At 71.6% G+C, this 112,417-nt stretch carries 109 protein-coding genes, 1 tRNA gene and 1 pseudogene (1 of these 111 cut by a window edge); 69 read left to right on the top strand and 42 right to left on the bottom strand.

What is annotated here, in order from left to right; translation table 11 throughout:
• Positions 1 to 53: 53 nt before the first annotated feature.
• Positions 54 to 1,943: a transglycosylase domain-containing protein gene (locus M8542_RS18280; RefSeq protein WP_257921381.1), complete on the top strand. Its 1,890-nt coding sequence runs from the start codon at positions 54 to 56 to the stop codon at positions 1,941 to 1,943.
• A gap of 1 nt (position 1,944) precedes the next feature.
• Here the strand turns inward: M8542_RS18280 and M8542_RS18275 are convergent, their stop codons facing one another.
• Entirely contained in the window at positions 1,945 to 2,601 is a 657-nt protein-coding gene (locus M8542_RS18275) for an O-methyltransferase (RefSeq protein ID WP_257921380.1), read from the bottom strand.
• A 29-nt stretch (positions 2,602 to 2,630) separates the two neighbouring features.
• Positions 2,631 to 4,163: a hypothetical protein gene (locus tag M8542_RS18270; RefSeq protein WP_257921379.1), complete on the bottom strand. Its 1,533-nt coding sequence runs from the start codon at positions 4,161 to 4,163 to the stop codon at positions 2,631 to 2,633.
• 76 nt (positions 4,164 to 4,239) lie between these two features.
• Here M8542_RS18270 and M8542_RS18265 point away from each other — a divergent pair, with 76 nt between their 5' ends.
• Positions 4,240 to 5,562 carry an aminotransferase-like domain-containing protein gene (locus M8542_RS18265; protein ID WP_257921378.1) on the top strand — a complete coding sequence of 441 codons (1,323 nt, stop codon included), beginning with the start codon at positions 4,240 to 4,242 and terminating at the stop codon, positions 5,560 to 5,562.
• A 95-nt stretch (positions 5,563 to 5,657) separates the two neighbouring features.
• The gene (locus M8542_RS18260) at positions 5,658 to 6,782 is read left to right on the top strand and encodes an FAD-dependent oxidoreductase (protein ID WP_257921377.1); all 1,125 of its coding nucleotides are present in this window, start codon (positions 5,658 to 5,660) and stop codon (positions 6,780 to 6,782) included.
• On the opposite strand, the gene M8542_RS18255 is transcribed toward M8542_RS18260, so the two are convergent.
• The 3 genes from M8542_RS18255 to M8542_RS18245 all read right to left on the bottom strand — a co-directional run bounded on the left by M8542_RS18255 (position 6,779) and on the right by M8542_RS18245 (position 11,245).
• The gene (locus M8542_RS18255) at positions 6,779 to 8,560 is read right to left on the bottom strand and encodes a hypothetical protein (RefSeq protein ID WP_257921376.1); all 1,782 of its coding nucleotides are present in this window, start codon (positions 8,558 to 8,560) and stop codon (positions 6,779 to 6,781) included. The genes M8542_RS18260 and M8542_RS18255 overlap by 4 nt on opposite strands.
• A 441-nt stretch (positions 8,561 to 9,001) precedes the next feature.
• On the bottom strand, positions 9,002 to 10,981 hold the full coding sequence (locus M8542_RS18250) for an SDR family oxidoreductase (RefSeq protein ID WP_257921375.1): 1,980 nt from the start codon (positions 10,979 to 10,981) through the stop codon (positions 9,002 to 9,004).
• A gap of 60 nt (positions 10,982 to 11,041) precedes the next feature.
• Positions 11,042 to 11,245 (bottom strand): hypothetical protein, encoded by a 204-nt coding sequence (locus M8542_RS18245; protein WP_257921374.1) that lies wholly within the window; start codon positions 11,243 to 11,245, stop codon positions 11,042 to 11,044.
• A 204-nt stretch (positions 11,246 to 11,449) separates the two neighbouring features.
• Between M8542_RS18245 and M8542_RS18240 the strand changes: the two genes are divergently transcribed.
• A complete protein-coding gene (locus M8542_RS18240; RefSeq protein WP_257921373.1) occupies positions 11,450 to 12,673 on the top strand; it encodes an NAD(P)/FAD-dependent oxidoreductase in 1,224 nt (407 codons plus the stop codon).
• Here the strand turns inward: M8542_RS18240 and M8542_RS18235 are convergent.
• Positions 12,666 to 13,382 carry a MerR family transcriptional regulator gene (locus tag M8542_RS18235; protein WP_257921372.1) on the bottom strand — a complete coding sequence of 239 codons (717 nt, stop codon included), beginning with the start codon at positions 13,380 to 13,382 and terminating at the stop codon, positions 12,666 to 12,668. The genes M8542_RS18240 and M8542_RS18235 overlap by 8 nt on opposite strands.
• Positions 13,383 to 13,437: 55 nt before the next feature.
• Here M8542_RS18235 and M8542_RS18230 point away from each other — a divergent pair, with 55 nt between their 5' ends.
• Positions 13,438 to 13,692, top strand: coding sequence for a hypothetical protein (locus M8542_RS18230; protein ID WP_257921371.1), 255 nt, complete (start codon positions 13,438 to 13,440; stop codon positions 13,690 to 13,692).
• Here M8542_RS18230 and M8542_RS18225 read toward each other — a convergent pair.
• On the bottom strand, positions 13,682 to 14,887 hold the full coding sequence (locus M8542_RS18225) for a multidrug effflux MFS transporter (RefSeq protein WP_257921370.1): 1,206 nt from the start codon (positions 14,885 to 14,887) through the stop codon (positions 13,682 to 13,684). The two genes, M8542_RS18230 and M8542_RS18225, sit on opposite strands and share 11 nt — an antisense overlap.
• Positions 14,888 to 15,091: 204 nt before the next feature.
• Between M8542_RS18225 and M8542_RS18220 the strand changes: the two genes are divergently transcribed.
• Genes M8542_RS18220 through M8542_RS18195 form a run of 6 tightly spaced genes read left to right on the top strand, consistent with a single transcriptional unit; the run spans position 15,092 to position 21,599 of the window.
• Positions 15,092 to 15,943: a fumarylacetoacetate hydrolase family protein gene (locus M8542_RS18220; RefSeq protein ID WP_257921369.1), complete on the top strand. Its 852-nt coding sequence runs from the start codon at positions 15,092 to 15,094 to the stop codon at positions 15,941 to 15,943.
• 2 nt (positions 15,944 to 15,945) lie between these two features.
• Entirely contained in the window at positions 15,946 to 17,250 is a 1,305-nt protein-coding gene (locus M8542_RS18215) for an enolase C-terminal domain-like protein (RefSeq protein WP_257921368.1), read from the top strand.
• Entirely contained in the window at positions 17,243 to 17,989 is a 747-nt protein-coding gene (locus M8542_RS18210) for an SDR family NAD(P)-dependent oxidoreductase (protein ID WP_257921367.1), read from the top strand. Before M8542_RS18215 ends, M8542_RS18210 begins: the two co-directional genes overlap by 8 nt.
• 48 nt (positions 17,990 to 18,037) lie before the next feature.
• Positions 18,038 to 19,069 (top strand): sugar ABC transporter substrate-binding protein, encoded by a 1,032-nt coding sequence (locus M8542_RS18205; RefSeq protein ID WP_257921481.1) that lies wholly within the window; start codon positions 18,038 to 18,040, stop codon positions 19,067 to 19,069.
• A complete protein-coding gene (locus M8542_RS18200) occupies positions 19,066 to 20,589 on the top strand; it encodes a sugar ABC transporter ATP-binding protein (protein ID WP_257921366.1) in 1,524 nt (507 codons plus the stop codon). The genes M8542_RS18205 and M8542_RS18200 overlap by 4 nt, the downstream gene beginning before the upstream one ends.
• Positions 20,586 to 21,599 (top strand): ABC transporter permease, encoded by a 1,014-nt coding sequence (locus M8542_RS18195; RefSeq protein ID WP_257921365.1) that lies wholly within the window; start codon positions 20,586 to 20,588, stop codon positions 21,597 to 21,599. Before M8542_RS18200 ends, M8542_RS18195 begins: the two co-directional genes overlap by 4 nt.
• A 28-nt stretch (positions 21,600 to 21,627) precedes the next feature.
• Here M8542_RS18195 and M8542_RS18190 read toward each other — a convergent pair whose 3' ends face one another.
• The gene (locus M8542_RS18190; RefSeq protein ID WP_257921364.1) at positions 21,628 to 22,350 is read right to left on the bottom strand and encodes a FadR/GntR family transcriptional regulator; all 723 of its coding nucleotides are present in this window, start codon (positions 22,348 to 22,350) and stop codon (positions 21,628 to 21,630) included.
• Between the two features lie 80 nt (positions 22,351 to 22,430).
• On the opposite strand from M8542_RS18190, the gene M8542_RS18185 reads away from it, so the two are divergent.
• Genes M8542_RS18185 through M8542_RS18175 form a run of 3 tightly spaced genes read left to right on the top strand, consistent with a single transcriptional unit; the run spans position 22,431 to position 24,597 of the window.
• Positions 22,431 to 22,769 (top strand): L-rhamnose mutarotase, encoded by a 339-nt coding sequence (locus M8542_RS18185; protein WP_257921363.1) that lies wholly within the window; start codon positions 22,431 to 22,433, stop codon positions 22,767 to 22,769.
• Positions 22,770 to 22,774: 5 nt separating this feature from the next.
• On the top strand, positions 22,775 to 23,743 hold the full coding sequence (locus M8542_RS18180; RefSeq protein ID WP_257921362.1) for an aldo/keto reductase: 969 nt from the start codon (positions 22,775 to 22,777) through the stop codon (positions 23,741 to 23,743).
• A complete protein-coding gene (locus tag M8542_RS18175) occupies positions 23,740 to 24,597 on the top strand; it encodes an amidohydrolase family protein (protein ID WP_257921361.1) in 858 nt (285 codons plus the stop codon). Before M8542_RS18180 ends, M8542_RS18175 begins: the two co-directional genes overlap by 4 nt.
• A gap of 32 nt (positions 24,598 to 24,629) precedes the next feature.
• Here M8542_RS18175 and shbA read toward each other — a convergent pair whose 3' ends face one another.
• The 4 genes from shbA to M8542_RS18155 form a co-directional block, all read right to left on the bottom strand.
• Positions 24,630 to 25,286, bottom strand: coding sequence for an RNA polymerase sigma factor ShbA (shbA, locus tag M8542_RS18170; RefSeq protein ID WP_257921360.1), 657 nt, complete (start codon positions 25,284 to 25,286; stop codon positions 24,630 to 24,632).
• A 254-nt stretch (positions 25,287 to 25,540) separates the two neighbouring features.
• Positions 25,541 to 25,837, bottom strand: a complete 297-nt coding sequence (locus M8542_RS18165; protein WP_257921359.1) for a DUF202 domain-containing protein — start codon at positions 25,835 to 25,837, stop codon at positions 25,541 to 25,543.
• 628 nt (positions 25,838 to 26,465) lie between these two features.
• A complete protein-coding gene (locus tag M8542_RS18160) occupies positions 26,466 to 26,819 on the bottom strand; it encodes a YidH family protein (protein WP_257921358.1) in 354 nt (117 codons plus the stop codon).
• Between the two features lie 11 nt (positions 26,820 to 26,830).
• Positions 26,831 to 27,310, bottom strand: coding sequence for a GtrA family protein (locus M8542_RS18155; RefSeq protein ID WP_257921357.1), 480 nt, complete (start codon positions 27,308 to 27,310; stop codon positions 26,831 to 26,833).
• Positions 27,311 to 27,459: 149 nt separating this feature from the next.
• Between M8542_RS18155 and M8542_RS18150 the strand changes: the two genes are divergently transcribed.
• Complete coding sequence (locus M8542_RS18150) at positions 27,460 to 27,870, top strand: hypothetical protein (RefSeq protein WP_257921356.1); 411 nt, start codon at positions 27,460 to 27,462, stop codon at positions 27,868 to 27,870.
• 83 nt (positions 27,871 to 27,953) lie between these two features.
• A complete protein-coding gene (locus tag M8542_RS18145) occupies positions 27,954 to 28,247 on the top strand; it encodes an iron-sulfur cluster biosynthesis family protein (protein WP_257921355.1) in 294 nt (97 codons plus the stop codon).
• A 59-nt stretch (positions 28,248 to 28,306) separates the two neighbouring features.
• Here M8542_RS18145 and M8542_RS18140 read toward each other — a convergent pair whose 3' ends face one another.
• The 4 genes from M8542_RS18140 to M8542_RS18125 all read right to left on the bottom strand — a co-directional run bounded on the left by M8542_RS18140 (position 28,307) and on the right by M8542_RS18125 (position 33,466).
• On the bottom strand, positions 28,307 to 29,428 hold the full coding sequence (locus M8542_RS18140; RefSeq protein ID WP_257921354.1) for a glycerate kinase: 1,122 nt from the start codon (positions 29,426 to 29,428) through the stop codon (positions 28,307 to 28,309).
• The gene (locus M8542_RS18135; RefSeq protein WP_257921353.1) at positions 29,425 to 30,363 is read right to left on the bottom strand and encodes a 2-hydroxyacid dehydrogenase; all 939 of its coding nucleotides are present in this window, start codon (positions 30,361 to 30,363) and stop codon (positions 29,425 to 29,427) included. Before M8542_RS18135 ends, M8542_RS18140 begins: the two co-directional genes overlap by 4 nt.
• 30 nt (positions 30,364 to 30,393) lie before the next feature.
• Positions 30,394 to 31,281 carry an SGNH/GDSL hydrolase family protein gene (locus M8542_RS18130; protein ID WP_257921352.1) on the bottom strand — a complete coding sequence of 296 codons (888 nt, stop codon included), beginning with the start codon at positions 31,279 to 31,281 and terminating at the stop codon, positions 30,394 to 30,396.
• Positions 31,282 to 31,387: 106 nt separating this feature from the next.
• A complete protein-coding gene (locus tag M8542_RS18125) occupies positions 31,388 to 33,466 on the bottom strand; it encodes an alpha-galactosidase (protein WP_257921351.1) in 2,079 nt (692 codons plus the stop codon).
• A 76-nt stretch (positions 33,467 to 33,542) separates the two neighbouring features.
• On the opposite strand from M8542_RS18125, the gene M8542_RS18120 reads away from it, so the two are divergent.
• The 28 genes from M8542_RS18120 (at position 33,543) to M8542_RS17985 (ending at position 63,583) form a co-directional block, all read left to right on the top strand.
• Complete coding sequence (locus M8542_RS18120; RefSeq protein ID WP_257921350.1) at positions 33,543 to 34,733, top strand: ROK family protein; 1,191 nt, start codon at positions 33,543 to 33,545, stop codon at positions 34,731 to 34,733.
• Between the two features lie 19 nt (positions 34,734 to 34,752).
• Entirely contained in the window at positions 34,753 to 36,021 is a 1,269-nt protein-coding gene (locus M8542_RS18115) for an ABC transporter substrate-binding protein (protein WP_257921349.1), read from the top strand.
• Complete coding sequence (locus tag M8542_RS18110; RefSeq protein WP_257921348.1) at positions 36,018 to 36,974, top strand: carbohydrate ABC transporter permease; 957 nt, start codon at positions 36,018 to 36,020, stop codon at positions 36,972 to 36,974. The genes M8542_RS18115 and M8542_RS18110 overlap by 4 nt, the downstream gene beginning before the upstream one ends.
• Positions 36,974 to 37,813, top strand: coding sequence for a carbohydrate ABC transporter permease (locus M8542_RS18105; protein WP_257921347.1), 840 nt, complete (start codon positions 36,974 to 36,976; stop codon positions 37,811 to 37,813). Before M8542_RS18110 ends, M8542_RS18105 begins: the two co-directional genes overlap by 1 nt.
• 27 nt (positions 37,814 to 37,840) lie before the next feature.
• Positions 37,841 to 39,142, top strand: coding sequence for a glycoside hydrolase family 27 protein (locus M8542_RS18100; protein ID WP_257921346.1), 1,302 nt, complete (start codon positions 37,841 to 37,843; stop codon positions 39,140 to 39,142).
• A 165-nt stretch (positions 39,143 to 39,307) separates the two neighbouring features.
• Positions 39,308 to 40,117, top strand: coding sequence for a CoA transferase subunit A (locus tag M8542_RS18095; protein ID WP_257921345.1), 810 nt, complete (start codon positions 39,308 to 39,310; stop codon positions 40,115 to 40,117).
• A complete protein-coding gene (locus tag M8542_RS18090) occupies positions 40,114 to 40,872 on the top strand; it encodes a CoA-transferase subunit beta (RefSeq protein ID WP_257921344.1) in 759 nt (252 codons plus the stop codon). The genes M8542_RS18095 and M8542_RS18090 overlap by 4 nt, the downstream gene beginning before the upstream one ends.
• A 106-nt stretch (positions 40,873 to 40,978) precedes the next feature.
• The gene (locus M8542_RS18085) at positions 40,979 to 42,160 is read left to right on the top strand and encodes a thiolase family protein (protein ID WP_257921343.1); all 1,182 of its coding nucleotides are present in this window, start codon (positions 40,979 to 40,981) and stop codon (positions 42,158 to 42,160) included.
• A gap of 15 nt (positions 42,161 to 42,175) precedes the next feature.
• Positions 42,176 to 42,913: a protocatechuate 3,4-dioxygenase subunit beta gene (gene pcaH, locus M8542_RS18080; protein WP_257921342.1), complete on the top strand. Its 738-nt coding sequence runs from the start codon at positions 42,176 to 42,178 to the stop codon at positions 42,911 to 42,913.
• Complete coding sequence (gene pcaG / locus M8542_RS18075; RefSeq protein ID WP_257921341.1) at positions 42,910 to 43,464, top strand: protocatechuate 3,4-dioxygenase subunit alpha; 555 nt, start codon at positions 42,910 to 42,912, stop codon at positions 43,462 to 43,464. Before pcaH ends, pcaG begins: the two co-directional genes overlap by 4 nt.
• A gap of 14 nt (positions 43,465 to 43,478) precedes the next feature.
• Complete coding sequence (gene pcaD / locus M8542_RS18070; protein ID WP_257921340.1) at positions 43,479 to 44,255, top strand: 3-oxoadipate enol-lactonase; 777 nt, start codon at positions 43,479 to 43,481, stop codon at positions 44,253 to 44,255.
• Positions 44,256 to 44,266: 11 nt separating this feature from the next.
• A complete protein-coding gene (gene pcaC / locus M8542_RS18065) occupies positions 44,267 to 44,671 on the top strand; it encodes a 4-carboxymuconolactone decarboxylase (protein WP_257921339.1) in 405 nt (134 codons plus the stop codon).
• A 10-nt stretch (positions 44,672 to 44,681) separates the two neighbouring features.
• Positions 44,682 to 45,515 carry an IclR family transcriptional regulator domain-containing protein gene (locus tag M8542_RS18060; protein WP_257921338.1) on the top strand — a complete coding sequence of 278 codons (834 nt, stop codon included), beginning with the start codon at positions 44,682 to 44,684 and terminating at the stop codon, positions 45,513 to 45,515.
• Positions 45,516 to 45,530: 15 nt separating this feature from the next.
• Positions 45,531 to 46,112, top strand: a complete 582-nt coding sequence (locus M8542_RS18055) for a nucleotidyltransferase family protein (protein WP_257921337.1) — start codon at positions 45,531 to 45,533, stop codon at positions 46,110 to 46,112.
• A gap of 37 nt (positions 46,113 to 46,149) precedes the next feature.
• Entirely contained in the window at positions 46,150 to 47,019 is an 870-nt protein-coding gene (locus tag M8542_RS18050) for an AAA family ATPase (RefSeq protein ID WP_257921336.1), read from the top strand.
• Positions 47,020 to 47,060: 41 nt separating this feature from the next.
• Positions 47,061 to 48,800, top strand: coding sequence for a glycosyltransferase family protein (locus M8542_RS18045; RefSeq protein ID WP_257921335.1), 1,740 nt, complete (start codon positions 47,061 to 47,063; stop codon positions 48,798 to 48,800).
• A gap of 254 nt (positions 48,801 to 49,054) precedes the next feature.
• Positions 49,055 to 49,131, top strand: a tRNA-Arg gene (locus M8542_RS18040).
• 128 nt (positions 49,132 to 49,259) lie between these two features.
• Positions 49,260 to 50,381: a vWA domain-containing protein gene (locus M8542_RS18035; RefSeq protein ID WP_257921334.1), complete on the top strand. Its 1,122-nt coding sequence runs from the start codon at positions 49,260 to 49,262 to the stop codon at positions 50,379 to 50,381.
• Positions 50,374 to 51,486, top strand: a complete 1,113-nt coding sequence (locus M8542_RS18030) for an XdhC family protein (protein WP_257921333.1) — start codon at positions 50,374 to 50,376, stop codon at positions 51,484 to 51,486. Before M8542_RS18035 ends, M8542_RS18030 begins: the two co-directional genes overlap by 8 nt.
• Before the next feature lie 204 nt (positions 51,487 to 51,690).
• The gene (locus M8542_RS18025; RefSeq protein ID WP_257921332.1) at positions 51,691 to 52,215 is read left to right on the top strand and encodes a (2Fe-2S)-binding protein; all 525 of its coding nucleotides are present in this window, start codon (positions 51,691 to 51,693) and stop codon (positions 52,213 to 52,215) included.
• Complete coding sequence (locus tag M8542_RS18020) at positions 52,215 to 54,656, top strand: xanthine dehydrogenase family protein molybdopterin-binding subunit (protein ID WP_257921331.1); 2,442 nt, start codon at positions 52,215 to 52,217, stop codon at positions 54,654 to 54,656. The genes M8542_RS18025 and M8542_RS18020 overlap by 1 nt, the downstream gene beginning before the upstream one ends.
• Positions 54,653 to 55,507 (top strand): FAD binding domain-containing protein, encoded by an 855-nt coding sequence (locus M8542_RS18015; protein WP_257921330.1) that lies wholly within the window; start codon positions 54,653 to 54,655, stop codon positions 55,505 to 55,507. The genes M8542_RS18020 and M8542_RS18015 overlap by 4 nt, the downstream gene beginning before the upstream one ends.
• Positions 55,508 to 55,584: 77 nt before the next feature.
• Positions 55,585 to 56,349: an SRPBCC family protein gene (locus M8542_RS18010; RefSeq protein WP_257921329.1), complete on the top strand. Its 765-nt coding sequence runs from the start codon at positions 55,585 to 55,587 to the stop codon at positions 56,347 to 56,349.
• 382 nt (positions 56,350 to 56,731) lie between these two features.
• A complete protein-coding gene (locus tag M8542_RS18005) occupies positions 56,732 to 57,952 on the top strand; it encodes a GGDEF domain-containing protein (RefSeq protein WP_308210265.1) in 1,221 nt (406 codons plus the stop codon).
• A 404-nt stretch (positions 57,953 to 58,356) separates the two neighbouring features.
• Positions 58,357 to 59,454 carry an NAD(P)-binding domain-containing protein gene (locus tag M8542_RS18000; protein WP_257921327.1) on the top strand — a complete coding sequence of 366 codons (1,098 nt, stop codon included), beginning with the start codon at positions 58,357 to 58,359 and terminating at the stop codon, positions 59,452 to 59,454.
• 400 nt (positions 59,455 to 59,854) lie between these two features.
• Entirely contained in the window at positions 59,855 to 61,414 is a 1,560-nt protein-coding gene (locus tag M8542_RS17995; protein ID WP_257921480.1) for a discoidin domain-containing protein, read from the top strand.
• Between the two features lie 10 nt (positions 61,415 to 61,424).
• Entirely contained in the window at positions 61,425 to 62,654 is a 1,230-nt protein-coding gene (locus M8542_RS17990; RefSeq protein WP_257921326.1) for an MFS transporter, read from the top strand.
• Positions 62,651 to 63,583 (top strand): hypothetical protein, encoded by a 933-nt coding sequence (locus M8542_RS17985; protein ID WP_257921325.1) that lies wholly within the window; start codon positions 62,651 to 62,653, stop codon positions 63,581 to 63,583. The genes M8542_RS17990 and M8542_RS17985 overlap by 4 nt, the downstream gene beginning before the upstream one ends.
• Here M8542_RS17985 and M8542_RS17980 read toward each other — a convergent pair.
• Positions 63,573 to 64,145: a TetR/AcrR family transcriptional regulator gene (locus tag M8542_RS17980; RefSeq protein ID WP_257921324.1), complete on the bottom strand. Its 573-nt coding sequence runs from the start codon at positions 64,143 to 64,145 to the stop codon at positions 63,573 to 63,575. The two genes, M8542_RS17985 and M8542_RS17980, sit on opposite strands and share 11 nt — an antisense overlap.
• A 78-nt stretch (positions 64,146 to 64,223) precedes the next feature.
• On the opposite strand from M8542_RS17980, the gene M8542_RS17975 reads away from it, so the two are divergent.
• Positions 64,224 to 65,594: a cytochrome P450 gene (locus M8542_RS17975; protein ID WP_257921323.1), complete on the top strand. Its 1,371-nt coding sequence runs from the start codon at positions 64,224 to 64,226 to the stop codon at positions 65,592 to 65,594.
• 47 nt (positions 65,595 to 65,641) lie between these two features.
• Here M8542_RS17975 and M8542_RS50800 read toward each other — a convergent pair.
• Both M8542_RS50800 and M8542_RS17970 read right to left on the bottom strand, forming a co-directional pair.
• Positions 65,642 to 65,875, bottom strand: a pseudogene (locus tag M8542_RS50800) (DoxX family protein); the annotation flags it as partial.
• Positions 65,876 to 65,958: 83 nt separating this feature from the next.
• Positions 65,959 to 66,630 carry a VOC family protein gene (locus M8542_RS17970; RefSeq protein WP_257921322.1) on the bottom strand — a complete coding sequence of 224 codons (672 nt, stop codon included), beginning with the start codon at positions 66,628 to 66,630 and terminating at the stop codon, positions 65,959 to 65,961.
• 85 nt (positions 66,631 to 66,715) lie between these two features.
• On the opposite strand from M8542_RS17970, the gene M8542_RS17965 reads away from it, so the two are divergent.
• Complete coding sequence (locus M8542_RS17965; protein WP_257921321.1) at positions 66,716 to 67,648, top strand: Lrp/AsnC family transcriptional regulator; 933 nt, start codon at positions 66,716 to 66,718, stop codon at positions 67,646 to 67,648.
• Here the strand turns inward: M8542_RS17965 and iolD are convergent.
• From iolD to M8542_RS17925, 8 genes are read right to left on the bottom strand one after another with little or no spacing between them, the layout of a single operon-like run.
• Complete coding sequence (gene iolD, locus M8542_RS17960; protein ID WP_257921320.1) at positions 67,633 to 69,468, bottom strand: 3D-(3,5/4)-trihydroxycyclohexane-1,2-dione acylhydrolase (decyclizing); 1,836 nt, start codon at positions 69,466 to 69,468, stop codon at positions 67,633 to 67,635. The two genes, M8542_RS17965 and iolD, sit on opposite strands and share 16 nt — an antisense overlap.
• Complete coding sequence (iolB, locus tag M8542_RS17955) at positions 69,465 to 70,355, bottom strand: 5-deoxy-glucuronate isomerase (RefSeq protein WP_257921319.1); 891 nt, start codon at positions 70,353 to 70,355, stop codon at positions 69,465 to 69,467. The genes iolD and iolB overlap by 4 nt, the downstream gene beginning before the upstream one ends.
• Entirely contained in the window at positions 70,352 to 71,248 is an 897-nt protein-coding gene (locus M8542_RS17950) for a Cgl0159 family (beta/alpha)8-fold protein (RefSeq protein WP_257921318.1), read from the bottom strand. The genes iolB and M8542_RS17950 overlap by 4 nt, the downstream gene beginning before the upstream one ends.
• On the bottom strand, positions 71,245 to 72,174 hold the full coding sequence (iolC, locus tag M8542_RS17945) for a 5-dehydro-2-deoxygluconokinase (RefSeq protein ID WP_257921317.1): 930 nt from the start codon (positions 72,172 to 72,174) through the stop codon (positions 71,245 to 71,247). Before iolC ends, M8542_RS17950 begins: the two co-directional genes overlap by 4 nt.
• The gene (locus tag M8542_RS17940; protein WP_257921316.1) at positions 72,171 to 72,950 is read right to left on the bottom strand and encodes an ATP-binding cassette domain-containing protein; all 780 of its coding nucleotides are present in this window, start codon (positions 72,948 to 72,950) and stop codon (positions 72,171 to 72,173) included. The genes iolC and M8542_RS17940 overlap by 4 nt, the downstream gene beginning before the upstream one ends.
• Positions 72,947 to 73,990: an ABC transporter permease gene (locus tag M8542_RS17935; RefSeq protein ID WP_257921315.1), complete on the bottom strand. Its 1,044-nt coding sequence runs from the start codon at positions 73,988 to 73,990 to the stop codon at positions 72,947 to 72,949. The genes M8542_RS17940 and M8542_RS17935 overlap by 4 nt, the downstream gene beginning before the upstream one ends.
• Entirely contained in the window at positions 73,990 to 74,964 is a 975-nt protein-coding gene (locus M8542_RS17930) for a sugar ABC transporter substrate-binding protein (protein WP_276586690.1), read from the bottom strand. The genes M8542_RS17935 and M8542_RS17930 overlap by 1 nt, the downstream gene beginning before the upstream one ends.
• A 39-nt stretch (positions 74,965 to 75,003) precedes the next feature.
• Positions 75,004 to 75,882: a TIM barrel protein gene (locus M8542_RS17925; RefSeq protein WP_257921313.1), complete on the bottom strand. Its 879-nt coding sequence runs from the start codon at positions 75,880 to 75,882 to the stop codon at positions 75,004 to 75,006.
• 123 nt (positions 75,883 to 76,005) lie between these two features.
• Between M8542_RS17925 and M8542_RS17920 the strand changes: the two genes are divergently transcribed.
• Both M8542_RS17920 and M8542_RS17915 read left to right on the top strand, forming a co-directional pair.
• Positions 76,006 to 77,013: a LacI family DNA-binding transcriptional regulator gene (locus tag M8542_RS17920; protein ID WP_257921479.1), complete on the top strand. Its 1,008-nt coding sequence runs from the start codon at positions 76,006 to 76,008 to the stop codon at positions 77,011 to 77,013.
• Positions 77,010 to 78,008 (top strand): Gfo/Idh/MocA family protein, encoded by a 999-nt coding sequence (locus tag M8542_RS17915; protein ID WP_257921312.1) that lies wholly within the window; start codon positions 77,010 to 77,012, stop codon positions 78,006 to 78,008. Before M8542_RS17920 ends, M8542_RS17915 begins: the two co-directional genes overlap by 4 nt.
• Positions 78,009 to 78,081: 73 nt before the next feature.
• On the opposite strand, the gene M8542_RS17910 is transcribed toward M8542_RS17915, so the two are convergent.
• Positions 78,082 to 78,663, bottom strand: a complete 582-nt coding sequence (locus M8542_RS17910) for a TetR/AcrR family transcriptional regulator (RefSeq protein WP_257921311.1) — start codon at positions 78,661 to 78,663, stop codon at positions 78,082 to 78,084.
• 62 nt (positions 78,664 to 78,725) lie between these two features.
• On the opposite strand from M8542_RS17910, the gene M8542_RS17905 reads away from it, so the two are divergent.
• On the top strand, positions 78,726 to 79,235 hold the full coding sequence (locus M8542_RS17905; RefSeq protein WP_257921310.1) for an SRPBCC family protein: 510 nt from the start codon (positions 78,726 to 78,728) through the stop codon (positions 79,233 to 79,235).
• Here the strand turns inward: M8542_RS17905 and M8542_RS17900 are convergent.
• Positions 79,177 to 79,635, bottom strand: a complete 459-nt coding sequence (locus tag M8542_RS17900; protein WP_257921309.1) for a winged helix-turn-helix transcriptional regulator — start codon at positions 79,633 to 79,635, stop codon at positions 79,177 to 79,179. The genes M8542_RS17905 and M8542_RS17900 overlap by 59 nt on opposite strands.
• Positions 79,636 to 79,696: 61 nt before the next feature.
• On the opposite strand from M8542_RS17900, the gene M8542_RS17895 reads away from it, so the two are divergent.
• Entirely contained in the window at positions 79,697 to 80,794 is a 1,098-nt protein-coding gene (locus M8542_RS17895) for an MFS transporter (protein ID WP_257921308.1), read from the top strand.
• Here the strand turns inward: M8542_RS17895 and M8542_RS17890 are convergent.
• Positions 80,791 to 81,129 (bottom strand): nuclear transport factor 2 family protein, encoded by a 339-nt coding sequence (locus M8542_RS17890; RefSeq protein ID WP_257921307.1) that lies wholly within the window; start codon positions 81,127 to 81,129, stop codon positions 80,791 to 80,793. The two genes, M8542_RS17895 and M8542_RS17890, sit on opposite strands and share 4 nt — an antisense overlap.
• A 59-nt stretch (positions 81,130 to 81,188) precedes the next feature.
• Here M8542_RS17890 and M8542_RS17885 point away from each other — a divergent pair, with 59 nt between their 5' ends.
• Positions 81,189 to 82,019, top strand: a complete 831-nt coding sequence (locus M8542_RS17885; protein WP_257921306.1) for a LysR family transcriptional regulator — start codon at positions 81,189 to 81,191, stop codon at positions 82,017 to 82,019.
• Here the strand turns inward: M8542_RS17885 and M8542_RS17880 are convergent.
• Positions 81,975 to 82,298, bottom strand: a complete 324-nt coding sequence (locus M8542_RS17880) for a hypothetical protein (RefSeq protein ID WP_257921305.1) — start codon at positions 82,296 to 82,298, stop codon at positions 81,975 to 81,977. The two genes, M8542_RS17885 and M8542_RS17880, sit on opposite strands and share 45 nt — an antisense overlap.
• A gap of 34 nt (positions 82,299 to 82,332) precedes the next feature.
• On the bottom strand, positions 82,333 to 84,174 hold the full coding sequence (asnB, locus tag M8542_RS17875) for an asparagine synthase (glutamine-hydrolyzing) (protein ID WP_257921304.1): 1,842 nt from the start codon (positions 84,172 to 84,174) through the stop codon (positions 82,333 to 82,335).
• Positions 84,175 to 84,577: 403 nt separating this feature from the next.
• Here asnB and kdpF point away from each other — a divergent pair, with 403 nt between their 5' ends.
• Genes kdpF through M8542_RS17835 form a run of 8 tightly spaced genes read left to right on the top strand, consistent with a single transcriptional unit; the run spans position 84,578 to position 92,583 of the window.
• Positions 84,578 to 84,670: a K(+)-transporting ATPase subunit F gene (gene kdpF / locus M8542_RS17870; protein ID WP_257921303.1), complete on the top strand. Its 93-nt coding sequence runs from the start codon at positions 84,578 to 84,580 to the stop codon at positions 84,668 to 84,670.
• Entirely contained in the window at positions 84,670 to 86,331 is a 1,662-nt protein-coding gene (gene kdpA, locus M8542_RS17865) for a potassium-transporting ATPase subunit KdpA (protein ID WP_257921302.1), read from the top strand. Before kdpF ends, kdpA begins: the two co-directional genes overlap by 1 nt.
• Positions 86,328 to 88,325 (top strand): potassium-transporting ATPase subunit KdpB, encoded by a 1,998-nt coding sequence (gene kdpB / locus M8542_RS17860; RefSeq protein ID WP_257921301.1) that lies wholly within the window; start codon positions 86,328 to 86,330, stop codon positions 88,323 to 88,325. Before kdpA ends, kdpB begins: the two co-directional genes overlap by 4 nt.
• 5 nt (positions 88,326 to 88,330) lie before the next feature.
• Positions 88,331 to 88,921, top strand: a complete 591-nt coding sequence (locus M8542_RS17855) for a potassium-transporting ATPase subunit C (RefSeq protein ID WP_257921300.1) — start codon at positions 88,331 to 88,333, stop codon at positions 88,919 to 88,921.
• A gap of 4 nt (positions 88,922 to 88,925) precedes the next feature.
• The gene (locus M8542_RS17850) at positions 88,926 to 91,454 is read left to right on the top strand and encodes a sensor histidine kinase (RefSeq protein ID WP_257921299.1); all 2,529 of its coding nucleotides are present in this window, start codon (positions 88,926 to 88,928) and stop codon (positions 91,452 to 91,454) included.
• Complete coding sequence (locus M8542_RS17845) at positions 91,451 to 92,149, top strand: response regulator (RefSeq protein WP_257921298.1); 699 nt, start codon at positions 91,451 to 91,453, stop codon at positions 92,147 to 92,149. The genes M8542_RS17850 and M8542_RS17845 overlap by 4 nt, the downstream gene beginning before the upstream one ends.
• Before the next feature lie 21 nt (positions 92,150 to 92,170).
• Positions 92,171 to 92,386, top strand: coding sequence for a hypothetical protein (locus M8542_RS17840; RefSeq protein WP_257921297.1), 216 nt, complete (start codon positions 92,171 to 92,173; stop codon positions 92,384 to 92,386).
• Positions 92,386 to 92,583, top strand: coding sequence for a hypothetical protein (locus M8542_RS17835; RefSeq protein WP_257921296.1), 198 nt, complete (start codon positions 92,386 to 92,388; stop codon positions 92,581 to 92,583). Before M8542_RS17840 ends, M8542_RS17835 begins: the two co-directional genes overlap by 1 nt.
• Here M8542_RS17835 and M8542_RS17830 read toward each other — a convergent pair.
• Positions 92,580 to 93,719 carry an acyl-CoA dehydrogenase family protein gene (locus M8542_RS17830; RefSeq protein ID WP_257921295.1) on the bottom strand — a complete coding sequence of 380 codons (1,140 nt, stop codon included), beginning with the start codon at positions 93,717 to 93,719 and terminating at the stop codon, positions 92,580 to 92,582. The two genes, M8542_RS17835 and M8542_RS17830, sit on opposite strands and share 4 nt — an antisense overlap.
• A 65-nt stretch (positions 93,720 to 93,784) precedes the next feature.
• On the opposite strand from M8542_RS17830, the gene M8542_RS17825 reads away from it, so the two are divergent.
• Entirely contained in the window at positions 93,785 to 94,426 is a 642-nt protein-coding gene (locus M8542_RS17825) for a TetR/AcrR family transcriptional regulator (protein WP_257921294.1), read from the top strand.
• A 96-nt stretch (positions 94,427 to 94,522) separates the two neighbouring features.
• On the opposite strand, the gene M8542_RS17820 is transcribed toward M8542_RS17825, so the two are convergent.
• Entirely contained in the window at positions 94,523 to 95,131 is a 609-nt protein-coding gene (locus M8542_RS17820; RefSeq protein WP_257921293.1) for a hypothetical protein, read from the bottom strand.
• A 186-nt stretch (positions 95,132 to 95,317) separates the two neighbouring features.
• On the opposite strand from M8542_RS17820, the gene M8542_RS17815 reads away from it, so the two are divergent.
• On the top strand, positions 95,318 to 95,605 hold the full coding sequence (locus M8542_RS17815; protein ID WP_257921292.1) for an acylphosphatase: 288 nt from the start codon (positions 95,318 to 95,320) through the stop codon (positions 95,603 to 95,605).
• A 169-nt stretch (positions 95,606 to 95,774) separates the two neighbouring features.
• Positions 95,775 to 99,377 (top strand): chromosome segregation protein SMC, encoded by a 3,603-nt coding sequence (gene smc / locus M8542_RS17810; RefSeq protein WP_257921291.1) that lies wholly within the window; start codon positions 95,775 to 95,777, stop codon positions 99,375 to 99,377.
• Positions 99,378 to 99,470: 93 nt separating this feature from the next.
• Here smc and M8542_RS17805 read toward each other — a convergent pair whose 3' ends face one another.
• The 3 genes from M8542_RS17805 to M8542_RS17795 form a co-directional block, all read right to left on the bottom strand.
• Positions 99,471 to 99,971 carry a DUF3455 domain-containing protein gene (locus M8542_RS17805; RefSeq protein ID WP_257921290.1) on the bottom strand — a complete coding sequence of 167 codons (501 nt, stop codon included), beginning with the start codon at positions 99,969 to 99,971 and terminating at the stop codon, positions 99,471 to 99,473.
• An 85-nt stretch (positions 99,972 to 100,056) separates the two neighbouring features.
• Positions 100,057 to 101,625 carry a sodium:solute symporter gene (locus M8542_RS17800; RefSeq protein WP_257921289.1) on the bottom strand — a complete coding sequence of 523 codons (1,569 nt, stop codon included), beginning with the start codon at positions 101,623 to 101,625 and terminating at the stop codon, positions 100,057 to 100,059.
• A 15-nt stretch (positions 101,626 to 101,640) separates the two neighbouring features.
• Entirely contained in the window at positions 101,641 to 102,813 is a 1,173-nt protein-coding gene (locus M8542_RS17795) for an anhydro-N-acetylmuramic acid kinase (RefSeq protein WP_257921288.1), read from the bottom strand.
• Between the two features lie 223 nt (positions 102,814 to 103,036).
• Between M8542_RS17795 and ftsY the strand changes: the two genes are divergently transcribed.
• Together ftsY and M8542_RS17785 are read left to right on the top strand one after the other, a co-directional pair.
• A complete protein-coding gene (gene ftsY, locus M8542_RS17790) occupies positions 103,037 to 104,308 on the top strand; it encodes a signal recognition particle-docking protein FtsY (protein ID WP_257921287.1) in 1,272 nt (423 codons plus the stop codon).
• 46 nt (positions 104,309 to 104,354) lie between these two features.
• Positions 104,355 to 104,855 (top strand): GNAT family N-acetyltransferase, encoded by a 501-nt coding sequence (locus M8542_RS17785; protein WP_257921286.1) that lies wholly within the window; start codon positions 104,355 to 104,357, stop codon positions 104,853 to 104,855.
• A gap of 3 nt (positions 104,856 to 104,858) precedes the next feature.
• On the opposite strand, the gene M8542_RS17780 is transcribed toward M8542_RS17785, so the two are convergent.
• Both M8542_RS17780 and M8542_RS17775 read right to left on the bottom strand, forming a co-directional pair.
• Positions 104,859 to 105,215, bottom strand: a complete 357-nt coding sequence (locus M8542_RS17780) for a hypothetical protein (RefSeq protein WP_257921285.1) — start codon at positions 105,213 to 105,215, stop codon at positions 104,859 to 104,861.
• A gap of 16 nt (positions 105,216 to 105,231) precedes the next feature.
• Positions 105,232 to 106,008, bottom strand: coding sequence for an IclR family transcriptional regulator (locus tag M8542_RS17775; protein WP_257921284.1), 777 nt, complete (start codon positions 106,006 to 106,008; stop codon positions 105,232 to 105,234).
• Between the two features lie 111 nt (positions 106,009 to 106,119).
• Here M8542_RS17775 and aceB point away from each other — a divergent pair, with 111 nt between their 5' ends.
• Together aceB and M8542_RS17765 are read left to right on the top strand one after the other, a co-directional pair.
• The gene (gene aceB, locus M8542_RS17770) at positions 106,120 to 107,697 is read left to right on the top strand and encodes a malate synthase A (protein ID WP_257921283.1); all 1,578 of its coding nucleotides are present in this window, start codon (positions 106,120 to 106,122) and stop codon (positions 107,695 to 107,697) included.
• Positions 107,698 to 108,885, top strand: a complete 1,188-nt coding sequence (locus M8542_RS17765) for a DUF6986 family protein (protein WP_257921282.1) — start codon at positions 107,698 to 107,700, stop codon at positions 108,883 to 108,885.
• Positions 108,886 to 108,916: 31 nt separating this feature from the next.
• Here M8542_RS17765 and M8542_RS17760 read toward each other — a convergent pair whose 3' ends face one another.
• On the bottom strand, positions 108,917 to 109,243 hold the full coding sequence (locus tag M8542_RS17760) for a hypothetical protein (RefSeq protein WP_257921281.1): 327 nt from the start codon (positions 109,241 to 109,243) through the stop codon (positions 108,917 to 108,919).
• A gap of 295 nt (positions 109,244 to 109,538) precedes the next feature.
• Here M8542_RS17760 and M8542_RS17755 point away from each other — a divergent pair, with 295 nt between their 5' ends.
• Positions 109,539 to 109,760: a hypothetical protein gene (locus tag M8542_RS17755; RefSeq protein WP_257921280.1), complete on the top strand. Its 222-nt coding sequence runs from the start codon at positions 109,539 to 109,541 to the stop codon at positions 109,758 to 109,760.
• A gap of 34 nt (positions 109,761 to 109,794) precedes the next feature.
• Positions 109,795 to 110,118, top strand: coding sequence for a DoxX family protein (locus M8542_RS17750; RefSeq protein ID WP_257921279.1), 324 nt, complete (start codon positions 109,795 to 109,797; stop codon positions 110,116 to 110,118).
• Here M8542_RS17750 and M8542_RS17745 read toward each other — a convergent pair.
• The gene (locus M8542_RS17745) at positions 110,115 to 110,603 is read right to left on the bottom strand and encodes a MarR family winged helix-turn-helix transcriptional regulator (RefSeq protein WP_257921278.1); all 489 of its coding nucleotides are present in this window, start codon (positions 110,601 to 110,603) and stop codon (positions 110,115 to 110,117) included. The two genes, M8542_RS17750 and M8542_RS17745, sit on opposite strands and share 4 nt — an antisense overlap.
• A gap of 1 nt (position 110,604) precedes the next feature.
• Positions 110,605 to 111,921, bottom strand: coding sequence for a PucR family transcriptional regulator (locus M8542_RS17740; RefSeq protein WP_257921277.1), 1,317 nt, complete (start codon positions 111,919 to 111,921; stop codon positions 110,605 to 110,607).
• Positions 111,922 to 112,042: 121 nt separating this feature from the next.
• Between M8542_RS17740 and M8542_RS17735 the strand changes: the two genes are divergently transcribed.
• A protein-coding gene (locus M8542_RS17735) for an FAD binding domain-containing protein (protein WP_257921276.1) crosses the window boundary here: on the top strand, positions 112,043 to 112,417 show its start. Its footprint extends 489 nt past the window's final position; only the first 375 of its 864 coding nucleotides appear in the window; it begins with the start codon at positions 112,043 to 112,045; its stop codon lies off the right edge, out of view.

Raw genomic sequence — 112,417 nt, 5'->3', positions numbered from 1 at the left:
AACCTCGTTAGTTCTCCACAGAACCTTCTCACCCGTTCGGCCGTCATCCATTCGTGACCTCGGCGACCGAAGAACACGCGGAAGAGGACGAGAAGCCGGACACCCCGCGCCGTCGGCGGTGGCGGCGGATCCGGCGGATCGGGTACTGGACCGTCGGCACCCTCGTCGGTGTCCCGCTGATCGCCTTCTGGGTCGCCTACCTCGTGCTCGACGTCCGCAGCCCGCAAGAGGTCCTGGCCGGGCTCGACAAGACCGTCGTGCTCGACTACGCCGACGGGTCCGAGCTGCTCAAGGTCGTCCCCGCCGACGGCGACCGCACGTTCGTGCCCTACACGCAGGTGCCCGCGAAGCTGCGGGACGCGATCATCGCCACCGAAGACCCGACCTTCTGGGACAACGAGGGCTTCGACCCGACCGGCATCGGCCGCGCGTTCCTCACCGGCGTCGGCGGCGGCTCCGGGATCACCCAGCAGTACATCAAGAAGTCCACCGGCGACGACGACGCCACGATCGGCCGCAAGTTCGCGGAGCTCGTGCTGGCCACGAAGATCACCCAGGAGCAGAGCAAGGAACAGATCTTCGAAAGCTACGTCAACATCATCTCCTTCGGCCGCGGCACGTTCGGCCCCGCCGCGGCGATGAACGCCTACTTCGGCAAGAAGCTCGACGACTCCATCACCTGGAGCGAAGCTGCCTTCCTCGCCGGGATGATCCAGTCGCCGTCGGTGCACGACCCCGCCGCGTCCGGCGACGCCCACGCCGCGCGGCGCTGGCAGTACGTGCACGACAAGCTCGTCACCCGGGGGTACGTGCGGAGCGGCGAACCCATGGCCTACCCCGGCGCCGAGGTCCAGTCGCCGTCCGACACCCGCGCCGGCCGCCTCAGCTACGACGAGTTCCACGTCAAGCAGCAGGTTCTGGCCGAGCTCGAACGCGACGGCTTCCCGCTGGGCCGGCTGCAGCAGGGCAACATGACCGTCGAGACGACGCTGGACCGCGGCCTGCAGGACGCCGCCCGCAAGACCCTGCAGGACCGGCTGAAGGGCGAGCCGAAGGAGTTCCGCGGCGCGGTCGTCGCCGTCGACCCGCGGACCGGCGCCGTCCGCGCCTACCAGGGCGGCGACCAGGGTGTCCGCGACTACGCGAGCACCGCGCACGCGGCAGGCTCGGCGTTCTACCCGTTCACGCTCGCTGCCGCGCTGCGCCGCGGCTACGGCCCGGACGTGCCGGTCCCGGCGCCCGAGGAGCAGGAGTTCCTCGGCGAGAAGTTCAAGTACCCGGCGGTCTGCGGCCCGAAGTGCACACCGCGCGTCGCGATGCAGGCCCACGCGGACGGTCCGTTCGTCGCGCTGGCGAAGAAGCTGGGCCCGGACGCGCTGAGCGACGCCGCGCGCCAGGCCGGGATCCCCGAGACCGTCGACGGCACGCCGACGATGCGGGAGAGGGACGGCTACCTGATCGGGGCCGGTATCGCGATCGGCCGGTATCCGTTGCGGCCACTGGACATGGTGGGCGCCTACGCGACCTTCGCCGCGGACGGTCAGCGCACGACGCCGCACCTGGTGGCGCGGGTCCGGGACGAGAGCGGCGCGGTCGTCTGGGAGCACACCGACACCCCGCGCCCCGCGTTCGACGAGAACGGGGACGAAAGCCGCCGCATCGCCCAGGAGGTCACCGGAACGCTGACCGCGGGCGGGAGCGCCGCGCTGCGCACCGGCGAGGCCGAGCACGGCAACAGCCCGGACTTCCAGGACGCCTGGGCCGTCGGCTACACCCCGCAGCTGGCGGCGGCGGTGTGGATCGGCTCCGACGACGACCGCCGGCTGGTCGACACGAGCGGCGCGAAGCTGACCGGCGACGTCGTCCCGGCCGACGTCTGGCGCGGGTTCATGGCGGCGGCGCACCAGGGGCAGCCGGTGCCCGTGGTGCGGCCGCCGCGGTGAGTCAGCCGACGATGCCGAGGACGAACCCGTCGTGCCCCTTGGCGCCGACGGTCTGGACGGCGGTCGCGTCGATCCGGTCCTCGGCGGCGAGCACGTCGAACATCTCGCGCGCGCCGAGGACGTTCGGGTCGCTGCTGCCCGGATCGGCGACCTTGCCCTGCCGGACGACGTTGTCGACCACGATCGTGGTGCCCGGCCGCGCCAGCTTCAGCGCCGCGCGCACGTAGTTCGCGAGGTTGCTCTTGTCGGCGTCGACGAAGACGAAGTCGAACGGCCCGGCGAGCGTCGGCAGCGTGTCGAGCGCCGCACCGACCCGGATGTCGACGACATCCTCCCCGAAGCCCGCGCGCGCCAGGTTGGCCCGGGCGACTTCGGCGTGCCTCGGCTCGTATTCACAGGTCACGAGCGTGCCGCCGGGCGGGAGCGCGCGGGCGAGCCAGATCGTGCTGTAGCCGCCGAGCGTGCCGATCTCCAGGATCGAGCGCGCCCCGGCGAGGCGGGCGAGCAGATGGAGCAGCTTCCCTTGGTTGGGCGCGACGGCAATGTGCGGCAACCCGGCGGCGGCCGAGTCGGCGAGCGCGTCGTCGAGCACAGGGTCGGGGGCGAGCAGCGCGCCGGTGAGGTAGTCGTCGACTTCGGCCCAGGTCTTGTCGGTCATGGCACCTCCACCGCCAATCTAGCGGCGGTTCAGCCGATTTTCCGGACCAGCCCGGTGTACCCGGCGAGCGCAAGGGTGGCGAGCCCCCAGACGGCGGCCTGCACGAGCCAGATGGCGACGGTGAACAGGCCCCCGGTCGCGACGGCCGGGTTGAGGTCGCAGCGGGTCCGCACGCCGGTCGGGGAGAGCGGAAGTCCTCGGTCGAGGCCGACTTCGACGAGTTCGATGGTGGTGCACGGTTTGCCGACGGGGGCGTCGAAGGACGCTGGTCGTTCGGCGGCGTGGTGGCCTGCGTCGACGACGTGGCCGGCCCAGAAGCCGAGGCCACCGGCGAGGGCAAGGGCGAACAGGAGGGCGGCGGCTGTGCGTCTCGCGAGGTAGCCGTAGCCGGCGAGCCTGCCCCAGAGCCAGTGGAAACGGCGGGTCAGCCAGTTGCCGAGTTCTTTCGGGGCGCGGCGGTAGAGGTCCCGTTGCTGGGCGATGAGGATGCGGCGGGCATTGCCGTCGTGGCCCGCGGCTCGTTCTACCGCGGCTAGTTGCTGGTAGGGGCCTGGGCGGTAGGCGGGGGTGTGGAAGCGGATGAGGTGCAGCCATTCCCGCCAGGTCGCTTTGTGGAGGGCCGAGAACGTGAACCCGTCAAGGTTGATCCGGCCTGGGTGGTTGCATCGACCGCGTGATTTCGACGCTACGCATACGAGACTGGCGGGAAGCAGCGCATCAGCTTCAACGTGCAAGCCCTGCAGCTGCAGGCCGACTCCCCCGGTGTTGGAGATCTTCGCGTTGTTCGTGAAATCGAGAACACCACTGATCTTTGCTCCGAGCAGCCAGACCGCGCCCTCCGTGCCCGAGCCCGCGATGCGGGCGTTCCACAGGAGCACGTGACCTTCGACCTGCAGACGGTCAGCGGTCACGGCCGGCCCGGTGCCGTTGGTGACTTCGGCGTCGATGAGGCTGAGCTGGCCTCGGACGCGAGCACTGACCATCCGGATCGCACCGCGCGCGCCGGAACCAGCAGCGCGGAGGTTCTCCAATCGCAGGTCGCTTCCCGCCTCCAGCCGGTCGGCCATCAGCGCGGGCCCGCTGTCGTTGGTGATCTCCGCGCCTTCCAGGTCGAAGAAGCCACCGATGTGTGCGTCGGCAGCGAGAACCGCACCCCAGTCACTGGAAGTGACCACGCGTGCGTTCGACATATCCAGGTCGCCCTCGATGCGTAAACCGTCCGCGGCCACCCCAGCCAGCCGGCTTCCGGCCAGTGAGAGCCAGGACAGGCGAGCGTCCGACATGGTGATCGGCTCGGGCACAAAGCAGTTCTGCAGCTCGAGCCCCGTTTTCGTGCAGACGTGGGCGAGGTCGAGCGCTCCGACGATGCGCGCACCCTTGATCCGCACCCCGCGCGGATCGAGCGAGCCGTGCAAGCCGATCAGGAGCTCACGCAGCAGCTCCGCCCGCACTTCATGCGCCGGATCCTCGTCCTCCGCGAGCTGCTCGACAGAAAGCGTGCTGCACGTCAGCACGATCCCAAGCCGGGCCGCCTCCACCACTGCGTGCTCGTCTTCGGTCACGGCCACTGAGTCGGTGGCAGGTCCCGCGGCGCTACACCCGGGGTGGGATCATGCTCACCGACGAGAAAGGGACACAGTGGACGACTACCGCGTCGTCGCGGACGCTCTTGCCGCCGATATCGAGGCCGGGCGGCTTCGGCCCGGTGACCGGCTTCCGCCGCAGCGGCGCTTTGCCCGGCAGCGCGGCCTCGCGAACTCCACCGCCGCCCGGGTCTACGGTGAGCTCGTGCGGCGGGGCCTGGCCGTCGGCGAGGTCGGCCGGGGGACGTTCGTCCGGGCCGCCAAACCGCCGCCCGAACCCGCGCTCGCCGAACCCGGGAACGCCCGCGTCGACCTCGAACTCAACTTCGCCGTCCTGCCCGAGCAGTCCGCGTTGCTGGCGAAGGCACTGCAGCCGATGCTGCGCGACGACGTCCTCACCGCGGCCCTGCACCCGATCGGCGCCGCGGGCACACCGGCGGCGCGGGAGGCGGCGGCCGCGCTGCTCACCCGCGGTGACTGGCGGCCCGACCCCGCGACGATCCTCTTCACCGGCAACGGCCGCCAAGGCATCGCCGCCGCGATCGCCGCGTTCGTGCCCGTGGGGGAGCGGCTCGCGGTCGAGTCCCTGACCTACCCCGTCGTGAAGGCCGTCGCCGCTCGGCTCGGCGTCGAGCTGGTGCCGATCGAAACCGACGAGCACGGCCTCGTGCCCGAGGCCCTCGCCGCGGCCGGGCCGGTGCGTGCCCTCTACGTCCAGCCGACCCTGCACAACCCGCTCGGCACGACCATGCCCCCGAACCGGCGCGAAGAACTGGCCGCCGTCGTGGGAGAGCTGGACCTGCCGGTGATCGAAGACGGCATCTACACGTTCCTGCGCGGGGACGTCCGGCCGTTCGCCGCGTGGGCGCCGGAGCGGACGGTGTTCGTCGACAGCCTGTCCAAACGCGTCGCGCCCGGCCTGACCGCGGGCTTTCTCGTGAGCCCGCCGGCGTGGACCGCGCGACTGGCGTCGTCGGTGCGCTCGGGCGCCTGGGCCGCGTCGCGCTTCGCCGTCGAAGCCGCGACGCAGTGGATCGTGACCGGCACGCTCGCCGAAGTCGAAGCCGCGAAACGCCGTGACGCCGCTTCGCGCGCGTCGGTGGTGGCGGAGAAGCTGCCGGGCCTGCGTGGCGACGCCGCCTCGTACCACCGCTGGTGGGAGCTGCCCGAGCGGTGGCGCGCGGAGACGTTCGTCGCGGCCGCGGCGCGCCGGGGCATCGCGCTGTCCCCGGCGGCGGCGTTCGCCGTGTTGCCCGGCCACGCGCCGAACGCCGTGCGGATCGCCGTGTCCGCCCCGCCCGTCGAGACGCTCTCCGCGGCGCTCGGCTTCCTGGCCACCCTCGCGGCCGGGAGCCCGGACGACCTGCTCGTCGACTGACAGCGGGTGCCAGGACGGTCTCAGCGCGGTGTGCGGCCCGCGCCAGGGACCCAAGCCAATCTTCGGTTGTCGCGAAACGAACCGAAGGAGCACTCATGCACGTCACGATCATCGGCGCCGGCCTCGGCGGCCTCACCCTGGCCCGCGTCCTGCACGTCCACGGCATCCCCGCCACCGTCTTCGAAGCCGAGGCCTCCCCGATGGCGCGGATGCAGGGCGGGATGCTGGACATCCACGACTACAACGGGCAGATCGCGGTCGAAGCCGCCGGCCTGGCGGCCGAGTTCCGCGGTCTCGTCCTGGCCGGCCGCCAGGCGATGCGGATCCTCGACCAGGACGGGAACCTGCTGTTCGAAAAGACCGACGACGGCACCGGCGGCCGTCCCGAGGTGCAGCGCGGCGAGCTGCGGCAGATGCTGCTCGACGCGCTCCCGGAAGGCACCGTCCGGTGGGGGTGCAAGGTCAGCCGAGCCCGCACGCTCGAAGACGGCCGCCACGAAGTGACCTTCGGCGACGGGGCCACCGTCGTCACGGACCTGCTGGTCGGGGCGGACGGCGCCTGGTCGAAGGTGCGTCCGCTGCTCACCGCCGCCACGCCCGAATACGAGGGCTCGGCGTTCGTCGAGACGTACCTGTTCGACGTCGAGTCGAAGCACCCGGCCACCGCGGCGGCGGTCGGCGGGGGCTCGATGGTCGCGCACGGCGGCTCGGCCGAGGACGGGATCAACGCCCACCGGGAAAGCGGTGAAACCGTGCACACCTACGTGGCGCTTTCGCGGTCGCTGGACTGGTTCGCCGCCATCGACTTCACCGACCCCGCCGCCGCGGCGGACCGGATCGCGGCGGAGTTCGACGGCTGGGCGCCGGAGCTCACCGCGCTGATCACCGACGCCGACACTGACCCGGTCCTGCGCCCGCACTACACGCTGCCGGTCGGGCTCCGGTGGGACCGTGTGCCGGGCGTGACCCTGGTCGGCGACGCCGCCCACCTCGCGCCGCCCAACGGCGAGGGCGCGAACGTGGCCATGCTCGACGGCGCCGAGCTCGGCCAGGCCCTCGCCGCGCACCCGGGCGACGTCGAGGCCGCGCTCGCCGAGTACGAAGAGGCGATGTTCGTGCGTGCCGCGACACCCGTCGACGACGCCGTCCTGCTCGAGAGCCTGTTCGGCGACGACGTCCCGGAGAGCCTGCTCGCGCTGGTCCGCGGCGAGGAGGGCTAAGGCGCGTACTTCCCGACGAAGCTGCCGCAGGTGATCGCGCGGCCGGTGAGCCGGGCCTGGATCGCTTTCTCCAGGCCCAGGTAGTCGAACACCGGGGTGTCGGCCGGGATCGACTCCGGCACCGGGCCGCCGGTCGAGAGCTGCCGGATCGAGTCCGTCTCGAACAGCACCAGGTAGCCGCCTTCGCGGTTCAGGTCGTCGGCTTTCGCGAGCATCCGCTCCGGGGCGTCGCCGACGATCTCCAGCGGCAGCGGCCACTCCAGCGGGAACGGGTTGCGCAGGCCGAACGCGGGGTAGGCGAACGGGCTGTCGGGCAGGATCGCGGTCTTCGCGGCGGGGAAGCGGTCGAGGCAGTCGCGGATCTGCCGGACGAACGTGTGCGTCGAGGGGTTGGTGCGGATGCCGGCCATCGCCGGGCTGACGTCGCCGAGGTCCGCCGTCAGCCGGTCGTGCCCGAGGTCGAGGTAGGCGGCCTCGTCGTGGCGGGCGACGACGACCCAGCCGCACACCGCCACCGCGGTCAGGCCCGCCGTCGCCGTCACCCAGCGGCGGGCCAGCCGCGGCCTCGGCGGGATCACGTGGCTCAGCAGCAGCAACGCCGTGAGCGCGAGGGTGCCGGTGAGCAGCGTCGGCGTGTCGTTGCCCCACGACAGGCTGGTCATGAACCCGGTGGCGAGCACGAGCAGCCCGGCCCACGGCACCCGCCGCCGCACGGCCGCGTAGACCGGCACGCTGACCGCGACGATCCACCACAGGACGTCCGCCCAGCGCGAGGAGCCGGTGAACCGGCCGTCGACGACCGTCCAGACGATCGCCGCGGCGCCGGCGAGCACGAGCACCCAGGAGGCGGCCCGCCCGGCCGCGCCGAGCCGGTCGCCGGGCAGCCGGACGGCCAGCAGGACGACGGCGATCGCGGCGAAGAAACCCAGCTCCCGCACCGGCGCGCGGGTCAGCACCTCGGGGTCTTCGAGCCACAGCCCGAGCAGCCGCTGGCCGTACGCGGGGACGCCGCCGGTCAGCTGATCGACCATCTCGGCGAAGCCGCCGCCGAGGCTGACCCACGCGACGTAGACCAGCCCGGGCGCGCCGAGCGCGAGGAGGTCCAGGAGCAGCCGCACCACGCGCCGGCTGCCCGCGCGGGTGGCCGGGTGGAGCAGGAGCCACAGCACGCCGATGACCGCGGCCAGCGCGAAGCTCTGCTTGACGAACACGGCGCAGCCGAGCAACGCCAGCCCGCCGCGGCGGGCGAGGGCGCGGTCCGCGCGCAGGCCGGCGTCGAGCGCCCAGGCGCCGCACGCGGTGAGCGCGATGCCGTCGACGGTGTGCCAGGCCATCAGCGGGAAGGCGTTGAGGTTGATCAGTGACGCGGCCGCGACCATCGCGGTCATCCCCGGCCCCCACGCCAGCACCCGGCGGCGCGTGACGAGCGCGGCGAAGGCGATGGTGGCGACGATGATCTCGATCATCGACAGGAAACTGGACCCGAAGAAGAGCGGCATCGGCAGCGCGAAGTCGACGACGTGCAGCACCGCGGACCCGAGCGGCCGCGCGGAGATGATGTCGGCGTGCGGGACTTCGCCGTGGAGGACGCGCCAGGCCTGGGCGAGGATGAACCCCTGGTCGGAGGGGTGGAACCCGAACCGGCCGACCCGTAGTTCGGTGGCGAGCGCGAGCAGCACGACCCAGGTGGCGTGGACACCCCAGCGCACCATCGGCCGGCTGGTGGTGAGCGGCACGGGCTCCGGGACGGCCGCGCGCGCAGGACTCGCCACGTCCACGCCGCCCGCCTTCCACTCCCGATCACGCCCGGAAAGCGATGGTAGCGGCCGGGGCACGGACCGGCATGAACAGCACCACCGGCCCGCCCGGTCCACGGCTCGGAGCGCCCCAATGTGGCGTTGGGTGCGTTGAGTGCACCCAATGTGGCGTTGGGTGCATCGAGCGCCCCAATGTGGCCTTCGGTGCGTCCAACGCACCCAATGTGGCCTTCGGTGCGTCAGACGCAACCAAGGCCACATTGGGGCGCTTGGGTTCAGCCGGTCGTGAGCCGGGCTCGGGCCGTGCCGATCGCGGCCGTCTGGTCCGTCGCCGCGGATCGTTCCCCAGTGGTGTCGCGCATCTCGAACTCCCCAGTTCACGCCCGCACCGGTGTGCGGGACTCGCGCGAGGGTAGGAGGGCCGTCGTCGCGGTGCCAGGGTTTCGGCGGAATTCGCGGGGACTAGCCGCGGTGGCGCCAGATCAAGCGGGTGATCGCCGCCGCGACCGAGGCTGGTGCGGGGCGGCCGTCTCGGCCGCGGGCCTCCGGCGCCGACTCCCGCATCGCCCGGTACGCCAGGTGCGCGGCGAACCGCGCGACCCGCGGGGCGGTGAGCGTCGCCAGCTCCGCGGCGCGGCCCTCGGGGAGGCTGAGGATCTCCGGCCGCTCTTCGAGGGCCTTCACCACCAGCTCCGCCGCGCGTTCCGGGCTGCTCGACGGGATGCCGCGGTAGCCGGTCGGCGCGATCATCGGCGTGCGCACCAGCGGCATCCGCACCGACGTGAACGTGATGCCGTCCGAGAGCGTCTCGCGCCCGGCCGTCAGCCCGAACTCCTCCAGCGCCGCCTTCGACGCGAGGTACGCCGAGAACCGCGGTGTGTCCGTCTGCAGGCCCATCGTCGTCACGTTGACGACGTGCCCGAACCGCCGCTGCGCCATCGACGGCAGGAACCCGAGGATCAGCCGCACCGGCCCGAAGTAGTTGATCGCCATCGTGCGCTCGTAGTCGTGGAACCGTTCCGTGGACAGCGAAACCGAGCGCCGGATCGACCGGCCGGCGTTGTTGACCAGCATGTCGACCGCGCCGTGCTCGCCGAGGACGTCCTTGACCAGCGCGTCGACGGCGTCGCCGTCGGTGAGGTCGCACGGGTACGCCGCGGCGGTCCCGCCGGCCGCCGTGATCTCGTCGCGCACCTCGTCGAGCTCCGACGCGCGCCGCGCCACGAGGATCACCTTCGCGCCCTTGCGCGCCACGGCCAGCGCCGACGCCCGCCCGATCCCGGACGACGCGCCGGTGATCAGCACCGTCCGCCCGGCCAGGCCGTGCTTGCGGCGGGCGCGGTCGGGGTCGAGGTGGGTTTCCCAGTACCGGTAGAGCGGCGCCGCGTAGTCCCGCAGCTGGGGCAGCTCGACGCCGCTGCCGAACAACGCCGTCGTCGTGCGCGCGGTGTCGAAGACGACGTCCATGCTCAGGTGCGGCAGCACGGCCAGCGGAACGCCGAGCTCTTCGAGGACGGCGGCCCGCGTGGCGCGTCCGCCGGGCACGCGGTCGATCCCGGACGCCGCCGCGTGCGCGAGGCGGGTGCCCACCCGCCGCACCACGCCGGAAGGCCGCGCGGGCAGCACGGCCCGGACCGCCGGCCCGCCCGCGACCCGCGCGAAGGCGTTGTAGACGGAGTTCAGCGACTGCGGCCGCGCGGCGGCGAGGTGGTAGGTCGCCCCGGCCGGCGCGTCGCGGTGCATCAGGAACTCCATCGCCTCGACGACGTAGTCCACCGGCACCAGGTTCGTCGCGCCGAGGTCGGGTGCGGCAAGGGGGAGCCGGCGGGGGAGCGCCGCCAGCCGGGAGATGGCCGGCAGGAAGAAGTACGGGCCGTCGATCTTGTCCATCTCGCCGGTCCGCGAGTCGCCGACGACGGCCGAGGGCCGGTAGACGCGGTAGGGCAGCGGCTGCTCGCGGACGAGCTTCTCGGCCTGGAACTTCGTCGCGTGGTACGGCGAGCCGAAGTGCTGGCCGAGGTCGAAGTCGGCTTCGGTGAACCGGCCGGCGTGGTCGCCCGCGACCGCGATCGACGACACGTGGTGCACCAGCCCGGCCCCCGCCGCGGCGGCGAAGGCGAGCAGGTGGCGCGTGCCCTCGACGTTGGCGCGCCGGTTGGCGTCCTCGTCGGCGGTGAGGTCGTAGACGGCCCCGAGGTGGACGACGTGGTCGAGGGGGCCGAGCCCGGCGGGGTCGACGCCGAGCCGTGGTTCGGCGAGGTCCCCGACCACCGGGTGCAGCTTGTCCGCGCCCGCCCAGTCCTGGGCCAGCGCGGCCAGGCGGTCGCGGGAGGTCTCGCGGACCAGCGCGTGCACGGCAGTCGTCTCCGGCCGCCGCAGCAGGCGCGCGACCAGGCGCTTCCCGATGAAGCCCGTCGCGCCCGTCACGAAGTAGGTCGTCATGGCCGGTCCCTTCCGTAGTCGGGCCGACTCTAACCTACTGGAAAGTAGGAACGGTAGTTGTCAGTGTTCACCGACGTCGTCGGCCGTCGCGACGACGGCGTCACGCAGGGCGGCGCGCAGCCGTCCGACGTCGAGCGGTCCGAGCACCGCGGCCTCCCCCGGCGGCGCGACCAGCACCACCTTGTCGTTGCTGACGAACACCGTCACGTCCCTGCGCCTGCCGGCCAGATCCCGGCAGCCGACGGACCATTCGCCCCGACTCATGGTCGCCGCCCTCCGATTTCTCCTCGTGGTCGTGCTCCGTGCGAGGGTGGGAGGCGGCCGCCCACGCGCTATGACGCCGGTTCACCCGATCTGCCTACTCGCGAGTTTTCTCTTGCGCTTCGCGGATTTCCGGCGTATCCCCCGGTCGTGGCGCGGCGGGTTCGGGAGTAGCGTCCGGCCCACCAGTCGTCGTGGGAGGTCGGGATGTCGGAGCCGCGGAAGATCGTCGTCGTCGGAGCGGGGCTGGGCGGGGCGTCCGCCGCGGCGGCGTTGCGCGAACGCGGTTACTCCGGCGAGGTCCTGCTGATGGGCGCGGACCCGCACCGGCCCTACGAGCTGCCGGCGTTGTCGAAGGGCGTGCTGCTGGGCGACGCCGACGAACCCGACTGGGTGCACGAGGAGAAGTTCTACGGCGAGCAGGACATCCGCTTCACCCCGGGCGTCACGGCGACGCGGATCGAGCTCGGCGCGCGGCTGGTGCTGGACGACGCGGGCGGCGAGCACCGCTTCGACCGCCTGGTGCTGGCGACCGGCTCCCACCCGCGGTCCCTGCCGGTCCCCGGCGGCGACCTCCCGGGGCTGTACACGCTGCGCAGCCTGGACGACTCGCTCAAGCTGCGGTCGGCGTTCGCGGCGGCGGAGCGCGTGGTGATCGTCGGCGCGGGCTGGATCGGCTCGGAAGCCGCGGCGGCGGCCCGGAAGCACGACGCGGAGGTCACCGTCGTCGACCCGCTCCCAGTGCCGCTGGCGAACGTCCTGGGCGAGACGGTCGGCGGGGTGTTCCGCGACCTGCACGTGGCCAACGGCGTGCACTACCGCCTGGGCGAGCAGGTCACCGAGATCACGGGCGGCCCGGACGGCGTCCGCGGGGTTCGCCTGGGCGGCGGCGAAGAGCTGGCGGCGGACGTCGTCGTGGTCGCGGTCGGCGCGGCCCCGCGCGTGGAGCTGGCGCACGCGGCGGGCCTGGAGCTGTCGGACGACGGCGGGGTGTGCGTGGACGCGGGCCTGCGCACGGCGGCCCCGGACGTGTACGCGGTGGGCGACATCGCGGCCCACTTCCACCCGCGCTACGGCCGCCGCGTCCGCGTGGAGCACTGGGCGAACGCGAAGGAGCAGGGCGCGCACGTGGCGCAGAACCTGTTGGGGGAGAACGAGCCTTTCCTGGCCGCTCCGTACTTCTTCACCGACCAGTACGACCTGGGGTGCGAGTACCGCGGCTTGGCGGACCTCGACACGGACGAGCTGGTGGTGCGCGGCGACCTGGCCTCCCGCGAGTTCACGGCCTTCTGGCTCCGCGACGGCGAAGTGTCGGCGGCGATGAACGTGAACATGTGGGACGACGGGGATGCCTTGAGCGCCTTGGTGGACGGCCGCGCGAAGGTCACCGCCGAGCAGCTCGAGACGGCGGACCTCGCGTCCCTCACCTGAGGCCTGCGCGGATCAGCGCGTCGAGCCGCCGCCACGCGGGCGACGACGCGTTGACCGCGCCCTGCACCAGCGCCGGGATCGCGGAACCCCGGTCGTAGGCGGGCAGTTCCGTGCCATAGCGGGCACGAGTGGCCGCGACCAGCCGCGACGCCAGCGCGTCGACACGCGGGTCGTGCGGGTCGAGGTCGTGCACGCCGTCGTACTCCAGGACCAGCGACAGCAGCGCCGGATCGTCGAGCATCGACGACTGGTCGCGGAAGTTCGCGCGCGCTGTCTCGGGATGGGTGGCGAACACCAGCGTCCACAAGTCGTTCTGCAGTGCCACCCAACGCTCGCTGAAGCCGAGAGCGCGCAACCCGGCGAGGTGCGAAACGACGTCGGCGGGCAACGCGGACAGCCGTCCGTCGGCCAGCTGCCGGAGCCGTGCTCGCGTGTCCTGCAGGCGGCGGATCCGCGCGGCCAGGTCGTCGTCGATCTGCTGGATCGCCGGACGAAGACCGCCGGTGCGGAGTTCGCCGATGCGGGCCAACGGGACGCCCGCTTCCGCCAGGGTCCGGATCTTGATCAGCTCCACCGCGTCCGCCGCGCTGTAGCGGCGGTAGCCGGACGCGTCGCGCGGCGGCTCCGGGAGCAGGCCCTTGGCGTGGTAGACGCGGATCGTCTTGGTCGTCACCCCGACGTACCCGGCGAGCTGTCCGATGGTGAGCACCCCGCCATCGTCGCAGCTTGACGTTGCCCCTGGGGCAAGGTCGCACGATGGGGGCATGACCGACCACGAAACCCTGCGCGCGCTCGCCGACGAGGGCAACGAGACCGCGCTCGACCGCCTGGCCGACCTCGCCGACGCCCGCGGCGACGTCGAGGAGCTGGGCGAGCTGCTCGACGAGGGCTGCGACCACGCCGGCGCGCTGCTGACCCGCCGGGCCGTCGCCGCGAACGACCTCCTGGCCCTGCAACGGATCTCCGACGCCGGCCACGAACCGGCCGGGGAGGAGCTGGCACGCCTGCTCAGGAAGTGACTTCGCGGGCCAGGGTCAGGTAGGCCACCAGCGCCAGCACGGCGAACCCCGCCATGGTCGCCGCCATCGGCACCGCCGTGCCCGGGCCACCCAGGCCGACCAGCGGTGTCGCCACCGCGCCGATCACGAACTGCAGCACCCCCAGCAACGCCGACGCCGCGCCCGCCGACCGGGCGTGCGAGGCCAGCGCCAGCGAGCTCGCGTTCGGCATCACCAGCCCGATGCTCGACACCAGCAGGAACAACGAGACCAGGAGGAAGGCCAAGGGCGCCCGGGTCACCGCCGCGACCAGCACCAGCGCCCCGCCGGTGACCCCGAGCAGCAGCCCGGCCCGCAACAGCACCCGCTCGCGCACCCGCCCCACGAGCCGCCCGTTGAGCTGGCCCGCCAGCACGATCCCGACGCCGTTCACCCCGAACACCACGCTGTAGGCCTGGGGGCTCAGCCCGTACACGCCCTGCAGCGCGAACGACGACCCCGAGATGTAGGCGAACATCGACGCGAACAGCAGCCCGGACGCCAGCGCGTACCCCGCGAACGAGCGGTCCAGCGCCAGCCGCCCGTAGGTCCGCATGACCTGGCCGAGCCGCGCCGGAGACCGCGAAGACGACGGCTCCGGGAAGGCGAACAGCACCACAGCCAGCAGTAGCGCACCGAACGCCGTCAGCACCACGAAGACCCCGCGCCACGACGTCCAGTTCAGCAGCTGGCCGCCGATCAGCGGGGCCAGGATCGGCGCCAGCCCGGTCACCAGCATCAGCGTCGAGAAGAACTTCGTCATCGCCGTGCCGGAGAACAGGTCCCGGACCGTCGCCCGCGCGATCACGATGCCCGCCGCCGCGCCGAGTGACTGCACCAGGCGGGCCGCGACCAGCAGCCACGCGTCCGGGCTCATCGCGCACAGCACCGAGCCCACGACGTACAGCGCCAGGCCCACCAGGAGCGGACGGCGGCGGCCGAACGCGTCCGACAGCGGCCCGAGCACCAGCTGTCCGAGCGCCAGGCCGACGATGAACGCGCTGAGCGTCAGCTGGACCGTCGTGTCCGCCGCACGCAGGTCGTCCGCCATCCGCGGCAGCGCGGGCAGGTACATGTCGATCGACAGCGGCCCGAACGCCGAGAGCCCGCCCAGCACCAGGACGAACTTCAGCTGCGCGCGCCTGCTCGGCGCGGTAGTTTCCGCCGTGTCGGTCATACGCCTCCTCGGGTCCCGAGTCCGATCAGCGACGCGGTGACCTGCGCTATTCCGGCTGTGACCGGTGACACCCCGTGCTCAAACGAGCACTGAACCGGTACTGATCCGATCAATTTTCCGACCGTTTCGGTGTCAGGTCTAGATCAGGGCCACCGACTGCGATATACATCGGATGTCTGGTCGTGTGGGTGAAGGGAAATATCCGTGCAGCTTCTGCGCCTCGGGGAGCCGGGAAGTGAGCGTCCGTTCGTGCGTGCCGACGACGGCGCGACCTACGAGCTGGGCGGCCTGACCGCCGACATCGACGGCGGCTTCCTGGCCGCGGACGGGATCGCGCGCACGGCCGCCGCGCTCGCCGCGGGGGAGCTGCCCGTCGCTTCGGAAGCGGGTCTCCGGGTCGGCTCGCCGATCGCCCAGCCCGGCAAGGTCGTCTGCATCGGCATGAACTACCGCCGCCACGCCGAGGAGACCGGCGCGACGCCGCCCACCGAGCCCGTCGTCTTCATGAAGGCGCCGGACGTCGTGACCGGGCCCGGCGACGACGTCCTCATCCCGCGCGGCTCCACGAGCACCGACTGGGAGGTCGAGCTCGGCGTCGTCATCGGCACGACCGCCCGCTACCTCGACAACGTCGAAGACGCCCTGGCGCACGTCGCCGGCTACGTCGTCTCGAACGACGTCTCCGAGCGTGAGCTGCAGTTCCGCACCGGCCAGTGGGACAAGGGCAAGTCGTGCGAGAACTTCAACCCGCTCGGCCCGGCGCTCGTCCCGGCGAGCGAGGTGCCGGACCCGCAGGACCTCGGCCTGCGGCTGTGGGTCAACGGCGCGAAGAGGCAGGACTCGAGCACCAAGGACATGATCTTCTCCGTGGCCGAGATCATCCACCACCTGAGCCAGGTCATGGTGCTGCGGCCCGGCGACCTGATCAACACCGGCACCCCCGAAGGCGTCGCGCTCGGGCAGCCCGAGCCGAAGCCGTACCTGCGCGACGGCGACGTCATCGAGCTCGAGATCGACGGGCTCGGCCGGCAGCGCCAGACCGCGAGGCAGGCCTGACCATGGCGAAGATCATCGGCATGGAGGTCCTCGACGTCCGGTTCCCGACGTCGAAGGAGCTCGACGGCTCGGACGCGATGAACCCCGACCCGGACTACTCGGCCGCCTACGTCGTGCTGCACACCGACGGCGGCCCGGACGGCTACGGCCTCGCGTTCACCATCGGCCGCGGCAACGACGTCCAGGCCGCCGCGATCCGCGCGCTCGCCCCGCACGTCGTCGGCCGGGACGTCCCCGAGGACGCGGCCGCGCTCGGCGACCTGTCCCGCACGCTCGTCGGCGACTCGCAGTTCCGCTGGCTGGGCCCGGAAAAGGGGGTCGCGCACATGGCCGTCGGGGCGGTGGTCAACGCCGCCTGGGACCTCGCCGCGCGCCGCGCCGGCCTGCCGGTCTGGCAGTTCGCGGCCCGCATGACCCCCGAAGAACTGGTGTCCCTGGTCGACTTCCGGTACCTGTCCGACGCGCTCACCGAGGCCGAGGCCCTCGACATCCTGCGGCGGGCCGAGCCCGGCCGAGCCGAACGCGCGAAGCAGCTCGAAGCGAACGGCTACCGCGCCTACAGCACGTCGCCCGGTTGGCTCGGGTACGCCGACGCGAAGCTCGTGCGGCTGGCCGAACAAGCGGTCGCCGACGGCTTCGGGATGATCAAGCTCAAGGTCGGCGGCAATCTCGAGGACGACGTCCGCCGGATGAAGCTCGCCCGCGAGACCGTCGGGCCGGACGTCCGGATCGCCGTCGACGCCAACCAGCGCTGGGGCGTCCGAGCCGCGGTCGACTGGATGACCGAGCTGGCGCCCTACGACCCGTACTGGATCGAGGAGCCGACCTCCCCGGACGACGTCCTCGGGCACGCGGCCATCGCGAAGGCCCTCGCACCGATCAAGATCGCAACCGGCGAGCACGTCCAGAACCGGGTGATCTTCAAGCAGCTGCTGCAGGCGGACGCGATTTCCGTGCTGCAGCTGGACGCCGCGCGCGTCGGCGGGTTCAACGAAAACCTCGCCATCCTGCTGCTGGCCGCCAAGTTCGGCATCCCGGTGTGCCCGCACGCCGGCGGCGTGGGGCTCTGCGAGCTGGTCCGGCACCTGTCGATGTTCGACTTCGTGGCGGTGTCCGGCACCGACGCGGACCGCTCGATCGAGTGGGTCGACCACCTGCACGAGCACTTCACCGACCCGGCCGTCGTCGAGCGCGGCCGGTACCTCGCCCCGACCGCACCCGGGTTCTCCGCGCGCATGCACGACGCCACGCTGCGCCGCTTCCGGTTCCCGGACGGTCCCGAGTGGACGGAGACCGCAAGTGAGTGAATTCGAGGGCCTGGTGGCCGCCGTCACCGGAGGCGCCTCGGGCATCGGCAAGGCCACCGCGGACTTGCTGGCCGAACGCGGTGCGCAGGTGGTGGCGCTCGACTTGAAGCCCGGCGACGACGGCATCCGCTGCGATGTCTCCTCCGACAGCGAAGTCCGGGCGGCGATCGACGCCGTCGTGGAACGCTTCGGGCGCCTCGACATCCTCGTCAACAACGCGGGCATCGGCGCGCAGGGCGACGTCACGGCCAACGACGACGACGAGTGGCACCGCGTGTTCGACGTCAACGTCGTCGGCATGGTCCGGCTCGCCCGGGCCGCGCTGCCGCACCTCAAGAACTCGCCGGCCGCGGCGATCGTCAACACCTGCTCCATCGCGGCCTGGGCGGGTCTGCCCAACCGCGCGCTCTACTCGGCCAGCAAGGGTGCGGTGCTCTCGCTGACCCTGGCCATGGCGACCGACCACCTGCCCGACGGCATCCGCGTCAACTGCGTGTGCCCCGGGACGGCGGACACCCCGTGGGTGGGCCGGCTGCTCGACTCCGCCGCCGACCCGGCGGCCGAACGCGCGGCGCTCGCGGCCCGCCAGCCCATGGGCCGGCTGGTCACCGCCGAGGAGGTCGCGAACGCCGTCGTCTACCTCGCGAGTCCCCTTTCCGCCTCGACCACCGGCACCGCGCTCGCGGTCGACGGTGGCATGTACGGCCTGCGTCCGCGCGGTCCCGTGAACCACGACTGAAAAGACTTGATTTCCGCTGTCATCAAGGAGGATGCGGTGCGCAATAGGGTGATCACGGTGGCCGCCACGGCCGCCGTCTGCGGCCTGGTGCTGGCCGCCTGCGGGTCCACCAAGGACAACGCGTCGGCGCCCGCCGCGGGGGGCGGCGCCGGGGGCAAGGTCGGGGCCACGCTGCCCCTGCTGACCTCGCCGTTCTGGCAGGCCTACAACAACTACGTGCCGCAGATGGCCAAGTCCGAGGGCGTCGACGTCCTCCCGACGGTCAACGCGGACAGCGACCCCGCGAAGCTGATCACCGACATCGGCACGTTCCTCAACCAGGGCGTCAAGGGCCTGGTCGTGACGCCGCTGGACTCGGCCGCGATCGTCGCCGGGCTCAAGCAGGCCGAGAACAAGGGCGTGCCGGTGGTCGCGGTCGACGTCGCCCCCGAGAGCGGCAAGGTCGCCATGGTCGTCCGGGCCGACAACAAGGCCTACGGCACCAAGGCCTGCGACGCGATCGGCGAGAAGGTCAAGACCGGCAAGGTCGTGCAGATCCAGGGTGACCTGGCCTCGGTCAACGGCCGCGACCGCTCCGAGGCGTTCAAGTCCTGCATGGCGTCGAAGTACCCGGGCATCCAGGTGCTCGACATTCCAGCCGAGTGGAAGGCCGACAAGGCGTCTTCCGGGCTGGACAGCATGCTGACCGCCAACCCGGACATCAAGGGCGTCTACATGCAGGCCGGCGGGGTCTACCTGGCCCCGACCCAGCAGGCGCTGAAGCGCAAGAACCTGGCGTTCCCGGTCGGCGACCCGAAGCACGTGGTGCTCGTGTCCAACGACGGCATCCCCCAGGAGCTGGCCGCGATCCGCGCCGGTGAGCTGGACGCCACGGTGTCCCAGCCGGCCGACGCGTACGCGAAGTACGGCCTGTACTGGCTGAAGAAGGCCATGGCGGGCGAGACGTTCAAGCCGGGCCCGACCGACCACGACAGCACCATCGTCGAGATCAGCCCCGGCATCCTCGAAGACCAGCTGCCCGCGCCCGTCATCACCAAGGACAACGTGGACGACAAGGCCCTCTGGGGGAACAACCTGTGACCGCGCTGCCCGCCGGCGAATCCGCCGTCCCGGTGGTCAGCGCTGTCGGTGTCGGGAAGCGCTACGGCCCCACCGTGGCGCTCCACGACGTCAGCCTCACCGTGCACCCCGGCGAGTCCCACGCGCTCGTCGGGCGCAACGGGGCCGGCAAGTCGACGCTCGTCTCCATCCTCACCGGCCTGTCCGCCACGGACACCGGGCACGTCGAGTTCGGCGGCGAGCCGGCCCCCGCGCTGACCAAGCAGGACGACTGGAAGGCCCGCGTCGCCTGCGTGTACCAGCACGCGATGGTCGTCCCGCAGCTCACCGTCGCCGAGAACCTGTTCCTCAACCGGCAGGCCGGCGGCGGGTTCTCGATCGGCTGGAAGTCGTTGCGGCGCAAGGCCCGCGAGCTCCTGGATTCGTGGGACGTGCACGTCGACGTCGACACCCCGGCCGGCGAGCTGTCGGTCGAGGACCGGCAGTTCGTCGAGATCGCCCGCGCGCTCTCCTACGGCGCGAGGTTCATCGTCCTCGACGAGCCGACCGCGCAGCTCGACAGCCAGGCCATCGAGCGGCTCTTCGAGCGGATGCGCCAGATGCAGGCGGGCGGGGTGACGTTCCTGTTCATCTCCCACCACCTGCACGAGGTCTACGAGGTCTGCCAGGCAGTGACCGTGCTGCGCGACGCGAAGCACGTGCTCACCGCGCCGGTGGCCGAGGTCGGCAAGGCCGAGCTGGTCGACGCGATGACCGGCGAGCCCGGCGGTCTTTCGGTGCGTGACGCCGCTTCACGGGAGGCGCTCGACGCGGACGCTTCGGAGATCCTCACCGTTGACGGGCTCGCCGGCGACGGCTTCTCGGACGTCTCCTTCCGGCTGCGCCGCGGTGAGGTCGTCGGGCTCGCGGGCAGCAACGCCAGCGGCAAGCACCAGGTCGCCGAGACGGTCTACGGCCTGCGGACGTCGTCGGCGGGCACGGTCCGCGTCGACGGCTCGCCGCTGCGGCCGGGCGACATTCCGGCGGCGATCGGGGCCGGGATCGGCTGCGTCCCGCGGGACCGGCACCACGAGGGCCTGGTCCTGGAGCACTCGATCGCCGACAACACGACACTGTCCATTTTGGACCGGATGGGCCGCGGCGGGATCGCGTCGCCGACCGCCCGGCGCGCGAAAGCCACGCAGGCCTTGACGGACTACGACATCGTGGCCGCGAGCGCCGAGCAGCCCGTGTCGGACCTCTCCGGCGGCAACCAGCAGAAAGTCGTGCTGGCGCGGGCCCTGATCGGCGACCCGCGGGTCGTGGTGCTGATCAACCCGACCGCCGGGGTGGACGTGAAGTCGAAGGAGGCGCTGCTCGCGGTCGTCGACCGGGTGCGTGCCGAGGGCAAGGCGGTGCTGATCGTCAGCGACGAGCTGGACGACCTGCGCCTGAGCGACCGGGTCCTGGTGCTGCGCGCCGGGGCCGTCGTCGCCGAACACCAGGCCGGGTGGTCCGACGGCGACCTCGTGGCCGACATCGAAGGAGTCGAGCTTTCGTGACCGACGTGATGACCTCTCCCCAGACTTCGCTGCCGGCTCCACCCCGGCGCCGCAAGGCTCTCTGGCTGCGCGAACTCGCGCTGTTGCCCGCCCTGGTCGTCGTGTTCGTCATCGGCGGCCTGGTCGACGACACGTTCGTCGGCTGGAGCAACATCGTCAGCATCCTGACCGCGTCGGCGGCGCTGTCGCTGGTCGTGCTCGGCGAGTCGCTGGTGCTGATCACCGGGAAGTTCGACCTGTCGCTGGAGTCGACGATGGGTCTGGCGCCCGCGCTGGGTGCGATGGTCGTGATCCCGGCTGCGTCGGCAGGCTTCGGCGTCGAGCTGCCCGCGGCGATCGGGCTCTTGATCATCCCGCTGTGCGGCGCGCTCGTCGGGTTCGTGAACGGCTTCCTGATCGTGAAGCTGAAGCTGAACGCCTTCATCGTGACGCTGGCGATGCTCACCGTGCTGCGTGGTGTGCAGGTCGGGTCGACCAAGGGCAAGACGCTGTTCAACCTGCCGGACTCGTTCACCAACCTGGCGACGACGACCTTCGCCGGGCTGCCGATGTCGGTGTGGCTGGCGGCTTTGCTGTTCGCGGCCGCGGGCTGGGTGCTGCGCTACCACCGGGTCGGCCGTGCGCTGTACGCGATCGGCGGCAACCGCGAAGCCGCGCGGGCGGCCGGCGTGCGCGTCGACCGGATCGCGTGGGCGGTGTTCGTCGTCGCCGGGATCCTCGCGGCGATCGGCGGCCTCGCGTACACCGGCTACGTCGGTGCCTTGGGCGCGAACCAGGGATCGGGCCTGATCCTGCAGGTGTTCGCGGCCGCGGTGATCGGCGGCGTCTCGCTCGACGGCGGCAAGGGCACCCTGGTCGGCGCCCTCACCGGCGTCCTGCTGCTGTCGTCGGTGTCGAGCCTGCTCAACTACGCCCACGTGACGGCGGAGTGGCAGGGCGCGATCTACGGCGCGATCATCCTGGTCGCGCTGATCATCGCCCGGTACGCGGGCGGAAAGCCCCAGACCTGATGGTCAGCCTGTGATCATCCGATCACTGTCAGGAGGCTTCCGCGGCCGGCTCGGCATCGGCTGTCGGGTCGTCCGCGGTGCCCAGGGCGTTGCGCAGCCACTGCTCGACGCCCGCGACGTGCACGGTCGCCCACGAGCGCGCCAGCTCGGGCTCGCGCGCCGCGATGGCCTCGTAGATCGCCGTGTGCTGCTCCCGCGTCTTCGCGACCGCGCCCTCCTGAGTGAGGCCGCGCCAGATGCGGGCGCGCGCGGTCGGCCCGGAGAGGCTGTCGAGCAGCGAGCAGAGCACCGGGTTGCCGGAGCCGTCGGCGATCTTGCGGTGGAACTGCAGATCGTTCGCGACGAGCGCCTCGACGGTCGGGGAGTCCTCCAGCTCCCCGAGCAGCTGACCCAGCTCGGTGATGTCGTCGTCGCTCATGTGCAGCGCGGCCATCGCCGTCGCGGCGGGCTCGAGGATCCGCCGCACGGCGAGGAAGTCGAGCACGGTGTCGTCGCGGTGGAAGTCGACCACGAACGTCATCGCGTCGAGCAGCAGGTTCGGCTCGAGGCTGGTGACGTAGGTGCCGTCGCCCTGGCGGACGTCGAGCACCCTGATCAGGCACAACGCCTTCACGGCCTCCCGCAGGGAGCTGCGCGAAAGCCCGAGCCGCTGGGCCAGCTCGGCCTCCTTCGGCAGCCGGTCGCCCGGCGCCAGCTCGCCGGAGATGATCATGTCCTTGATCTTGTCGATCGCGACATCGGTGACGGGCATTGCGTCCGCCCTCCCTGCAACAGACCTCGGATGTTTCGGTGTTCCTCCCCAGCGTGCCATGTCCCGGCGAAGGAGTGGTGATGACCCACCAGCCCGCACCGCAAAGAGTGGCCCTCCATACCCGCTTGAAGCCCGGCAAAGAGGCCGAGTACGAGTCCGTCCACGCCGTGATCCCGCCCGAGCTGGACACTGCCCTGCGCGAGGCCGGAGTGCGCAGCTGGCGGATCTGGCGTAACGGTCTCGACCTCTTCCACGTCGTCGAAGTGGACGACTACGCGGCGATGCGGGCGGCGTTGCGGGACCATCCCGCCAACGTCGGGTGGCAGGCCCGGATGGCCGAGCTGCTGGCCGTCGAAGACGACTACTCCGGCGGCGACACCGGCATCGGGCTGGTCTGGGAACTGCCGGAAAAGGAGTGACGGCGTTGGAACTCTCCCTGTCCCCGCTGGGGCTCGGCTGCGCGCAGCTGGGCAACCTCTACCACGCGATCAGCGACGAGACGGCCGCCGCGACCGTGCACCGCGCGTGGGACGAGGGCGTCCGCTACTTCGACACCGCGCCGCACTACGGCCTCGGCCTTTCGGAGACCCGCCTCGGCGCCGCGTTGCGTGAGCACCCCCGCGACGAGTACGTGCTGTCGACGAAGGTCGGCCGCGTGCTGGAGCCGAACCCGGGCGGCGCCGGGGACCAGGACGACGAGGGCTTCGCCGTCCCGGCCGCGTACAAGCGCCGGTGGGACTTCAGCCGCGACGGCGTCCTGCGGTCGTTCGAGGACAGCCTGACGCGGCTGGGCCTCGACCGCGTCGACATCGCCTACGTCCACGACCCGGACGACCACTTCGAGGAGGCCCTGCGCGGCGCGTTCCCGGCGTTGCGCGAGCTGCGCGAGCAGGGCGTGATCGGCGCGTTCGGCGCCGGGATGAACCAGGCGCCCATGCTCGCCGAGTTCGTCCGCCGCACCGACCTCGACGTGCTGCTCGTGGCCGGCCGCTACACGCTGCTCGACCAGCCGGCCCTCGACGAGCTGCTGCCGCTCTGCCTCGAGCGCGGTGTCTCGGTCGTCGTCGGTGGCGCGTTCAACGCCGGCATCCTCGCGACCGCCGAACCCGGACATCTCTACGACTACGCCGAAGCGCCGCCCGAGCTGGTCGAGCGGGCCGGCCGGATCGCGGCGATCTGCGCGAAGCACGGCGTCGAGCTGCCGGAGGCGGCGCTGGCGCTGCCGATGGCGCATCCCGCGGTGGCGTCGGTCGTCGTCGGCGCGCATGATCCTTCGCAGGTCAGCGTGAACGCGCGCCGCGTGCGGGCCGCCGTGCCGCCGGCGCTGTGGACCGAGCTGATCGACACGGGGTTGCTGCGGCCCGACGTCGTCATCGCCGAAGGAGTCTCATGATCGACGCCCACCACCACCTGTGGGACCCGTCGCGGCGGGAGTACCCGTGGATGGCGGGTGCGGCGCTCGACCCGATCCGCCGGCCGTACCTGGTGGACGACCTGCGCGCGGTGACCGAGGCGGCCGGCGTCCACGCGACGATCCTGGTTCAGACGGTGTCCTCGGCGGAGGAGACCGCGGAGTTCCTCGCGACGGCGCGGGCCGAGCCCGTGATCGCGGGCGTCGTCGGCTGGGTGGACCTGGCCGCGCCGGACGTCGCGGACCGGCTGGCGGCGCTGGGCGAGCAGGGGCCGCTGGTGGGGATCCGGCACCAGGTGGAGAACGAGCCGGACGACGACTGGCTGCTGCGCCCGGGGATCGTCGCCGGGCTGAGCGCGGTCGCGTCGGCGGGGCTGGCCTACGACCTGCTGGTCCGGCCCGCGCAGCTGCCCGCGGCCACCGAGCTGGCGTTGCGGCTGCCCGAGCTGCGGCTGGTGCTCGACCACGCGGCGAAGCCGCCGATCGCGGCGGGGGAGTGGGAGCCGTGGGCGTCCGCGGTGGCCGCGCTGGCCGCGCGCGAGAACGTCGTGTGCAAGCTGTCCGGGCTGGTCACGGAGGCCGACTGGACCGGCTGGGAGGTCGGGCACCTGCGCCGGTACGTCGACCACGTGCTCGACGTGTTCGGCCCGGCGCGGCTGCTGTTCGGCTCGGACTGGCCGGTGTGCGAGCTGGCGGCGTCCTACGAGGTGGTCGTGGACGCGGCGATCGCGTTGACCGGCTCGCTGTCGGACGCCGAGCGGCTGGGCGTGTTCGAGCACAACGCCCGCACGGCCTACGGCTTGGATGCGGGCGGGGAATCCTCTTCCAGGGGGTAAAAGAGGTTTCCCCGCCCGCCGCTGGGGGTGGCCTAGAACTCTTCGTCGCGGATCATGCCGCGCAGCCGGGTCAGCGCGCGGTGCTGCGTCACCCGCACGTTGCCCGGGGAGATCCCGAGTGCTTCCGCGGTCTCGGTCGCCGAGAAGCCGACCGCGATGCGCAGGGTCAGGATTTCCTGCTGGACCCGCGGCAGCGAGGCGAGCAGGCGGCCGAGCCGGGCGCCGAGGTCGAGGTGCAGGGCGTGGGACTCGGGCTCGTTGCCGGCGACCAGCGGGCGCTCCGGGAGCTCGGGGACGGGCTCGGAGCGGTCGCGGGCGACGGCGCGGTAGGCGTCGGCGACCTTGTTGGCCGCGATCGCGTGGACGAGGTAGAGGAACGAGCCGCCGCGGTCCTGGTAGTCCGGCAGTGCCTTCAGCACGGCCAGGCAGACCTCCTGGGCGACGTCGTCGGCCGAGAGGTAGGAGAGGTCGCGGCCGCCCATGCGGGCGCGGCAGTAGCGGACCACCACGGGCTCGATCATCTGGAGCAGGCTGTGGATCGCGGCCGGGTTGCCCTCGCCCGCGTCCTTCACCAGAGGGTCGAGGTCGTCCTTCGTCAGCCGCCCGCTCGGCCTCGGAGATGACTCCAGGGTGCGATAATCGCGAACGTCGGAACTGGATTCCTCGGTGGTCCTCGGCGGTGCTGTCATGGTCGTCTCCCCGGCCGACCCTCGACCGTCGCTGCCGGGGGCTCCACTCTCCGTGACTTTTCGATTGCAGATCTGCCCGGGCTCCCCCGTGTGACCTGCGCTCGGTGCGACGCTCGGTAATCGTAAGCACCTCCCGGGCCATCAGTCCAGATTTCAACGACCAATACCCCGTTAGCAGCAGTGACCGTGATGTTCCCGCGACCAGCCCGCGCACATTGCGATTAATCGGTTTCAGGATGTGCCGAGTTCACCCGTCAGTGGAGAACGACCACGGAAGCGGCAGTCACGGTCACGGCGAGCGACGCGACGGCGGGCAGTGCTCGTGGCATGACGACGGGCCGGGCGGACCGCAGCGCCCGCTCACGAGCCGCGCCCACGGCCGCTAGCAGCGCGGATGTCCCGGCGGCGAGCAGGACGGGGACCAGGGCGAGCCCCCAGTGCCGCAGGGCGGCGGAGTGCAGGAGCAGCACGGTGCAGGCGGCGGAGGAGAGCGCGGTGCGCCGCCAGGCGAGCCCGGTGCGCTCGGCCTGCGCCCCGGCGGGGCCGGTCACGACTGTGCTCGAGGGGGCATGACGGTACTTCTGACGTCGTGATAATCGCGAAGGAAGAGTATTCGGCCGCGGTCGCCTGGCTGGGGCTGAGTGGGCAGCGTAGTTCGTGGCCGGGGTGAGCGGGGCGGGAAAGCCGCCCCGGATGCCGAATCGCTGACTGCGCTGCGTGGCCGGCCGTGCCGCCACTGTGTCATGGGGGCAGCGAGTGTCACGGTCGGGGTGTTGAGGAGGCGGCGGGTGTCGGGGTGAGGATCGGGCTTGGCGGTGGGGCGGCTCATGGGGCGGCCGGGAGCACGGCGGCCGTTGTGGTGAGGGCTGGGCTTGGCGGCGGTGGTTTTGCGGCTCGCCTCGTGCTCGGCGCCTGGTGTGGGCGTGGGGTGGCGGTCGCTGTGGTGAGGGCCGGGCATGGCGGCGGCGGTCTTCCGGCTCGCCTCGCGCTCGGCGCCTGGTGTGGGCGTGGGGTGGCGGTCGCTGTGGTGAGGGCCGGGCATGGCGGCGGCGGTCTTCCGGCTCGTCTCGCGCGCGGAACCTGGCGTGGGGCGGCGGCCGCTGTGGTGAGGGCCAGGCTCCGCGGCGGCTTCCCGGCCGGCATCGCCCTCTCCGCCCGGCGCCGGCGCGAACCGGCGGCTCATGAAACCGCCAGCAGCACCGCGGCCGCCACGATGAGCACCAGCAGCCCGCCGGTCAGCACCACGATCATCAAGCTCCGCGGCAGCGGCTCCCCGGCCCGCATTGCGATCTGCACCCGGCGCCAGCGCGGGTACGCCGTCGCGGCCAGTACGGCCGCCAGCACCACGCACAGCCCCGCCAGCACCGCGCTGGCCGTGGCCGGCGCCGGTACCAGCTGGTGCACCGCGACCCCGCCCGCCAGCAGCCCCAAGGCCGTCCGCAGCCAGGCCAGGAACGTGCGCTCGTTGGCGAGAGTGAAGCGATAGTCCGGTTCGGTGCCGCCTTCGTGAGGCGTGATGTCATCCGGTGCCACGTCCGCAGACGCTAGCCGGTGTGCGCCGCCGTGGCCCTTTCGGAACGGTGCGCGAAGACCCACCAGCGCAGCACCGCGAACCGCACGAACCCGCCGACCAGGCTGGCCAGCAGCAGTGTGCCGGTCTCCTCCCACGACGTCGGCCGGTCGACGACCGCGTCGAGGATCGCCAGCACCGCCGAGCCGTAGCCGGCGTAGAACGCGAACGTCAGCAGGTCCTGCAGGTGCCGCTTGCCCGCGTTGCTCTCGCGCCCCGCGAACGTGACCCGGCGGTGGAACTCCGTGTTGCCGACCGTGGTGAGCGCGATCGCGACCAGGTTCGCCACCTGGGAGCCGAGCTGGTCGCGCAGCAGGAGGAACAAGACCGCCTGGACGCCGGTCGTCACGACGCCGGCCACGACGTACCACGCCGCGTGGGCGCCGAGTTCGTGGTGCCGGTCCGGGTCGGTGGCGAGCAGCCGGCGGTCCGGCGCGCACCTGAGGGTGGCCATGATCTGAACGTACCCTGCGTTCACAAACTTGTGAATATGTTAAACCAGTTGAAGAAATGTGATCCCGGCGACACCGCCCGGGTTTGAAGCCCCCGACGCCCCGGGTAGCTCACCGGCGATGACTACTGCCTACGCGCCGGGAGAAACCAGTGAGTGACCGTGACGCGGCCGAACCGGAAAGCTTGACCCCCAGCGAGGCGCTGGACGAGGACGAGCTGCGCGTGGACCCGCTCGAAGAGGGCGTCGAACCGCCCGAGCACTGGAGCGCCGCCAGCCGCTACGGCACGACCCCGCGAGAAGTCCGCGAAGGCGAGCCGATGGCTCAGCGCCTCGCCGAAGAAGTGCCGGACACCGAACCGGAGCCGGTCCCGGAGCGCCCGCTGGCGGCGACCCCGGCGGCCGAGCTCGACGAAACCGTCGAAGACGCGCCGCCGGACGTCGAGGAGGTGGCCCCGGCCGATGAGATCCCGCGCCGGCATGCGGACCCGGAACCGCGCGAGCAGGCCGACTTCGCCGGCGGCTCGGTGGCGGACGCCATTCGCGAGGCCCGGCAGGGCTGATCCGCTCAGACTGCACGGCCGAACGGACGCCCCTAGCGTGGGGCACCACAGTGCATCGGACCGCGACGAAGGGAAGGCCGAAGATGCTGACCGTGACCGAAGCCGCCGCCGAGGCGATCACCGCGTTGACCAGCCAGGGGGAGGGGGACGCCGGGCTGCGCCTGGCGGTGCAGAACGCCGACGGCGAAAGCGCTCAGCTGGCGCTGTCGGTCGCCCCCGAACCCGCGGACGGCGACAGCGTGCTGGGCGCCGACGAAGGCCCGAAGGTCTTTCTCGAACCCCAGGCGGCGGCGTTGCTCGACGACAAGGTGCTGGACGTCCAGGAGGACGAGGCCGGCGGAGTGGCCTTCGCCGTCCTGCCGCAGCACACGAGCTGACCGCGGCGGACGGGCCTTTCGCAGCGCCGCGGAAGGTCCGTTCCCCGGGCCCCTCTCGATCAGCCGGCTCGCCAGGCGCGCACCACCTCCGCCGCGCGAGTCCGCAACAGCTCAGCCGCGTGCTCCCGCGCGTAGCCGAGCGAAGGCGCGTGGTCGATCAACGCGCTGCTCCCCACCACGCCCAGCCGCGCCAGCCCGGCGGGGTCGAGCCGGATCCGCCCGGCCAGCGCCAGCAGCGGCACGCCGCGCGGCCGCGCGCGGTCCGCGATGCCGGCCGGCGCCTTGCCGTTCAGGCTCTGCTCGTCCAGTGATCCTTCGCCGGTGATCACCAGATCCGCGCCCACCAGCGCCTCGTCGACCCCGGTCAGCCCGGCGATGAGGTCGAACCCGGACTCGACCGTCGCGCCGAGGGCGATCGCCGCGGCCGCGACCCCGCCGCCGGCTCCCGCGCCGGGCACCCGCGTGACGTCCGGAGCGCCGCCCACCTGCAGTGCGTGCGCCCAGCGGCCCAAGGCGTCGTCGAGCAACGCCACTTCCGACGGCCCCGCGCCCTTCTGCGGCCCGAACACCGCCGCCGCGCCCGAGGGCCCCAGCAACGGGTTCGTGACGTCGGTCGCGACGGCGACGGCGACTCCCTCCAGGCGTTCGCGCACCGGCGTCAGCTCGGTCGAGGCGACGCGCGTGAGCGTGCCGCCGCCCAGGCCGACCGGCGCGCCGAACGCGTCCAGCACGCCGGCGCCGAGCGCCCCCAGCATCCCCGCGCCGCCGTCGGTGCTGGCCGTGCCGCCGACGGTCAGCACGAGCCGGCGAGCGCCGTGCATCAGCGCGTCCATGAGCAGCTCGCCGACACCCCAGGTGTGCGCGGTCAGCGCGGTTTCCGGGCTGGGCTCGACGAACTCGATCCCGCACGCGCGCGCGGATTCGACGTACGCGGTGCCGTCCAGCACCGCGTAGGACGCCTTGACCTGCTCTTCGAGCGGCCCGCGCACGCTCAGCCGGACGATTCGCGCGCCCGCCGCCTCGAGCACGTCGAGGGTGCCTTCGCCGCCGTCGGCGACCGGGCAGGTGACGATCTCCGCGTCGGGCAGCGCATCGCGCACGCCGAGCGCGATGGCCTCCGCGGCCTCGACCGCGGTCAGGCTGCCCTTGAACTTGTCGGGTGCGATGACGACCCTGGTCACGGCTTCACCTCCGTCAGCGGGGCCCGCCCGTCCAGCACTTCGACGACGTTGCGCGCGGCCAGCACGGCCATCGCGGTGCGGGTCTCGACCGTCGCCGACCCGAGGTGCGGGCTCAGCACGACGTCTTCGCGGCCGAGCAGCCGCGGTTCGACCTCGGGCTCCTTCTCGAACACGTCCAGCGCGGCGCCCGCGATCTCCCCGGCTTCGAGGGCGTCCGCGAGCGCGGCTTCGTCGACGACCGGGCCGCGCGTCGTGTTCACCAGGTACGCCCCGGGTTTCATGGCCCGCAACGCGGCCGCGTCGATCAGGTGCCGCGTCTCGGGGGTCAGCGGGCAGTGCAGCGAGACGACGTCCGAACGCGCCAGCAGCTCTTCGAACGACACGTGCCCGGCGCCGCGGTTCGTCCGTCCCGAGTAGACGATCTCCATGCCGAACGCTTCGGCCCGCTTCGCCATCGCCCGGCCGATCTGACCGAGCCCGACGATGCCGAGCGTCTTGCCCTGCAGCCCGGACCCGAGCAGGAAGCCGAGGTGGAACGACCACGGCGTGCGCGAGCGCAGCAGCCGCTCGCCCTCGCCGATCCGCCGCGTGACGGCGAGCAGCAGGCCGAAGGCGAGGTCGGCGGTGGCGTCGGCGAGCACGCCCGGGGTGTTGGTGACGACGATCCCGCGTTCGGCCAGCGCCGGCACGTCGACGTTGTCGTAGCCGACCGCGACGTTCGCGACCACCTTCAGCCCGGGCCCGGCGGCGTCGGCGAGCGCGCCGTCGAGCCGGTCGTGCAGCATCCCGACGACGGCCGAAGCGCCGGAGACGAACTCGCGCAGCTCGTCCGGCGCCAACGGCCGATCGGCGGGCGACACCATCACGTCGCCCGCTTCGGCGAGGAGCTTCACCGCGTCGTCGGGAATCCATCGGGTCACCGCGATCTTGGCCACCCCGACAGACTAGTTCACGGCACCGACAGTTCAGCCCCGCTGAACCGCGTCCAGGACGATCTCCGACTGCGCCGCCGCGCCCGCGCCGTTGGGGTGGAAGGGGAACGCGAGCAGCAGCGGGTTGCTCACCGAGACCGGGATCAGGCCCTCGACGTACCGCACGGTGGGCGCCTGGCACGCGTCGTGCCCGACGGTCGGCGTGTAGGTGTCGACCAGCTCGACGTCGTTCGCCGCGGCGACCCGGGCGAGCATCGCGTTCATGTGGCGGAACTTCTCCTGCAGGTAAGCAATGTCGCCGTCCGCGACCGGGATCACCGGCCAGCACCCCTTGCCACTCGCGGGCAGCCCCGCGAGGTAGTTCACCAGCAGGATCCGCGCGTTCGGTGACCGCTCCTGGATCGCTTGGAGCGACGTGGCGATCTTCGGCTCGGTCGCTGTGATCGCGTTCTCCAGCTGGTCGATCCCGCCCGCGGTGAACTTCGCCTTGCAGGTGCTGATCGGCAGCAGGTTGAGGCACTTCGTCACGGCCGACGCGAGCCCGATGTCGTTGCCGCCGATGCCGACGGTCACCAGGTCCGTCGACGGCGTGAGCCGGTCGAACTGCGGTGCGTTCGTCCCGCCCAGCGGCAGCTTCTGCGGCTGGGTGAAGTCCGTGGTCGTGGCGCCGCCGCAGCTGGCGTCGCGGAAGGTTTCGACGCCGAGCGCGCCGGCCACCTCGTGCGGGTAGTCCGAAGTGGACTGTGCGCAGTCGAGCGGCGTGTGCTCGGTCGTGGGCGGGAAGGTGACGAAGACGTCGGCGGTCCAGGAGTCTCCGAGCGCGACGTACTCGTGGTAGGCCGTGCTCGCCGACGCCGGGGCGGCGAGGGCGAGCATGGCGAGTGCGGGCGCGACGAGCAGAGCGGACAGGCGCTGGCGCATGCTGCCTCCGTTGGCGAGCGTGGTGAAGGACTTTCACATTCGGCTCAAGTCCGGTGAAAAGTCAATCCACCTCACCCGCCCCGGTCACGTCGATCGGCGTGGGTAATCAGACCCTGGTCAGCCGCACCACCGCGCTCGCGTAACCGCTTCCCGGCAGCTCGACGCCCAGGCCGTGGCTCAGCAGCACCGCGCCGTCGTGCACCACTCCGTCCCGGTCCTGGTACCGCCCGGCCGGATCGAGCCCGGCGAGCCGCGGCGGCGTGAAGGGCCGCGCGAACTCCGTCGGACGGCGCCAGAGGATGACCACCACTTCGCGGTCCAGCACGTACTGCACCGCGGTCAGCGCCGACGTCGCCGGATCGGCCAGCCGGTACAGCTCGCCGTGTTGCACCACGGGCCGGATCTCCTTGTACAGCGCGACGAGCGACGCGGCCTCGTCGAGTTCCCGCGTGGACCACCGGGGCAGGTCGCCGCCCAGGCCGAGCACGCCCGCCATCGCCACGTGGAACCGGAAGCTCAGCGGCGCTTCGCGGCCGGTGGTCGGGTTCGGGCTGTCGGTGACCCAGGCCGACATCGTGCCCGCGGGGTAAATCTGCCCGTAGCCGTGCTGGATGGTGATCCGGTCGGCGGCGTCGGTGTTGTCGGACGCCCAGATCTCGTCGGTGCGCGCGAGGATCCCGAGGTCGGTCCGCCCGCCCCCACCCGCGCAGCCCTGGATCCGCAGGTCCGGGTGGTCGGCGCGCAGCCGGTCGAGGATCGCGTGCACCGCGCGGACGTGGTCCACCCACACGCGGCCGGCGTCCTCGCCCGGCCAGCCGGCTTCGGTGAAGGCGCGGTTCATGTCCCACTTGAGGTAGTCGACGCCGTGCTCGCCGACCAGACGGTCGAGCCACTTGTGGGCCCAGTCCGCGACTTCCGGGCGCGCGAAGTTGAGCACGAGCTGGTTCCGCAACGTGGTCCGCGAGCGGTTGGCCATGTGCAGCACCCAGTCCGGGTGCGCGCGGTAGAGGTCGCTGTCCGGGTTGACCATCTCGGGCTCGACCCACAACCCGAACTTCATCCCGTGCGCGTGGACGGCGTCGACGAGCGGCCGAAGCCCGTTCGGGAAGCGCTGCTCGTTGGCGGTCCAGTCGCCGAGCCCGGCGGTGTCCCCGGTGCGCTCGCCGAACCAGCCGTCGTCCATCACGAACAGCTCGGCTCCCAGGCGAGCGGCCGCGTCGGCGAGCGCGGTCTCGGTCCGCTCGTCGACGTCCCAGCCGGTCGCCTCCCAGGAGTTGTAGACGATCGGCCGCAGCTCCCCGGGGTGCGGCTGGACGAACTCGCGGACGTAGGCGTGCCAGCGGCGGCTCGTGCCGCCGAAGCCGTCGGCCGCGTAGAGCCCGGCGAACACCGGCGTCTCCCAGGTTTCGCCCGGCCGCAGCGTCCAGGTGACGTTCTCGTGGCCGAACCCGCCGCTCCACGTGACGCGCCCGGTGTGCGTGCGTTCGACGGTGATCCGCCAGCTCCCGCTCCACGCGAGCGCGGTGCTCCAGACCTCGCCCGCCGTCTCGGTCGCGTCACCCGCGTCGAGCATCACCCACGGGTCGACCTGGTGACTCGACACGCCGCGGCGGCTGGTGAGCGTGGTTTCGCCGACCGGCAAGGTTTCGCGCCGCACGCCGTACTCGGCACTCCACGCGCCGGCGGTCCGGGTCAGCCGGGCGCCGTCGCGCCGGGGGAGCGTCCAGGAGGCGGAATCGGTGCGCAGCAAGGCAACCGGCTCGTCCGCGCGCAGGGACGTCCAGCGCTCGACGACGTCGCCGCGGACGCGGTAGTGCAGCGAAAGTTCCAAGGGGTAGTGCCGGTCGGCGAGCCGGACGACCAGGGAGTCCTCGGTGGCGGTGTGCCCGGTGTAGCGCCACTCGAGCGCCGACGTCCCGTCCTCGTACCGCACGGCCAGCGCCGCGACGCCGAAGAACGCGCCGCCCTCGACGGGGAGTTCCTGCCGTTCGTCGCCCGGCTCGTCGAAGCTGCTGTCGGCCGGGTTGCGGCGCGCGGCGACCTGCGTGGCCTGGGCCAGGGTCAGCGGCGGGCCCCAGTGGACGTGCCGCGGGCGGTCGTCGGCGTCGAGCCGGAAGGCGTAGGTGCTCTCGGGGGTGCGCAGCAGCCACAGCCGGTGCGCGGGGTCGTGTTCGACGAGCGACATGATCCCGAGCGTAGGCATGACCAGCGAAAAAATAAATTCTTGACGAAGTTAATTAATCCTGCCTACCCTTCCGGCCATGCCTCGCAGTGCACCGGCAAGGGCGCCGATCACCAGTCCCGCGGCAGCGACCGTGTTCACCACGGTCCTGACCGAAGGGCCGGTCTCCCGCGTCGACGTCGCCCGGCGCACCGGGCTGTCGTCGGCCGCGGTCACCAAGGCGGCCCGGCCGTTCATCGAAGCCGGCTACCTCGAAGAGCTCGCCTCCGAAGGCCGCACCACACCGGGGGCCGGCCGGCCCGCCAACCCCCTCGCGATCCGCCCGGACCGCGAGTACTTCGTCGGCGTGAAGATCACCGGCGACGACCTCATCGGCGTCGTCACCGACCTGCGTGCCGACGTCCGGGCCAGCGCCCACCACGCGCTGAAGAGCCACGACGTCGACCACGTCGTCCGCGCGCTGGCCGACCTGGTCGGTGAGCTGCTGGCCGGGCCGACCCCGGACGGCACCAGCAACCTCCGCGAGCGCGCCTACTGCCTGGGTGTCGCGGTGTCCGGGGACGTCGACCGCGCGTCCGGCGTCGTCCGGTACTCGCCGTTCCTCGGCTGGCGGGACGTCCCCCTGGCTTCGCTGCTGGAAGACGCCACCGGGCTCACGGCGACGCTGGAGAACGACGTCAAGGCCCTCGCCGTCGCCGAGCAGTGGTTCGGCGAAGGCGTCGGCGCGTCGTCGTTCGCGCTGGTCACGGTGGGAACGGGCATCGGCAGCGCGCTCGTCGTCAACGGCGACCTGGTCCGCGGCGCGCATGGCGTCGCGGGCGAGATCGGGCACGTCCCGGTCGCCGACGACGGCCCGTCCTGCCACTGCGGCGGCCAGGGCTGCGTCGAGGCGATCGCGTCCACCGAAGCGATCTTGACCCGGGCCCGCGCGGTTTCCGGAGAACCCGCGCTGAGCATGGAAGACGCCGTTGTCCGCGCCCGCGGCGGTGACGAGCCGCTGCGCGCGGTGTTCGCGGGAGCCGGGCACGCGATCGGGCTCGGCCTGGCCGCGCTGGTCAACCTGTTCGGCCCCGAGCGGGTCGTCGTCTCGGGTGAAGGCGTCGCCACCTACGACCTGTTCGAGGACCAGATCCGCCGGACCTTCGCGGTCCAGGCGTTCGGCAGCGCCGCCCGCTGCGGCCTGGTGATCCGGCCGCTGCCGTTCGAGGAGTGGGCGCGGGGCGCGGCCGCCGTCGCCATCCAAAGTCTTTTCGTCGCCGAGAGCGTCTAAGGAGTCCCCTGTGAGCCCCATGAACCGTAGAAGCTTCCTGGTCGGGTCCGTCCTCTTCGCCGGGGGAGCAGCTCTCGCGGGCTGCACTTCGGACCCGTTGAACAAGAACGCGGGCGCCGCGGCGGGTGCGAAGGTCACGCTGCAGCAGTGGTACCACGCGTATGGCGAATCCGGGACGCAGCAAGCGGTCCAGCGCTACGCGCAGGAGTTCACCAAGGCCAACCCGGACATCGCGATCAACGTCAGCTGGATCGCCGGCGACTACGAGACCAAGCTCAACTCGGCGATGCTCACCGCGCAGGCGCCCGACCTGTTCGAGCTGGGCGACTTCCGGTACCAGAACGTCAAGAACGGCCTGCTCGCGCCGCTCGACGACATCGTGGACCCGGTCAAGGGCGACTTCATCGCCGCTGCCTTGGACACCGTGACCGTCGACGGCAAGATCTACGGCGTCAAGATGATCGACGACGTCATGATGCTGTACTACCGCAAGAGCGCGTTGCAGGCCGCGGGCGTCCAGCCGCCGCAGACGTTCGCCGAGCTGCTCGAAGCGACCCGGAAGCTCAACACGGGCAAGCAGAAGGGCCTCTACGTCGGCACCGACGGCGTCGGCGAGGCGGCGACGCTCCTGCTCTGGTCGTCCAACGGCGACTTCTTCGACTCGAGCGGCAAGAAGGTCGCGTTCGCCTCGCCCGAGGCGATCGCCGCGATCGGCGGGCTCAAGCAGCTGCACGACACCGGCGGCCTGCTCCAGGGCTACCCGACCGACTGGTCCGACCCGGGCGCGTTCGCCAACGGCGCCACCGCGATGCAGTGGGGCGGCCTGTGGTCGTTGCCGGACATCAAGAAGGCCCTCGGTGACGACTTCGGCGTCGTCGCGTGGCCGAAGTTCGGCGACGCCGGCAAGCAGGTCGCCCGCGTCGGCGGCTGGTACCAGCTGGCCAACGCCAAGAGCCAGAACCTGGACGCCGTCAAGAAGTTCATCGACTGGCTGTGGGTCAAGAACGCCGACCTCCAGAAGGACTGGTGCGTCAAGTACGGCTTCCACATCCCGGCCCGCAAGCCGGTCGCCGCGCAGACCACCGAGTTCTCCAGCGGCCCGGCCAAGGACGCCGTGACGATCTCCCAGCAGAACGGCAAGTCGTACTCGGGGCTGTGGAACAAGGCGTCGGCGACGCTGTTCCTGCAGGCCGCGACGAAGATCGCGAACGGGCAGGCCGACCCGGCCGCCGAGCTGGGCGACGCGGCGAAGAAGGCGCAGGCTGAAGTCGACAAGCAGCTGGCATGACGGCCTTGATGGAGGCTCCGCCGGTTCGGGCGGCGGCTGCGAAGAAGCGTCGCCGGCGTCGCGATTGGCGGGCGATCGGCGCGTTCGTGGTGCTGACCGGGCCGGTGGTGATCGGGCTGGGGCTGTTCAAGTACGTCGCGATCGCGTGGAGCTTCCTGCTCAGCTTCAACGACGCCCGCGGCACGATCACCATCGGGCACTGGATCGGCTTCGACAACTACGCGTTCCTGCTCGGCGACGACGCCTTCCTGACGTCGCTGTCGACGATCGCGGTCTTCACGGTGTTCATCGTGCCGATCACGTTCGTCGCGTCGCTGGGGCTCGCGGTGCTGATCAACAGCATCAAGCGGGGCAAGGCGTTCTTCCGGACGGTGTTCCTCATCCCGGCGGCGGTCTCGTACGTCGTCGCGGCGCTGGTGTGGAAGATGGCGTTGTTCAACGGCCTGCCCTCCGGCGTCGCGAACGTCCTCGGCGGCCTGTTCGGCGCCGACCCGGTGCCGTGGCTGTCGGAGACGAGCCCGCCGGTGTACTGGGTCGCGGTGGTGACGCTGCGGCTGTGGCTGCAGGTCGGGCTGTACATGATCCTGTTCCTGGCCGGGCTGCAGGCGATCTCGCCGACGTTGTACGAAGCCGGCGAGCTGGACGGCACGACCAAGTGGCAGGCCTTCCGCTACATCACCCTGCCGCAGCTGCGGAACACGTCGGTGGCGGTGCTGCTGCTCATCCTGATCGCCGCGTTCCAGGCGTTCGACGAGTTCTACAACCTGTTCGGCACCGGGCTTTCCGGCACGGCGACCGCGCCGGTGAAGCCGCCGCTGGTGTACCTGTACGACTCCGCGCTCGGCGACCAGAACTACGGCGTCGGCTCGGCGGGCGCGTTCCTGCTCACCGTGCTCATCGTCGTGATCACCCTGCTGCAGGGCCGGTTCGTCGGCTTCGGGAAGAAGGACTGATGGCCGTCCTCGCCGCTCCTCGCGTTCGGAAGGCGCCGAAGTACGTCCTGGCCACGGTGCTCTCGCTGATCTTCCTGCTGCCGTTCTACATCATGGTGCGCAACGCGCTGATGACGCGGCAGCAGGTCAGCTCGCCGGACTGGTCGTGGCTGCCGGATCCACTCTCGTGGGTGAACTTCGGCGACCTGTTCGCCGACGCGTCGGTGCCGATGGCGCACTCGCTGTGGAACTCGTTCCTGGTCGCGATCGTCACGGCACCGGTCGGCACGCTCTTCGGCTCGATGGCCGGCTACGCGCTGGCCCGGATCAACGTGCCCGGGCGGCGTGCGGTGTTCACGTACGTGCTGGTCACGCTGATGATCCCGCAGTCGGTGACGTTCGTGCCGACGTTCGTCGTCGTGGGTTCGATGGGCGGGGTCAACACCGAGTGGGGGATCATCGCGCCGAACCTGTTCAGCGCGTTCACCGTGATCCTCTTCCGCAACTTCTACCTGCGGTTCCCCGCCGAGATCGAAGAGGCGGGCCGGCTCGACGGGCTCGGCTACCTCGGCGTCTACCGGCGTCTCGTGCTGCCCAATTCGGGCAGCATGATCGCGTCGCTCGGCGCGTTGATGTTCATCGAAAGCTGGAACGCGTTCCTGTGGCCGCTGGTGATCGGGCAGGACCCGTCGTCGTGGACCGCGCAGATCGCGCTTTCGACGTTCCTGACCGCGCAGTCGGTCAACCTGCCGGCGCTGTTCGCCGGCGCTCTCGTCACCATCGCGCCGCTGGTCGCGATGTTCCTGGTCGCCCAGCGGTTCATCGTCCGCGGGATCGCGGCCAGCGGGCTCAAAGAGTAGGTCCCCACCTCACCGAGGAGTGTCCCGTTGAAGCGCCTCCTTTCCGTTTTCCTCGCCGTGCTCGGGTTGTCGTCGTTGCTGGTGTCGACGGCCGACGCGCGGACGCCGTTCGTCAAGCCGTTCATGGGCTGGAGCAGCTGGAGCCTCGAATCGTCGACCCGCGCGGGTTACGGCACTTCGTGGCTGAACGAGTCGCACGTCCGCGACGCCGCTTCGGCCATGGCTTCGAAGCTCAAGTCCGCCGGCTACACCTACGTCAACATCGACTCGGGCTGGAACGCTTCGCAGTCCTGGGTCTTCCACACCGACGCCAACGGCATCCCCGACCCCGATCCGTCGCGGTTCCCGTCCGGGATCCCTTCTCTCGCTTCGTACGTGCACTCGCTCGGGCTCAAGCTCGGCCTGTACGCCGTGACCGGGCTCGAGAAGGAGGTCTACGACAAGAACGCGCCCATCCTCGGGACGTCGTGCCACGCGCAGGACATCGCCTACCAGCCGCTGACCCCGTCCAACGGCTGGGGCGGCAACTGGAAGGTCGACTTCGCCAACCCGTGCGCGCAGAAGTACTACGACTCGATCGTGGCGCGCTTCGCGTCCTGGGGCGTCGACTTCGTCAAGGTCGACGGGACGACCGCGGACAACGTCGCCGACATCAAGGCGTGGTCCTCGGCCATCGACCACTCGCGCCGGCCGATGTGGCTGACCGCGAGTGCGTGGCCGGTGCCGCGGTCCATCGGCCCGTCGCTGGCGCCGTACGCGAACGGCGTGCGGGTGGACACCGACGTCGAGTGCTACTGCGAAACGGTGTCCACCTGGGACAGCTCGGTCAAGGCGCGGTGGGCGGACCTGCCTTCGTGGCTGGGCGTGTTCGGGCCGCAGTACCGGGCGGACCTGGACTCGATGCCGATCAGCAACAACACGGGGTCGGGCATCCAGGACGGCATCTCCGACGTCGAGCGGCAGAGCGTGATGACGTTCTGGTCGATGGCGTCCTCGCCGCTGTACGTCGGGGGAGACATCTACTTCCTGGACGCCTCCGCGGTGTCGATCCTGACGAACCCCGAGGTCATCGCGGTCGACCGGTCGGGGACGTACCCGACGCGGGTGACCGGTGGCGACCACCAGGTCTGGACGAAGCGCGCGGCGGACGGCCGGACGTACGCGGCCGTGTACAACCTGGGCTCGACCCCCGCGGACATCACGGTGGACTTCCACGGGGCGCGGCCGGTGCGTGACCTCGTCACGCGGACGGACCTCGGCCGGTTCCGCGGCTCGTGGACGGCCACTTCGGTGCCGCCGCACGGCTCCCGGCTGGTCCGGATCGGCTGACCGATCTCCTCGAAGGGGACTTTCTTCGCTGCTCAGGCGAGGAAAGTCCCCTTCGTCGTGCGTGCGTCATCCATTGGGTGGAAGACATCTGGTCGGCGAGCTGGTCGCCATGCTATGTTCGGTTTCAGAACGAGTGTGCGTGATGCGAACAGTTTGGAGCAACCGATGGCGGAGCTGCTGTCGCTGGAAGAGGCCGTGGCCCGGCTGGTGCGTGATGGGGACACCGTCGCGCTCGAGGGCTTCACGCACCTCATCCCGGTCGCGGCCGGGCAGGAGATCATCCGGCAGCGCAAACGGGATCTCACCCTGGTCCGGATGACCCCGGACATCGTGTACGACCAGCTGATCGGCGCGGGCTGCGCCCGCAAGCTGATCTTCTCGTGGGGCGGCAACCCCGGAGTCGGCTCACTGCACCGCTTCCGCGACGCGGTCCAGCACGACTGGCCGGTGCCGCTGGAAATCGAGGAGCACAGCCACGCGGGCATGGCGAACCGCTACGTGGCGGGCGCGTCCGGCCTGCCGTTCGCGGTGCTGCGCGGCTACACGGGCACGGACCTGCCGGCCCAGACGGACACGATCAAGCCGATCACGTGCCCGTTCACCGGCGAGCGGCTCACCGCGGTCCCGGCGCTGAACCCGGACGTCACGATCGTCCACGCGCAGCGCGCGGACCGCGGCGGGAACGTGCAGATGTGGGGCATCACGGGTGTCCAGAAGGAAGCGGTCCTGGCGGCGAAGCGCTCGATCGTGACGGTCGAGGAGATCGTCGACGAGCTGGAGCCCCGCCCGGGTGCGGTGGTCCTCCCGTCCTGGGCGGTCACGGCGGTGGCCGAGGTCCCGGGCGGCGCGAAGCCGTCGTACGCGGCGGGGTACTACGAGCGCGACAACTCGGCGTACCAGGCGTGGGACGAGGTGGGCCGCGACCGCGAGGAGTTCACGAAGTGGCTCAACGAGCTGACCGGGGTGACGGCATGAGCACCGACTACACCGCCGACGAGATGATGAGCATCGCGGCGGCCCGCGCCCTCGGCGACGGCATGTCCTGCTTCGTCGGCATCGGCCTCCCGAGCAAGGCGGCCAACCTCGCCCGCCGCACGCACGCCCCGAACCTCACGCTGATCTACGAATCCGGCTGCCTCGGCGCGAAGCCGTCCCGCCTCCCGCTCTCGATCGGCGACGGCGAGCTGGCCGACACGGCCGACGCGGTGGTCAGCGTCCCCGAGGTGTTCAACTACTGGCTCCAGCCGGGCCGCATCGACGTCGGCTTCCTCGGCGCCGCCCAGCTGGACAAGTTCGGCAACATCAACACGACGGTGATCGGCTCGGACTACCACGACCCGAAGGTCCGCCTCCCGGGCGCGGGCGGCGCCCCCGAGATCGCGGCCTCCTGCGGCGAGGTGTTCATCGTCCTGCGCCAGAGCCCTCGCGCCTTCGTGGAGAAGGTCGACTTCGTGACATCGTTCGGCCACGGCGCCGGCAAGGGCGACCGCGAAAAGCTGGGCCTCCCGGGCCGCGGCCCGACCCTGGTGGTCACCGACCTGGGCCTGATGCGCCCCGACCCGGAGACGGCCGAGCTCACGCTCACCGAGCTCCACCCAGGAGTGGACCTCGACCAGGCAGTCAAGGCGACGGGCTGGAAGCTGAAGGTGGCGGCCGACCTGAAGACCACCCCGGTCCCGACGGCCGAGGAGCTGACGATCCTGCGCGAACTGGAAAAGGCAAGCGCATGACCGCCCTCACCGCCGGCCGCGCTGTCCTCGCTACGCCCGGCCCCACCACCGTCGCCGTGGCAGGCTCGGTCCACCCGGCCACCCCGGCCCCTCGGAAGGCGAGCGAATGACCGACGTCCACATCCTCGACGCCATCCGCACCCCGTTCGGCCGCTACGGCGGCGCCCTGGCCGGCGTCCGCCCGGACGACCTGGCCGCCGGGGTCCTCAAAGCACTCCAAGCGCGCAACCACCTCGACCCGTCCACAGTGGACGAAGTCACCCTCGGCGACGCGAACGGCGCGGGCGAAGACAACCGCAACGTCGCCCGCATGGCCGCCCTGCTCGCCGGCTGGCCGACGAGCGTCCCCGGGAACACCGTCAACCGGCTCTGCGGCTCCGGCCTCGACGCCGTGATGCAGGCCAGCCGCGCCATCCAGGTCGGTGACGCCTCGCTGGTCGTCGCCGGTGGGGTCGAGTCGATGACCCGGTCGCCGCTCGTCATGCCGAAACCGGAGAAGGCCTTCCCGGCCGGCAACCAGACCCTCTACAACACCGCGCTCGGCTGGCGGATGGTCAACCCGGAGATGCCGTCGCAGTGGACTATCTCGCTCGGCGAGTCCACCGAAAAGCTCGCCGAGCGCTACGGCATCGGCCGCGACGAGCAGGACGCCTTCGCCGCCCTCAGTCACGTCAACGCCGCCAAGGCATGGGACGAAGGCTTCTACGACGACCTGGTCGTCCCCGTCGAGGGCGTCGACCTCGCCCGCGACGAGGGCATCCGCCCGGACTCCAGCCCCGAGAAGCTCGCCAAGCTGAAGCCCGTCTTCCGCAAGGAAAACGGCACCGTCACGGCCGGCAACGCCTCCCCGTTGAACGACGGCGCCTCGGCGCTGCTGCTCGGCGACCAGGCGGCCGCGAGCCGGCTCAACGCGACCCCGCTGGCCCGGATCGCCGGCCGGGGCGCGGCGGGCGTCGACCCGGACGTCTTCGGCATCGGCCCGGTCCGTGCGGCGGAGATCGCCCTCGAACGGGCCGGCATCGGCTGGGACGACCTGGTGGCCGTGGAGCTCAACGAGGCCTTCGCCGCCCAGTCGCTCGCCTGCCTGCGCGACTGGCAGAAGCTCGACCCGGCGATCGTCAACACCCACGGCGGCGCGATCGCCATCGGGCACCCGCTCGGCGCGTCCGGCGGCCGGATCCTCGGCACCCTGGCGCACGACCTGCACCGCCGCGGCGGTGGCTGGGGCCTCGCCGCCATCTGCATCGGCGTCGGCCAGGGCCTGGCCGTCGTCCTCGAAGGCTGCTGAAAGAAAGGAGGCGTCGTGGCCACCCCCACCGAACTCAGGCTGCCCCGCTACGGCGAGGAACCCGACGGCACGCACCCGCCGCTGGACTTCACCGGCTACCGCTCGACGGCGTTGCGGCACCCAAAGCAGCCGCTGACGCTGCTCCCGCAGATGCTGACCGAGGTCACCGGCCCGCTGCTGGGCCCCGGCCGCCTCGGCGAGCTCGACAACGACCTCACCCGGCAGCACGAGGGCGAACCGCAGGGCCAGCGGATCATCGTCACCGGGCGGCTGCTCGACGGCGAGGGCCGCCCGGTGCGTGACTCCCTCGTCGAGATCTGGCAGGCGAACGCGGGTGGCCGCTACCGCCACACCGGCGACCGCTGGCCGTCGCCGCTCGACCCGAACTTCGACGGCGTCGGGCGCGCGCTGACCGACAGCGAAGGCCGCTACACCTTCACCACCATCAAGCCCGGCGCGTACCCGTGGAAGAACCACGACAACGCCTGGCGCCCGGCGCACATCCACTTCTCGGTGTTCGGCTCGGCCTTCACCCAGCGGCTGGTCACCCAGATGTACTTCCCGGACGACCCGCTGTTCTCCCAGGACCCGATCTTCAACTCGATCCCGGACGAGAAGGCCCGGCAGCGGATGGTGTCGCGCTACGACCACGGGATCACCCGGTCCGAGTGGGCGCTCGGCTTCCAGTTCGACATCGTGCTGCGCGGGCGCGACGCGTCGGTCTTCGAAGAGGAAGAGGACGAGGACGAATGACCAGGCTGCTGCCCACCCCTTCGCAGACCGTCGGCCCGTACCTGTCGATCGGGCTGCCCTGGCCCGACGGCCCGCACGTCGTGCCCGAGGGCACGCCCGGCGCGTTCTGGATCCGCGGCACGGTCCGCGACGGCAACGGCGACCCGGTCCCGGACGCGATGATCGAGACGTGGCAGGCGGACCCGGAAGGCGGGTTCTGCCACCCGGACGATCCGCGCGGCGCGACGTCCGGCGAGTTCCGCGGCTTCGGCCGCTGCCCGACGACTCCCGAAGGCACGTACGGGATCCTCACGCTGCTGCCGGGTGTGCTGCCCGGGGAGGGCGGCACCACGCAGGCCCGGCACATCGACGTGTCGGTGTTCGCGCGCGGGCTGCTCAACCGGTGCGTCACCCGGATCTACTTCGGGGACCAGGACAACTCCGGAGACCCGGTGCTGGCGACGGTGCCGGAAGAGCGGCGCGAAACCCTGGTGGCGGCGAAGACGGACGACGGCTACCGCTTCGACGTGCGCCTCCAGGGCGAGGGCGAGACGGTGTTCTTCGCCGTATGAACGGAGGTGGGAACGTGAGTGCCGTGCGGGTGCACCGGGTCGTGGAAGGCCCGGAAGACGGGCCGGTGGTGGTGCTGGGCGGGTCGCTGGGCAGCGACGTCCGGATGTGGGAGCCGCAGGTCGTGCCGCTGCTCGAACGCGGTTTCCGGGTGGTCCGCTACGACACCCGCGGGCACGGCGCGTCGCCGGTGCCGCCCGGTCCGTACGAAATCGGCGACCTGGGCGGAGATGTCTTGGCGCTGCTCGACGAGCTCGAGGTCGCGCGGGCGCACCTGGTCGGCCTGTCGCTCGGGGCGATGACGGGCATGTGGCTCGGCGCCCACGCGCCGGACCGGGTCGCGAGCCTGGTGCTCTGCTGCACGTCGGCGAAGCTCGGGCCGCCCGAGATGTGGGCCGACCGGGCCCGCACGGTGCGCGCCGAGGGCACCGCCGCGGTCGCCGAAGCCGGGGCCGCCCGCTGGCTCACCCGCGGGTACGTCGAGCGGCACCCGGACCGGGCCGCGTTCCTGCGGTCGATGATCGCCGGGGTCCCGGCCGAGGGCTACGCGGCCTGCTGCGGTGCGATCGAGCGGATGGACCAGCTCGACGCGCTGCCGAAGATCACCGCCCCCACGCTGGTCATCGCGGGCGCCGAAGACCCGGCGACCCCGCCGGAGGGGCACGCCGACCTGATCGCGGCGGGCGTCCCCGGCGCGCGGATGGAGGTCGTGGCGGACGCCGCGCACCTGGGCAGCTACGAGCAGCCCGAGGAGTTCACGCGGCTGATCCTCGGGCATCTGGAGGCGCTGTGACACCAAAAGACATGAGCGAAGACCGGCACGAGCAGGGCATGAAGGTGCGGCGCGAGGTGCTCGGCGACGAGCACGTCGACCGCGCGGTGGCGGGCACCACGGACTTCAGCCGCCCGTTCCAGGACTACATCACCGAAGGCGCGTGGGGTTCGGTGTGGTCGCGCGAAGGGCTCGACCGCCGCACCCGCAGCTGCGTCACGCTGGCGGCGCTGACCGCGTTGCACGCGCACAACGAGCTGGCGATGCACGTCCGGGCGGCGGTCCGCAACGGCCTGACGGCGGCGGAGATCGGCGAGGTCCTGCTGCACACAGCGGTCTACGCGGGCGCGCCCGCGGCGAACGCGGCGTTCGCCATCGCGCAACGCACCCTGGCCGAGCTGGGCGAGCCGAGCGCCTTGCCGGCGGACGCCGGATAAGGTGCCGGGCATGGACGAGGTGAGGCCGCAGTTCGAAGTCGAGGTCGACGGCGAACCGGCGCACCGCGGCGCCCACCACGTGCAGTCGCTGGAGCGCGGGCTGGCCGTGATCAAGGCGTTCCACGCGGACGCGGCCGAGCTGACCCTGAGCGACGTCGCCCGCGCGACGGGCCTCACCCGCGCCGCGGCCCGCCGCTTCCTGCTGACGCTGGCCGACCTGGGCTACGTCCGCACCGACGGCAAATACTTTTCGCTCACGGCCCGGGTGCTGGAGCTGGGGTATTCGTACCTGTCGAGCATGACGCTGCCGGAGGTGGCGCAACCGCACCTGGAGCACCTGTCGGCGGGCGTCCACGAGTCGAGTTCGGTGTCGGTGCTGGAAGGCACGGACATCGTCTACGTGGCGCGGGTGGCGGTGTCCCGCATCATGACGGTGAGCATCAACGTGGGCACCCGCTTCCCGGCGTACGCGACGTCGATGGGGCACGTGCTGCTGGCCGGGCTCAGCAAGGCGGAGCTGGAGGCGTTCTTCCTGGTGGCCAGGCTCGACCGGCTGACCGACCGCACGGTGACGGCCCCCGACCGGCTCCGCACGGAGCTGCGGAACGTGGCCGAGCAGGGCTGGGCCATGGTCGACCAGGAGCTGGAGGAGGGCCTCCGCTCGGTGGCGGCCCCGATCCACAACCGCCGGGGCCGGGTGGTGGCGGCGGTGAACCTGTCGACGCACGCGAGCCGCACGACGGCGGAGTCGGTCGAAACGGACCTGGTCCCCCCGCTCCTGGAGGCCGCCCGGGCGATCGAGGCGGACCTGGCGGTCGGCGCACCGGACCGGGTCCATGGCTGAGCGGCCGGCCACGCTGTGAAGACCCCTCGACCCGTCGCGGGCCTTCTCCTGGCTGCCGGGGCCGGCCGTCGCTTCGGCGGCCCGAAGGCCTTGGCCGAACTCGACGGCCAACCTCTCGTCCTCCGCGCGCTCGCCCTCCTCACCGCGGCCGGCTGCGCCCCCGTCCGGGTCGTCCTCGGCGCGGCCGCCGACGAAGCCCGGGCCCTCCTCCCGGATCCCGCTCAGGCCGTCTTCGCCGAGGACTGGGCCACCGGCATGGGCGCCTCCCTCAAAGCCGGCCTCACCGCCCTCGCCGGCACCACCGCACCCGCCGCGCTCGTCCACCTCGTCGACCTGCCCTGGGTGGGCCAGGACATCCTCGCGCGCGTCGCCGCCCACGCCACCGAAGACACCGTCGCCCGCGCCGCCTACGACGGGGTGCCCGGCCACCCCGTCCTGCTCGGGCGCCGGTGGTGGCCCGAAATCGCCGAGACCGCCCAAGGCGACCGGGGCGCCCGCGACTGGCTCGCCACCCGCGCCGACCTCCGGCTCGTCGAGTGCGGTGACCTCGGCAGCGGGCGGGACGTCGACCGGCGCGCCGATCTGCCCGGCCGGTGACCCGCGCGCGGCCGTCCGGCCGCCTACGATCGACAGCGTGACGGAGTCGCCTGAAGAACTCGCGGCCGCGCTCGACGCGACCGGTTACCTCGCCGATGACGGGCTCGCCACCGCCGGCTTCCTCGCGCTGCGGATGGGCCGCCCGCTGTTCTGCGAAGGCGAACCCGGCACCGGCAAGACCTCGCTCGCGCTCGCGCTGGCCACCGCGCTCGGCCGCCCGCTCGTCCGCCTCCAGTGCCACGAGGGCATCGACGCCGCCCAGGCCCTGTACGAGTGGGACTTCCCCCGCCAGCTCCTGCACCTGCGGGCCCTCGAAGCGGCGGGCGACGGCCGCGTCGACGTCGAGACCGCCGAGCGCTCGCTCTACACCGAGCGCTTCCTGCTGGCCCGCCCGCTGCTGCAGGCGCTCATCACCGCGCCGTGCGTGCTGCTGGTCGACGAGATCGACCGCGCCGACGACGAGTTCGAAGCCTTCCTCCTCCAGCTGCTCGACGAGCACGCCGTGACCATCCCCGAGTACGGCGAAGTCCGCGCCGAGCAGCCGCCGCTGGTGGTGCTGACCTCGAACCGGACGCGCGAAGTGCACGACGCCCTCAAGCGCCGCTGCCTCTACCACTGGCTGGAACACCCCGATCTGGCGCGCGAAGTCACCATCCTGCGTCGTAGGATCCCTGAGATAGGCGAGCTCCTGGCCCGGCAGGTGGCGGAGGCGGTGCACCGGCTCCGCGAGATGGACCTGCTGAAGCCGCCGGGAGTCGCGGAGTCACTCGACTGGGCACGAGCCCTGCTGGCTCTGCATCGCGACGAGCTGGACGCGGCATCGGCGGCGCGGACGCTCGGAGCTGTCCTGAAGTACAGCGAAGACCTCGACCGGGTCCGGGCGAAGCTCGACGCCTTGTTCGCCTGACGCCGGCTCGGGGTGACGACGACCCCGGAGTGTGTCTGCGGATGACCTTGGCGACCGAGACGAAACCCGCGACGGATCGGCTCGAACCGGCCGCCCCACGCAGGTGGGGCGCCCAGCTCGCCGCGGTCGCCGCGGTGCTCTGCGGCACCGCGCTGATCGCCGTCCACGCGTCGCTCTACGGTCACTGGCTGATCGACGACGCGGCCATCACGTTCGCCTACTCCCGCGACGTCGCCGACGGCTACGGCCCGGTCCTGCAGCCGGGCGCCGAGCCCGTCGAGGGGTTCTCCAACCCGACGTGGATGATCCTGCTCGCCCTCGGCAAGCTCGTCGGCCTGTTCGACCACGGCACGCTCTTCGGCGTCAACGACCAGGTCCTCTTCCCGAAAGCGCTGGCCCTGGCCTGCTGCCTGGGCATCCTCGTGCTGTTCTACTTCGGCGCGAAGACGCTCACCCGCCGCCCCGCGCTGGTCACCTTCATCGCCGGTGCCACGCTCGCCGCGATCCCGTCGTTCGTGATCTGGTGCTTCTCCGGCCTGGAGAACTCGTTCTACGCGCTGACCGTCGCCGCGCTCGCCGTCCTCGTCCTGCGGGCGGTCCAGAGCGGGGACCTCCTCAGTCACCGCGTCGCCGCCGGCGCCGGGGTGCTCGCGATGCTGGCCGCGCTGACCCGCCCCGACGGGATCATCTACGCCGGCGCGTACGCCATCACCGTCGCGGTGTTCCTCAAGCGGGACGTCCTCGGCCGCAGCGTTCGCGCCGCCGTGGTGTCGGTGGCCGCGTTCGCCGTGCCGTACGGCGCGTACCTGGTGTTCCGCTGGTTCGAATTCGGCCGGCTGGTGCCCAACACCGCCGTCGCGAAGGGACAGGCGCCGCCGACGCTCGACGACCTCGACCAGCCCGGTCAGATCGTCGCCTACGTCGGCTGGCTCGTCGTGGCGGTCGCCGTCGCGTGCCTGGTGCTGCTGCTCGTCCGGCCGTCGCGGCTGCGGACCGGGCTGATCGCGCTGCTGGTGCCGTTCGGGCTCGCGGTGGTCGCGTTCATCGTGCTGGAGTACGACTGGATGGGCCAGCTGCGGTTCGCGACCCCGGTGTGGACGCTCGGCGCGTTCGGCGGCGCGGTCGTGGTCGTCGAAGCACTGGCCGCCGCGCGGGTGCGGGGCCGGATCGTGCTGGTGTGCCTGCTCGTCGTCGGGCTGGTCAGCTCGCTGAACGGGCTTTACGCGCAGGGCAAGGACTACCGCGCCAACGTGAAGACCGCGATGTGTCTCGTCGCCGAGCGCGACGCCCAGGCCGTCAACGGTTTCGCCGACATCCTGAAGCTGCCGAACTCCGCGCAGGTCGGCCTGATCGACCTCGGCGGGACGTCGCTGGGCAGCCGCATCCGGGTGCTCGACCTGGCCGGCCTCGGCGACCGGAAGATCGCGGACTTCGCGCCGAAGGCCGACGTGGCGGGCATGCGTGACTACGTGTTCACCGAGGCCAAGCCGGAGCTGATCACGTTCATCGGTTCGTGGAAGAGCACGTTCGAGTTCGACGAGGACCCGCGGTTCGCCCGCGACTACGCGACGATCTTCGAGAACGGCGCGACGGGGGACATGACCGTCGACTCGCGCAACCAGGTCACCTACCACGTGCGGCGCGACCTCGTGGACGACGCGAAACTCGCGGAACTCCAGGCGTACGCGCGAAAAACGCTGCCGCCGATCCTGGAGCTGAACAAGACGGCGGGCCTGCGTGGCTGCGCCCCGATCCGGCCGGGGATCAAGGCCGCCGCGTAGTCCACAAAGGACCGTCGGTAATTGCTTTGACCGCCAGGCCGGGGTCCGGCATGCTTTTCTCAGCACAGCAGGCCACCCCACCTCGAGAGGAGGAGATCGTGACCCACCGAAGCCGCTGCGGCGCGATCTCCCGCGCCGTTCGCTGAAATCTTCCTGAAGGCTCTTCGCGCCCACCCCTCGCTACCTCGGGTCGGCCGCGGCGAAGAGCGCGGTCTGCGCCTCGCCCGGGGAGGGGCGCGTGCGCAGACCGCCCCGTCCCGGTAGCTCAGCAGGACAGAGCGCGGCGCTACGAACGCCGAGGTCCGAGGTTCGACTCCTCGCCGGGACACCAGGGCTGCGCCTCCGGCCCCCGTTTTCCATGCTAGCGATGGGCACCGACAGTTTCGGGGCGTCGCTGGGGGTGCCGCCGGGGTTGTCCACAGGGCGGCCCGCCGCAGCGGGTGGGCGCACAATGGAGTCATGACCACCGCGACCACCGCCGCCGATCCGGTCGCCGGGTACGCCGGGTTCGCCGCCGCGCTGCGCGAAGCCGGTGTCGCCTGTGACGCGCACCGGGTGCAGGCCTACCTGGCCGCCGTCGCGGAAATCGACGTTGCCGAGCCGACTCAGCTCTACTGGGCCGGACGGCTGACGCTGTGCTCCAGCCCCGATGACCTCCCGTGCTACGAGGAGGCCTTCAGCCAGTGGTTCGCCATCGAAACGTCGACCCCGCGGCGCGCGAAGTCCGCTGCGCCGAAGCAGGCCCGGATCGCGCCGCTCGTCGACGCCGAGGGTGGGGAGGCCGACGGCGGCGACGGCCCTGACCAGCTCAAAGTCGCCGCGAGCACGCAGGAGGTGCTGCGCCACCGGGACCTCGCCGCGCTGACCACCGCCGAACGCGAGCACCTCCGCGAACTGCTGGCCACCTTGCGGCCCACGCCGCCGAAGCGGCCGGCCGCGCGGAAAACCCCGGCGCGCCGGGGCCGGCTCGATCCGTCCCGGACGCTGCGCGCCATGCTCGCCAGCGGCGGAGAGCCCGTGAAACTCGCGCACGTCCGGCGGGGGAGCAGGCCGCGCCGGGTCGTGCTGCTCATCGACGTCTCGGGGTCGATGAGCCCGTACGCCGACTCGCTGCTGCGGTTCGCCCACGTCCTCACGCGGTGCGCGCCGCAGTCCGTCGAGGTGTTCACGCTCGGCACGCGCCTCACCCGCGTCTCGCGCCAGCTGCGGCAACGCGATCCCGAACGCGCGATGCTCGCGGCGGGCTCGGCGGTGCCGGACTTCGCCGGCGGCACCCGGCTCGGCGAGACGCTGCAGGCGTTCCTCGACCGCTGGGGCCAGCGCGGCGTGGCCCGCCGGGCCGTGGTCACGGTCTTCTCCGACGGCTGGGAACGCGGCGACACCAGCCTGCTCGGTGCCCAGCTCGCCCGCCTGCGCCGGCTCGCGCACGCCGTATTCTGGGTGAATCCGCATGCCGGCCGTGCGGGGTACGCTCCGGTTCAGTCGGGCATCGTGGCCGCGCTGCCCCACATCGACCGGCTGCTGGCCGGACACACCCTGGCCACCTTGGAACGACTGCTCGGGGAGATTTCCGATGCGTGACGTACTGGACGACGTGTTCCGCCGCTGGTCCGACGGCGAGACGGTCGGTCTCGGCACCGTGGTGGCCACGTTCTCGTCGGCGCCGCGCGCGCCCGGCGCCGCGATGGTCGTCGCGCCCGACGGCACCGTCGCCGGCAGCGTGTCCGGTGGGTGCGTCGAGGGCGCGGTCTACGAGCTCGCGCAGGAGGTCGTCGCCGAGCGCAAGCCGGTGCTGCAGCGCTACGGCGTGACCGACGACGACGCGTTCGCGGTGGGCCTGACCTGCGGCGGGATCATCGACATCTACGTCGAGCACGTCGACCGCGCGTCGATGCCGGAGCTCGGCGACGTCGTCGCCTCCGTGCGCGGCGGCGAGCCGGTCGCGGTCGTCACGGTCATCGAGCACGAGCGCGAAGGCCTGGTCGGCGAGCACATGATCGTCTGGCCGGACCGCACCGCCGGCTCGCTGGGCTCGTCGCGGATGGACGACGCGGTGGCCGACGACGCGCGTGGCCTGCTGGCCAGCGGCCGCACCGGCACCCTGCACTACGGCCCGGATGGCCAGCGCCGCGGCGAGGGCATGGCGGTGTTCGTCAACTCCTTCGAGCCGCCGCCCCGGCTGCTGGTGTTCGGCGCGATCGACTTCGCCGCCGCGATGGCCCGCATGGGCGCCTACCTGGGCTACCAGGTCACGGTCTGCGACGCGCGGCCCGTGTTCGCCACGAGCAGCCGCTTCCCGGACGCGCACGAGGTCGTCGTCGACTGGCCGCACCGCTACCTCGAGGGCGAAGCCGAGGCCGGCCGCATCGACCAGCGCACGGCGATCGCGGTGCTGACGCACGACCCGAAGTTCGACGTCCCGCTGCTGGAGGTCGCGCTGCGCCTGGAGGTCGGCTACGTCGGCGCGATGGGCTCCCGCAAGACCCACGACGACCGGTTCTCCCGCTTGCGTGAAGCGGGGATCACCGAGCAGGAGCTGGAAAGGCTGTCGTCGCCGATCGGGCTCGATCTGGGCGCGCGGACCCCGGAGGAGACGGCTGTTTCGATCGCCGCGGAAATCATCGCGTTGCGGTGGGGTGGCGGCGGAAAACGTCTTGCCGAGCTCACCGGACGCATCCACGGCTGATAGGCCGGGTGGCCCACAAAAGTTCACCCATCCGGACTTCCGCAGATGCGGTGATCCACAGTGGATTCCCGTGCATCTGCGGAAGAGGTAGTTGAACGTGTGACATCAGGACTTGTCCGCGCGAAGGTCGCGTAGCACGCTCGGGAGTCTGTGAGCCCGATCACGGTCGGGCAGGCCGTTCCCGAACCGGCTTTTGGAGGCCTGATGCGCATCACCGTCACTGTCGACGGGACGAAGTACACCGACGAAGTCGAGCCCCGCACCCTGCTCGTGCACCACCTGCGCGAAAAACTCGGGAAAGTCGGCACCGTCGTCGGCTGCGACACCAGCAACTGCGGCGCCTGCACCGTCCACCTGGACGGGCACAGCGTGAAGTCCTGCTCCGTGCTGGCCGTGCAGGCCGACGGCTGCGAGGTCACCACCGTCGAAGGCCTCGCCCGCGACGGCAAGCTGCACCCGGTGCAGCAGGCCTTCCACGACAACCACGCGCTGCAGTGCGGGTTCTGCACCCCCGGCATGATCATGCAGTCGATCGACCTGCTGGCCGACAACCCGGACCCGGACGAGCAGGCCGTTCGCGAAGGCCTCGAAGGCAACCTCTGCCGCTGCACCGGGTACCAGAACATCGTCCGCGCGGTCCGCGACGCCGCGCAGCACATGAGCCCTGGCGCCGGGCCCGAAGCCGAACGGATCGCCCAGGACAAGCACGTCGGCGTGGGTGGTGACTGATGACCGCCACGATCGAACCGGAGGTCGGGAAGTCCCGCCGCCGCAAGGAAGACGAACGGCTGATCACCGGCCGGACCCGCTGGACGGACAACATCGCCCTGCCCGGCCTGCTGCACATGGCGGTCCTGCGCAGCCCGTTCGCGCACGCCAAGATCGTCTCGATCGACACGTCCGCGGCCAAGAGCGCGCCCGGCGTCATCGCCGTGTTCACCGGCGCGGACCTCGACCCGGACGGCGCGATCGGCATGCCCTGCGCGTGGCCGATCACGCCCGACATGAAGGCGCCGCGCCGCCCGGTGCTCGCCGCCGGCACGGTCAACTTCGCCGGTGAAGGCGTCGCGGTCGTCGTCGCGCGGTCGTCCGCCGAAGCGCACGACGCGCTCGAAGAGATCGACGTCGAATACGACGAGCTGCCGGTGATCCTCGACATGGAAGCCGCGATCGCCGACGGCGCGCCGCTGGTCCACGAGGACCTCGGCACCAACACGAGCGCGGTCTGGAAGTTCGACTCGGCCGAGGCCGGCACCGGCGGCAACGTCGAGGACGCGATCGGCTCGGCGGAGGTCGTGCTCAAGCGCCGTTTCCGCCAGCAGCGCCTGGTCCCGGCGTTCATGGAGCCGCGCGCGTGCGTCGTCGACCCGACGGGCACGCAGCTCACGATGTGGTCGGCCACGCAGGTCCCGCACATCCTGCGCGTGATGTCGGCGCTGACGCTCGGCATCCCCGAGCACAAGCTGCGCGTGATCGCCCCGGACGTCGGCGGCGGCTTCGGCGGCAAGATCGGCGTCCTGCCCGAAGAGATGATGTCCCTGATCGTCGCGCAGAAGCTCGGCAAACCGGTCAAGTGGAACGAGACGCGGTCGGAGACCATGCTCGCCGCCCACCACGGCCGCGACCAGATCCAGGACATCACGATCACCGCGACCCGCGACGGCCAGGTCACCGGCCTCAAGGTCGAGCTGCTCGCCAACCTCGGCGCGTACAACGGCCTGGTCGGGCCCGGCGTGCCGATCCTCGGCGCGTTCATGTTCAACGCGATCTACAAGATCCCGGCGTACCACTTCGCGTGCACCAACGTGTACACGACGACGACGCTGACCGACGCCTACCGCGGCGCCGGCCGGCCGGAGGCGACGTTCGCGATCGAGCGGATCATGGACGAGCTCGCCGTCGAGCTCGGCATGGACCCGATGGAGCTGCGCGAGAAGAACTGGATCAAGCACGAGGAGTTCCCGTTCACCACGGTGTGCGGGCTGACCTACGACTCCGGAAACTACGAAGCCGCCACCGAAAAAGCCAAGCAGCTCTTCGACTACGACGGCCTGCGGGCCGAGCAGGCGAGGCGCCGCGAGTCCGGTGACAAGGTCCAGCTCGGCATCGGCATCTCGACGTTCACCGAGATGTGCGGGCTCGCGCCGTCACGCGTGCTCGGCTCGCTGGACTACGGCGCCGGCGGCTGGGAGTACGCGTCGATCCGGATGCTGCCCACCGGCAAGGTCGAGGTCACGACCGGCGCGTCCGCGCACGGCCAGGGCCACGAGACGGCGTGGAGCCAGATCGTCGCCGACCAGCTGGGTGTCGCGTTCGAAGACGTCGAGATCCTGCACGGCGACACCCAGTCGTCGCACAAGGGCATGGACACCTACGGCTCGCGCTCGCTGGTGGTCGGCGGGATCGCGGTCATCAAGGCCGCGGAGAAGGTCGTCGCGAAGGCCAAGCCGATCGCGGCGCACCTGCTCGAATGCGCCGAAGACGACCTCGAGTTCGCCGGTGGCAAGTTCACGGTCAAGGGCACCGACACGTCCACGGGCATCGGCGACATCGCGCTCGCGGTGTTCGCGGCGCACAACCTGCCCGACGGGATCGAGCCGTCCCTCGACTCGGACGCGACGTTCGACCCGGAGAACTTCTCGTTCCCGCACGGCACGCACCTGTGCGCCACCGAGGTGGACACCGAGACGGGCCGGATCAAGGTGCGCTCGTACGTCTGCGTCGACGACGTCGGGGTCGCGGTGAACCCGCTGATCGTCGAGGGCCAGGTGCACGGCGGGCTCGCCCAGGGCATCGCGCAGGCGCTGTTCGAGGGCACCGAGCACGACGACAGCGGCACACTCACCACCGGCACGTTCGCCGACTACCTGCTCCCGTCGGCGGCGGACCTGCCGTCGTTCACCACGGACCGCACGGAGACGCCGTCGACGTCGAACCCGCTCGGCGCCAAGGGCGTCGGCGAGGCGGGCACGATCGCCTCGACGCCGGCGGTGGTCAACGCGGTGGTCGACGCGGTGCGGCAGTTCGGCGTGAACGACATCGAGATGCCGTTGACGCCGATGCGGGTGTGGCACGCCATCCAGCACGGCACCACCGACGCGGGCGGCCCCGGCCGGTCCGAGGCCGGCGGCGGCCTGGGCTCCATCGACGCTTCCGGAGGTGCGCAGTGATCCCGGCTTCCTTCGACTACGTCCGCCCGTCCACAGTGGACGAAGCGGTGCAGGCGCTGGTGTCGGCGGGCGAGGACGCCAAGGTCATCGCGGGCGGGCAGAGCCTGCTGCCGGTGCTGCGGATGCGCCTGGCCGCGCCGACGACGCTGGTCGACCTCGGGCGCGTCGCGGAGCTGCGCGGAGTGCGCGAGGACGGCGACCACCTGGTGATCGGCGCGATGACCACGCACTACGACGTCCAGCGGGACGCGTTGGTGGCCGCGCACGCGGAGCTGTTGAAGGCGGCGACCGACACGGTGGCCGACCCGCAGATCCGCCACCGCGGCACGCTGGGCGGCGCGATCGCCCACGCGGACCCGGCCGGGGACCTGCTGGCGCCGGTGCTCGCGCTGGACGCGTCGCTGGTGGTCGCCGGCCCCTCGGGGCGCCGGACGGTGCCGGCGGCGGAGTTCTTCCAGGACCTGTTCACCACGGCCCTGGGGCCGGACGAGCTGCTGGTCGAGGTCCGCGTGCCCAAGCACACCGGGTGGCGGGGGCACTACGAGAAGTTCAACCGGGTCGCCCAGGCGTGGTCGATGGTCGCGGTCGCGGTCACCGTCCGCACCGAGGCCGGCGTCATCGAGGAGGCCCGGGTCGCGCTGACGAACATGGGCTCGACGCCGGTCCGCGCGTCCGGTGTCGAAGCGGCGCTGGTCGGGGTCCAGGCCTCGGCGGACTCGATCGCCGCGGCGGCCTCGCACGCTGCGGAAGGCACGAATCCGCCGGTCGACAGCAACGCCGACGTCGAGTACCGCCGGCACCTGGCCCAGGTGCTGACGGGCCGCGCGATCGCGGCGGCGGCGGGCGCCTGACGCTTCACCCTGGCCGCCGCCACGGCGGCGGCTAGGGTGGGGACCGGACCCGTCGTCTTCAGGAAGGAGGTCGGCCCGTGCGGCTCGACCACGAATTCACCGTCCCGGCTCCGATCGGCGAGGTCTGGCAGGCGGTCGTCGACCCCGAGCGCGTCGCCCCGTGCATGCCGGGCGCCACGCTGACGAAGGTCGAAGGCGACAAGTTCAGCGGCACGGTGAAGGTCAAGCTCGGCCCGATTTCCCTGGTGTACAAAGGAAATGGCGAGTTCCTGGAGAAGGACGACAAAGCTCACAAGGTGACGATCAAGGCCTCGGGCAAGGACTCCCGCGGAGCGGGCACGGCGGCGGCAACGGTGACGCTGACGCTGACGGAGGCCGAAGGCGGCACCCACGGCTCGGTCGCGACGGACCTGTCGATCACCGGCAAGCCGGCCCAGTTCGGCCGCGGCCTGATCAGCGAGGTGGGCGGCAAGATCCTGGACACGTTCGCCGGCTGTTTGTCGGGCAAGCTGGCGCCTTCGGCCGCGCCCGCACCGGCCCCGGTCGCGGCGGCTCCGGCTCCGTCACCGACGGAGACCGCGGAGCCGATCGCCAAGCCGGAGCCGTCGGTCAAGCCGGCCCCGACGACGGCGGAGATCAACACGGAGCCGAAGGCGGCAGCCGAGCCGAAGGCGGCTGCGGAGCGCCCGCCGCTGCGGAGCGTGCCGGCGGCCCCGGAGACCGAGGCGATCGACCTGCTCGACTACGCGGGGCAGTCGGTGCTGAAGCGGGTGGCGCCGGTGCTGCTGGCCATCGCGGCCGTGGTCGGCCTGGTGGCGATCGTGCGCGCGCTGCGCAAGTGAGCTTGTTCGGCCCGGTCGCGCTCGGCGGATGACCTGTTCAACGCGCCGTCTCGCCCTTCGTGGACGACCGCCGAATGTGGGATTCCCACTCTCGCGGTCTCAGCTGTGTTTTCCCGCGGCCACACTACGTAACCCGGGGTGCTGAGCTGGGCTGATCTACTTTGTGCGGGCCTTAGGGCAGGAGCACTGCCGGCAATTCCCCCGGACCGGCGACGCGGCTCGTCGGAGCGGCTACGCTGGGCGACCTGGTCGGCCGAACTTCGCGCAAGGGGTACGTCACGATGCCGGTCCGTCACTTCCGTGGCTTCGGCTCTTGAGAGCCCGGGCCGCCGTGCGCCGGGAAGCGCTTTCCGCCTGGCCGGGCTGGCCCGCGCGATGGGCGATGTGGGCCGGGGCGAAACCCCGCTGGATCACCTACGCGCTCACCTGTGAGGCGGTCGCCGTCGTGGCGGCCGCCGTCGCGTTGGCCACCGGGTTCGGTGGGCCGGTGCGGCCGGTCTGGTTCGGCGTGCTGGTCGTCCTCGGGGTCGCGCAGGCCGAGATGTCCCGCCGCATCGAGCGGTTGCGCCGGTGGATGAGCGGGCAGACGCACATCAACGTCACCTCGGTCTGGTACCTCGCCGGTGTCGTCCTCCTTCCGCCCGCTTGGGTGGCTCTGCTGGCTGTCGTGCTCTACACGCACCTTTGGGTGCGGGTGTGGCGTCAGGTCCGGACACGGCCCGCACACCGCTTCGTCGCGAGCACGGCCTGGGCGATGCTCTCCTGCTTCGCCGCTTCGTCCGTTCTCGCGCTCTTGGGGTTGCACGGGACGCCGTTGCAGACGCCGCGCGGGGTGTTCGCCCTTTGCCTGGCCGCCGTGGTGTTCGAGCTGGTGAACGTCGGCCTCGTCGCGGCCGGCATCTACCTGTACACGAGCCAGCGGTCGGCGGCCGACCTGATCGGCACGTGGGAGGACAACGCGTTCGAGCTCGCGACGCTTTGTCTTGGCGGGCTCACCGCGCTGGCGCTGGTCGAGCAGCCGGTGCTGGTGGTGTTCGTGGTCGCGCCGTTGCTGTTGCTGCACCGCTACCTGCTGTTGAAGCAGCAACTGCAGGTCGCGGCGGTCACCGACGAGAAGACGGGCCTGCTCAACACCGCCGGCTGGCACGAGTCGGCGGTCCGCGAACACACCCGCGCCCAGCGGCGCGGCACCCCGGGGTTCGCGGTGCTGATGATCGACTTGGACCACTTCAAGCGGATCAACGACACATACGGTCACCTGACCGGCGACGACGTCCTCGCGGCGGTCGCGGTGGCGATCTCCGGGTCGGTGCGCCAGGGCGACACGGTCGGCCGGTTCGGTGGCGAGGAGTTCGTGGTGCTGCTGCCGGGCATCGGCCGCGTGGACGTGCTCGGCATCGCGGAACGGGTCCGGGTGGCGGTGGGCGAGCTGAACGTGGTGATCTCGACGGGAACCGGCACGGTCCGCGTGAGCGGCCTATCGGTCTCGATCGGTGTCGCCCGCCACCCGGACGCCGGCCCCACCCTGGACGACGTGCTCCGCACCGCCGACGCGGCGCTGTACCGCGCGAAAGAGGGTGGGCGGAACCAGGTCGCGGTGTGAGGGAACGCCTCGGGGTGGATGGTTGGGGTCGATAGGCCTCCCTGGTTTGGTGGTCGGCGGGTGCCGCGGGTTGGTGGGTGGGCAGGCCGCGAGAGCGGGTTCGGTCGGCGAGTGCCGCGGGTGTCACGGGTGCCGGTTCGGGCCGCGGGTGCCGCGGGCTTGGGACTTCGGTTATGTGGGCGCGGGTTCGCCGGTCCGGGGCCGGTCGATTGAGCAGATGCCACTGGCCGGGGCGCTCCGGTGGGCACTGGCTGCCGGAGGTTGGGCAGCCAGTCGGGCCGCGTGAGATGGCCGGGGACCCGCAAGCTCCGCGTGCAACCGGACGAGCGGGGGTGGGTATCCCCGATGGCCGCCGTGTGATGTAGGGCGCGAAATACCTCCTCTCGTCCGCCGTTGGAACTCATATGAGCGGGGCTGATCACGAAACCGACGTCGTGGTGATCGGGGCTGGGCAAGCCGGGCTGTCCGCCGCCTATCACCTGCGGCGGGCCGGGTTCCGGAATGGCTCCGGCTTTGTCGTGCTCGATCACGGGAAGCGGGCCGGGGGTGCCTGGCAGTACCGGTGGCCTTCGCTCGTGCTGGGCAAGGTTCATGGCATCTACGACCTGCCCGGCGTGGCCTTCGGGACTCCGGACGTGACGCGTCCCGCGTCCGAAGTCGTTTCCGAGTACTTCGCGCGCTTCGAGAGCGTTTATGACCTCCCTGTGCTCAGGCCCGTCGACGTCCAGTCCGTGACGTCGGTGGGGGATCGGCTCGTCGTTGCCGGCCCCGCCGAGTCATGGGCCGCGCGGGCGGTGATCAGCGCCACCGGCACCTGGGACCGACCCTTCTGGCCGCGTTACCCCGGGCAGGAGACCTTCGCCGGCCGTCAGGTGCACACCGCCGACTACACCGGGCCCGAGGCCTTCCGCGGGCAGCGGGTTGTCGTGGTCGGGGGTGGGGCCTCGGCCGTTCAGCTGCTCATGGAGTTCGCGCCGCTCGCGCGCGCCACCGCCTGGGTGACCCGGCGGCCGCCCGTGTGGCGGGACGAGCCCTTCAGCGAAAACTGGGGACGCGAAGCCGTCGCCAAGGTCGACGAACGTGTGCGCGCCGGGCTGCCGCCCGAGAGCGTGGTGAGCGTGACTGATCTCGCCGTGACGCCCGAGGTGCGCGCCGCCCGCGCCGCCGGGATCCTCGACCGGCGGCCGATGTTCGAGCGCATCACGCCCACCGGGGTCGTGTGGGCGGACGGCTCTCGGTTCGACGCCGACGTCATCCTCTGGGCGACCGGCTTTCGCGCGGCCATCGACCACCTGGCGCCGCTGCACGTGCGCGAACCCGGTGGCGGGATTCGGATGGACGGCACGCGTGTGGTGCGCGAGCCGCGGTTGCACCTCGTGGGCTACGGGCCCTCGGCGAGCACTGTCGGAGCCAACCGGGCGGGGCGTGCCGCGGTCGCGGAGATTCGGAAGCGACTGGGTCATACATCCGAAGCTACCGAACACCTGAGCGAAGATCATTAGCTGAATAGGGTGAACGTGGGCGGCCGGGCGGGCCGCCGGGATGCGTTGCGGGGGAAGGAAATCGCGACGTGGCGATGGGCGCTGCCCCCGGTTCCCACGCTACCGCCGGCCACCGACAAAACCGCGAAAGGTCGGGCGTCTGCGGGCCCTGTCCCGAGGCCCGGGGCAGTGGACCGGTCAGCGGTAACCCGTGCTGAGCTGCGAAAACCGCGTAAAACTCACCCTCTTGACCGATTCAACGACAAGACACGTCTTGTCAGTCGAAACCGGTCATCGATACAGTCCTTTTAGTTAGGGAAGTTTCTTAACAAAGACGCCGCAGCCCACCAGCCACCGCCAGGCCCAGAAGGAGCGCGACGTGCCGTCGACCCGATTACGAACATTCAGCCGCCTCACCCCCGTGGTGGCGGCGATCGCCCTGCTCCCCTCCGCCATCGCCGCGGCCGACGCGACCGAAGCCGCCGATGTGCTGCTCTCCCAAGGGAAACCGGTCGCGACCTCGACCGTGGAGAGTTCCACCTACGCCGGCACCAAGGCCGTCGACGGGAAGACCTCGACCCGCTGGGCCAGTGCCGAGGGCGCCGACCCGCAGTGGCTGCGGATCGACCTCGGGCAGTCCGCCGCCGTCCACCGCGTCGTCCTCACCTGGGAAGCCGCCTACGCCAAGAAGTACCGCATCGAGGTCTCCGACGACGGCACGCAGTTCACCCCGGCCGCCACCGTCGACAACGGTGACGGCAACACCGACGACCTGACGCTGAACGCCCACGGCCGCTACGTCCGCTTCGTCGGCGTCAGCCGCGCCACCAGCTACGGCTACTCATTCTGGGAAATGCAGGTCTACGGCTCCACCGACTCCTCCGGCGACACCCAGGCCCCGACCACGCCGACCGCCCTCACCGCCGGCGCGACCACGGCCACCAGCGCCGCCCTGAGCTGGAGCGCCGCCACCGACAACGTCGGCGTCGCCGGCTACGACATCCTGCGCAACGGCACCGCCGTCGCCACCAGCACGACCCTGTCCTACACCGACACCGGCCTCACCCCCGACACCAGCTACAGCTACGCCGTCCGCGCGCGTGACGCCGCCGGGAACCTGTCCGGCCCGAGCACGCCGATCACCGTGAAGACCAAGGCGGGCACCGGGACCTCCTTCGTCCTCGCCGCCGCCGGCGACATCGCCGAACGCTGCACCGCGAGCAGCTCCAGCTGCGCGCACGTGAAGACCGCGAAACTGGTCGAGCAGCTGAACCCGGCCGCGGTGATCACCATGGGCGACAACCAGTACGACGACGCCCACCTCTCGGACTTCAAGGCCTACTACGACAAGACCTGGGGCAAGTTCAAGAGCATCACCCACCCCATCCCCGGCAACCACGAGTCCTACGACGACACGAAGTTCAAGGGCTACGAGGACTACTTCGGCGCCATCGCGAAACCCCAGGGCAAGCGCTACTACAGCTGGGAAATGGGCAACTGGCACTTCATCGCCCTCGACTCGAACGACTTCGTCACCCACGACGAGTTCGCCGAGCCGCCGCAGATCACCTGGCTCAAGCAGGATCTCGCCAACAACAAGAAGGGCTGCGTCGCCGCCTACTACCACCACCCGCGGTGGAGCTCGGGTGACCACGGCGACAACCCCGACAGCATCCAGCTGTGGAACCTCATGACGGCGAACAAGGTCGACCTCGTCCTCAACGGCCACGACCACGACTACGAGCGGTTCGTGCCGCAGAACGCCGACGGCAAAGCCGACGCGAACGGTCCCGTCGAGATCGTCGGCGGCTCCGGCGGGGCGAACCTCTACGACCTGAGCCCCGCCCACGACACGACCGCCAAGCTGCTCAAGACCTACGGCGTCCTCAAGCTGTCGATGACCGACACCACCTTCCAGACGCAGCTCATCGGCGTCGACGGCAAGGTCCTCGACAGCAGCCCGACCTACACCTGCCACTAGGAGCACGGGCATGTACATCGCGGCAAGCCGTACCTCGGACCTGGCGGCCGGCGAAAACCGGAAACCCGCCCTCAACCGGGTGTCCGCCAACGTGGTGGCACTCGGGATGGTCAGCCTGGTCACCGACGTCTCCTCGGAGATGGTGACCGCCGTCCTTCCGCTCTACCTGGTGCTCGGCCTCGGCCTGAACCCGCTGCAGTTCGGGCTGCTCGACGGGCTCTACGCCGGCGCCACGGCCCTCGTGCGGGTGCTCGGCGGCCACCTGGCCGACCGGTGGCGGCGGCTCAAGGCCGTCGCCGGGTTCGGGTACGGCTTGTCCGCGGTGTGCAAGCTCGGGCTGGTCGCGGCCGGCTCGTCGGTCGCGGCGATCGGTGTCGTCCTCGCCGCCGACCGCACGGGCAAAGGCGTGCGCACCGCCCCGCGCGACGCCCTGATCTCGCTGTCCAGCGAGCCCGGCACGCTCGGCCGGTCGTTCGGCGTGCACCGCGCGCTCGACACCGTCGGCGCGTTCCTCGGCCCACTGGTCGCGATGGCCGTCCTCGCGCTCAGCCTGGGCAGCTACACCAGCGTGTTCTTCACCAGCTTCTGCGTCGCGGCCATCGCCGTGCTGCTGCTCGCCCTCTTCGTCCGGGACCACCCGGGCAGCGTCGACCGCGCCGCCGTGTCACTGCGCACGGCAGCAGGCCTGCTCAAGCAGCGCGACTTCCGGCGCGTGACGCTCTGGGCCGCGCTGCTCGGCCTGGTGACGGTCGGCGACTCCTTCGTCTACCTCGCCCTGCAACGGCGCTGGGAGATCGCGGCGACGTTCTTCCCGCTGCTGCCGCTGGGCACGGCCGGGATCTACCTGGTCCTGGCCGTGCCGCTCGGCAAGCTCGCCGACCGGGTCGGGCGCTGGCCGGTGTTCCTCGGCGGGCACGTCGCGTTGTGCCTGGCACTCGTGCTGCTCTGCGGCCCGGCCTACCTGCCCTTCGCCGTGGTCGCGCTCGCCCTGCACGGCGTCTTCTACGCGGCCACCGACGGTGTCCTCATGGCCGCCGCCGGCCCGCTCATCCCGCGGGACCTCCGGGCCACCGGGATGGCCGTCGTGCAGACCGGGCAGGCCGTCGCCCGCATGCTCTCCTCCGTCCTCTTCGGACTGGCCTGGACGCTCTGGGACCTGCGGCCCGCGGTGCTCGTCGCCGCGGCCTGCCTGGCCGTCGCCGCCCTCGCCGCCGCCTTCGTGAAACCGGTGCGCCCGTGAAAAGACTCGTCCTCGCCCTCGGCGGAACCGCACTGCTGGTCGCCGCGGCCGTCGGTTACACCCTGAGCGCCCGCCACGACACCGCGGCTGCCGAACCGGCCGCCCAGCTCACGCTGAGCCCCGGTCAGCTGTTCTTCCGCGACACGGCCACCGGCCGGATCGGCGTCGTCACCCAGCAGGAACGCCGCCTCAGCGGTCTCAAGTGCGACCGGTTCGCCGTCGCGAAGCAGACTGCGGTGTGCCTGGCCGTCCGGCCGGGGACGCTGCCCGCGGTCACCGACGTCCTCGTCCTCGACGACCACCTCGCCGTCCGCCACACCGAGAAACTGCCGGGCACACCCAGCCGCGCCCGGGTCTCCCCGGACGGCAAGCGCGTCGACTGGACGCTCTTCGTGACCGGCGACTCCTACGCGCAGACAGGCTTCTCGACCCGCGCCGGACTGTACGAAGTGGACACCGGACGGCTCGTCAAGACGATCGAAGAACTGCCGGTGTTCGTCGACGACCAGCGCTACTTCGCCGCCGACGTCAACTACTGGGGCATCACCTTCGCCCCCGACGGCAATCGCTTCTACGCGACCCTCGGCAGCAAGGGCAAGACCTACCTCGTCGAAGCCGACTACAAGCGCTACCGCGGGAAGGCGATCCGGGAGAACGTCGAATGCCCGTCGCTGTCCCCGGACGCCACCCGGGTCGCCTTCAAGAAGAAGGTCGGCGACGGCGTCTGGCGGCTCTCGGTCCTCGACCTCAAGACGCTGAAGGAAACCGAGCTGGCGGAACAGCGGAGCGTCGACGACCAAGCCCTGTGGCAGGACGACCACACCGTCCTCTACGGACGGGACAACGCCGTCTGGGCGGTCCCGGCGGACGGCTCCGGCGCCCCGCGCGAACTCGTCCAGGGCGCCGCTTCGCCCGCCGTCACGGGGTGACCCCGACCGCCGCGAACAACGTCCGGACGCCGAGGTCGCGCAGCTCGTCCTGGGTGACCGTCGGCTGGTCGAGCCAGTCGAGGATGGTCGTCGCGACGAACGTCAGCCAGCCGCGCACGGCCAGCCGCGTCACCTCGGTGACCGGCGTCAGCACGCTCAGCGCGTCGAGGATGCGGGACGCGTTCGCGGCCATCCCGGCCTCGCGGATCTCCCGGATCTCGCGGTCGGCGGCCCCGGCGGCGCGGTGCACGATGCGATAGCCGTCGGGGTGCGTGCGCGCGAACTCGAGGTACACGTCGAGCCCGGCCCGCAGCTGCTCCGCCACCGGCAGCGCCGGGTCGGGCTCGCTCATCGCCAGCAGCTGGTCGCGTTGCGCGCGGACGATCGACGCGAAGAAGTCCTTCTTGGTGGGGAAGTAGTGGTACAGCAGGCCGCGTGAGACCTGCGCGATCTCGGCGACCTCCTCGATCCACACCTCGTCGTACGGCCGGTTCGCGAACAGCCCGGCCCCGATGGTCAGGAGCTGGGCGCGCCGCTGCTCGGTGCTCAGCCTCGTCCGCATCGCCCGAGCTTACTTGACACGGGTTCAGTAGCGGGGGATCGTGACCCTATTGAATGCGGGTTCAATAGGGGGTACGTCGTGGACACCAGCACGCTTCCGCACCGGCCGGGCCGGCTGCCGGTGATCGGCGACCTGATCGGTGCCAACCCGCGCACGCCGCTGCAGGACACCCTGCGCCTCGGCCGGCGCCTGGGCCCGATCTTCACGCGCAAGATCTTCGGCTTCGAGATCGTCTTCGTCGGCGGCGTCGACCTGGTCACCGAGCTGAACGACGAGACGAAGTTCGGCAAGCACGTCGGGCTGGGCATCGAGAACCTGCGCGCGGTGGCCGGCGACGGCCTGTTCACCGCGCACACCCACGAGCCGAACTGGCGGCTCGCGCACGACATCCTGCAGCCGGCCTTCTCCGCCGAGGCCATGCGCCGCTACCACCCGGTGATGCTCGACGCGGCCCGCGAGCTGACCGCGGCCTGGGACGCGGCAGCGGGCCCGGTCGACGTCGCCGCCGACATGACGCGGCTGACGCTGGAGACGATCGGCCTCGCCGGCTTCGGCTACCGGTTCGGCTCGTTCGAGCGCGCCGAGCCGCACCCGTTCGTCACGGCGATGATCCGCGCGCTGCGGTACGCGCAGCTGCAGAACGTCAAGCTCCCGTTCGTGCGACGCGCGTTCGCCGGGACGGCCGAGCAGAACCGGGCCGACATCGCGACCATGACGAACCTGGTCGACGAGGTCATCGAAGCCCGCGAGGGCTCGGAGAACCTCCTCGACCTGATGCTCACCGAAGGCCACCCGACGACGGGGGAGCGCCTGGACCCGGTCAACATCCGCAACCAGGCCATCACGTTCGTCGTCGCCGGCCACGAGACGACGTCGGGCGCGCTGTCGTTCGCGTTGTACTACCTCACACGGCACCCCGAGCTGCTGGCGAAGGCCCGCGCCGAGGTCGACGCGGTGTGGGGCGACCGCGAGCCCGACTTCGGCGACGTCGCGAAGCTGCGTTACGTGCGTCGCTGCCTCGACGAGGCGATGCGGCTCTGGCCGACCGCGCCCGGCTACTCGCGCGAAGCACGCGAAGACGTCGTGCTCGGCGGGAAGCACCGCATGCGCAAGGGGGACTGGGTGATCGTGCCGCTCCCGCTGGTGCACCGCGATCCCGCGGCCTGGCCGGACCCGGAGCGGTTCGACCCGGACCGGTTCGAGCCCGCCGCGGTGAAGAAGCGGCCGGCGCAGGCGTACAAGCCGTTCGGGACGGGCGAGCGCGCCTGCATCGGCCGCCAGTTCGCGCTGCACGAAGCCGTGCTGGCGCTCGGGATCGTGCTGCAGCGCTACGACTTCGACGTCGACCCGTCGTACGAGCTCGAGATCGTGGAGTCCTTGACGCTCAAGCCCAGCGGCTTCACCCTGCGGCCGCGGGTCCGCGCCGCGGCCACCGCGACCACGGGGTAGACCAGCTGCTCCGGGATCCGGAACCACAGCGGCACGTCCGCGGCGTGGATGTTCGCCGGGAGCAGGCAGACGAACAACGCGGCGAGGCACCACCCGGCCGCCGGACGCGTCCGGGGGAGCACCAACCCCAGCGCGCCGAGCAGCTCCAGCACGCCGGTCGCGTACACGGTCAGCGACGGGACCGGCACGAACGGCGGCACCATCGCCGTGAGGTCGTCGTGGCCGGGCATGAACCCGAGACCGCTCGGGGCGAAGTGCGCGGACGCCGTCATCACGAGCATCACCGCGAGCCCGTGCGCGGCGGCGATCCGCCACGGGAACCGCAACCGGAACAGGAGGCTCGCGACCGCGAACACGGCGAGAGTCATGTCAGCTCCAGGTCGGCGCCGTCACCCGCGACGGTCATCGATTCCAGCCGTGACACCGGGCCGGGGACGATCTCCAGCCGGGCGTCGCCCACGGTGAACACCGGTGTGGGCGGCACGCCGAGCACGCGGGCGTACCGATCCACGGTCGTGTCGAAGTCGGCGGCGGTGATGCGGACCGCCGCCAGGCGCCGGGCGCCGTTCGGGTGCTCGACGGCGCGCGTGTGCTCCCGCGTCAGGTGCTGGGCGACGCCGATGTACCCCTCCGGCGTCGAGCGCGGGTCGAGGTGCACGGCCCGCGCGCGCAGTGTGCCGCCGTCCTCGACGTCGCGTTCGAGGTCGAGGACACCCGAAGTGGGGATGCCGTCGAAGGAGAGCGCCGCGGCGTCGGGTGTTGCGAAGTTGAGGATCCGGAAGCCGGTGCCCATTTCCCGCGCGTGCCAGGGATCCGGTGCGGTGTCGTCGACGATGCCGAGCAGCTCGATGTAGGCGTTCTCGAAGTAGACGCACTGGTTCGCGGTGCAGCTCGGCACGGGCGGCTCGCCGGGTGCGGTGCTCAGCAGGTGCCGGGAGCGCGGGCTCACGGTGAACCCGAGCCCGGCGTAGCGCGCGGCCAGGCCGTCGAGGTCGCGGGTCACGATCCCCGTGTGGTGAAAGCCGGTGATGGTCATGGGCCGAGCTTCGCCCGGGCTCCCGTGCGGAAGCCTGCCGCCGGAGCGGCCACGCCGGAATCCGGCGCGCACCTATCCTGGCCGGGTGGATTCCGTCAGCCTGGACGCGCTCGACCGGCAGCTGCTGCACGCGCTGCAGCTGGACGCGCGGGTGCCATTCAGCCGGGTCGCGGCCGTCCTCGACGTCTCGGACCGCACGCTCGCCCGCCGCTTCACGCGTCTTCGCAAAGCCGGTGCCGTGCGGGTCAGCGCGGTGCCCCACGGCCGCTCGGACTGGCTCGTGCGGCTGCGTGTCCTCCCGCACGGCGCCGCGGCGCTCGCGGCGGTCCTGGCCGAGCGCGTGGACACCGCGTGGGTGACACGCCTGTCCGGCGACACCGAGCTCGCCTGCCTGCTGCGCACGTCCGCGCCGCTGGCCGAGCTGAGCCGGCACCCGCACGTCACCGACGTCCGCGCCCAGCAGATCCTGCGGTCCCTGATGGACGGCTGGTGGCCGGGCCGGACGTCCGCGCTGACCGCCGAGCAGATCGCCGCCCTGCGGGAGCCCGCCGCCGAGCCGGCGCCGGTCGAGCCGACGGACCTGGACCGGCGGTTGCTCCCGGCCCTGGCCGCCGACGGCCGGGCGGCCTTCGCCGACCTCGCGGGCCGCGTCGGCTGGTCCGAGTCGGCGGTGCGGCGGCGGCTGGACGAGCTGCGCCGCGCGGGCCGGTTGCGGTTCCACGTCGAGGTCGACCCGGCGTTGTACGGGTACCCGACCCAGTGCCTGGCCTGGCTCGCCGTGGCTCCGGCGCGGGTCACGGCCGTCGCCGAGGCCCTCGCCGCCGACGACGAGACCGCGCACGTCGCCGCGACGACCGGCAGCCACAACCTCGTGGCCGTCTTGGTCTGCCGGACCCCGGACGACCTCTACGCCTACGTCACCGAACGGATCGGCGCGGTGCCCGGCGTCGACCGCCTCGAGACGGCGACGGTCAGCGCGTACACCAAGCGGTTCGCCCCGGCTCAGGACCGCAGGTAGCGGACCTGCCCGGGCTTCTCGCGGTCGTACGCGTCACGACCCGCCAGGTGCTCCGGCACCCCGACCTCCCACCAGGCGCCCGCTTCCGTCCACGCCGACGGCTGTGTCCTCACCACGACGACCGCGGGCCGCCGCTCGGCCACCGCCGCCGCGCGCGCGTCGGCATACGCCGTGCGCAGTGCGTCCACAGTGGACACTTCGAAGACCAGGCAGCCCAGGGATTCGGCGTGACGCGCGAAGTCGACTCGGGGCGGCGAAGCGTGCGAAGTCGTGCAGTCGGCGTAGAAGTTGTTGAACGGCTTGCCACCCTGCCCCTGCTGGAGCCGCGCGATCACCGCGTAGCCGTCGTTGTCGCACACCACCGCGACGAACGGGTGCCCCGCGAAGGCCGCCGAGAACAGCTCCGAGTTCAGCATCAGGTACGAGCCGTCGCCCAGCAGCGTCGTGACGAGACCCGGGTGCGCGATCGCCGCGCCCCACGCACCCGAAAGCTCGTAACCCATGCACGAGAAGCCGTACTCGACGTCCATCGACACCGAGCCGGACCCGCGCCAGCCGCCGATCAGCTCACCCGGCAGCCCGCCGGACGCCGTCATGACGTAGTCGTCCGCCGCCGACAGGTCGTTCACCACGCCCACGACCTGCGCGTACGACGGGACGGCGCCCGCGGCCGAGCGCAGCGAGTCGACGTGCTCGTCCCACTTCGCCCGTTCGGCCGCGGCCCGCGCGGTCCACGACGGGTCGACGCGCCAGCTCTCCAGCTGGGCCGCGAGGTCCGTCAGGCCCGCGTCGGCGTCGCCGACGACCGGCAGCGCGCCGTGCTTCACCGCGTCGAACCGGGCCGCGTTGAGCGTGACCAGGCGGACGTCGGGGGAGAAGACCGTCCACGACGCCGTGGTGAAGTCCTGCAGCCGCGTCCCGATCGCGAGGACGACGTCCGCCTCGGCCGCGAGGACGTTCGCCGACGTCGAGCCGGTGATCCCCAGCGGACCCGCGTGCAGTTCGTGGGCGTGCGCAACCAGCGTCCGGCCCGCGGTCGTCTCGACCAGGGGAATCCCGTGGCGCTGCGCGAAGTCCAGCGCGCGCCGGCCCGCGCCGGAGTACCGGACGCCGCCGCCGAGCACCAGCAGCGGCCGTTTCGCCGCACGCAGCACGCCGGCCGCTTCGGTGACCGAACGCCGATCGGGGCGCGGGCGCGGCGGCCGGTGCGTCACCGGCTCGAACAGGGCGTCCGGGAAGTCGTACGTCTCCGCCTGGACGTCCTGCGGCAGCGCGAGGACCACCGGGCCGGCGTCGGCCGGGTCCGTGAGCACCCGCGCGACCTGCGGCAACGTCGAGAGCAGCTGCTCGGGCCGGGTGATCCGGTCGAAGTACCGGGACACCGCGCGGAAGGCGTCGTTGACCGTCGCGGTCGCGTCGCCGAAGGGCTCGATCTGCTGCAGCACGGGATCCGGCGCGCGGCTGGTGAACGTGTCGCCCGGCAGCAACAGCACCGGCAGCCGGTTCGCGTGCGCGACCCCGGCCGCGGTGACCATGTTGAGCGCGCCGGGCCCGATCGACGACGTCACCACGCCGACCTGCCGCCGGTGCGTCGCCTTCGCGTAGCCGACCGCCGCGAGCGCCATGCCCTGCTCGGTGTGCCCGCGCCAGACGGGGAGCTCGCCGCGGTGTTCTTCGAGCGCCGTGCCGAGCCCGAGGACGTTGCCGTGCCCGAAGATCGCGAAGACGCCGGGGAAGAGCGGGACTTCGCGCCCGTCCAGGGTTTCCGAGCGCTGCGCGAGAATCCAGCGGACGAGCGCCTGCGCGGTTGTCAGCTTCACTGCACACGTCCTTCGTGGCTCGTCACGGGGCAGCGCGGATCGAGGTCCTGCGAAGCCCAGGTGTCGCGGATCCAGCCGTGCGCGGGGTCGTCGCAGAACGCCATCGAGCGTTCGCCGGCCGGCCCGGCCAGGACGTTCAGGTAGTACATCGGGTAGCCGGGCGCGGCCACGCACGGACCGTGGTAGCCGCACGGGATCAGGAAGACGTCGTGGTCGCGCACGGCGACGTCCTCGTTCAGCTCGCCGTCGGCGGTGTAGGTCCGGTGCAGGCCGAAGCCCTCGCGTGCCGGGGTCACGCCGTCGCGGCCGGCGATCCGGAAGTAGTAGATCTCCTCGTTGACGACCTCGCACTCGCTCGCCTCGTCGTGCTTGTGCGGCGGGTACGACGACCAGTTGCCGCCCGGCGTGATCAGCTCGCACGCGTTCAGCTTGTCGGCGTGGTCCCACACCCCCGGCACGCCGAAGTTGGTCACCTGCCGCGTGGCCTGCCCGGCGCCGCGCACCTCCACCGGGACGTCCTCGGCCGGGCCGTACTTCGCGTCGAGGCGTCGCGTGCAGCGCGCCATCGGCAGCGCGACTTCCAGACCGTCCTCTGTCGACAACTCGACCTCGGCGTCACGCGGCACGTAGGCGAAGTCCGTCACGCGCGTGAAGACCGACTCCCGGCCCCGCAGCTCGAAGACCTGCCCGTCGACCCGGACGGTCGCGGACCCGGCCAGGGGCAGCACGAACGCCTCGAACTCGCCGGTGTGCAGGACCCGGACCTCGCCCGGGGCCAGGGAAAGCACCCGTAGCCCGGTGTAGGTCCAGCCCGCGCTGTCCGGGGTCAGCCGGACCGGGTCGGCGTCGTCGGACAGCGTCCCGAATGGACGGTGCAGCTTGCTCACTTCGCGGCCTCCAGTACCTTCGCGGCGGCTTCGACGGCGGAGCCGACGTCGCCATCGGGCGGGTAGAGCAGGGTGCGGCCGACGACCAGCCCGCGCACGACGTCGTGGCGCAGCGTCCGGCCCCAGGAGGCCAGGTCGGCGGCCGGGTCGCCGGAGGGCACGCCGCCGAGGACGACCACCGGCAGCGTCGTCGCGCCGAGGACTTCGGGGGCGTCGGTGGACGGCAGCTTCAGCCAGGTGTGCGCCGACGTCGTGCCGAGCCCGGACGCCACCGTGACCGCTCGCGCCAGCGACGCGGGGTCCTTCTGCAGCACCAGTTTCCCGCTCGCTCGGGTGTAGGGCAGCGGCTCGACCATCGCCACCAGCCCGTACGCCGCCAGTTCGGTGACGGCGTCGGCGCAGGCCTGCAGCGTCGGGATGGTGCCGGGGTCGGAGTCGACGAGCCGCAGGAGCATCTTGCCGCCGTCGAGGCCGCAGTCGACGAGCGTGCGGGCGTCGTAGCCGGTGAACCGGTCGTCGATTTCCCAGTCGGCGCCGGCGAGGCCGCCGCGGTTCATGGAGCCGAACACGACCTTGTCGTGCAGCGCTCCGAGCAGGAGGAGCTCCTCGACGACGTCGGGGGTGCCGAGGATGCCGTCGACGGCCGGGTTGGCCAGGGCGACGAGCAGCCGTTCGAGGAGGGTGCGCCGGTCGGCCATGGCCAGCGGGTCTTCGCCGACACTCAGGGCGCCGCGGGCCGGGTGGTCGGCCGCGACGAGGAACAGCGTGCCCCGGTCGGAGAGGAGGTGGGAGCGTCTCTTGCGCGTCGCGTACGCCTGGCGGATCGCGCCCGGGTCGGTGGCGCGGGTGTGCAGGAGCTCGCGCCAGCGTTCGTCGCTCAGTGCAGCCGTCACAGCAGCTCCTCGATCTCCTCGGCGGTCGGCATGGCGTCGGCGCAGGCCAGCCGGGACGCCACCAGCGCGCCGGCCGCGTTCGCGTACTCGGCGATCCGCACCGGGTCCCAGCCGGACAGCAACCCGTGGATCAACGCGCCGCCGAAGCCGTCGCCGGCGCCGAGGCCGCAGACGACCTCGACGCGTTGGGGCGGCACGGTCCAGCGACCCTCGGGCGTGGCCACGAGCACGCCTTCCGCGCCCTTCTTGATGACCGCGAGCCGCAGCCCCCGCTCGAGCATCCGGTCGGCGGCGGTGTCCGGGTCCGCGGTGCCGACGGCGACCTCCACCTCGGTGCGGTTGCCGACCGCGACCGTGACGTGGTCGAGCATCGCGCCGATCTCCGCACGGGCCTCCGCCACCGACGGCCAGAACATCGGCCGGTAGTCCAGGTCCAGCACGGTGTGCTCGCGGCGGTTCCGGGCTTCGAGGATCTTCCGCTGGGTCGTCCGGGCGGGGTCGGTGGACACGCCCGTGCCGGTGACCCACAGCAGCGGCACCGACTCGACGACGTCCCACGGCACGTCCTCATCGGTGAGCGTGAGGTCCGGGGCGATGGGGGAGCGGTAGAACAGCAGCGGCGGGTCCGCGGGCGGGTTCAGCTCGCAGAACACCACCGGCGTCTGGAGATCCGGCGAGGTGCCCACGTGCGCCGGGGACACCCCGAAGCCTTCGAGGGCCTGCCGGACGTAGTCGCCGAAGCCATCCGGCCCGACCTTGGTCAGCACCGCCGTGCGCCGGCCGAGCCGTGCGGCGGCGACCGCGACGTTGGTCGCGGTCCCGCCGAGCGACTTGGCGAACGTGCTGACGCCGGCCAAGGGCACGCCGCTCTGCTCCGGGTAGAGGTCGACACCGACCCGGCCGATCGTCAACGCCTGGAGCGTCACGCCTTCTCCACCTGCCGCAGTTCGTGTTCAAGGGCCTCGAGTTCCGCACCGCCCGCCATCTGCCGGGTCAGCTCGTTGATGTCGATGTCCTTCTTCTCGTACGACCCGAGCGGCGCACCCCGCTTCAGCAGCAGGAACCGGTCGGCGACGGGGTAGGCGTGGTGCGGGTTGTGCGTGATCAGCACGACGCCCAGCCCGCGGTCCCGGGCCTGCGCGACGTACTTGAGCACCACCCCGGCCTGCTTGACGCCGAGCGCGGCCGTCGGCTCGTCGAGGATCAGCACCTTCGCGCCGAAGTACACCGCCCGCGCGATCGCCACGCACTGGCGTTCCCCACCCGAGAGCGTCCCGACCGGCTGTTCGACGTCGCGCAGGTCGATGCCCATGTCGGACAGCGCCTGCTTGGTCGTCTCCCGGCCCTTGCGCCGGTCGAGCATCTTGAACGGGCCGAACCCGGTCGTCGGCTCGGAGCCGAGGAAGAAGTTCCGCCAGACGCTCATCAGCGGCACCACCGCGAGATCCTGGTACACCGTCGCGATGCCGCGATCCAGGGCCTCGCGCGGGGAAGCGAACCGCACGGGCTCGCCCTCCACGAGGAACTCGCCGCGGTCGTGCTGGTGCACGCCGGCCAGGATCTTGATCAGCGTGGACTTCCCGGCGCCGTTGTCGCCGAGCACGCAGGTGACCTCGCCCGCGTTGACCACAGTGGACACATCGCGCAGCGCGATCACGCTGCCGTAGGTCTTCCCGATGTCGCGTACTTCGAGCAAGGTCATCGACGAACCCTTTCCGCGCGGCGCCGGAACGCGTTGTTCACGAGGACGGCGGCCAGCAGCATGATGCCGAGGAACAGCATGAACCAGTCGCTGTTCCACTGCGCGAACACGATGCCCTGGCGCGCCATGCCGAAGATCAGCGCGCCGATCGCCGCGCCCACCGCCGAGCCGAACCCGCCGGTGAGCAGGCAGCCGCCGATCACCGCCGCGATGATGTACTGGAACTCCAGCCCGATGCCCTGGTTCGCCTGGACGCTGGCGAAGCGCAGGATGTTGATCGAGCCGACCAGCCACGCGCCGAGCGCGGTGCCCATGAACAGCAGGATCTTCGTGCGCACCACCGGCACGCCGACCGAGCGGGCCGACACCTGCGACCCGCCGACCGCGAAGATCCAGTTGCCGAACCGGGTCCGCACGAGCAGCCAGGCGGCGATCGCGGTGACGACGACCCACCACACGATCGACGACTGGAACTCCGTGCCGCCGATGGTGAACGTGGACGCGAACAGGCCGCCGGCCGACTCGTAGCCGCTGGTCGAGCGCATGCCCGAGACCTGGACGGTGTTGGTGACCCAGCGCGTCACGCCGAGGTTGAGGCCCTGCAGTGCCAGGAACGACCCCAGCGTGACGATGAAGCTGGGCAGCCCGGTCTTCATCACCAGCCAGCCGTTGAACGCGCCGACGCCGAGCGCGAAGGCCAGCGAGACCAGCAGCGCGAACCAGACGTTCCAGCCCGCCTGCGTCGCCAGGATCGCCGTGACCAGCGACGTCGACGCCGTCATCACGCCGGCCGAGAGGTCGAACTCGCCGCCGACCATGAGCAGCGCGACCACCACGGCCATGATGCCCAGCGTCGAGGAGTCGTCCAGCCAGGTCGCCACGCCCAGCGGGCTGAGGAACTGGCCGGTGACCACCGAGAAGAAGAGGAACACGAGCACGGCGCCCAGCAGCGCGCCGATCTCGGGCCGGACCACCAGCCGGTCGGTCAGGCTCTTCTTCCCGACGCGCTCGTCGGGATGTGCCTGCAGGGCCGCCGTCATCAGCGAGTGCCTCGCTGCGCGTACGGGGCCACGGTGTCGATGTTGGTCTTGTCGACGAAGCCGGGGCCGGTCTGCACCGGCTTGCCGCCGCCGATGGTGTTGCCGTTTTCCTTGTACAGCTTGAGGAACACGATCGGCAGGTAACCCTGCTCGTACTGCTGCTGGTCGACCGCGAAGAGGATGGTGCCGGCCTTGATGGCCGCGACGACGTCGGCGTTCAGGTCGAACGTCGCCACCTGCGCCTTCGAGCTCGCCTCCTTGGCCGCGTCGACCGCGCGGGCCGCGACCTGCGAGTTCAGCGCCAGCACCGCGTCGATCGACGGGTCGGACTGCAGCGCGCCGCGGATCCGGGCCTGCGCGTCGGTCGGGTTGGAGATGTCGACCTGCAGCGTGGAGACGTTGCCGAAGGTCTGCTTCGCGCCGTCACAGCGCTGGTTCTGGCCGATGTTGCCGGCCTCGTGGATGACGCACAGCAGCTTCGTCTTGCCCGCCGCCTTCAGCCGCTGGCCGGCGCCCTGGCCCGCGAGGCCCTCGCTCTGCCCGACGTGCGCGATCGCGCCGAACGCCGCGCTGGAGTCCTCACCCGAGTTGATGGTGACGACCGGGATGCCCGCCTTGACCGCGTTCTGGATCGACGTCTGCAGGGCCTGGGGGTTCGCCATCGAGACGACCAGGCCGCCGACCTTCTGCGCGACGGCGTTGTCGATCAGCCGGGCCTGGTTGCCGGGGTCTCCGTCGGCGAAGTAGTCGACGCCGATGTTCAGGTCCTTGCCCGCCTGTTCGGCGCCGTTCTTGACGACGTTCCAGAAGGCGTCACCGGAGGTGCCGTGGGTGACCACGGCGACCTTGAACGGGCCGCCGGTGCTCGGTGCGGCCGCGGCCGTCGAGCTGCTGCTGGTCGAGTTGTCGGCGCTCGGGCCGCTGCAGGCGGCCAGGACCAGGCCGGCGGCGGCGATCGCCGCCACTCCCGCCATCTTCTTGACAGAGAACACAGTCACTCCTTTGGGACCGGATTACAGGGAGTCGATGATCGTCGTGAGGTGGGCGAGGCTGCGCTCGGTGTCGCGACGGGGTACGTCGTCGGGGCTCGAGTCGCCGAGGGCGGTGTCCTGTTCGAGGACGTACCAGCCGTCGTAGCCGGCCGCCTGGACGGAGCGCACCATCGACGCCACGTCCACGTCGCCCTCGCCGAGCGCGGTGTAGATGCCCCGCCCGACCGCGTCGGTGTAGGCGAGCCGGCCGTCGCGGACCTCCGCCGCCAGGTCTTCTCGGACGTCCTTCAGATGCACGTGCCCCACCCGTTCGGGATACCGCTGCGCCAGCTCGACCGGATCCGTCCCGCCGATCATCAGGTGCCCGGTGTCGAGGCACAAGCCGAGATCGGAATCGGCGAGGAAGCGCTCGACCTCGGCCCGCTGCTCCACGTGCGTCCCGACGTGCGGGTGCAGCACGGTGCGCAGGCCATGGGCGGCCGCGATGTCGCGGATCTTGCCCGCGGTGTCGACGAGCGCCGCCCACTCGGCTTCGGTGAGCTTCGGCCGTTCGTCGTAGCCGTCGAGGCCGGTCGCGGCGGCGAGCACGAGGACTTCGCCCCCGCACGCGGCGAACAACGCGGCCGACTCTTCGGCCTCCTTCAGCGCGTTCCGCTGGTTTTCGTGCAGCACCACGGCGAGGAAGCCGCCGACGAGCTTCAGGTCGTACCCGCCGAGCAGCTCCCGCAACGCGGCCGGTTCGCGGGGGAGGTAGCCGGGCGGGCCGAGTTCGGTCGCCTGGACGCCGAGGGCCGCCATCTCGCCGAGCACGGTCGCCGCGTCCAGCACCCGGCCCCAGCCGGGGACTTCGCAGACGCCCCACGAGATCGGCGCAGCGGCTACTCGGATCGTCGCTGTCACAAGGGCCTCCGTTGGTCCGTTGGAGCGCTCTATTGATTAGAGCGCTCTAATCTTGTAGCGTCCGTCACAGCAAGTCAAGGCTCAGTTTTCGGTGCTCAGTGGAGGTGGCCGGTGCGTCCGACCATGGAGGACGTCGCCGCGCGGGCGGGCGTTTCCCGCGCGCTGGTCTCCCTGGTGATGCGGAATTCGCCGAAGGTCTCCGACGCCCGGCGCGCGGCCGTCCTGCGCGCGGCGGAGGAGCTGGGCTACCAGCCGCACGTCATGGCGCGGTCGCTGGCGAGCCGGACGTCCACCGTGCTCGGCGTGATGGTCAACGACCTGCGCAACGCCTTCTTCGCCGACATCGTCGAGGAGCTGGACAGCGCCGCGCAGGCGGCGGGCTTCGACCTGATCCTCAACACGGGCGGGCGCAGTCCCACGCGTGAGTGGAACGCACTGCACAACCTCCTGTCCTTCCGCCCGGCGGGGATCATCCTGCTGTCGCCGGTCGTGCCGGCCGCGTCGATCCAGGTCGCGGCCCGGCAGTGCCCGGTCGTGCTGGTCTCGCGCACCATCCGGGCGGCCACGGTGGACACGGTGAACGACGACGGCGAGGCGGGTTCCGCGCTGGCCGTCGACCACCTGGTGGGCCTCGGGCACCGGCGCATCGCGCACCTCGACGGCGGCGGCGCGGCCGGGGCGGCGCAGCGGCGGCGCGGCTTCGAAGCCGCGGTGCGCGCGCACGGTCTCGAGCCGATCGTGGTGCGCAGCGAGCACACCGACATCGGGGGCGAGAACGCCGTGCGGGAGCTGCTCGCCGAGTACTCGCGCCCGGAGCTGCCGACGGGGCTGGTCGCGGGCAACGACTTCAACGCGGTGGGCGCGATTTCGGCGCTCGAAGAGGCCGGGCTGCGCGTGCCCGAGGACGTGTCGGTGGTCGGCTACGACAACACGTCGCTGGCGGCGCTGCGGCACCTCTCCTTGACCACGGTGGACCAGCCGCGCAAGGACATGGCGCGGCTGGCCTTCTCCGCGTTGCTCGAACGCGTTCACGGGGAGCGCACGGAGCCGGTCCGGCACCTGCTGCACCCGTCCTTGGTGGTCCGGGCGACCACCGCCGAGTTTTCCGTGACAGGAGGAGCGACACGATGAGGTTGGGACTGGCGGGCGCCGGCCGGATCGGCACCGCGCACGCGGAGACGCTGAAGGGCTTCGAGGAGGTCGAGTCGGTCGTGGTGGCCGACGTCGACGCCGCGCGGGCCCGGTCGGCCGCCGCGAAGCTGGGCGTGGCGGCGGCTCCCCTCGGTGAGCTGTTCACGGCGGGGCTCGACGGCGTGGTCGTCACGGCGGCGACCGACGCGCACCCGGGCCTGATCATCGCGGCGGTCGATGCCGGGATCCCGGTGTTCTGCGAAAAGCCGGTGGCCGCGGACATCCCGGGCACGCTGGCGGTGATCGACCGGATCAGCGCGTCGGACGTCCAGGTGCAGATCGGCTTCCAGCGCCGGTTCGACGCGGGCTACGCGGCGGCGCGGGCGGCGGTGGCCTCCGGTGAGCTGGGCTGGCTGCACACGCTGCGCGCGACGACGTTCGACCCGGCGCCGCCGCCGGCGGAGTACGTGGCGCACTCGGGCGGGTTGTTCCGCGACTGCGGCGTGCACGACTTCGACATCGTCCGCTGGGTGAGCGGCCGCGAGATCGACGAGGTCTACGCGATCGGCGCCAACCGCGGCGAGCGGTTCTTCGCGGACGCGGGCGACGTCGACACGGCGGCGGCGACCCTCACCCTGAACGACGGAACGCTGGCCACGGTGTCGCTGACCCGCTACAACGGCGCGGGCTACGACGTGCGGCTGGAAGCGCTGGGCTCGGTGTCGGGCGTCGTGGTCGGCCTGGACGACCGGGCGCCGCTGCGGTCGGTGGAGCCCGGGGTGGCCCCGCTGCCGGGGCCGGCGTACCCGGGCTTCATGGAGCGCTTCCGGCCGGCGTACACGACGGAGCTGCGCGCGTTCCTGGACGTGGTGGCGGGCCGGGCGCCTTCCCCCTGCGTCGCGGCCGACGCGCTCGAAGCGTTCTACATCGCGGAGGCCTGCGAGATTTCGCGGCGCGAGCGCCGTCCGGTCCGCCTGACGGAGGTCCGCCGCTGAGACTCCCGTGATCAGGCCCGTAACTCGCGTGATCGGGGCCGTGAGTCGCGAGTTCCGGCTCTGATCACGTGAGTTACGGGCGGAGGAGCTTGCGGACCGTGCGGTCCACCAGGGTCACGGCCTTCGGTGGGGGAGTGCGGCCGGCCGACAGGTAGCGGTGGACCACCGCGCGGGGGATTTCGACCAGGGCCAGGACGACGTCTTCGTCCGTGCAGCCGGTCAGCGGCGGGAGGGTGCGCGTGGCGTGCTTGAGCACGCCGCGCAGCTCTGCTTCGTCCTTGGCCACGGCTTCCGCGGCTTCCGGTGACCAGTCGGCCGGGCCGAAGGCGTGCTTGCCGGCGTCGCAGACGCGGGCGCCTTCGGGGTGCTTGCGCGACCAGTGGACGACGCTGGTCGCGGCGGCCACGGCGGCGTCGACCGTCGCCGCGTCACCGAGGGCGTCGGTGAATGTGTCCTGGAAGTCGCGGACCGTGCGGCGCCACAGCTCGGCCAGCAACGCCGGACGGTCCGGGAACCGGTGGTAGATCGAGCCGTTCGGCGCGCCCGCGGCCTTCGCCGTCGCGGCCATCGTGACCGCGCGGGCGCCGCCTCCGGCGAACAACGTCGTCGCGGCGGCGAGGAACTGCGCTGTGGTGTGCGTCGCGGGGCGGCCCATGTAGTAGAGATTATGCTCTAATACGTTCTGGAGGACAGTCTCCAGAACGGGAGGGCTCACCCATGGTCCGCAACGTGCACACCCGGCGGTTCCCCGGCGCTTCGGCGCACCTCATCCCCCTGCTGGACACGCTCGGCACCCCGGGCGACCGGCTGTGGCCGGTGGCGGGCTGGCCGCCGACCCGCCTCGACGGCCCCCGCGTCCCGGGGACGACAGCGGGCCACGGCCCGGTCCGGTACGTGCTCGAAGAAGCAGCGCCCGACCGGCTCCGGTTCCGCTTCACGGCGCCCCGGGGCGTCGAAGGCCACCACGAGTTCACCGTCGACGGCGACGCGCTGACCCACGTCCTGGCCGCGAGCCTCCACGGGCCGGCCCGCCTGACCTGGCCGTTGTTCTTCCGCCCGATGCACGACGCGCTCCTGGAGGACCTGCTGGACCGGGCCGAGCATGCGGTGACCGGAGGGGTCGCACCCCCGGCCCGCTGGTCGCCCTACGTCCGGTTCCTGCGCGCGCTCATCCGAGCTTCCGCACCGTCGAAGTCCCGGCGGACAGCGGCTCGCCGTCCTGGCTGACCGCGCGCAGCTCGGGTAGCTCCCGGCCCTGGTCGTCGACGAGCACCGAGTGCGGCTCGGCCGCGGCGAACGCGTGGCGCTCACCCCACTGGCGCAGGGCGACGATCGTCGTGAAGAGGTCCTCGCCGGCTTCGGTCAGCCGGTAGGTGTGCCGGCGGGCGTCGTCGGGGACGGTCGTCCGGTCCAGGACGCCGTGCTCGACGAGCTTGCGCAGCCGGTCGGTGAGGATGTTGCGGGCGATGCCCAGCTCCTGGTGCAGCTCGGTGAACGTGGTGGGCCCGCTCATCGCGTCGCGGATGATCAGCAGGCTCCAGCGGTCGCCGACGAGGTCGACGGTCCGGGCGACCGGGCAGGCCGGGTCGGTCCAGGTGGCCACGAGCTCCTCCAAGATGAGTTGCACTTTGAAACCAGTATGCCTTAACCTCGGATGAGTTGCATTTCGAAACTCATCGGAGGGTGGCATGACGCAGCGGGTCGTGCTCGCGCTGATCTGCGCGGTGGCGGTGTCGGCCGTCTACGGCATCCAGCCGGTCCTCGAGCTCGCGGGCCGGGATCTGGGGCTGGGCGGCGGTTCGCTGGGGTGGCTGGTCGCGGCCGGTCAGCTCGGCTACCTCGCCGGGCTCCTGCTGCTGGTCCCGCTCGGCGACCGGGTCGACCGCCGCCGGCTGATCACGCTGCACCTGCTGCTCACCGCGGCCGGCGCGGCGCTGGTCGCCGTCGCGCCCGGTGGCGGTCTGGCGATCGCGGGCCTGGCGCTGGTCGGCTTGTTCGCCGTGGTCGTCCAGATCACGGTGGCCTACGCCGCCGACGTCGCCCCGCCCGGCGAGCGCGGCCGCACCATCGGCGTGGTCACCTCGGGCGTGGTCGCCGGGATCCTCGGCGTGCGCGTGGTCGCGGGCGCGTTGGGTGAGTTCGCGAGCTGGCGCGTGGTGTACCTCGTCATCGCCGGGCTGTGCGTGGTGCTCGCGTTCACCGCCCACCGCACCCTGGCCGCCGACGTCCGCCGCCCGCGGACCCGGCGCCGCCCGGACCGGCTGCTGCTGCGCCGGGGTCTGGTCGCGTTCTTCCTGTTCGCGTCCTTCGGGACGCTGTGGAGCGGGCTGGCCCTCCCGCTCGGCGACGCGCCCTGGCACCTCGGCACGACCGAGATCGGCTGGTTCGGCCTCGCCGGCCTGGCCGGCGCGCTGGGCGCGTCGCGGGCGGGCCGCTGGGCCGACCGCGGCCTGGCCGTGCCGGTCACCCGCTGGTCGTTGGCCCTGCTCACGGCGTCGTGGCTGCTGATCGGCCAGGCGACTTCCTCGCTGTGGCTGCTGATCGCCGGGATCGTCGTGCTGGACTTCGCGGTGCAGACGGTGCACGTCAGCAGCCAGCACCTGCTCACGACCGCGCACCCGGACCGCAGCAGCAGCGTGATCGGCACGTACATGGCGTTCTACTCACTGGGGTCCGCGCTCGGCGCGGTGACGACCACGTGGGCCTACAGCGCCGCGGGCTGGCCGGCCGTCTGCCTGCTCGGGGCCGGCTATGCGGCGCTGGGGCTCGTGGTCGCGGCCCGCTAGCGCTCGCCGGTGACGCGCCAGTGCTCGACGATCCGGCCCTCGCGCAGCCGCTCGATCTGCATCTGCCTGGCGGGTTCCGGGCCGAAGCCGTGGACCAGCAGGTGTGCGGCCACGAAGTCGCCGTCCGCCAGCAGGTGGACTTCCTCGAAACGCAGGTCCGGCGCCTGCCGCCGCAGGTCCGCGACGATCGGCTTCAAACCCTCGGGGCCGGGTGGGAGGTCGGGCAGGCTCGGGTTGTGGTTGACGTAGCCGGGGTCGATCAGCTCGTCGAACGCGGCGACGTCGCCTCGGTTGAAGGCGTCGAGGTAGCGGCGGACGACGTCGGTGTTGGTCATGCGGCCAGGCAACCAGCGCCCGAGCGGGAACAGAAATACGGCATTTATGCTGAACCCGTATGAATGGGTTCGAGGCTTTCGTCGCGGTCGCCGACGAGCTGCACTTCGGCCGCGCCGCCGACCGGCTGGGGGTCACCCAGCCGACGTTGTCGCGCGCGGTCGCCGGGCTCGAGCGCACGCTCGGCGTGCCGCTGTTCGACCGCACCACCCGCCGCGTCGCCCTCACTCCCGAAGGCGAGGCGATGCTGCCGGACGCCCGCACCGCCGTCGACGCCGCCCGAGCCGCACGGCGGCGGGCCCGGCGGGCCGGGTCGCTGGCCGTGGTGTCCAAACCGGACGGTGACGGCGGGCTGCTGCCGGGCATCCTCGCGGCCCTGGCCGAGCCCGCGGCGCTGCTGTTCGCGACCACGGGCGACGAGGCCGCGCACATGCTCCGCGACGGCCGCGGTGACGTCGCGCTCGTGGCCGCGCCCTTCGATCGGACCGGGCTGGACGTCGAGCAGGTCCGGGCCGAGCCACGCGTGGCCGCCCAGCCGAGCGGCGGGGAAGCCAGGACGCTGCGGGAGGTCCTCGCCCAGCCGGCGGTGACCTGGCCCGGAGTCGACGCGCGCCTCGACGCCTATTACCGCGGGAGAGATCGGGAGCCCGCCGACGCACCGCCCGCGAAGCACGGGCCGCCGGCGAAGGACCTTGCCGAAGCGCTGCGGCTCGTCGAACTCGGCCAGGCCGTGACGTTCCTGCCGGAGTCCGTCGCCCGGCGTTATCCGCGTGCGGGGATTGCTTACCGGCGCTTCGAGGGACTCAGCGATGCGCGGCTGCAGGTCGCTTGGCCGGCGACGTCCCGATCACCGCTGGTGGCGGCCTTCGTGCGCGCGGCGCTCGGCCAGTAGCGGCAAGATCTCCGCGCGCACGTACTCCAGCGCGTCCCGCGAAGGCAGGATGTGCGGCCCCTGCACCCAAATCACCCCGTGCCGCACCGCCGCGGCCGTGACGCGCTCGCGCAGTGGCCCCACCACCCCCGCGCCCAGCACCAGCGCGTCCACGACACCGAGCCGGGACAGCGCCGCCTCCTCCGAAGCGACGCCGTCCGCGGCGAGACCCGCCGCGGACAGCGCCGCCGTCACCCTCGAGACCGTGGCCGGGTTGCGGCCGAACAGGAGCACCTTCATGCTCCCGAGCCTCACACCTCAAGGGCACTCGAGGTCAAGACAGCTCGAGCGTGGGGGAGTACATGTCGATCCAGTGGTACAGGTCGAGCAGCCGGTCCAGGCCGATGCGCATCGACGGCTCCATGGTCGCCGAGTCCACTTCGGACGCCCGGTGCGCCCAGGCGCGGTCGACCAGGTCGAACACCTGGTGGCCCGGCTCGGCCAGCACCTCCTTGACCTGCTGCTGCAGCGCCGCCGCGTAACCCGGGTCCTGCGTCGAGGGGTACGGGCTCTTCACGCGGTCGCGCACCGAGTCCGGCAGCACGTGCTTGGTCGCGTGGCGCAGGAGGCTCTTCTCCCGGCCGTCGAACGTCTTCAGCGACCACGGCGTGTTGTAGACGTACTCGACCAGCCGGTGGTCGCAGAACGGCACGCGGACCTCCAGGCCCACCGCCATCGACGCGCGGTCCTTGCGGTCGAGCAGCATCCGCACGAACCGGGTCAGGTGCAGGTTGCAGATCGTGCGCATCCGCGCCTCGCGCTCGGACTCGCCGTCGAGGTGCTCGACCCCCGCGACCGCGGTCCGGTACTGGTCCGCGATGTAGGACTGGACGTCGAGGTTCTTCACCAGCTCCGGCGTGTAGAGCGACGAGCGCTCGTCCATCATCGAGTTCCGGAACGCCAGCCACGGGAACGTGTCCGCGTTGACCGCGTCCTCGTTGTGGAACCAGCGGTAGCCGCCGAACACCTCGTCGGCCGACTCACCCGACAGCGCCACCGTCGATTCGCCGCGGATCGCCTTGAACAGCAGGTACAGCGACGTGTCCATGTCGCCGAGGCCGGCCGGGATGTCGCGGGCCCGCAGGACCGCGCGCCGCACCTCGGGATCGGTCAGCTCGCCCGGGTTCAGCACGACGTCCTGGTGTGCCGAGCCCACCAGGGAAGCAACATCACGTACGAACGGCGAGTCCGCGGTGTCGCGCATCTCGTCCGGCTTGAAGTTCTCTTCCTGGCCGAAGAAGTCGACCGAGAACGTGCGCAGCTGCTCGCCCTGCTCGGCCAGCCGCGCGGCGGCGAGCCCGGTGACGGCGCTCGAGTCGAGCCCGCCCGAGAGCAGCACGCACCGCGGGACGTCCGCGACGAGCTGGCGGTGCACGATGTCGGTCATCAGCTCGCGGACGCGGGCGACCGTGGTCTCCTGGTCGTCGGTGTGCTGCTTCGCGTCGAGCTTCCAGTAGGTGCGGGTCCTGATGCCTTCGCGGGACACCGTGACGAGCGTGCCCGGCTCGACCTCGCGCATGTCCTTCCACAGCGACCAGCCCGGCCGCTTGGTGAAGCCGGCCAGCTCGCGGAAGCCGTCGAGGTCGACGACCTTCTTCGCGATCGGGTTCGCCAGGATGGCCTTCGGCTCGGAGCCGAACAGCACGCCGTCGGGGGTCGGGTAGTAGTAGAACGGCTTGATGCCCATCCGGTCGCGGATCATCACGAGCTTGTCGTCGCGCTCGTCCCAGATCGCGAAGGCGTACATGCCGTTGAGGTGGTCGACGACCTCGTCGCCCCACTGCAGGTAGCCGTGCAGCACGACCTCGGTGTCGCTGTCGGTCTCCCACTGGTGGCCGAGCTTCGTCAGCTCTTCCTTCAGCTCGGTGAAGTTGTAGGCCTCACCGCTGTAGACCATCGCGACGTCGCCGTTCGGCGTGTGCACCGACATCGGCTGCCGGCCGCCGGGCAGGTCGATGATGGCCAGCCGCCGGTGGCCGAGCGCGACGTGCCGACGCACCCAGGTGCCTTCGTCGTCCGGGCCGCGGCAGGACATGGTCGCGGTCATCGCGTCGACGACGTCCGGTCGGCGGGTGAGGTCGGCGTCGTAGGAAACCCAGCCGGCGATACCGCACATAGGTGATCCCCTCTCCCAAAGATTTGCTTAGCCGATACAACTATCGGTAACACAGGTGTAACACGGGCTGTAGATCTTGTCTGCCCGAATTGCACGTTCCGCACTTGTTCGGTTACGCGTTGTGTCGCGTGTCACTAACCAACTGCAAGCAGTGACAACGGGGCAAACGTTTGCGTGACGGCCGCCACCGGCCATAAAGACGGCGTAAATGGGTGTCAGGAACGCATCAAGGCGCCGTCAGCCGCAGGTCGCGACGGGGTCCCGCAGCCGCACAGTGAGCGTGTCCGGTCACCGAACCCGGTGACCCGTCTTGAGAGGTGCCTGTGGCCGACTTGCTCTACGCCGTCCTGCTGATCGGCGTGTTCGTGGTGCTCGCGCTGGCGCTGCGCGGGCTGGAGAAGCTGTGAGCGCCGCGGCCAACATCGTCGGCGGCCTGCTGGCGCTGGGCCTCCTCGGTTACCTCTTCGTCGCGCTGATCAAGCCGGAGAAATTCTGATGTCCGACACGACGGCCGGGCTCATCCAGCTCGGCCTCCTCCTCGCCGCCCTCGCCGCGGTCTACCGGCCACTCGGCGACTACCTGGCGCGCGTCTTCTCCACCGAGAAGCACCTGAAGCTCGAGAAGGGCCTCTACAAGCTCTTCCGGGTCGATCCCGACTCCGAACAGCGATGGCCGACCTACGCCGCGGGCGTGCTCGGCTTCTCGTTCGTCTCGATCGTCCTGCTCTACCTGCTGCAGCGCCTGCAGCCGCTGCTGCCGTGGAACCTGGGGCGCGGCTCGGTGAGCCCGGCCGTCGCGTTCAACACGGCGGTCTCCTTCGTCACCAACACGAACTGGCAGTCCTACGTCCCCGAGACGACGATGGGCCACTTCGTGCAGATGGCCGGGCTGACCGTGCAGAACTTCCTGTCCGCCGGCGTCGGCCTCGCCGTGGCGATCGCGCTCACGCGCGGGTTCGTCCGCGCGAAGACCGACCGGCTCGGCAACTTCTGGGTGGACCTCACGCGCGGCACGATCCGCGTCCTGCTGCCGATGGCGTTCGTCTTCGCGATCGTGCTCGTCGCGCTCGGTGTCGTGCAGAGCCTCAAGGCCGGCGTCGTTGTTACCAACCCGGACGGCAGCCAGAGCACGATCGCCCTGGCGCCTGCCGCGAGCCAGGAAGTCATCAAGGAACTGGGCACCAACGGTGGCGGCATCTTCAACGCCAACTCCGCGCACCCGTTCGAGAACCCCAACGCCTGGACGAACCTCATCGAGCTGTTCCTGATCCTGGTGATCCCGGTCAGCCTGACCCGCGCGTTCGGCAAGCTCGTCGGCAAGCCCAAGCAGGGTTACGTCCTGCTCGGCGTGATGGGCCTGCTCTGGGCCGCGTCGCTGGCGATCATCTGGTTCTCCGAAGCGAACGCGAACAACCCGGCGGCGCTGGCCGCGGGCGCGAGCATGGAGGGCAAGGAGCAGCGGTTCGGCATCGGCCTGACGTCGATCTTCGCCGACACCACCACCGGCACGTCGACCGGCGCGGTGAACGGCGCGCACGACAGTCTCTCCGGCCTCGGCGGCGGGGGACCGCTGCTGAACATGCTCTACGGCGAGATCTCGCCCGGCGGCGTCGGCACCGGCCTCTACGGCATCCTCGTCATGGCGATCATCGCCATGTTCCTGGCCGGCCTGATGGTCGGGCGCACGCCGGAGTACCTGGGCAAGAAGCTCGGCAAGCGCGAGGTCACCAGCGCGGCGATCTCGATGCTCGCGATGCCGACGGTCGTCCTGCTCGGCGCGGGGATCGCGCTGCTGCTACCCGGCACCGCGGGCGCGCTCGGCAACAGCGGCGCGCACGGGCTGTCCGAAATCCTCTACGGCTACGCGTCCACCGGCAACAACAACGGCAGCGCGTTCGGCGGCCTGACCGCGACGAACGACTGGTTCCAGTCGTCGTTCGGCGTCGCGATGCTGATCGGCCGGTTCGTCCCGATCATCGCCGTGCTCTGCCTGGCCGGATCCCTGGCCGCGCAACGCAAGGTGCCGGAAACCGCCGGGACCCTGCCCACCACCGGGCCGCTGTTCGCCACCATGCTCACCGGCACGGTGGTGCTCGTCGCGGCCCTCACCTTCATCCCGGCGCTCGCGCTCGGGCCCATCGCGGAGGCACTCGCATGACCGTCGGCGCCGGGGTGTTCAGCCCCCGCCAGCTCTGGACGTCGTTGCCCGACGCGTTCCGGAAGCTCAACCCGAAGCACCAGCTCGGCAACCCCGTGATGTTCGTGGTGTGGGTGGGTTCCGCGCTCACCACCGTCTTCGCGGTCACCGACCCGAGCGTGTTCACCATCCTGATCGCCGTCTGGCTCTGGTTCACGGTCCTGTTCGCGAACCTCGCCGAGGCCGTCGCCGAAGGCCGCGGCAAGGCCCAAGCCGAGAGCCTGCGGCGGTCGAAGAAGGAGACCGTTGCCCGCCGGCTCACCTCGGACGGTGAGGAGCAGGTGCCGGGCGTCGAGCTGAAGGTCGGCGACCTGGTCGTCGTCGAGGCGGGCCAGGTGATCCCCGGGGACGGCGACGTCGTCGAGGGCATCGCGACCGTCGACGAGTCGGCCATCACCGGTGAGTCGGCCCCGGTCATCCGCGAGTCCGGCGGCGACCGGTCGGCCGTCACCGGCGGCACGACCGTGCTGAGCGACCGGATCGTCGTGAAGATCACGACCAAACCGGGCGAGTCCTTTGTGGACCGGATGATCGCGTTGGTGGAAGGCGCTTCGCGGCAGAAGACGCCGAACGAGATCGCGCTGACGATCCTGCTTTCGACGTTGACGATCATCTTCCTGCTCGCCGTTGTGGCACTGCAGCCGATGGCCCGCTACTCCGGTAGCGAGCAGTCCGTGATCGTGCTGACCGCGTTGCTGGTCTGCCTCATCCCGACGACGATCGGCGCGCTGCTGAGCGCCATCGGCATCGCCGGGATGGACCGCCTGGTGCAGCGCAACGTCCTCGCGACCAGCGGCCGCGCGGTCGAAGCCGCCGGCGACGTCTCGACGTTGCTGCTGGACAAGACCGGCACGATCACCTTCGGCAACCGCCGGGCCACCGAGCTGATCCCGGTGGGATCGTCCACACCGGACGAACTCGCGCGGGCGGCCCGGCTGGCCAGCCTGGCGGATGAAACACCCGAAGGGCGCAGTGTCGTCGAGCTGACGTCGGACTACGCGGACCAGGACGAGCAGGGTGAGTTCGTCCCGTTCACCGCGCAGACCTGGATGTCGGGCCTCGACATCGGGAACCGGCGGATCCGCAAGGGCGCGGCGAGCGCCGTCCGCGCGTGGGTGCGGGACAACGGCGGCGAGTTCCCCGACGAGACCGAGCGCGTGGTCGACGACATCAGCGCCCAGGGCGGCACTCCGCTCGTCGTCGCCGAGGACACCGTGGTGCGTGGCGTGATCCGGCTGTCCGACGTCGTCAAGCCGGGCATGAAGGAGCGCTTCGAAGAGCTGCGCGCGATGGGCATCAAGACGGTGATGATCACCGGCGACAACCCGCTCACCGCCAAGGCCATCGCCGCGGACGCGGGCGTCGACGACTACCTCGCCGAGGCAAAGCCCGAGGACAAGATGGCGCTCATCAAGCAGGAGCAGGAGGGCGGGCGCCTGGTCGCGATGACCGGCGACGGCACCAACGACGCCCCGGCGCTCGCGCAGTCCGACGTCGGCGTCGCGATGAACACCGGCACGTCGGCCGCGAAGGAGGCCGGCAACATGGTCGACCTCGACAGCGACCCGACGAAGCTGATCGAGATCGTCGAGATCGGCAAGCAGCTGCTCATCACCCGCGGCGCGCTGACGACGTTCAGCGTCGCCAACGACCTCGCGAAGTACTTCGCGATCCTGCCCGCGATGTTCACCGGCATCTACGCCCAGCTGGGTGGCCTGAACATCATGCACCTGGCCACCCCGAAGTCGGCGATCCTGTCGGCGGTCATCTTCAACGCGCTGATCATCGTCGTGCTCATCCCGCTGGCCCTGCGCGGCGTGCGGTACAAGCCGTCGTCGGCCTCGGCCCTGCTGCGCCGGAACCTGCTCGTCTACGGCCTCGGCGGGATCGTCAGCCCCTTCCTCGGGATCTGGCTGATCGACCTGCTCGTGCGCCTCATCCCTGGAATCGGGTGAAGTTCGTGAACACTCTCGTCAAGCAGACCTGGGCCGGGCTGCGCGTCCTCATCGTGATGACGGTCCTGCTCGGGATCCTCTACCCCCTGGCCGTGTGGGCCGTGGCCCGGATCCCCGGGCTGGCGGGCAACGCCGAAGGCTCGGTCGTCACGCGGAACGGCCAGGCAGTGGGCTCGTCGCTCATCGGCGTCGACCCGGTGCCCGCCGACCCGGCGCACGACCCGTGGTTCCACACCCGGCCCTCGGTGGTCACCGCGGAGATGCCGTCCGGCGCGTCGAACAAGGGGCCGTACAACGAGGACCTGGTGAAGACCATCCAGGAGCGGCGTGCGGCCATCGCCCAGCGCGAAGGGGTGTCACCCGACCAGGTGCCGCCGGACGCCGTGACGGCGTCGGGATCGGGCCTCGACCCGGCGATCAGCGTGGCCTACGCGGACCTCCAGATCACCCGCGTCGCCCGGAACACCGGGCTGCCGGTGGATCGGGTTCGCCAGCTGGTCGAAGCGAACACCGGCGGAGCGGGAATCGGGGTCCCCGGCGTCGATGTGCTCCCGCTCAACTTGGCCGTGCAAGCCGCGGCCGGAGGGGCACACTGACAGCGTGACCAGTACGAAGAAGCCGCGCCGAGGGGAGCTGAGGATCTACCTCGGCGCGGCTCCTGGCGTCGGCAAGACCTTCGCCATGCTCGGCGAAGCACGCCGGCGGCTCGACCGCGGCACCGACGTCGTCGTCGGGCTCGTCGAGACGCACGGCCGCGAGAAGACCGCGGTCCTGCTCGACGGCCTCGAAGTCGTGCCGCGGCGCCACGCCGAGCACCGCGGCCGCGAGTTCGACGAGATGGACGTCGACGCCATCCTCGCGCGAGCCCCGGAAGTCGCGGTCGTCGACGAGCTGGCGCACACCAACGTCCCGGGTTCCCGCAACGCCAAGCGCTGGCAGGACGTCGGGGAACTGCTCGAAGCCGGGATCGACGTGCTGTCCACGGTCAACGTGCAGCACCTGCAGAGCCTCAACGACGTCGTCGAGCGGATCACCGGCGTCACGCAGCAGGAGACCGTGCCGGACGAGGTCGTCCGCCGCGCCGAACAGCTGGAGCTGGTCGACATCACGCCGGAGGCGCTGCGGCGGCGGCTCGCGCACGGCAACGTCTACCCGGCCGAGCGGATCGACGCCGCGCTCGGCAACTACTTCCGGCCCGGCAACCTCACCGCGTTGCGCGAATTGGCCCTGCTGTGGGTGGCCGACCAGGTCGACGTCGCCCTGCAGCGCTACCGCGCCGAGCAGCGGATCACCGACACCTGGGAGGCGCGCGAACGCGTCGTCGTCTCCATCACCGGCGGGCCGGAGAGCGAGACGCTCATCCGCCGCGCCAGCCGGATCGCCACCCGCGCCGGCGCCGAGCTGCAGGTCGTGCACATCCTGCGTGGTGACGGCCTGTCCGGGCTCGGGCCCGCCGCGATCGCCCGCTGCCGGACGCTGGCCGAGGAGGTCGGCGCGACCTTCCACACCGTCGTCGGCGACGACGTCCCGACCGCGCTGCTGGACTTCGCCCGCGGGGTCAACGCGACCCAGCTGGTGATCGGCACCTCGCGGCGTTCGCGCGTGGCGCGGCTGTTCGACGAGGGCATCGGCGCCGGCGTCGTGCGGCAGTCCGGCTCGATCGACGTCCACATGGTCACCCACTCCGAGGCCGGCGGGCGGCTGCGAGCCCGGCTGAGCGCGAGCCCGCTGGGCTTCTCGCGGCTGGTCGCGGGCTGGGTGCTCAGTGTCGTGCTGCCGGTGCTCGTCACCGTCGTCGGCTTCTTCATCCCGACCGGGCTCGACTTCGCCACCGATGTCATCTCCTACGTGCTGGCCACGGTCGTCGTCGCGCTGGTCGGCGGCCTCGGGCCGGCGTTGCTCGCGGCCGTGCTCGGCGCCGGGCTGTTGAACTTCTTCTTCACGCCACCGCTGTACACGCTGACCGTGCACACCCCGCAGAACCTCGTGACGCTGATCGCGATGGTCGTGGTCGCGGTGCTGGTCGCGCTCGTCGTCGACCAGGCCGCGCGCCGGGCGACGCAGGCCGCGCGCGCCCGGACCGAGGCCGCGCTGCTCGCCTCCTACGCCCGGACCGTGCTGACCCACGCGAACCCGATCGAGCGGCTGCTGGAGAAGGTCCGGGAGAACTTCGCCCTGACTTCGGTGACCTTGCTGGAGAAGCAGGACGGCGAATGGCGCGGGGTGGCGACCGCGGGGGAGCAGCCGTGTGCCGACCCCGACGAGGCCGACGTCGACATCGCCGTCACCGCCGACGTCCACCTGACGCTGCGGGGCCGGGCGTTGCCGGCGGCCGACCGGCGGGTGCTGGAAGCCGTGGCGGGGCAGGCGCTGCTCGCGCTGCGGCAGCAGCGGACGGCCGCCGCCGCGGCCCGCGCCGAGCGCAAGGCCGAGGCGACCGAGCTGCGCACGACGTTGCTGTCCGCGGTCGGGCACGACCTGCGCACGCCGCTGACGTCGATCAAGGCGTCGATCGGCAGCCTGCGCGCACCCGACCTCGACCTGTCCGAAGCGGACACGGCCGAGCTGATGGAGGCCATCGAGCTGTCGGCCGACCGGCTGACCGGGCTGATCGACAACCTGCTCGACTCGTCGCGGCTGGCCACCGGCGCGGTGAAGCCGCACCTGCGTCCGGTGGGCTACGACGAGGTCGTGGCGCACGCGCTGTCCACTGTGGACTCTTCGGACGGGGTGCGGGTGGCGGTCGACGACCAGCTGCCGTCGGTGCTGGCCGACCCGGGCCTGCTGGAGCGGGTGGTGGCGAACGTGCTGGACAACGCGCTCCGGCACGGCGGCGCGCCGGTGTCGGCGCGGGCGTCGGCGCACTCCGGCCAGGTGGAGCTGCGGATCGTCGACCACGGCAAGGGACTGCGCAAGGGCGCGGCGGACTCGGCGTTCGCGCCGTTCCAGCGCCTGGGCGGCGACCGGGACACGACCCCGGGCGTCGGGCTGGGGTTGTCGGTGGCGAAGGGGTTCACCGAGGCGATGGGCGGGACGATCCGCGCCGAAGACACCCCGGGTGGCGGGCTCACGGTCGTGGTCTCGCTGCCCGCGTTCAGCGTCGAGTTCGAAGAGGAGGGGGTGCGATGAGCGACCCGGGCGCCACCGTGCTGGTGGTGGACGACGAGCCGCAGATCGTGCGGGCACTGCGGATCAACCTCAACGCCCGCGGCTACAAGGTGATCACCGCGCACGACGGCACGGCCGCGTTGAAGGCGGTGGCCGAGACCAAGCCGGACGTGGTGGTGCTCGATCTGGGTCTGCCGGACCTGGACGGGACGGAGGTGATCGCGGGCCTGCGCGGCTGGACGACGGTCCCGATCATCGTGCTGTCCGCGCGCGGGGATTCGGCGGACAAGGTCCAGGCCCTCGACGCGGGCGCCGACGACTACGTCACCAAGCCGTTCGGCATGGACGAGCTGCTGGCCCGCCTGCGCGCGGCGGTCCGCCGCTCGGCGGTGGCGGGCGCGGACGACGTCGACGCGGTGGTGGAGACGTCGTCGTTCAGCGTCGACCTGGCGGCGAAGAAGGTCCGCCGCCACGACGGCGTCGAGGTGCACCTGACGAAGACGGAGTGGGGTGTGCTGGAGCTGCTGGTCCGCAACCGCGGCCGGCTGGTGGCGCAGAAGCAGCTGTTGCGCGAGGTGTGGGGCCCGACGTACGAAACGGAGTCCCATTACCTGCGGGTGTACCTGGCCCAGCTGCGGCGCAAGCTGGAGCCGGAGCCGTCGCGCCCCCGGCACTTGTTGACCGAGCCGGGCATGGGGTACCGCTTCGAGCTTTAGCGCGGTGGGTACCCCATGACCATGGACGGGACGAAGACGTGGCTGCGCGGCGGTGAGCGCATTCCTCCGGTGATCGTGCTGACGCTGGCGGTGGGCGCGACGTTCTGCGCCCTGGGCTGGGTCTTCACGTCGTTCGAGGGCGAGCTGACCTGGCTGCGCGTCGCGGCGGCCGGTGCGGGTGCTTTGCTGACGGTTTATCTGTGGGCGTTGTTCGCCGACCGGCTGAGGCGGCGCTGATGGGTGCTGGGGGGAAACAAGCAGTGGCCGGCCCGAGGAGTGCGGTCGTCCTCGCGTTGATCGCGATCGGGTACCTCGCCGGCGTGGCGGTCGCGGCCGTCGTCGGCAGCGCCGAGCCGTGGGCCCACGGCCTTTTCGGGATCGTCCCCGCCCTCGTCACCTACTACGCGGAGAGCTGGCGCCGCTGCGTTCGCTAGAACCAGAAGGTCGGCTGGTCGATCCCGAACCGCAGCTTCGCGTACCGCTTCGAAGCCGCCGCGGAGAAGTAAATGTGCTGGGACGCCGCGTGGAGGTCGCGGAAGCAGCGCTGCAGTGGCTGGTCCGCGTGCAACGCTCCCGCTCCCGCGAAGCCGAACGCGATGTTCACCGCGCTCAGCGACGCGCGCATCGCCTGCTGGGTCGACAGCAGGAACTGGCCCCGCTGAGCCGCGTCCGGCACGTCGCCCGCGCACGCCGTGTCCCACAGCGTGCCCAGTGCGTCGAAGACGAACGCCCGCGCCGAACGCAGCCTGCCTTCCGCCCGGGTCAGCGCCACCTGGACGTCGCCGTCCTCGGCCAGGGGGCCCGGGCCCGGTGGGCGGAACTTGGCCGGGGCGAACTCGGTGAACTCGTCCAGCGCGCGCCTCGCGATGCCGAGCGGGACGCCCGCCAGCACCGTGCCGATGAACGTGAAGAACGGGAACCGCCACAGCGGGCCGTCGTGGCGGGCCGGGTTCGTGAACGGCGAGATCGTGTGCTCCTCGCGAACGACGGCCTCGATCTCGACGTCGTGGCTGCCGGTGCCGCGCAGGCCGCTGACGTCCCAGTTCTCGATCACCCGCACCTCGGCCGCCGGGACCACGGCCAGCCGCCAGTCCTGTGGGTCGCCGCCGGCGAAGCCGCCGTTGAAGAACAAGTCCGTGTGCGGGCTGCCGCTGCAGAAGCCCCACCGGCCGGTGAGCGTGAACTTGCCGGCGCCGTCCGGGGTCAAGCGGCCCATCGGCGCGAAGACGCCGCCGCCGATCGGGTCCGGCCGCCCGTTCACGAGCTCCGCCGCGACGGCCGGGTCGAGCCAGGCGAGGAACGCCGAGCCGTTGCCGATGGCGATCGTCCAGCCCGCGGACCCGTCGGCGCGGGACAGCTCCTCGATGACTTCGACGAACTCGGCGGGCGGCAGCTCCTGCCCGCCGAGGGCGCGCGGGGTCGCCAGGCGGAAGAGCCCGGCCTCCCGCGCCCGCTCGACGAGATCGCCCGGCAGGGTCTTGAGCTCCTCGGCTTCGACGGCCCGCCGGCTCAGCTCGGGTGCGAGCTCCCGCGCGGCGGTAACGGCGTCGGTCGTGGCTTGTCCCATCATGGTCAACGCCCCCTCAGGGTGTCATGATAGATGGACATCTATTTGATAGAGGAGTCTCTACATAAATGACCGAGCCTGTCAAGCGCCGGTACGACACGTCTCGCCGCCAGGAGCAGGCACGCGAGAACCGCCGCCGGATCCTGGCCGCGGCGTCGGGGCTCTTCCGCGAGAAGGGGTACGCGGCCACGGCGATGCCCGAGGTGGCGAAGACGGCGGGGGTCGCGGTGCAGACGGTCTACAAGGCGTTCGCCAACAAGGCGACGCTGCTCAAGGCGGTCTTCGACGTGACGGTCGCGGGCGACGACGAGGATGTCCCGATCGCCGGGCGCGACTTCATCGCGGCGATCCAGGTGGAGCCGTCGCCCGCGCGCAAGATCGAGATGTACCTGACGCACCTCGCGGGGATCGCCCCGGTGGTGGTCCCGGTGCAGCTGCTGGCCCGCGACGCGGCGGCGGCCGACCCGGCGGCGGCGGAGGTCTGGGCCCAGATGCGGGCCGAGATGCTGACGGCGATGACGTACTTCGCGGCCGACCTGGTGGCCACCGGCCTGGTGCGCGCCGGCCTGACGGCCGACGACGTCCGCGACGTCCTGTGGACCTACCACGGTCCCGAGCAGTACGAACTGCTCTGCCTGGAGCGGGGATGGTCGCCGGAGCGCTATGGGAGGTTCCTGCGCGACGCGATCATCGCGGCGGTCCTGGCCTAGCGCCCCAATGTGGCCTTGGTTGCGTCTGACGCACCCAATGTGGCCTTCGGTGCGTCAGACGCACCGAAGGCCACATTGGGGCGCTCGGGGTCAGGCTTACTGGGCGTGCGTCGGGCTCCCGGTCGAGCCGGTCGTGCCCGTCGTGGTCGGCGACGGCGAGCCCGCGGTGCTCGTCCCGCCGCCGCTCGGCGTGGTCGAGGTCGGCGGCTCGGGCGTCGTGCTCGGCGGGGGAGTCGTCGACGTCGGCGGCTTCGGCGTCGTGCTCGCCGGCGGCTTCGGCGTGGTCGACTGCGGTGGCGGGTTGCCCGTGTCGTCGCGGGGCGGCGGGGGCGGGTCGGCGTGGGTGACCACCGTTGTCGTGGTCTTGCCGTCCGGGCTGATCGACACGACCGTGCTCGGCGCGGTCGAGGGCGCCGCCGACGTCGATCCCGAGGTCGGGGCGCCGACCGTCGAGGGGCCGTTGGACGACGGGGTGTTCGGCACCGTCTGCAGGCCGGCCTGCGAGGTGCCCTGGCCGCCGGTGCCCCCGGTGCCGCCCGCGGTGCTGGCGGGGTCCGGGCCGGCGAGCTCGGCGACCGCGGCGAACGCGGTCGCGACCACCAGGCCGGCGACCCCGAGCACGACGTACCCGGTGCGGTTCGGTTTGCTGCTCTTCGGCGGGGCGGTGTCGACCCTGGTCACGTGCGGCCCGTCGGGGCGGGACATTGCAGGCTCCTCGGGGGTTCGGGAGAGGCGCGGTCGAGGCCGTGAATCGATCACTGCGTTCCCGGGCGGGGGAACCCGGGAGGGCGACCTCGGCGGCGAGGTTATCACCGTCGGTGCCGCATTCGCCCAGGTAGTGAGCCTGCGTGATCACTGTGCGCAGTCGAAGTGTCCGGAAAGGATGAAAGCGTGAGTGAGGGACAAACGAACACCCGGTTGACGGCGTGGGTGCGCGGTCGCGTCCAGGGTGTCGGTTTCCGCTGGTGGACCCGGAGCCGGGCGCTCGAACTGGGGCTGGTGGGCAGTGCCCGCAACATGCCGGACGGGCGTGTCGAGGTCATAGCGGAGGGTGATCGAGACCACTGTGAGCGGTTGCTCGCCGCCCTGCGGTCCGGAGAATCACCCGGAAGTGTGGAGAGCGTCGTCGAGCGCTGGTCCGACCCGAAAGGGGGACTCGGCGGCTTCCTCGAACGCTGATGCGGACCTTGGTACTTCCGGGGCCGGTGTGGTTCATGAGGTTGCTGAGACCTCGAACGATGTGCTAGGGCGCGCCGAGGAGGGGGCGCGTCCGGCGGCCTCCGGGCACCCCCAGGTAGCCTGGGACGATTGATTCGCCAGTAATCGCGGCCAGAGGGGTCAGCACCACGTGCACCTGAAAAGCCTGACGCTCAAGGGCTTCAAGTCCTTCGCCTCGGCCACCACGCTGCGCTTCGAACCCGGCATCACCTGCGTGGTCGGGCCGAACGGCTCCGGCAAGTCGAACGTGCTGGACGCGCTGCGCTGGGTCATGGGCACCCAGGGCGCCAAGGACCTGCGCGGCGGCAAGATGGAAGACGTCATCTTCGCCGGCACCGCGGGCCGCGCCCCGCTCGGCCGCGCCGAGGTCACCCTCACCATCGACAACGCCGACGGCGCGCTCCCCATCGAGTACGCCGAGGTGTCGATCACCCGCCGGATGTTCCGCGACGGCGCGAGCGAGTACGAGATCAACGGCGACCGCTGCCGCCTGATGGACGTCCAGGAGCTCCTCTCCGACTCCGGCATCGGCCGCGAGATGCACGTCATCGTCGGGCAGGGCCAGCTCTCGGCGATCCTCGAGTCCAAGCCCGAAGAGCGCCGCGCCTTCATCGAAGAGGCCGCCGGCGTCCTCAAGCACCGCAAGCGCAAGGAACAGACCCTGCGCAAGCTGGCCAACATGCAGGGCAACCTCGACCGCCTCGGCGACCTCACCACCGAGCTGCGCCGCCAGCTCAAGCCGCTGGGCAAGCAGGCCGAGATCGCCCGCAAGGCCCAGTCCGTGCAGTCCGAGCTGCGCGACTCCCGCCTGCGCCTGCTCGCCGACGACCTGGTCACCCAGCGGACCACGATCGAGCGCGACGAAGCCGACGAGAAGACCGCCCGCCAGCGCCGCGCCGAGGTCGAGCAGCACCTGGAGCTCGTCTCCGCCGAGGAAGCCGAGCTGGAGGCCTCGCTCGCCGAGGACGCGCCGCTGCTGCAGACCGCCCAGGAGACCTGGTACAAGCTCTCGGCGCTGGCCGAGCGCCTGCGCGGCACCGTCCGGCTCGCGATCGAGCGGCAGCGGCACCTCTCCGCCGACGTCGCCGCGCACACCGGCGGCCGTGACCCCGAGGAGCTGCTCGAAGAGGCCGAGCGCGTCGCCGAGCAGGAGGAAGAGCTCAACGAGGCCGTCATGGAGGCCCGGGAGCTGCTGGCCCAGACCGTGCTGCGGCGCGAAGACCTCGAACAGCGCGTTCAGGCCGCCGAGCGCGCGCACTGGGCCGCCGTCCGCGCCATCGCCGACCGCCGCGAGGGCATGGCCAAGCTGACCGGCCAGGTCGAGGCGCTGCGCAGCAAGAACGGCGCCACCTCCGACGAGATCGACCGGCTCAGCGTCTCTCTCGAGGAGTCCGCCGAGCGCGCCGAGATCGCCGTCGAAGAGCTGGAAATGGCCAAGGCCGAGGGCGGCGCGGAGGAGTCCGACGACGCCGGCCTGATGGATCGCCACGACCGCGCGGTCGAGGCCAACAACGCGGCCAAGGCCCGCGTCGAAGAGCTGGTGAAGGCCGAGCGCGCCGCCGAGCGTGAGATCGCGTCGGAGAAGGCACGTGTCGAGGCGCTGTCGATGGGCCTCAAGCGCAAGGACGGCGCGGGCGCGCTGCTCGGCGCGTCCCACGAGCTGCCGGGCCTGCTCGGCTCGGTCGCCGCGCTGCTCACCGTCGAGCCGGGTCACGAGGTCGCGCTGGCCGCGGCGCTCGGCCCGGTCGCCGACGCGGTCGCGGTCACCGGCGGCGAAGACGCCCTGCGCGCGTTGAAGTACCTGAAGGACACCGACTCCGGGCGGGCGGGCATCCTGCTCGGCGGGCCTGACTCCACTGTGGACACCTACGGCTGGCCGGCGCTGCCGGAAGGCGCGCGCTGGGCCCGCGAGGTCGTCACGGCGCCGGCGCAGCTGCGGCCCGCCGTCGAGCAGGCCCTCGACAAGCTGGCCCTGGTCCGCGACCTCGAGTCGGCGCGGCACCTCGTCGCGGTGCACCCGGAGGTCCGCGCGGTCACCGCCGAAGGCGACGTCTTCGGCGCCCGCTGGGCGATCGGTGGCTCGGGCAAGCGCGAGAGCGTCATCGAAGTCCAGGCGGCCGTCGACGAAGCGGGGGAGCGGCTGCGCACGGCCGAGCGCTCGCTGGAGCGCTACACGGCCGAGCTGGAAGGCGCCCGCGCCGAGCAGCAAGCGCGTCGCGAAGAGGTCTCGCAGGCCAAGGACGCCCTCGGGGACGCGAAGGTCCGCAAGGCCCGCTCGTCGGAGCGGCTCAACCGGCTGCAGCAGGCGGCCCGTCAGGCCCAGGCCGAGGTCGAACGCTTCACCGGGCAGCGCGCGAAGGTCGAGCAGAGCCGCGAGCAGGCCTTGGCCCAGCTCGCCGAGTTGGAGGAACGGCTCGCCGCCGTCGCCGAGCAGCCCGTCGAAGACGACCCGGACACCGCCGAGCGCGACGCCGCGGTCGAAGAGTTGGCCGTCGTCCGGCAGGAAGAGATGGAGGCGCGGCTCGCGCAGCGCACCTCCGAGGAGCGGGCCCGCGGCATCGCGGGCAAGGCCGAAGGGCTCCGCCGCGCCGCGCACGCCGAGCAGCAGGCCCGTGAACGCGCCGAGCGCGCGGCCGCGGCCCGCAAGCGCGGCGCCGAGATCGCCAACGCCGTCGTCAACGGCGGCGAGCTCGCCCTCGAACGCATCGAGCACTCGGTGCAGCGCGCGGCCACCGAACGCGACCAGGTCCAGGCCCGCCGCCAGAGCCGCGAGCAGGCGCTGACCGGCGTCCGCGCCAAGGTCCGCGAGCTGACCGGCGAGCTGGAGAAGCTGACCGACGCCGTCCACCGCGACGAGGTGCTGCGCGCCGAGCAGCGGCTGCGGCTGGAGACCTTGGAAGCGAAGATCGCCGAGGACTTCGGCATCGGCCTCACCGACCTGGTGCAGGAGTACGGCCCGGACGTCCCGGTCCCGCCGAGCGCGGGCGAGCTGGCCGAGTACGAGGCGGCCAAGGACCGCGGCGAGGACGTCACCCCGCCGCCGCCGATGCCCTACGACCGCGACACGCAGGCCCGCCGCGCCAAGCGCGCCGAGAAGGACCTGTCGTTGCTGGGCAAGGTGAACCCGCTGGCCCTGGAGGAGTTCGCGGCGCTGGAGGAGCGGTACAAGTTCCTCTCCACGCAGCTGGAAGACCTCAAGGACACCCGCAAGGACCTCGAAGCGGTCATCAAGCAGGTCGACGAGAAGATCCTCGAGGTCTTCGCCGGCGCCTACGCGGACGTGGCGCGCGAGTTCGAGACGGTGTTCGGCGTCCTCTTCCCGGGCGGTGAGGGCCGGATGGTCCTCACCGAGCCGGACGACCTGCTCTCCACCGGCGTCGACGTCGAAGCGCGCCCGCCGGGCAAGAAGGTCAAGCGGCTTTCACTGCTGTCGGGTGGCGAGAAGTCGCTGGTCGCGGTGGGCATGCTGGTCGCGATCTTCCGCGCCCGCCCCTCACCCTTCTACGTGATGGACGAGGTCGAGGCGGCGCTGGACGACACCAACATGCGCCGGCTCATCGGGCTGCTGGAGCAGCTGCGCGACTCGTCGCAGCTGATCATCATCACCCACCAGAAGCCGACGATGGAGATCGCGGACGCGCTCTACGGCGTGAGCATGCAGGGCGACGGCATCACGAAGGTGATCTCGCAGCGCCTGCGCACGGCGGAGGAAGAGCCGGTCCCGGTCAGCTGACCCAAGCGCCCCAATGTGGCCTTCGGTGCGTCTGACGCACCGAAGGCCACATTGGGTGCGTCAGACGCAACCAAGGCCACATTGGGGCGCTTGCTAGCCGGCGACCCAGAACGTGTAGTCGGCCGAGTAGCGGACCGCGGTCTGCGCGCCGTCCGCGCAGGTCCCGGCCGGAGCTACCCCGCCCCGCGTGTTCAGCCGCTGGACGTACGTCACCTTGCCGAAGATCCCGTCGCCGGTGTTCAGGTTCGCCTTGAGCAGCAGCTGCGGGATCGCGCCTTCGCGCGGCGAAGAAGCGGCCGCCGCCGCGCCGACCGTGCTTCCGTCCACAATGGACGTCCAGACCGGGCCCTTGCTGTGCAGTGCCACCGGCTTGCCGTGTCTGGACAGCACCGCCGCGGGCTGGATCAGCGTCCAGGCCCCGGCCGTGCACCCGTAGATCTGCACGCCTTCGGCGGCGTACGAAGCCAGCGCGCGGTTTCCGGCCGGGACCTTGATCGCGTCCGGCACCTTCGCGGGCGCCGGGCTGGCCGAAGCCGTCGCCGCGCCGCCGACCAGCAGGGCGCCGACCGCGAGCGCCACCGTCATCCGGTTCATGAACCCACCTTCGAAATCCTCCCGCCGCTTCCCGGCGGGCTCCCGCAAGACGACACGGGAGCCCGCCGGGAACGGTTCAGAAGAATCAGGCGGCGGGGACCTCCGCTTCCGCTTCGCCGGCGGCTTCGGCCTCGGCCGCCTTCGGGTCCGGCGTGCGGTGCCGCAGCGACAGCAACCCGCCGACGACCAGCGTGATCACCACGCCGAGCAGCGTGTACCACGGGTACGCCAGCGCCACCTTGTCCCCGGCCGCCTTCGAGAAGTCGATGCCGATGAGCCCGCCGGTCTTCGCGCTGAACTTCAGCCCGAGGATGACGAACGCCATCACCACGACCGTCGCGACGAACGCGATGATCGCGTCCAGCTGGCGGGCCTTCTTGATCACCAGGCCGAGCACGAACGCGCCGAGCAGCGCGCCGTAGGTGTACCCGGTGATCGCCAGGCCCAGCTCGATGACCGAGTTCTTCGTGGTGGAGAACAGCGACGCGAAGAGCGCGAACACGACCGCCCAGATCAGTGTCCACATGCGACCGTGCTTGAGCAGCTTCGAATCCTCCGGCGCGCGCTTGGTGAAGCGCTGGTAGAGGTCGGCCACGGTCGACGTCGAAAGCGCGTTGAGCGCCGACGCCAATGCGCCCATGGTGGAAGCGAGCACGCCCGCGATGAGCAGGCCCGACACGCCGACCGGCAGGTCGTCGATGATGAACCGGGAGAACACGTCGTCCGGGCTCTGCAGGCCGAGCTGCGCCACCGACTTGCGGCCGTTGAACACCCACAGCATCGCCCCGACCAGCAGGAACAGCGCGAACTGGATGGTGACGATGATGCCGCTGCCGATGAGCGCCTTCTGGCCGTCGCGCAGGCTGCGCGTGGCCATCAGCCGCTGCGCGATCAGCTGGTCCGCGCCGTGCGAGGCCATCGACAGCGCCGCGCCGCCGAGCACCGCCGTCACGAACGCGTACGGGCTGGTCAGCAGGTTCTTCGTGAAGTCGACGAGCATGAACTTGCCGTCGTCGGACGCCTGGGTCATCCAGTCGCCCGGCAGCTTGTTGAGCAGCACGATCGCCGCGACCGCCGCGCCGCCGAGGTAGAGCGACAGCTGGATGACGTCGACCCAGACGACCGCCTTGATCCCGCCGATGTAGGCGTAGATCAGCGTCAGCGCGGTCAGGATCACCACGATCACCCAGTAGTCCAGGTGGATGTTGTAGTGCCCCAGGATCACCTTGATCGGGATCGCGCCGGCGAACAGGCGCACCCCCTCGGCGAGCAGCCGGGTGATCACGAACGTCACCGAGGCCGTGCCCTGCAGCCCGGACCCGAACCGCTTGCCCAGGAACGCGTACGCGCTCACGAGGTTGCCGCGGAAGTACCGCGGCAGCAGCACGAACGCGGCGATGACGCGGCCGATGATGTAGCCGAAAGCCAGCTGCAGGAACAGGAACGCGTTGCCGAAGACCAGCCCCGGCGTGCTGATCACGGTGAGCGTCGAGGTCTCCGTGGCCACCACGGACAACATCACCGCACCCCAGGGGAGGCTGCGCTCGCCGACGAAGTAGTCGGCCGCCGACCGTTGCTTCCGGCCGACGAGCACGCCTATCAGCGGCATCGCCGCCAGGTAGACCACGATGATCGCGAGGTCAACACCGCGCATGGACTTCTCCTACATTCATCCGGCCTTCTCCGAGACTCGCAACCGCGTCACGGTGCCCCCCAGCGGGGCGGGAAGGATCAGGGGGCCGGCGCCGGGGACGAGCGCGCCGAGCAGGCGCGGCCCGCGGGCGCCGGTCGCGGACGGCACCGAACCGGGCACGCCGCACCAGGTGAGCCAGCCGAGCAGCGCGGTCAGGTACGCCTCCTTGCCGGCGCCGGGCAGGCCGAGGTCGTCGCTGGTCTTGAGCACCGCCGAGGGCAGGTTCTTCGCCAGTGCCGCCATCACGGCCGGGTTCGCGACGCCGCCGCCGGAGGCGATGACCGTCGTGACGCCGTGGCGCAGGCACTGGTCGGCGACGGTCACCGCGGTGAGCTCGGTCAGCGTCGCCAGCAGGTCACCGGGGTCGACCGGCGGCAGGTCGCGCAGCGCGGCGTCGAGGTAGGGCGCGTTGAAGTGCTCCTTGCCGGTGGACTTCGGTGGCGCGGCGGCGAAGTACGGGTCGGCGAGCAGCCGCAGGAGCAGGTCGGAGCGCACCGACCCGCTGAGCGCGAGCCGCCCGTCGACGTCGCTGCGGCCCCCGGTGACGCGGTGCGCGGCGAGGTCGAGCAGCGCGTTGGCGGGCCCGGTGTCGTAGGCGAGCGCCGGCTCGCCCGCGGTGACGACGGTGATGTTCGCGATCCCGCCGAGGTTGAGCGCGGCGACCGGCCGGCCGGTGTCCTCGGCGAGGCCACGCAGCCACAGCTGGTCGAGCGTGCCGGCCAGGGGAGCGCCGTGGCCGCCGGCGGCGACGTCGCGGGCGCGCAGGTCGGCGAGCACCGGCAGCCCGGTGCGCTCGGCGATCCAGGCGGGCTGGCCGAGCTGCAGCGTGCCGCGGGCTTCGCCGTCTTCGACCCAGTGGAACACCGTCTGGCCCAGCGACGCGACGAGGTCCGCCCCGCCCAGCTCGTCGACGCCGCGCGCGGCCGCTTCGGCGAACGCCTGGCCGACGCCGGTGTCCAGGCGGGTCAGCTCGCCGGCGGTGCACGGGTTCGGCGGCAGCGCGGCGAGCAGGCTCTCGCGCAGGGGTTCGGGATAGGGGATTTCGAGCTCGCCAAGCGGTGTCAGGACGACCGTGTCGTCCTCCGCGTGCAGGTCGGCGGCGGCCACGTCGATGCCGTCGACCGACGTGCCCGATATCAGCCCGATCACCCGGAACCCATGGCTTTCCCGGGGGTCCGGGTGGCGGAGCCCCCGGCTCGGGGCGAAGCCCCGGGTCACACTGTGCGTCCCCATCCGGAGGGGTTTAGTGCAGCCCAGGGGGTGGCGCAACCCACGTGGTGAAGTCTTGCCCCAATCGGGACCAACGTCGTTACGAATTGCCTGTGCGGACGGGGTGTCCCGGCCGTCGCGGCGCGGATGAAAGGATGGGTCCGTGTCGAGCACCTGGTTCCTGTTCGTGGTCATCGCCGTCGTCGTGCTGGTCGCCCTGCTGGTGACCGGCCTGCTGGTCGCGCGCAAGCGCCGGATCAGCCTGGACGCCCAGCGCGAGGTCGAGGAGAAACCGAAGGGCGGCTCCTACGCGGCCAGCGGGGGGATCGCGCTCGCGCCCGGCGGCGAGGCGCCCGAGCACCCGGTCGAGGACCGGCCGGAGACCGACGGCCAGCCCGCGGTGGGCGACGACGCCGCCGTGCCGCGCGATTCGGCGCAGCGCACGGTGCGCGACGTCAAGCTGCCCGAAGAGCCCGCGCCCACCCCGGTGGTCGAGGAGATCGAACCGGCGACGGGGCGCATGGAGCGGCTGCGTGGCCGGCTGTCGAAGTCGCGTTCGGTGTTCGGCTCCAGCCTGCTGGGCCTGCTCGGCGCCGGTGACCTCGACGAGGACTCCTGGCAGGACGTCGAAGACACGCTGCTGATGGCCGACCTGGGCGCGGCGACGACGAACCAGATCGTCGAGCGGCTGCGCGACGAGCTGTCCCGGCGCGCGATCCGGTCGTCGGCCGAGGCGCGCGAGGTGCTGCACGAGGTCCTGACGGCCCAGCTGTCCACGGACAGCGAGCGCGCGGTGCGGGCGCTGCCGCACATCGTCGACGGCAAGAAGCAGCCCGCGGTGGTCCTGGTGGCGGGCGTGAACGGCACGGGCAAGACGACGACCACGGGCAAGCTGGCCCGCGTCCTGGTGGCCCAGGAGAAGACGGTGGTGCTGGGCGCGGCGGACACGTTCCGCGCGGCGGCGGCCGACCAGCTCCAGACGTGGGCCGAGCGCGTGGGCGCGGAGGTCGTCCGCGGCAAGGAGGGCGCGGACCCGGCGGCGGTGGCGTTCGACGCGGTCAAGCGCGGCGTGGACACGGGCGTCGACGCGGTCCTGGTCGACACGGCGGGCCGGCTCCACACGAAGACGGGCCTGATGGACGAGCTGGGCAAGGTCAAGCGCGTCGTGGAGAAGCAGGCGAAGGTGGACGAGGTCCTGCTGGTCCTGGACGCGACGACGGGCCAGAACGGCCTGATGCAGGCGAGGGTGTTCGCCGAGGTCATCGACGTGACGGGCATCGTGCTGACGAAGCTGGACGGGACCGCCAAGGGCGGGATCGTGTTCCAGGTGCAGCGGGAGCTGGGCGTCCCGGTGAAGCTCGTCGGGCTGGGTGAGGGGCCGGACGACCTGGCGCCCTTCGAGCCCGGTGCCTTCGTGGACGCCCTGCTGGGCTGAAAACCGCGTGACGCCCCGGGTGGTGGCGGCGGAGAATCTCAGTTCCATGACCACCCTTGCGGGCGACCTGGTGACCCTGCGCCCCATCACCGCCGAAGACCGGGACCGGCTGCGCGAAATCCTCGCCACGCCGGAAGTCGCCCGCTGGTGGGGTGACCCGGACCACGAAACCGAAGGCCTGTACGACGACGAAGAGGGCTACACCGTCTACGCCATCGAACTCGGCGAGACCGTCGTCGGCCTGATCCAGAGCTGCGAAGAACTCGATCCGCAGTACCGGCACGCCGGCATCGACATCTCGGTGCACCCGGACTTCCACGGCCGCGGTGTCGGCACGGACGCGATCCGCGCCCTGGCCCGGCACCTGCTGGAGGCCGGCCACCACCGCCTGACCATCGACCCGGCGGCCGCCAACGAGACGGCGATCCGCGTCTACACGAAGGTGGGCTTCCGCCCGGTGGGGTTGCTGCGCGACTACGAGCGCGCGCCGGACGGCACCTGGCACGACGGCCTGCTGATGGACCTCCTGCGCGGCGAGCTGACGTGAGGTTCAGTCCTTGTCGATGACCTGCTGGAGCAACCGGCTGATCTGCTCCATGCCCATGTTCACCTTGGTGAACCCGCTGTCGACCTTGGCTTCGAGCCGGTTGAGCCGCTCGTGGTCCTCGACTTGCGTCTCACGCACCGCGTTGAGCGCGCGAGTGTGAGCATTCAAGGTCTGCTTGAACTCCGAGACGTCACGATCTGCTGTTCCGGCGAGGATGCGCGCGGCCGCGGCGTCTTGCCGAGTGGACCGCATCTGCTCCTCCAATGCGGATACCCGGGTCTCGAGGTCTTCGAGGCCGGCCATGTCCGGAACCTTACCGGCGGGGTCGGAGCCTTCCGCCGCGGGGTCACGTTCAGTCATTGGATATCACCTAGGGTCACACTGATAGTGGCGCGCTGGAAAGGCTAGCCCCCAGTGCGTCCGCCACCCGCTGCACCGCCGGGGCGATGTGCGCCACCGCCTCGGCGGTCAGCCGGCCCGACGGGCCCGACACCGAAACCGCCGCCGGCACCGGCGCGCCCGGCACCGCCACCGCCACGCACCGGACACCCAGCTCCTGCTCCGCCTCGTCCAGCGCGTAGCCCTGCGACGCGATCCGCGACAGCTCGACCGCCAGCGCGTCCGCGTCGGTGAACGTGTGCTCCGTGTACGCGGGCATGCCGGTCCGCGAAAGCAGCGAGCGCACGTCGGCGACGGGCAGGTGTGCGAGCATCGCCTTGCCCACCCCGGTGCCGTGCGGCAGCAACCGCCTGCCGACCTCGGTGAACATGCGCATCGAGTGCTTCGACGGCACCTGGGCCACGTACACGACCTCGTCGCGCTCCAGGACCGCCAGGTTCGCCGTCTCGCCGACCTCCTCGACCAGCTCCGCCAGCAGCGGCCGCGCCCAGGCGCCGAACTGCATGCTCGCGTTCTCGCCCAGCCGGATCAGCCGCGCGCCCAGCGCGTAGCGCCGGTTCGTGTTCTGCCGGACGTACCCCAGGTCGACCAGGGTCCGGATCAGCCGGTGGATCGTCGGCATCGGCAGCCCGGACAGCGTCGCCAGCTCGGACAGGCTGGCTTCGCCGCCGGTGTCCGCGAGGTGTTCCAGCAGCTCGAAGGCACGCTGCAGGGACTGGACGCCGCCGTCGCGACCGTTCTTCTCCGCCGGCACGGTGGCCCTCCTTACGTCGGCGTTGAGCTTCCGCTATGCAGAAACTATAGTCCGGCTGGTAGAAAACCGTAGGGCCGTTATCCAAAGATCCGAACCCTCGAGGTGTTCCACATGTCTTCTGAAGTCCAGGTGCTGGGCGACCCGGTCGAGCGCGGCGACGAGATCCTCACCCCGGCGGCGCTCGAGTTCCTCGCCGGCCTGCACGACGCCTTCGCCGGCCGTCGCGACGAGCTGCTCCAGGCGCGCGGCAAGCGTCGTGAGGAGGCCCGGACCACCGGCCGGCTCGACTTCCTGCCGGAGACCAAGGAGATCCGCGAGGGTGACTGGCAGGTCGCCGGCGCGCCCGAAGCGCTGCGTGACCGCCGCGTCGAGATCACCGGGCCGACCGAGCGCAAGATGACCATCAACGCGCTGAACTCCGGCGCGAAGGTGTGGCTCGCCGACCTCGAAGACGCCAACACCCCGCACTGGGCGAACGTCGTGTCCGGCCAGGTCAACCTCTACGACGCCATCCGCGAGAACATCACGCTGGAGAGCGGCGGCAAGAGCTACGCGCTCAAGGATGACGTCGAGCACGCCACGATCGTGGTCCGCCCGCGCGGCTGGCACCTGCCCGAGCGCGGCCTCTCCTTCGGCGGGCGCCAGGCCGTGGGCGCGCTCGTCGACTTCGGCCTGCACTTCTTCCACAACGCGGCTGAGCTGCTCAAGCGCGGCAAGGGCCCGTACTACTACCTCCCGAAGATGGAGAGCCATCTCGAAGCGCGGCTCTGGAACGACGTCTTCACCCACGCCGAGAAGACGCTCGGCATCGAGCACGGCACGGTCCGCGCCACCGTGCTGATCGAGACCATCCCGGCCGCGTTCGAGATGGAAGAGATCCTCTACGAGCTGCGCGAGCACGCCTCCGGCCTCAACGCCGGCCGCTGGGACTACCTGTTCAGCGTGATCAAGTACTTCCGCGACGCGGGTGAGAAGTTCGTGCTGCCGGACCGCAACTCGGTCACCATGACCGCGCCGTTCATGCGCGCCTACACCGAGCTGCTCGTGCGCACCTGCCACAAGCGCGGCGCGTTCGCGATCGGCGGCATGGCCGCGTTCATCCCGAGCAAGGATCCCGAAACCAACAAGGGCGCCTTCGACAAGGTGCACGCGGACAAGTCCCGCGAGGCCGGCGACGGCTTCGACGGCTCCTGGGTCGCGCACCCCGGCATGGTCGAGCTGTGCAAGGAAGAGTTCGACAAGGTCCTCGGCAGCGAGCCGAACCAGCTCGGGCGCACCCGGGACGAGGTCAGCGTCACCGCCGACCAGCTGCTGGACGTCGCCTCGACTCCTGGTGGCGCGACGGCGGGTGGCCTGCGTGCCGCGGTCGACGTCGGCGTCCGCTACATCGCCTCCTGGCTGGGCGGCAACGGCGCGGCGGCGATCCACAACCTGATGGAAGACGCCGCGACGGCGGAGATCTCGCGCTCGCAGATCTGGCAGTGGGTCAAGAACGGCACCACGCTCGACACCGGCGACGTCGTGACGTCGGAGCTGGTGCGCGGCGTGCTGGCGGAGGTCCGCGGCGAGCTGGCGGGCGAGCTCAAGCCGGAGCTGCTGGAGCCGGCCGTGGAGCTGTTCGAGCAGGTCGCGCTGGCCGACGAGTTCCCCGACTTCCTGACGCTGCCCGCCTACGAGCGGATCAAGTAGGTGCGGCTTCCCGAAGACGTCTACGCCGCCGCGGACGCGCGCCTGGCCTCGGCCGACGCGCGGGTCGCGGCGGCGTACCCGGGGGAGCGGCCGGGACGGCAGCCGGTGCACACCGTCTACGTCCCGGCGTCGCAGTACCGGACGCGCCTGGTCGCCGACTGGGGCAAGCAGGCGATGCGGGTCTTCGTCGAGCACGAGGACCTGCTCGGCCTCGACGCCGACGGCTACGAGCGGGTGCGGGCGAAGCTGCTGACCGAGCCGATCGAGGACCTGCGGATCGACTTCGAGGACGGCTTCGGCCGCGTGCCCGACGACGTCGAGGACGCGGCGGCGCGGGCGGCCGGGCAGACCCTGGCCACCACGGGCGGGACGCCGTTCTGCGGCATCCGCTTCAAGAGCTTCGAGGCGGCGACGCGCCGGCGCGGCATCCGCACCCTGGACCTGTTCCTGGGTTCGCTGCTGGACAACGGGCCGCTGCCGCCCGGGTTCGTCGTCACGCTGCCGAAGGTGACGGCGGTCGAGCAGGTCTCGGTGGCCGCGGAAGTGCTGGCCCGCTTGGAGTCCGCGTACGAGCTCGCGGAGGGCACGCTCCGGTTCGAGGTCCAGATCGAGACGGCCCAGTCCATTGTGGACCTCGACGGCACGCTGGCGGTGGCGCGGATCGTGCAGGCGGCTTCCGGTCGTTGTTCGGGGCTGCACTACGGGACCTACGACTACAGCGCGGGCCTCGGCATCGCGGCGGCGTACCAGAGCATGGAGCACCCGGCGGCCGACCTGGCCAAGGGCTTGATGCAGGTCGCGGCGGCGGGCACGGGCGTCCGGTTGTCGGACGGCTCGACGAACAAGCTCCCGATCGGCGACGCGCTGCCCTCGGCGTGGGCCGAGCACCAGCGCCTGGTGCGGCGTTCCCTGGAACGCGGCTTCTACCAGGGCTGGGACCTGCACCCGCACCAGCTCCCGACCCGGTTCGCGGCGACGTACACGTTCTACCGGTCGGGCTTCGCCCCGGCGGCCGAGCGGCTGACGGCGTACGCGTCGAAGGTGGCCGGGGGAGTGCTGGACGAGCCGGCGACGGCGCAGGCGCTCGCGGCGTACCTGCTGCGCGGGCTCGACTGTGGCGCGCTGGACGAGGGCGAGCTGCCGTTCGGGCGGCCGGAGCTGGAGAAGTACGCGCGGCGCGAGAGCTGAGGGAGCACTCCGGGCGGAGTGCTCCCTCACGCTACTCACGAGCCGGCCGGTGCGCGACCAAGGCGACGAGGACCAGCAAGGCGAGCTGGCCCGCGATCGCCCCGCCCGCCACCCACGCCGGAAGCCCCGCTGCGGCGGCCTTCAGCGTCAGCGCCGGGCCGAGGACGGCTCCGAGCACGACCAGCACGTCCAGGACGGTGCCGAGCAGCCGGCGGGTCTGGCCGGGTGGCACGGCCACTTCGGCGGTCACCGCTGACGTCTCGATCCGGACGTGTGCGAACCGGCTGGGGACTTCGTCCGGCCCCGGTTCGGTTGTGTGAGCCGCGGGCAAGCCCGCGCGCTCGAGTTCGGCACCCATGCTCGTGCCCGTTCCTTCCTGGCCTGCCCGCGGGCAGGGACCACTTCGTGAGGTGCGGCCCTCTCGGCCGCGACCCGGTGACCGTCGGCGTACTCCTCCCCCCGAGGGGCGCGCCGGCCATCTCCGACCCCTGCCGCGAGGAAGCGTGGTCCGGCTTCCCGATCGCTCGGCCCGTTCGCATGAAAACGGGTCCGCGCCAGGTGTCTTCGACTGTAGAACGCCGCACGGGCGAGCGCAACACCGATTCACTGCGAAAAGTGTGGGTTTTCGGTGGTCTTTCTGCCATGCTGAGGTGGTGAGTGAAGAGAACCCGGTCGGCCGGGTGAACGTCGCGCTGGTCGCAGAGGCCGTCGACGCGCTGGCGAAGCTGCAGGACCGCACCGGCCTCAAGAAGGTCGACCTCGTCAACCGCGCCCTGCAGGTCTACGAGTTCATCGACGCGGAGCTCAAGGCGGGCAAGCAGGTGCTGCTCCGCGACGAAGACGGCCGCGACCAGCTGGTGAAGATCTTCCTGTAGGTCACCTTCGCGGCGGCCCGCCCGTCGGGAGGGCATGCACACCGCCGTCATCGTCACCACGATCGTCCTGAACGCCGCGATCGGCGTCGCCGACCTCGCCAAGGCCAGGTTCGTCCTGGCCACCTCGGGAGCGGTCGACGTCCCGCCGAGCTGGCTGCCGATGCTGGGCACGCTCAAGCTCGCGGGCGCCGCCGGTCTCACCCTCGGCCTGCTCGGTGTCCGGCCGATCGGCGTGGCCGCCGGGATCGGCCTGGTGCTCTTCTACGTCGGCGCGATCGTCGCGCACGTGCGGGCCCGCAAGTTCGCCAGCGGCATCGCGCCGCTGGTCTTCCTCGGGCTGGCGATCGCGACCTTCTAACGCAGCCGCGGGAGCGCGTCGCGGGCGAAGTGGCTCAGCACCCGCAGGTCCTCGGCGAACCGCTCGCGGTGCTCCGGCGGCAGCGGCCGGAAGAAGAACTGCTCGATGTTCTCGACGTGCAGCCGGCTGGCCCGCACGGTGGTCTCCTCGCCGTGCGAGGTCAGCCGCACGAGCTGCACCCGCCCGTCCCGCGGCGACGCCGTCCGCGTCACCAGGCCGAGCGCCGTCATCCGGTCGACGAGCCGGGTCGCGCCGCCGGTGGTCAGCACCTGCTCCTGCGCGATCGAGCGCATGGTGAGCCCGTCCGAGCCGGCGCGGCCGACGATCAGCAGCACCTCGTACATCAGGTGGGTGATCCCGCATTCCCGTTCGAGTGCCCGCCCGAGCAGGTATTCGAGCCGGTTCGCCGCGCCCTGCAACCGCCCGAAGGCCAGCACGCGGGGGTCGTGACCCGCCTGCCGGGCCGACGTGATCTCCGGGTCCACTTCACTCCTCCGTCCGCAACGCGAGGTAGACGTCGAGCTGGTCGGTGAACTCCGTCAGGTCCGCGCCCAGCAGCTCGCCCGCCCGGCCGATGCGGTAGCGCAGCGTGTTGACGTGGACGTGCAACGCCTTCGCCGCGCGCGTCGGCGAGCCCGAACACTCCAGGAACACCCGCACCGTGTGCACCAGGTCGGTGTGCTGCTCGGCGTCGTAGGCCAGCAGCGGCCCGAGGACGCGCTGACGCAGCGCCGCGCGCAGGCCGTCCGGGGCGCCCGCCAGCAGCAGCCGGTGCGGGTCGACTTCGGCGGCCGGGACCACCACGACCCGGCCCGCGCGCCGGGCTGCCACCGCCAGCGCGTACCCGGCGACCTCCCGCGCCTCGCCGGGTTCGCCGACACCGCAGAGGATCCGCGGCGCCCGCAGCAACGGCTCCACAGTGGACAGATCGGTGACCGCCGAAGCGGGCCAGTGGCCCGTCGCGTACGAAGTGTCCCCTGTGGACTCCAGCAGGACGCCGTCCGGCAGCAGCTCGCGCAGGACGTCCGCGCTCTCGTCGCTGCCTTCGGTCCGCAACGCGACAACGCGCGCTTCGCCGGGCAACTCGGCTTCGGGCGCGGCAGCACGCGCCCGCGTGACCCCGACGAGCCCCGCGAGCTCCTCGGCCAGCTCCGCCTGCGCGGTGCTCAACGGCCCGCCGACGGCGATCAGCCACGGCACGGCGTGCCGCCCCTCGACCGGGACCACCGTCAGCGACCCGGCCTCTTTCGCCGCGTGCCGCCGGATGACGTCGGCCGCCGCCACCGGCAGCGGCGCCGTCCCGGCGACCACCCGGCCCAAGCCCGACAGCACCCAGCACGGCAGGCCCAGTTCGGCCGACGCGCGCTCCAGCAGCGTCTCGACGGGCGCGTCCGCCGCGGCCTGCAAACGTTTGCGCGCGCTCTCCGACGCGGCCGCGAGCGCCAGCACCACCTGCTCGGTGATCACCGAGAACGACAGGTCGGTGGGCACTTCCAGCAGCGGGATCCGGTGTCGTTCGCAGGCGTCGGTCACGTCGGCCGGGATGCCGCCGGAGTCGGCGCCGGACGCCGCCAGCGCCGCCGCGCCGGCCCGGGCCAGCGCGGCCACGAACGGTTCGGCGTCGCCTGGGCGCCGCCACCAGAGCAGGCCGGACAGCACCAGTTCACCCGCGGACAGGTACCGTCCGGGGTCGGGTAGCTCCGTGACGTAGATGCGCGTCACCGGCCGGTCGAGCAGGTCGGCCCCGGCCAGCGGGCGCAGCCGCAGGCCCGGCAGGCCGAGCAGAGTTTTCACGGTCGTCATGAGGCTTGTAGGAAAGCACAAACGCCGGGGGTTTGGCTCCTGTGCGTTTCATGCGTGGTGCCGTTGCCGCCCGGACCGGGTTCGGCGTCTACTGGTCTATCGCCCTCACAAAGGAGCACGAGTGGAGTTCCTGCGTCCCACGACGCTCGCCGAGGCCCTCGCCCTGAAGGCGGAGCGGCCGGACGCCGTGCCGATCGCCGGCGGCACCGACGTCATGGTCGAGCTGAACTTCGACCACCGGCGCCCGGACGCCCTGCTCGACCTGACCCGGGTCGGCGAGCTGACGGAGTGGTCCACAGCGGACGAGACGATCCGCCTCGGCGCCGGCGTCCCGTACACCCGCGTCATCGCTGAACTGGGTGAATCCGTCCCGGCGCTGGCCATGGCGTCCCGCACGGTCGGCTCGCCGCAGATCCGCAACCGCGGCACGGTCGGCGGCAACCTCGGCGCCGCGTCCCCGGCCGGCGACACCCACCCGGTGCTGCTCGCCCTCGAC

This window comes from Amycolatopsis iheyensis (assembly GCF_024703995.1).
GTDB classification, from domain to species: Bacteria; Actinomycetota; Actinomycetes; order Mycobacteriales; family Pseudonocardiaceae; genus Amycolatopsis; species Amycolatopsis iheyensis.
Note: the sequence above shows the minus strand (reverse complement) of the source record. Positions and strands in the feature narration are given on the sequence as shown.

Bases quoted from the DNA above. Each gene is read 5' to 3' on its own strand.
- M8542_RS17930 (WP_276586690.1), bottom strand. From the start codon at position 74,964: ATGGCGGGAGTGGCGGCGATCGCCGCCGCCGGCCTGGTCCTGGCCGCC.
- aceB (WP_257921283.1), top strand. From the start codon at position 106,120: ATGTCTTCTGAAGTCCAGGTGCTGGGCGACCCGGTCGAGCGCGGCGAC.
- M8542_RS17885 (WP_257921306.1), top strand. From the start codon at position 81,189: ATGAATGGGTTCGAGGCTTTCGTCGCGGTCGCCGACGAGCTGCACTTC.
- M8542_RS18105 (WP_257921347.1), top strand. From the start codon at position 36,974: ATGGCCGTCCTCGCCGCTCCTCGCGTTCGGAAGGCGCCGAAGTACGTC.
- M8542_RS18225 (WP_257921370.1), bottom strand. From the start codon at position 14,887: ATGACCGACACGGCGGAAACTACCGCGCCGAGCAGGCGCGCGCAGCTG.
- M8542_RS17990 (WP_257921326.1), top strand. From the start codon at position 61,425: ATGTACATCGCGGCAAGCCGTACCTCGGACCTGGCGGCCGGCGAAAAC.
- M8542_RS17940 (WP_257921316.1), bottom strand. From the start codon at position 72,950: ATGACCTTGCTCGAAGTACGCGACATCGGGAAGACCTACGGCAGCGTG.
- M8542_RS17840 (WP_257921297.1), top strand. From the start codon at position 92,171: ATGGACGGGACGAAGACGTGGCTGCGCGGCGGTGAGCGCATTCCTCCG.
- M8542_RS18245 (WP_257921374.1), bottom strand. From the start codon at position 11,245: ATGAGTCGGGGCGAATGGTCCGTCGGCTGCCGGGATCTGGCCGGCAGG.
- asnB (WP_257921304.1), bottom strand. From the start codon at position 84,174: ATGTGCGGTATCGCCGGCTGGGTTTCCTACGACGCCGACCTCACCCGC.
- M8542_RS17970 (WP_257921322.1), bottom strand. From the start codon at position 66,630: ATGACCATCACCGGCTTTCACCACACGGGGATCGTGACCCGCGACCTC.
- M8542_RS18045 (WP_257921335.1), top strand. From the start codon at position 47,061: ATGACCTTGGCGACCGAGACGAAACCCGCGACGGATCGGCTCGAACCG.
- M8542_RS18090 (WP_257921344.1), top strand. From the start codon at position 40,114: ATGAGCACCGACTACACCGCCGACGAGATGATGAGCATCGCGGCGGCC.
- M8542_RS18125 (WP_257921351.1), bottom strand. From the start codon at position 33,466: ATGTCGCTCGTCGAACACGACCCCGCGCACCGGCTGTGGCTGCTGCGC.
- M8542_RS17830 (WP_257921295.1), bottom strand. From the start codon at position 93,719: ATGATGGGACAAGCCACGACCGACGCCGTTACCGCCGCGCGGGAGCTC.
- kdpA (WP_257921302.1), top strand. From the start codon at position 84,670: ATGTCCGACACGACGGCCGGGCTCATCCAGCTCGGCCTCCTCCTCGCC.
- M8542_RS17845 (WP_257921298.1), top strand. From the start codon at position 91,451: ATGAGCGACCCGGGCGCCACCGTGCTGGTGGTGGACGACGAGCCGCAG.
- M8542_RS17750 (WP_257921279.1), top strand. From the start codon at position 109,795: ATGCACACCGCCGTCATCGTCACCACGATCGTCCTGAACGCCGCGATC.
- M8542_RS18175 (WP_257921361.1), top strand. From the start codon at position 23,740: ATGATCGACGCCCACCACCACCTGTGGGACCCGTCGCGGCGGGAGTAC.
- M8542_RS17785 (WP_257921286.1), top strand. From the start codon at position 104,355: ATGACCACCCTTGCGGGCGACCTGGTGACCCTGCGCCCCATCACCGCC.
- M8542_RS18155 (WP_257921357.1), bottom strand. From the start codon at position 27,310: ATGGCCACCCTCAGGTGCGCGCCGGACCGCCGGCTGCTCGCCACCGAC.
- M8542_RS18000 (WP_257921327.1), top strand. From the start codon at position 58,357: ATGAGCGGGGCTGATCACGAAACCGACGTCGTGGTGATCGGGGCTGGG.
- M8542_RS18035 (WP_257921334.1), top strand. From the start codon at position 49,260: ATGACCACCGCGACCACCGCCGCCGATCCGGTCGCCGGGTACGCCGGG.
- M8542_RS17890 (WP_257921307.1), bottom strand. From the start codon at position 81,129: ATGACCAACACCGACGTCGTCCGCCGCTACCTCGACGCCTTCAACCGA.
- M8542_RS17820 (WP_257921293.1), bottom strand. From the start codon at position 95,131: ATGTCCCGCCCCGACGGGCCGCACGTGACCAGGGTCGACACCGCCCCG.
- M8542_RS17805 (WP_257921290.1), bottom strand. From the start codon at position 99,971: ATGAACCGGATGACGGTGGCGCTCGCGGTCGGCGCCCTGCTGGTCGGC.
- M8542_RS18025 (WP_257921332.1), top strand. From the start codon at position 51,691: ATGCGCATCACCGTCACTGTCGACGGGACGAAGTACACCGACGAAGTC.
- M8542_RS17825 (WP_257921294.1), top strand. From the start codon at position 93,785: ATGACCGAGCCTGTCAAGCGCCGGTACGACACGTCTCGCCGCCAGGAG.
- shbA (WP_257921360.1), bottom strand. From the start codon at position 25,286: ATGACAGCACCGCCGAGGACCACCGAGGAATCCAGTTCCGACGTTCGC.
- M8542_RS17905 (WP_257921310.1), top strand. From the start codon at position 78,726: ATGGTCCGCAACGTGCACACCCGGCGGTTCCCCGGCGCTTCGGCGCAC.
- M8542_RS18190 (WP_257921364.1), bottom strand. From the start codon at position 22,350: ATGCCCGTCACCGATGTCGCGATCGACAAGATCAAGGACATGATCATC.
- M8542_RS17895 (WP_257921308.1), top strand. From the start codon at position 79,697: ATGACGCAGCGGGTCGTGCTCGCGCTGATCTGCGCGGTGGCGGTGTCG.
- pcaC (WP_257921339.1), top strand. From the start codon at position 44,267: ATGAGCGAAGACCGGCACGAGCAGGGCATGAAGGTGCGGCGCGAGGTG.
- M8542_RS17835 (WP_257921296.1), top strand. From the start codon at position 92,386: ATGGGTGCTGGGGGGAAACAAGCAGTGGCCGGCCCGAGGAGTGCGGTC.
- M8542_RS18215 (WP_257921368.1), top strand. From the start codon at position 15,946: ATGGCGAAGATCATCGGCATGGAGGTCCTCGACGTCCGGTTCCCGACG.
- M8542_RS18145 (WP_257921355.1), top strand. From the start codon at position 27,954: ATGCTGACCGTGACCGAAGCCGCCGCCGAGGCGATCACCGCGTTGACC.
- M8542_RS17800 (WP_257921289.1), bottom strand. From the start codon at position 101,625: ATGCGCGGTGTTGACCTCGCGATCATCGTGGTCTACCTGGCGGCGATG.
- M8542_RS18250 (WP_257921375.1), bottom strand. From the start codon at position 10,981: ATGACGACCTACTTCGTGACGGGCGCGACGGGCTTCATCGGGAAGCGC.
- M8542_RS18095 (WP_257921345.1), top strand. From the start codon at position 39,308: ATGGCGGAGCTGCTGTCGCTGGAAGAGGCCGTGGCCCGGCTGGTGCGT.
- M8542_RS17780 (WP_257921285.1), bottom strand. From the start codon at position 105,215: ATGACTGAACGTGACCCCGCGGCGGAAGGCTCCGACCCCGCCGGTAAG.
- M8542_RS17920 (WP_257921479.1), top strand. From the start codon at position 76,006: ATGGAGGACGTCGCCGCGCGGGCGGGCGTTTCCCGCGCGCTGGTCTCC.
- M8542_RS18005 (WP_308210265.1), top strand. From the start codon at position 56,732: ATGTGGGCCGGGGCGAAACCCCGCTGGATCACCTACGCGCTCACCTGT.
- kdpB (WP_257921301.1), top strand. From the start codon at position 86,328: ATGACCGTCGGCGCCGGGGTGTTCAGCCCCCGCCAGCTCTGGACGTCG.
- M8542_RS18085 (WP_257921343.1), top strand. From the start codon at position 40,979: ATGACCGACGTCCACATCCTCGACGCCATCCGCACCCCGTTCGGCCGC.
- M8542_RS18120 (WP_257921350.1), top strand. From the start codon at position 33,543: ATGCCTCGCAGTGCACCGGCAAGGGCGCCGATCACCAGTCCCGCGGCA.
- M8542_RS17740 (WP_257921277.1), bottom strand. From the start codon at position 111,921: ATGACGACCGTGAAAACTCTGCTCGGCCTGCCGGGCCTGCGGCTGCGC.
- M8542_RS18185 (WP_257921363.1), top strand. From the start codon at position 22,431: ATGACCCACCAGCCCGCACCGCAAAGAGTGGCCCTCCATACCCGCTTG.
- M8542_RS18020 (WP_257921331.1), top strand. From the start codon at position 52,215: ATGACCGCCACGATCGAACCGGAGGTCGGGAAGTCCCGCCGCCGCAAG.
- M8542_RS18115 (WP_257921349.1), top strand. From the start codon at position 34,753: ATGAACCGTAGAAGCTTCCTGGTCGGGTCCGTCCTCTTCGCCGGGGGA.
- M8542_RS18030 (WP_257921333.1), top strand. From the start codon at position 50,374: ATGCGTGACGTACTGGACGACGTGTTCCGCCGCTGGTCCGACGGCGAG.
- M8542_RS17880 (WP_257921305.1), bottom strand. From the start codon at position 82,298: ATGAAGGTGCTCCTGTTCGGCCGCAACCCGGCCACGGTCTCGAGGGTG.
- M8542_RS18130 (WP_257921352.1), bottom strand. From the start codon at position 31,281: ATGCGCCAGCGCCTGTCCGCTCTGCTCGTCGCGCCCGCACTCGCCATG.
- M8542_RS18275 (WP_257921380.1), bottom strand. From the start codon at position 2,601: ATGACCGACAAGACCTGGGCCGAAGTCGACGACTACCTCACCGGCGCG.
- M8542_RS18110 (WP_257921348.1), top strand. From the start codon at position 36,018: ATGACGGCCTTGATGGAGGCTCCGCCGGTTCGGGCGGCGGCTGCGAAG.
- M8542_RS18260 (WP_257921377.1), top strand. From the start codon at position 5,658: ATGCACGTCACGATCATCGGCGCCGGCCTCGGCGGCCTCACCCTGGCC.
- M8542_RS17910 (WP_257921311.1), bottom strand. From the start codon at position 78,663: ATGGGCCGCCCCGCGACGCACACCACAGCGCAGTTCCTCGCCGCCGCG.
- M8542_RS18230 (WP_257921371.1), top strand. From the start codon at position 13,438: ATGACCGACCACGAAACCCTGCGCGCGCTCGCCGACGAGGGCAACGAG.
- M8542_RS18240 (WP_257921373.1), top strand. From the start codon at position 11,450: ATGTCGGAGCCGCGGAAGATCGTCGTCGTCGGAGCGGGGCTGGGCGGG.
- M8542_RS17915 (WP_257921312.1), top strand. From the start codon at position 77,010: ATGAGGTTGGGACTGGCGGGCGCCGGCCGGATCGGCACCGCGCACGCG.
- M8542_RS18060 (WP_257921338.1), top strand. From the start codon at position 44,682: ATGGACGAGGTGAGGCCGCAGTTCGAAGTCGAGGTCGACGGCGAACCG.
- pcaG (WP_257921341.1), top strand. From the start codon at position 42,910: ATGACCAGGCTGCTGCCCACCCCTTCGCAGACCGTCGGCCCGTACCTG.
- M8542_RS17760 (WP_257921281.1), bottom strand. From the start codon at position 109,243: ATGGGTGCCGAACTCGAGCGCGCGGGCTTGCCCGCGGCTCACACAACC.
- M8542_RS17935 (WP_257921315.1), bottom strand. From the start codon at position 73,990: ATGACGGCGGCCCTGCAGGCACATCCCGACGAGCGCGTCGGGAAGAAG.
- M8542_RS17980 (WP_257921324.1), bottom strand. From the start codon at position 64,145: ATGCGGACGAGGCTGAGCACCGAGCAGCGGCGCGCCCAGCTCCTGACC.